This is a genomic window from Paenibacillus foliorum (genome assembly GCF_013141765.1).
Classification (GTDB): domain Bacteria; phylum Bacillota; class Bacilli; order Paenibacillales; family NBRC-103111; genus Paenibacillus_S; species Paenibacillus_S foliorum.
Genome location: NZ_WHOD01000102.1, coordinates 1 through 115,343, shown reverse-complemented (window position 1 = coordinate 115,343; position 115,343 = coordinate 1). Strand labels below are relative to the sequence as shown.

Sequence of the window (115,343 nt, the reverse complement as noted above, 5' to 3'; positions counted from 1 at the left end):
GAGTTTAAAAAGATCATTCAACCGGTCATAGTAGACTCTAATGATATACAGTCGGGGATTGTGAACATTCAAAACCGTTATGATTTTAGCACATTGGAGCATTTGGAAGCCTCTTGGTCGCTGATGTGTGAAGGTGAAATTGTGGAGCAAGGATCCCTGAACAAGCTGGATATAGCAGCTGGTGAAGAGGCTGCCGTTACGATTCCTTGGACGATCGACTTAGATCGGCTTCAGGGGGAGTGCTGGCTGCATATCCGTTTCACCTTACGTGAAGCAGTAAGCTGGGCGCCGAAGGGCTTTGAGATTGCTTGGGCTGATCTGCCGATAGCCGCCGATAAAGCTGTCAAACGGAAGGCTGCCGGGACGGTTGTGCGGCTGGCTTCCATGCCGAGGCTCCAAACTATTGAAACCAATACAGAGGTTCAGCTTCTGGGGAATGATTTTTCCATCACATTCGATAAATGCAGAGGAGTTCTAACCTCCTTCGATTATAATGGTGTACCGCTTATAGCTGCTGGCCCTAAGCTTCAAATATGGAGAGCCACGATCGATAATGACAACCGCCAGTCGAAGGAATGGAAAACGATTGGTTACGATAAGCTGAATCATCGCATGCACGAGTTTTCAGTCCGTCCTTATGACAGCTCAGCTGTACAAGTGATAGTCAAGTCAACGATTGGGGCTGCAGCCTTGGGGAATTGCTTTACAACCTGGATGACCTATACGATTTATGGAACTGGAGATGTCCTTATTTCAACTCGTATGGTGCCGAGGGAAGGCTTGCCTCCGCTGCCGCGATTGGGCTTGCAGATGACGATGCCGGGCGGATTCGATCAATTCTCATGGTTCGGGCTTGGACCTCATGAATGTTACATCGACCGTAAAGAGAGCGGACGGCTCGGGGTATATAGCGGTTCTGTGCAGGAGCAATTCGTTCCCTATATTATGCCGCAGGAAAATGGCAATAAGGCGGATACACGTTGGGCGACTGTGACTAACAAGCTCGGAACGGGGTTGTTCATTGGCGGTATGCCAAGGCTGGATGTGGGTGTGAGTCATTATTCAACCGAAAACCTGACGAAAGCGAAGCATACGTATGATTTGCAGCGGCAAGCTGAAACCTTCGTAAATATGGATTATGCCCAAGCGCCGATAGGGAATCATAGTTGCGGGGAGGCCCCGCCACTTGATAAGTATTTGCTGCGTCCGAAAGATACTACGTTTACACTGCGGCTGAAGCCTTTCTCTACAAGAGATCGTTCACCTATGAAATTGAGCAGACAGCAGCTAGAGACGCTTGGAAAGGCTTTGGATGAAAATGAGCTGGAGCAGAGGGCTTCGATAGGCAAGCAGGAGGTAGGGATATGATCAGCCGGAAATTTCCTAAGATGATGTTCGGAGGCGATTATAATCCAGAGCAATTTCCAAAGGACATTTGGGATGAGGATATGCGGCTGTTCCAGCTGGGCGGAATTGACATAGCAACGATTAATGTCTTCTCATGGGCTTTGAATCAGCCTGATGAGGAAACTTATAATTTCGAGTGGCTTGATGAAGTGATGAACAAGCTGCATGAGAATGGCGTACGCGTATGCATGGGCACCAGCACGGCAGCACATCCGGCATGGATGGCGAGGAAGTATCCGGATGTTCTGACCGTGACCTCCGATGGGAAGAAGCGAAAGTTCGGCCGGAGGCACAATTCTTGTCCGAACAGTCCTACCTTCCGCCGCTACGGCGGACTGATGGCTAGCAAGCTGGCAGAGCGCTATAAGGATCATCCTGCTTTACTGCTCTGGCACGTTAACAATGAAATAGGAAATCGCTGCTTTTGCGACAATTGTGAGAAAGCATTTCGGGAATGGCTAAAACAACGATACGGCACGTTAGAGCAGCTGAATCAAGCGTGGTACACGAAGTTTTGGGGACACACCTTTTACGATTGGGAAGAAGTTGTTCTACCAAGCGCATTAACGGAAGGGTTATCAGGCGGCAACTCTGACCAAACGGCTTTTCAAGGGATTACGCTTGATTTCTTCCGGTTTAACTCTGACAGCTGGCTGGATAGCTATCTAATCGAATACAACGCGATCAAACAGATCCTACCTGATGCAATTGTAACAACTAATTTTCAAGGGAACGGGACTTATAAGCCGCTTGATTATTTCAAATGGGCACCTTACTTAGACATCGCGGCGCTTGATATTTATATCGAGAATCATACTCCGGAAAGCTATATGGCAATGCGATACGATCTGATGCGCAGCTTGAAGAACGGTGCACCCTTTATGCTAATGGAGCAAAGTCCAAGCGTCATTAACTGGAAAACGGTTAACCCGACGAAACGGCCTGGTGTGATGAGGCTTAGAAGCTATCAAGCGATAGCTCGAGGCGCGGAATCGATTATGTTCTTTCAGCTTCGTAGATCGCTCGGCGCCTATGAGAAATTCCATGGAGCCGTCATTGATCACGTGGGTCACGAGCATACGCGAGTGTTCAGGGAATGTGCAGAGCTTGGCAAGGAGCTGCAGCAGCTAGGCGATCTAATGCTGGATTCACGTATAACAAGCAAGGTTGGCATTTTGTTTGATTGGGATAATTGGTGGGCGGTCGAGCTTGGAGGTGGGCCTTCGGTTCATTTTAAATATTTGGATCAAATTCAAAGCTATTATGACGCACTTTATGATAGTCAAATCCAAGTCGATCTGATCCATGTGGATACAGACTTAAGCTCTTATGATTTGGTTCTGGCACCCTTCTTATATATGACCAAGCCGGGACATGCCAAGAAGCTGGAGCAGTATGTGGAGAATGGCGGGACCTTCGTCACTACCTTTTACAGCGGGATAGCGGATACGAATGATCGGGTCATTCCGGGAGGTTATCCAGGAGAGCTGCGTAAGCTTCTTGGGATCTGGGTCGAGGAGATCGATGCGATGTTTCCGAATCAAACCAATCAAATGGTTATGCAGCAGCAACTGGAGCAATTGCAGGGCTCTTATGAATGCAGGCTAGCTTGTGAGGTTGTTCATCTAGAGGGTGCAGAAGCGGTTGCCGTGTTCGGCAGTGATTATTACAGCGGATCGCCCGCATTGACACGCCATCGGTATGGCAAGGGTGAAGCTTGGTATGCAGCGACCGATCCTAGCGCTGATTTTAAGCGGCAATGGATTCAGGCGTTGTGCAAACGTAAAGGTGTCTATCCATTGTTAGATGCACCGGCAGGAGTTGAGATTACTCAGCGTGAGAAGGACGGTGTTCGCTTTACCTTCTTGCTGAATCATAGCGATCAGGCTCAATCGGTGCATATGGGTATGGACGAACAACAGGAGCTGCTGAGTGGTACCAAAGTACAGGATTGTGTAGAGCTTCAACCGAAGCAGGTCATGATTCTTAAGATGTAGCTTTGTATAAGGGATTGTTGTTTGTTGAACACGCATGATAAGAGAACCGGCAGCTTGTTAGCAGCTCAGGTTTTCGCAGAAGGAGGCGATTGCACATGGCAGGAAGCGTGCAGCTGCGCAGAAAATTCGAACATCCATCGGTTGAATACAGATCAGCTCCGTTCTGGGCATGGAATGACGACCTGCAGGAGGAAGAGCTGGTCCGCCAAATCCAGCAAATGAAGGATCAGGGAATGGGCGGATTTTTCATCCATTCCCGAGATGGACTGGAAACCGATTACATGGGGCGTGAGTGGATGGATTACGTCCGTACAGCCGTGCAAACCGCCGAACAGCTGGGCATGCAGGTATGGCTGTATGACGAGGACCGCTGGCCATCCGGTTTTGCAGGAGGTCTTGTACAGGCTCGAGGCGGGGACGCCTATCGTGCCAAAGGATTAACGATGGAGGTATGCCAGCAGGGCAATTCGTGGGATTTAGCCGATGCAGCAGCCTTGTTTAAGGCAGTGATCGAAGAGAGAAGCTTAATCCGCTGTGAGCGGCTTCCAATAAATGAAAAACCGACGTTGGATAAAGATGAAGTATTGCTCGTTTTTCGTGTAGAGGTATCGGTGTATAGCGAATGGTTTAATAACGAAGCGCCGCCTGACAATCTCAATCCGGATGCGGTGCGGGCGTTTATCGAAACCACCTATGAAGCCTACAAGCAAGAGGTTGGAGAGCAGTTTGGCACAACGATCCGCGGAGTGTTCACCGATGAGCCCAGCATACATGACCGTCACTGCAGGTTTACAGAAGGACGGGGCTGGATTCCGTGGACGTGGTCGTTTCCATCGTTTTTTCAAGAACGAAGGGGCTATGACCTTCTGGATATCGTACCGTTCATGTACTTTAATGGGGAGTATTCCTCACAAGCCCGCCATGATTACTGGAGGACGGTTACGGAAAGGTTCAGTGAAGCCTACTCCAAGCAGCTGGGTGATTGGTGCGGGGATAACGGAATCGCTTTTACAGGCCATTATTTATGGGAAAACAATATGGGCACAGCTACTCGCGTTTGCGGAGCTGTTATGCCCAATTATCGTTTTCAGCAGGTTCCCGGCATTGATATGCTGAACGAGCAAACGAATGAGTACATCACAGTGAAGCAATGCACAAGCGTAGCGAATCAATATGGGAGAAAGTTCGTGCTCACAGAAACATACGGCTGTACGGGCTGGGGATTTACGTTCGAAGGACAGAGATGGATAGGTGACTTCCAGTATGTGCTCGGCGTTAATATGAGGTCGCAGCATTTGGCGCTCTATTCGATTAAAGGCTGCAGGAAACGGGATTACCCGCCAGTGTTCAACTACAATACAAGCTGGTGGAAATACAATTATGTGATTGAAGACTATTATGCCAAGCTATCGGCTGTATTGACGGAAGGGACGCCTATCCGGGATATTCTTGTCCTCCATCCCTCCTCCACAGCATGGAGCATGGTCGGCACAGGACCTTACGGCTTCCCTGCACGGGGCAAAGATAGGGATGTATCGGCAACGAACACCTTCGGACATGAATTCAACTCGTTTCTGGGCAAGCTGCTAAAGGGTCATTACGATTATGACCTTGGCGATGAAACGATTATGGCGGAAACAGGAGCCGTACGCGGAAATAAGCTGGCTGTGAACCTCGCCGAATATAGTATCGTAGTGATTCCGCCCATTCAGACGATGCTGCATAGCACGTATCGGCTGCTAGCTGATTTCTTGGATGCAGGGGGAAAGGTTATTGCTGTTGGACAACAGCCGTCAATGCTTGAGGGCAGACCAACTGAGCTGCTTTCTCAGCTGTACGGGCATCCTAACCTTTTACAAGTTCAAGACGTTGAAGAAACGATAGAGGCATTGGTTCATATTTCGCCTAGGCGGGTCAGCGTGACTCATGAAGATGCCAAGGAGGCTCCTGAGTTTCTGTATATGCTAAGAGAAGCGGATGACTGCCGTACGTTGTTTCTGGTCAACAATGATCGTGAAGGCTCACACCAGGTTCGGATTGCCATGGAAGGCAGCGGCAGCTTGGAAGAGTGGTCAGCGTTGACCGGCGATGTGAAGGCAGTTGAAGTAGAAGTGAAGGATGGTTATATCCACTTCATAGCAGAATTTGGCCCGGCAGATTCGAGATTATACATACTGGATAAGAAACAAGCTTCAATATGTAAGATGGATATAGCAGCCGCAGCAAAGGTTAAACATCCTCTTGAAGATGGTAGCATCGAAGCTGTGTTGGAGCTTGGACCAATCAGTGGATATACCCGCACCATGCCCAATGTGCTGACTCTAGACACTTGCTCTTATCGATTTAATGAGCAAGAGTGGTCCGAAGAGGTGGATGTATGGCTGGCACAAAAAGAGATTCGAGATGCTCTTGGTATGAGGCAGGTTTATTACAACGGTATTGAACAAAGATATAAATGGATTAACAAGCCACATCCGGGGAATGGCACCCCTGTGCAGCTCAAATTCACTTTTCATGCAGCTGTATTGCCCCAAGAGCAGGTTTATCTAGTGGTGGAATCTGCAGAGTACTATGAAATAACACTGAATGGTTCAGCTGTGCCTAATCACCCAGATGGATGGTTCCTCGATCGGTCATTCGATAGAGTTCCTCTCCCTGGAATAAGAGAAGGAATGAATGAGCTGGTTTTATCTTGCAGCTATCATAATCGAATGGAAGTAGAGGATATTTATCTCATGGGTGACTTCGGGGTGGATATCGACAGGGAGATTATAGCGGAGCCAGAGACATTAACGTTAGGCGATTGGTGTACTCAAGGTTATTTCCATTATTGCGGAAGCATGATCTATCATTTCAACATCTTGGGAAACAACGTAGTGAAGACTCGGACTTTGCTGGAGCTTCAGGGCTATTCTGCGGTTACGGTGGAAGTTAGAGTTAACGGCCATCTGGCAGGGCATGTGCCTTGGCGGGCTGCTAATCTTCTTGATCTAACGGAGCATCTTCTAGATGGAGAGAATCGGATAGATATCGAAGTGATGGGAAGTCCTCGTAATATGCTGGGACCGTTCCATCATCTGTCGGGGGAGCCTTCAACGACAAGCTGGGCATCGTTCCGCAAATCGGGCAGCGATTACACACCAGAATATCGGTTGCGTCCATACGGATTGTTCGACCCGATCAAATTGTATCGATTGAATGTAGAAACGGAGGTTCGAGCATGAAAATAAGATGCGGGTGGAAGCAGTTCCTCGCTTTACTCATCTTGTGTACGGCACTGCTGCTGCCTGGAACTGTTGACGCTGCAGTTAAATATTCTACTTTTACCAAAGATAGTTATGGCAACCTCATTTGGCTTCAACCAGCTTACTATCCGACAGGTGTTATTGGTCAGGATTTATATGTGCCGGATCCAGCTAAGCCACAAGTGAAAATGAAATCATCTATGAAGAATCCAAAGGATATTTTCGTGGATAAGAACAATGAGATTTATATCGCGGATTCAGGGAATAACCGGATTGTCCATATGGATGAAAAGGGTAAGCTGCTGCGGTACATTACATTACCGGAAAGCCCGTTTTCCAAGCCCGAGGGTGTCTTTGTAACCAAAGACGGCGATATTTATATCGCAGACACAGGTAACAAGCGGGTGCTTCAGCTGGACAAAACCGGTAAGCTATTGAAGGAATTTAAACGTCCGGAATCGAGATTTATCGCCGATACATTCGTTTTTGAGCCAGGTAAAGTGATGGTGGATGATCGTGACTTTCTGTACATTGCGATCCGCGGTGGCTACGAAGGCTTGATGCTGCTTGATCCGAACGGCAAGTTCCAAGGCTTCTTCGGTGCAAACAAAACGGCGCTCTCTCCATTGGACGCATTAAAGCGAAAGCTTTATACAAAGGAAATGTATGCCAACGAAGTAGCGAAGAGACCAGAAACGATAAACAGTGTCGCAACGGATAAAAATGGCTATATTTACACGGTCACTGGCGGAACGGCCAAGATTGACCAATTAAAGAAGCTAAATATTAAAGGCGACAACTTACTTCGCAGCTCCCAGAAATCTTTTGGTGAATATCGTGCACTAGATGTACAGCCGACTACTAGTAAAACCGGTGCAAGTATTCCGCAGCTGATCGATATAGCGGTTGACCAGAACGGCAATATGATCGTAGTCGATCAGCAATTCAAGTACATCAGCAATTACGATGCTTCAGGCAATCTTTTATATTTCTGGGGGGGTCCCTCGGCTGTTGGCTCCTCTCAGGTAGGCTTGCTGAAAAGTCCCGTTGCTTTGGACGTGAACTCGCGGAATGAATTGTTCGTTCTCGATGATCAGGAAAATATTGTCCAAGTATTCCGCTTATCCGAGTTCGGGCAAAAGGTGGATCAAGCGAATCAACAAACCCTCGCAGGCTACTATGAGGCAGGAGAAAAGCCTTGGCAGGATGTGCTTCGTATGAATGCACAGTTTACTCCCGCCATTCTGGGGTTAGCCAAATCCGCGTTCAAAAAAGAGCAATATGAGGATGCCAGACAGATGTTTAAAGAAGCTGGAGATCAGGAAGATTACTCCGAATCTTTTTGGCAAATTCGGATGCAATGGTTTCAGGCCAATTTCTCTTGGATTGCAAGTATCCTTTTATTCGGAAGCATTCTATGGATAGTCGTTGATAAGCTAACCGAAAAGAGTGCGTTTCGAAGCCGCTTACGTAATCGGAGTCAAAGGCCAAAAACCAAATTTATGGCCAATGTCCGACATGCATTTTATACAATGAAGCATCCTATAGATGGATTTGTGGCAGTACGCTATGAAGGTAAAGGAAGCTATCGCAGTGCCATCCTTATATTATTGGGCGTGTATGGGGCTCTGCTGGTCAAGGAGCTAGTGACGAGCTTTTCCTTTAACAACGTTACTTCCATAGATATCTATTCCATCTTCACGCAATTTTTTATTGTATGGATTGCCTGGATTATATCCAACTACTTGGTCAGCTCGATCTATTGTGGCGAGGGACGGTTTAGAGATATTTTTATCGGCAGTGCTTATGCATTGGTTCCTTATATTGTTATTGGCATACCGCTGGCTATTATTTCAAATTTCTTGACACTGCACGAGTCATCCATGTACGGCTTTGTAGCCAATGGAATGTTAGTGTGGATAGGGCTGCTGATGTTCTGGAAAATCCAGTGCATTCACAACTACAGCGTTGGAGAGACTGCATTGAACATTTTCCTCACCTTGTGCACGATGTTGGTTATTGGTGTCTTGCTCTTTGTTACGGCCGGTTTGACTAACGATTTGATCTCCTTATTTTATGAAATGGGCCAGGAGTTGATCTTAAGATGATATGGATAAACAAACTAAATAAACCTGTAACCTACGTTACCGTCTTACTCTTGGCCGTTGTGCTGCTATTTATCACCCAGATGAAGTTCGAATTCAAGGCTGATCAAAAGGAACGGGCCTTCGCACCAGCACAGAACGATTCAGGGTCTGGGGCTGCCAAAAACAGTGTTCTCGCTCAGCTTCCTAAGGACAGTGATTTTAAAAAAGTGGCAGAGAGCGATACGCTCCTTTTAAATATGGATGAGAAAACGGGACATTTTATTGTGGAGGATAAGAGGAATGGCAACGTGTATCGTTCGTATCCGAATCCGCAATATTGGGGCCAGGAAACAATCTCTGAAAATTGGAAAAAGCATTTGAGCTCGCCGCTCATGGTTCAATATGTAGATTTCTCGAAAACGATTTTACAAGCTAAGGAAACGAACTTTGCCGCTGAGGGTGGGCGAGTGAAGGACGTTCAGACGATTCCTGGCGGGTTTTCGCTAGTCTATGAGCTGCCTGCATCGGGATTCACCATTCCTGTACAGGTTAAAGTTGAAAAAGATTACGTTGAGACCAAAATTGTACGTGAGGGCATTAAAGAAACCAATATGGGGCTCGTCTGGGTGAGACTCTTTCCATTCCTAGGTGCGGATTATTCCGCTGGACAGGATGGCTATATGCTCATACCCGATGGGGCTGGAGCGTTAATTCGGTTCAAAGAAAACCAGTTGAATGTGAATAAGCTGTACGATGAAAGCGTGTATGGGCAAGACAATGCTTTCGGAGGCATGAGCAACAACCGGAACCGTATTATGATGCCGGTATTTGGTATGAAGGCTGATTCCAAAGCTTTTGTTGCCGTACTAGATAAAGGTGAGGAGTATGCTGAGATTGTTGCCTCCCCTTCAGGTGTTTTAAGCAACTATAACTGGGTCACCGCACAAATGAATTTCCGTGCTAGCTACCTCCAGTTCACAAGCCGAAATTCCCCGGATGAATGGGGGTTTCCCGCCTATAACAAGGAGGAGTTATTCGGCAGTGATCGCGTCGTACGCTACTATCTTTTGGATAAAACGAAGTCGGATTATGTGGGAATGGCTCAAGCCTATCGAGACTATTTGATGAAGGAAAAAGGCTTAAAGCCACTGGATGTTACTGATCCTAACTTGCCGATGCATGTAGATATTATTGGTGGGGACAGGGAGAAGGGAATAGTTAGTGACCGCTATTTGAACCTAACGAATACTAGTGACGCTACCCAAATGGTCACGTCCTTGCAGAACAAAGGTGTGAAAAACATGTCGTTCACATTTATGGGATGGCAGAACGGTGGCTACAGTTCCTTCGGTAAAACGCTGCCAGTTGATTCGCGAATCGGTGGAGATAGTGGAATGAAAGCGTTCATTGATTATGCTCATAGCACTAAATCGCGAGTTTATTTGGATACCGAGTATGCCGCTAATAATACGGGTGGCGGTGGATTTGATGAGAAATATCACGCTATGACCAATTTGGCAGGGAGAAGTATAACGCTTGGTTTGTTATATAACAATTCGCGGGTTCCAATGGTAAGCGAGAAGTTTAATGAAGCGACGATGAAGAAGGATTTAAAAGCATTTAAGGAAATGGGCATCGATGGTCTTGCTGTTAACCGGACTGGACAGCGATTGTTCAGCGATTATAACTCGGGCTATGGTTCTCCAAGAAATGAAGCGAGAAATACGCAGGAAAGAATATTGAAGAATATTAAGGAAGAGCTCGGCGGTGTAAGGGGCAAAAGCTCTAATTTCTATGCCCTGCCTTATATTAATCACATCCAAACGATGATTTATGATCATTCCTACGATCTTTTTACGGATGAGGCTGTACCGTTTGCGCAGATCGCTGCCCACGGTTTAATCACCTATTCATCTGAATATGTGAACAACCGGCAGGAGGATGTGAAAGACTTTTTACGTGATATCGAATACGGTGCTGTACCTTCGTTCATATTCACAAGGGCAGAAACGAAAGAATATGTGAACGCTTATGGAATCCGTTACTACAATACCTACTTCCCGAGCTGGGAGTCATTCGCTGCAGAGCAGTATAAGCAATATAACGAAGCGCTTGGCGATGTGCAGAACCAGTTCATTAGCAGTCATAAGACGCTGGCAAATAACGTAAAGGAAACGACCTATGCCAATGGAAAGCGTGTTGTAGTCAATTATAATTTGGAGCCGTATCGAGACGGTGGCCTGGATGTTCCTGCTCTAAGCTACATTCTCATCCAAGGAGGAGGGGCTAAGTGATGAAAAAAAATGTAAGACTTCGTGCGTCCTTCTCCGAGTATCTCGAGGGAATGATCTTTATAGCTCCATGGTTTATTGGATTTCTCGTATTCATGGCATTTCCTATCGGCTATTCCTTGTTTATGAGCTTTCAGAAAGTGACGATTACCGCTACAAGAACAACGACTGAGTATGTAGGATGGACCCATTATAATTATATCCTGTTTGAAAACGGGAGCATTCTATACAATGATTTGCTGCCGTTTCTAAGGCAGGCTCTGTTCATGATTCCGATTATTGTGCTCTTTGCGCTAATGATTGCAATCATATTGAACCAGAATTTTGCCGGACGCACCTTTTTTCGCGCCGTATTCTTCCTTCCGGTCATTCTCTCAACAGGAGAGGTTGTTAAGGAGTTTTTGACTCAGGGTGAGGGTGAACTCGGATTTATGTCCAAATATAATGTTTCCGGTCTTATTCAATCTAATATTTCCTCGACCTGGTCAGGTCCGTTAGTAGGTATTCTAGACTCGTTTGTGCTAATCCTATGGTATTCCGGGGTACAAATATTGATCTTCCTAGGGGGAAGACAGACGATATCCAATTCGGCTTATGAGGCGGCGCGCATCGATGGTGCAGGTCCATGGGAAACCTTTTGGAAAATTACACTTCCAGCTATGACGCCGTTTATTTTTGTGAATTTAATTTATACGGTAGTTGATCTGTTCACCTTCCCAACCAATCCAATTCTACAAAGGGTCAGAGACAGTGAGTATGGTCAATATAGTGCGCTTATCTGGATTTATTTCCTTATTATTAGTTTCTTCCTGGCAATTATTTTCATCGTTTTCCATAGAGCTACCAAATCGCAAAGACAGACCAGCTAAAGAGCAAAGCATGTGATCGACGGATGTGAAGTAAAGACACAACTTTTTGTAGGGGTGAAGCTATGATTGGTTTGAAATTGAAAGACAAGCAGGAGCTTTCGATACTTCTCTGGTTGAAAAAGGCCAAATTCGTAATCCTGGGTCGGGAAGCGGATAAAGGGCTGCTGTTTAAACTGTTTATTTACCTGATTCTGTTGGATACCGCTTATATTTATTTGAAGCCTGTGCTTCATATGGTGACCACTATGGTCAAAAATTCAACCGATTTGCTGGATCCATCCGTCAACTGGTTTCCTAGGGTCGTCTACTTCGGAAACCTTCAGGAGGCCTGGGAATGGCTGAAATATCCGAAAGCCTTAAGCTTGACCTTTATAATGGCTTTATCGGTTGCCATATTGCAGACTATATCCTGCGCTGTGACCGGTTATGCTTTTGCCAGACTGAAGGTTCCTTTTAAAGGCTTGATGTTTTTTTTCCTGATGTTGACCTTTATTGTGCCGATGCAGGTTACGATTCTGCCGAATATTATTTATGCAAGAGAACTGGGTCTGTTAAATACGATTTATCCGATCATTGTTCCGGCCTTTTTCGGTCTCGGCTTGAAGGGTGCATTGTTCGTTATCATTTACCGTCAATTCTTTTCCACACAGCCTAAGGAGCTGGAGGAGGCGGCCCGAATTGATGGAGCCAATGTGTTCAAGATTTTCTATAAAGTCATGATGCCGCTCGCAAAACCAGCTATTCTGGTTGTGTTCTTGTTCTCCTTTGTCTGGACCTGGAATGATTTCTATTTACCAAGCATGTATTTGGCTGATATCGAAACAGCTCCTTTGTCCATGGGGATATCGCGTATCGCTACGGCGCTTCGGCAGCAGGCTGAGCAGTTTGGGCCGTCTGTTACAGATGAAGCGATTCGAATGGCGACAACCTTTTTAATGATTATACCGCCAATGCTGTTGTATACGTTCACGCAGCGCTGGTTCATTGAAGGCGTTGAAAGAACGGGCTTGGTGGAGTAGGAGTGAGAGCAGGTGTTTGGCCGACGATTTGTTTTTCGTGAATGATTATTCGCGAGGTGACAACTTAAATTTCAAGAGCGGTGGAGTACCATCCCTTTCCCGCAATAACCACAATTGTGAATAATTATTCGCGAGGTTGCCTTTGTCGGTCAGACCGCTGAAATGAAACAAAAGAAATGGAGGATTATACCATGAAACGATTATTGGCACTACTTGCAGCAGCTGTGATGATAGTTTCCATTATGGGTTGCTCGTTATCTACAGGTGGAGGCCCTTCTTCGGATGGATATTCAGAGGCGAATGCCAAGAAGGTTATGTTAATCAGAAAGAAAGAAGGCAGCGGAGATCCGTTTATCATCAGTCATTTGAAAAAGCTGGGCTATCAGGTTATGGATATTGTAGATAGTGATTTTACGGTTGAAAAAGCGAATGGCTATGGCGTGATTTACGTGAGCGAGTCTGTCAATTCCTCCAAAATCGATGTTAAATTAAAAAGCTCTACGGTACCCGTTGTGTACGCTAAAGCGCAAGCAGCAAGTGATGCGGGGTTGGTGGGTGTTCAGAAATTCGGACAGGATGAGGAGCTGAAAACCGTTCAAATTATCGACAGCAAGCATCCGATTGCCGCAGGGTTAAAGGATACCGTTGCTCTCTATAAAGAAGAAGGCCGAGTAAGCTATGGGCTCTTCCCTGCTAAGGAGGCTTCTATCATCGCTCAAGTCTCAGCAAGCGGGGACAACAAGAAGGCGGCGATTTTTGCCTATGAGAAGGGCGCCAAAAATATGTCCAACGCAGCCGTGCCTGCGCGCCAAGTATTTTTCTCCATGCCTAGCGGTGAAGAAATTAAGCTTACGGATAATGGCTGGAAGCTGTTCGATGCGGCAATTGAGTGGGCTGCGCTTAGCGGGAAAAAGTAAAAAAGTAAGTTAACCAATACTAGGAGGGATTATATCTATGAAACGATTGTTGAATATGGCAGTGATCGCAATGATGATTTTCACCCTAATGGCTTGCAGTACTGTACCCCCCGATGTGGCAAAGCTCGCGAATCAACCGGCATCGAATACTACTAAAACACAGAGTAATGGGAAAAAGGTTCTCTTCGTTGGAAGAGACAGCGGTGGAGACGCCATTGTTATCAAGCGTTTGAAGGAAAAGCATGGCATGGAAGTTACAGTTATAGCCGATAAAGATCTTAAAACGGAAAGTGCTAACGGTCATATGTTGATCTATGTGAGTGAGTCGGTTAATTCCGGTAAAATTAAGGATATATTCGTAAAAACACCAGTACCTGTCATTTATGCGGAGCCTCAATCAACGAGTGATACGGGGATGACCGATGTCGATTCCTTCGGTGCTTTTGTTGGTGCTAACACAGTGAAAACCATTCAGATCAAAGATAGCAAGCACCCTCTGGCAGCAGGGCTGCAAGGTGCCATAGACGTATACAAGGATAACGGAAAGATGGGCTTTGCCATCCCGGGTAAAGAAGCTATTGTCATAGCTACGGTACCGAAGGAGGATCAGAAGGCGACTATTTTTGCCTATGAGAAAGGTGTAAAGAATGTAAAAGGGGATCCTGTCGCTGCCCGTGAGCTGTATTTCTATATGTTCAATGGTGAAGAAATCAACCAAACTGATGAAGGCTGGAAGCTGTTCGATGCAGCTGTTCAGTGGACAACCGGGAAAAATTAACTCTCAGAATAAGGAGGTGAATGTAATGGCTCGAGTGGTAAGCCTTATGCTTACAGTCCTAATATTGATTTCCATAACGGCATGTTCCTCCTCAACAAATAGTGTACCGGATAAGAGTAAAAAAGCACTTTTTGTTGGCAGGGAAAACGGCGGGGATGGCATTGTCATCAAGCATATCAAGGCCCTTGGATACCAGGTGGAAGTATCGTCAGACAAAGATTTAACCGCTGAGAAAGCTGTGGGGTACACCTTCGTATTCGTAAGCTCGACTGTGAACTCAAATAAAGTGGGCGGTAAATTGAAAGCATCTCCCGTGCCGGTCATTTATGCTGAGTCTCAGAATATGGGCGATCTGTACTTGGCGGGGAAAGAAACAGATACGGACAACGGAGATTTCGCTGGAAAATCAGTAACAATAAAAGCCGCTGACCACCCTATCGCAGCCGGATTGAAGGGAAACGTGGAGGTTTACCAACAGGAAGGCAAGATTGGCTTCACCGTTCCTAGTAAAGGAGGAGTGATTGTTGCCTCTGCCCCCGATAATGATCAAAAGGCTGCAATTTGTGTATTTGAAAAAGGCGCCAAAAATATGAATAATGAGCCGCTTCCGGCCCGTCAAGTATATTTTTATTTGGTTGGAGGCGAAGAGATCAACCAGACCGATGAGGGCTGGAAGCTGTTTAATGCAGCGGTTCAATGGGCGATTGGCAGCAAGTAAGGGATAATGATGGAATCGATTCGTTAGAGGAAAGATGCAACTAACAACCTATAAAAGTGGAATAGTCCCCCAATGCAAATCATGATGCTTCGTATTAAAGTAATAGATAAGATTGAAAACTGACCTGGACATTTAAATTTCATTTTTGCACGCTTTAAAAGCGCTTACACAAAGAGTGCTCGCCTTAAAGGGAGGTACGGAATAGCGTGTACAGGTTGGTTAACTATTAAGGGAGGTTTCAAACCGCATATGAAAAAAATGTTCAAAACATCAATGGTGGTCGCGTTGGCATGCTCAGTTATGGTAGGCTGTACAGCCAATCCTGTTGCAAATGAAAAAAATCCAGATCCCGGTAAAACGACAAAAGCACCGGATAATGAAATATTTATTTATACTTCATACCCTGCTTTCTACGCTAAAGAGGAAAATTGGGATAAACAGGTTGGTCAGTATTTAAAGAAGAAGTTTCCGGATCTCACTATTAAGCATGTCCACTGGGATAAAGGTAGAGAGTATAAGGATTTAATTGCGGCAGGAACGATTCCAGACATTATTATTGATAATGCCCGGATGAACTATGAAAGATATATTTTGAAAAATGATCTACAATACGACATGACCGAGCTAATCAAAAAGTTTAATTTCGATACGAGTAAATTGAACCCGGCTGCCATGGCACAGATGAAGAATATGACTCCAGAAGGAAAAATATATGGGCTGCCATTCCAATTGAGCGATTTCGTGCTTTTCTATAACAAAGACATCTTTGATAAGTTCGGCGTGGACTATCCTAAGGATGGAATGACCTATGATGAGATTTATGAATTAGCCAAAAAGTTAACTCGTGTCGAAGGCGAGAACACATATAAAGGCTATCAGCAGCATCCTGGCTTGTATATGACGTACAATCAGCTTTCATTGCCACCACTTAGCCTAACGGAAGATAAGGCACAATTAAGCACGGATGGTTGGAAAAAAGAAGTGGATAACCTAAGACGGTTCTATGAAATTCCGGCTAATCAGTTTACTTCCGTTGATGACTTCCCTAAAGGGAAAATGGCGATGAGTGTACACGTATCTGAGAAAATTATTCAATGGTATGAGCAAAATAAAAACTTGAATTTTGATATCGCCGCAATGCCATCCTTCGCGGATGTCCCTAAGACAAAAGCACAGCCTAACATGTACGCCGCTTATATTGCACAGCAATCAACCAAGAAGGATAAGGCATTCGAGGTCATAGCTTATCTTCTGTCTGAGGAAATGCAAATTAATTTCTCCAAGGAAGGGATCATTGGGCCATTGGAAAGCCAGAAGGTACAAGAGGCGTTCGGTAAAAACTTGCCGCAATTGCAAGGCAAGCATACCCAAGCGATCTTCGCCAGCAAAAACGCCATGCCTCCGGCAGCTCGCGCTAATGGCCTAACGCATGTGGATGTGCCGTTGCACAATGTATTTGCTCCATTGATTTTCGGAGAATCCAAGGATTCAGCAACGGCTTTAAGAATGATAGAAGAACAAACGAACAAAGGGATATTAACGGAAAAAGCTGCGAAAGCGAAATAAATAAGAATTAACTTAAGACTGAATAAACAAACCTCCAGAAGCGCTATAAAAGTGGAGCCGGGGGTTTGTTTTCTCAGATTTTGTAATGGAGTGGAGTTTTATTACAAGATGATAGGGGGAATTAGTTCGATGAAACGTTTGCTGATGTTGCTATTCGCGGCTATAATAGCCATTTCTATAATTGGCTGCTCATCAACAACAGATAATCCTGCTCAAGGCGGATCAACGAAAGTTGCTGATTCGTCAACGGCTCCGAAGCCTTCGGCGCCTCCAGAAGCACCAAAGGCTTCGGAACCGAAGGCCCCAGCGGAAGCCCCGAAAGCTCCGGTGGATACACCGAAGACTGAGGAGCCGAAAGCTCCGGCAGAAGCACCGAAGGCTGCGGAAACACAAGCGCCAGCGGAAGCGCAGAAGGCTGCGGAGACGAAAGCACCGGCGGAAGCACCGAAGGCTGCGGAGACGAAAGCGCCGACAGAGGCACCAAAGGCTGCGGAACCTGCAGCACCGGCACCGGCTCCTAGGCAGGAGGAAGTTTCTGCGAAAGGGAAAAAGCTCCTTTTGGTAGGCCGGGAGAAGGCCGGGGAGGATGTATTTGTAGCGAATCGTTTGAAAGCACTTGGATTCGCAGTTACCATTATGCCCGATAAGAACTTCACAGCAGATAAAACGAATGGCTATGATCTCATTTATATTAGTCAAACGCTGAACTCAAAAATGGTTAAGGACGGAGTCATGAAGGATGTGGCCATACCGACTGTTTATATTAAAAATCATGGTATGTTCTACCTCGGTTTGTCGTCCATAGAAGAAAACTCTAATATTTTCAATGTCAAATCGATTGATATCGTAGACAGCAATCACAAGGTGGCTGGCGGTTTATCCGGTACTGTCGAGATTTATAAAGAAACGGGCCCGAAAATGGGTCTCAGCTATGGCCTTCCTGGCAAAGAAGCCAAAATAATTGCAACAGGTCCAGGTGATAAGAGCAAAGCGACTATCTACTACTACGACAAAGGTACGAAAGCTGACAATGGGTATGAGGTAAAAGCTCGCGTATCGTTCTTCTATTTGAATAATCAAATGGAAGAAAATACAACGGAAGCTGGATGGAAGCTGTTAGATAATCTTGTTTTGTGGACCTTGCAGAACGGTTAATACCGGTTCATTTCAACATGATGACGGGTGGAGGTTAAGAATGAGCTTACGATTGAAAAGATTTTCACTACTAGCTTTATCACTTATCTTTCTGGCAGGCTGTGAACAAGGGATGGTATCAAATCCAGTCGCAACAGGTGAAAAAAAAGCTGTCGGCCAATCGTCTGAAAAAGAGTTGTTTATTTATACAGTATACCCACCCTTCTTATCAAAAGAGGAAGTTTTTGAAAAGCAAATAGGTCAATTCGTCCGTAAGAAATTTCCCGATATAACCATCAAGCACGTCCACTGGGATAATCCCGGCAGACAATATCAGGATTTGATTGCAGCCGGTACTATCCCTGATATTATCATCGATAACACTCGTATGAATGTACAGAGGTGGATCATTGATAATGATCTGCAGTACGATATGCGGGATTTGATCAAAAAGTATAATTTCGATACGAGCAGATTGAATCCGGCTCATATGGCTCAAATGAGCAATATGACCAAGGAAGGTAAAATATATGGACTGCCGTACAATAATAATGATTTTGTTCTATTCTATAACAAGGATATCTTCGATAAATTCGGCGTCGAATATCCCAAGGATGGAATGACATACGATGAAGCATACGAGAAGGCTAAGAAGCTGACTCGAGTTGAAGGCGAAATTACGTATAAGGGATTTTCACAAAACCCTGGTCATTATATGAACTATAACCAGCTGTCGCTTTCACCGCTTAGTCAGACCGAAGATAAAGCAAGCATGAACACACCAGAGTGGAGGAAGGTCGTAGATAACCTAAGACGCTTCTATGATATTCCTGCTAATCAATTCGATACCGTTGAAATATTCGCATCAAAAGGCAATATCGCTATGGCTGTGGCAACTGTAGATCATCTCGTATCATTTCATGAGCAAAATAAAAATTTGAACTTCGATATCGTAGCTGCTCCTTCCTTCAGTGATGTGCCGGATACGAGATATCAACCTAACCTTTACTCCATGTATATTACGAAGCAGTCCACTAAGAAGGATCTCGCCTTTCAGGTTATGGCTTCCTTACTTTCAGATGAGCATCAAATTGAATTGGCCAAGGAAGGAGTGCTCGTACCGGTGGAATCCAAGGAGGTTCAACAGGCCTTCGGACAGAACCTGCCCCAAATGCGAGGCAAGAACACGAAAGCGATCTTCCATGGCAAAACCGCTATGCCTCCGGCAGCACGGGCCGAGGGCGTGCTCTGGTATGATGTTCCTATGCAAAATGTATTTGCTCCTCTCATTTTCAAAGAGTCCAAGGATTCTGCAACGGCATTGCGTATGATTGAAGAGCAATCGACCAAAGGATTGGAAACGAAGAAAGCGTCAATAGCTCAGGTTGATAAGGCGGTAAAAAAGTAGTTCAGCTCCGCTGAAAATTTATAAGCTCAGATATTATAAAAAAAATTAGATTGGGAAGGTGAAAAGAATGAAAAAAATATTTTCGTCTTTATTGTGCTTTCTTCTATTAACACTGACTGTTCTACCGTTTGCCTTTGCAGCTACAACGGATACAGGAGCTCAGACTCCACCAGTAAAAAGTGTAGCTGATTTTAAAGATTTGAAGGATCTTCCGCAAGAAGAGAAAGCGAAGTTCGATGAATTGATTCGCGGAGGCGTGTTTAGCGGATTGTCGGATGATACGTTCGGTTTAGATGCCAAAATGGATCGGGCTCAATTTGCTAAGGTGGCAGCGATTATTTTCGCACTTCCTTTAGATAAGACACTCGCTAAAACATCCTTTACTGATGTTAACACCGATCATTGGTCCTTTATTTATGTTGAAGCCCTTAAGAAAGCAGGACTTACTAATGGATCCGATTCAGAAGGCAAGAATTATAATCCATCCGGTGTAGTATCACGTCAAGAGCTTGCTGCCTTCCTAATTCGTGGACTAGGTTTAGATGATGCTGCGAAAAAAGCTACTCCAGTGACAGATGCTACAGTAGACGATTGGGCTAAGGGTTATGTTTCGCTTACACTTGAGAAGAAAATCTTGGCGAAGCAGGATGATGGTACTTTTGGCGGCTCGGCATCTGCTACGCGCAAAATGCTGGCGAATGCTAGCTATGAGGCGAAGAAGATTTTTGGTCAGGCGGGGAAGACAGATCCGTCGACACCTACGACGCCAGCACCAGGAACACCAGCACCTACGACACCGGCGCCTACAACACCAACGCCAGGAACAACTGATCCTAAACCTGCTGATACAACAAAAGCAGGTACGGTTTCAGCTAATGGCAAGAAAGTTCTTATTACCAGTGATATAAGAGACACTAAAAATGGCAAATTAGCTGATGAGGAGAAACCTGTAATAAGCCGCTTAGAATCGCTTGGATTCGAAGTAACACGTATGGCCAGTACTAAACTCGATGGGGGTAGTGCAGAAGGCTACGATCTTGTTATTATCGGAACATCAACCAACGCTAAATATGTGAAGAAAAAATTAAAAACATCTACTGTACCTGTTATGTACATCAAATCCATATCGTTCGGTGATGCTGATTTTTCCACAGTTGCGGAAAAAACGAATATCGTCAAACAGACGGTTATGACTATCCAAAAGAGTGATCATCCATTGGCAGCGGGCTTAAAGGGTGACGTTGAAGTGTACTTTGAACCAACTCCCCTGTCATATGGTCTTCCAAGCAGTGACGGTATAATTATTGCTTCTTCTAAAGAAGACCCTTCCAAGGGCATTATTATCGGTTATGAGAAAGGCTCCAAAAATGTTCTGAACGAAACTATAAATGCACGTACCGTATTGTTTGGAGTTAGTAACATTGGAGATATGAAAAATTCTGCAACCGATCAATTCTGGAAGCTTTTTGATGCATCGGCATTGTGGATCATTCAACCACCTGCCAAGTAAAATAAACTAAAAAGCTTAAACGCCCTAGTTCTTGTTATAGAACTGGGGCGTTTTTGTCTCGAACGTTAATAATGAAGTAAACAACCTATAAAGATGAAATAAAAGCCCTAAACCATAAGAGCGTTTTCATAGTATGCTTAGATTCATATAATTATCCAGAGGTAACGAAGTAAGTTTTGCTATCGCAAAACTCTTAGGAGTGTGAAATCTTGAAGAATGAGAACCAGTCACTGCCCAATGAACCGCTTATCAGGGCTGTGGGAATTACTAGAGTGTTCGGACGAGGTACAGCTGCTGTTCATGCCCTGAAAGGAGCCGACCTCTCGATTTCGACGAATCGGCTTGTTGCCTTAAAAGGGAGATCGGGCTCAGGGAAAACGACGCTGCTCAACATCATGGGCGCTCTTGATAAGCCTACGGAAGGCAAAGTTTTTTTCAAGCAAGATGAAATAAGCAATTATTCAGAAAAAAAACGCAATGAGCTAAGGCGTGTACATATGGGACTGATTTTTCAATCCTTTGCCTTGGTACCATTGATGACGGCTTACGAGAATGTGGAGTTCGGTTTACGAATAGCTGGTATTAAACCAGCACTTCATAAGGAATATGCGGAGAGGGCGTTGGATTTAGTTGGTCTGAAGTCCAGAATGAAGCATCATCCATTTGAGATGTCTGGGGGCGAACAGCAGCGGGTAGCCATTGCAAGAGCAATAGCCCATAGGCCCTCTTTAATATTGGCGGACGAGCCTACTGCTGAGCTCGATAGCAAAATGGGCATGCAAGTTATGAAAGTGTTCAAGGAACTTGTTCATCGAGAAGGGATGACCATTATGCTAACAACACATGATCCTGCGATTATGAGTGTAGTCGATCAGGTATACGCATTGGAGGATGGCCAAATTGTCGAGTAAGCTTACGAGCAAGCTGCTTCTATTTGCTGCAGTGGGCATCATCACCGGTACTCTATCCGGGTGTTCCTTATTACCGGTTGAAGAAGAAGATCTGCAGCCGCCACTTGTGCAGCCAGTTAAGGAAACATTGAATGTCATAGAAGCTAAGCGATCTACAATAGCCAAGCAAATTACTGGAGTTGCCACCTTCGTATCAGATAAGACCAACTATATGTACTTTAAAACTTCCGCAGGCAAGCTGATCTCTATCGATGTCAAGCTAGGAGATAAGGTGAAGGCTGGAGATGTAGTTGCATCAACAGAAACAAGTGAGCTGGAAACGAAAATACGAATGCAGGAAATTGCGATAGAAAAGGTCAAAATTTCGTTTATGCAAGAAATTGCTGGCAAAGGTGCGGATGATCCGGCGGTTCGCTTGAAAATACTCGATATGGAGAGTGCTCAAATCCAATTGCAAGCGCTACATACCCAAGTGGCTAATTCGAGGCTAGTGGCCTTAGCCGATGGAATCGTGACATTCGTTGACCCAATTAAACCAGGAGAAGATGTTGCTGCTTATAAACAATTGGTAACGCTCTCTGATCCTAGCCAAATAAAGCTTGTATATACCGCCTCTAGCCAGAATGACTTGGTAGGTGTGGAAATTAATATGGACGTCGCTGTGAAAATTAAGGATAAAATGTATGGAGGGAAGGTCGTTCAAACGCCAATGTCCGTACCGCCTAGCGACAATAAAACGGTGCAGGATAAAAACAACAAATCCCTAGTCATTGATGTTCAGGGTTTACCTCCTGAAGCAAGCATTGGTACTCAGGCAGATATCACGGTAGTTACCGAAAAACGCGATAATGTAGTTGTCATCCCTAGGGCTGGGCTGCGCAGTTATATGGGACGTGACTATGTGCAGGTGCTTGATGGGGAAAGCCGCAAAGAGATTGATGTAGAGAAAGGAATAGTTGCAGCAACCGAAGTGGAAATACGTAAGGGTATAAGCGATGGGCAGAAAATAATTATGAACAACTAGGAGGCTTAAGACATTGGCATTATTTATCATGATCCTGCGCAAGATGATCAAAAATAAATGGCTGGAGCTTAGCCTTCTGTTCGGTCTAGTCCTCTCCGTTGCATTGACGAGCAGTATGCCTATTTATACCAATGCTATTTTGCAAAGATTGCTGGTACAAGAGCTTCAGCAGCTGCAGACAAGCAGCAGTCAATATCCGGGTATTTATTGGTTGTCAGTCAATCTAAATCCGGACGATAAAGATAAGAAAACCAAAGTTTCCGAAACGGATGAATTTCTGAGAAAGACAGGGAACCGATTCGGTATTCCAGTCCAATTCTACGTCAGAGAAAGATCAACCCAACGATACGGCTTGATTCCTGCTGAGCCTGATAAGGTGGATACCAATAGACAGAGGTCTGCGGATATTACAGCTTTAGAAGGCTTCGAGGATCATATTCGCCTCATTGATGGTCGTATGCCTGCCAAATCTCCGGTTAATGGGGTATATGAAGCACTTGTTGTCCCTGAGGCTCTGACAGAGCTAGGCATGGTCATTGATACGGTATTCGTCATTCGAGATGAGAACCAAAAAGAGGCCATTTCAATTAAACCAGTAGGTGTATTTGATCGCAACGATTACACGGATATTTACTGGTATAACATTCCAAGCAGCTATAAGAACAGCTTTTTGATTGATTTTGCATTGTTTGAAAAGGAGTTTATCAATGAAGCAAAGCTAAATGTCCAATCAAGCTATTGGTATCTTGCGCTTGATTATTCCAAAATGACTCTAATGACTATAAACTCGTTCATTTCTTCACACTTCATGATCGATACACATATGGATGAGCGCTATGAAAACCACAATTACAATGCTCCAGCCTTGCAAACGCTGGGCGCGTATTATGTAAAAGAAGCAAATCTGAAGATCATGCTTTGGTCGTTGAATGTGCCTGTAGTATTGATGCTTGGCTTTTATTTGTACATGGTAGCGAATCTAATCACGGAGCGGCAGAAGACAGAAATCGCTGTTTTACGAAGCCGGGGCGCGAGCCGATTGCAAATTATTTTGGGTTATGTGGCAGAGGGCTTGGTCCTTGGTGCGATTGCCTTCTTTATAGGCCCATACTTAGGTATGCATTTAACAAGCGTACTAGGTGCTTCCAGCGGATTTCTTGAGTTTGTACAGCGTGCGAAGCTGGATGTGTCCCTGAATCGTGACGCCTTCCTATATGCCTTGATAGCCGTTGCGAGCTCTTTGGTGATGACACTGATTCCCGTATTTCTAGCGACCAAGGTTACTATAATCGGGCATAAGCAGCAGTCAGCCAGGCAGGCCCCAAGCTCCTTCTGGCATAAATATTTTATAGACGTTATTCTAGTCGGGATATCCATGTACGGGCTGTATAACTATAAAACTCGAATTAAAGACTTGCTTTCACTTGGTTTAAAATCTGGAGATTTGCGGGTAGACCCGCTGCTGTTTCTTATCCCTGCACTATTTATTTTGGGAATGGGTTTACTTGTACTTCGCTTATACCCATTATTCATGAGATTGGTTTATCAAACGGGAAGACGCTGGTGGTCTCCTGCCTTATATTTCACCCTAATTCAGGTTAGCCGTTCTACTATCCAGTACCAATTTATAATGGTGTTTTTAATTATTACGATTGCAACAGGATTATTTAGTGCTAGTGCCACTCGTACGATCAACAAAAATACGAGTGATAAAATCCGATATTCGGCAGGTGCCGATATTACGATGCAAATTCGTTGGGAGAATGATGCTCCACCAGCTATTTTAACCGGATTAACGGGGGATGATGGGCTGGAGGTTCAGGAAGAATCGGTCGATCCAACCGCGGTTAAGCATAAAACACAGTATACAGAGCCATCCTTTCTCCCGTTCACACAGCTTCCTGGGGTGGAGCATGCAGCCAAGGTTTTTATTAAAAAAGACGCGTCCTTTAAAAAGGGGAAGACTGAAGCAGCGGTACAGCTAATGGGGATTGAAACAAAGGAGTTCGGACAGACGGGCTGGATGCGAGCCGGGTTACTGGGGCATCATTTTTATGATTATTTAAATTTGATTGCGCCTAATCCTTCAGCTGTTTTAATTTCGAGGTCGATGGCAGATGAGTACAGCTTGAAGTCAGGAGACACGATTACTCTTGGCTGGTCCGGTATTGAAGGAACCCGATTTACTGTATTTGGAATCATTGATTACTGGCCGTCATGGAACCCGAATCCAGGTGTAAACGATAATGTGACGGTTAACTCCAAGCAGGGAACAAGCACAAAGGTAAAGAAACCGATGCTTGTTGTAGGGCATCTGCCGTACATACAAAACAATATGGCACTAGAGCCTTATGAGGTGTGGCTGAAGCTGAAGCCGGATGCAAGCAGTCAATTGGTCTATAAAACAGTTACTGAGCGCGGTTATGACATTGAATCCTTACGAGATGCGAAACAAGAGCAGATTAAAGCGGTCAAAGACCCATTTCAAATGGCTATTAACGGTGTCATGACGCTTGGATTTCTAATATCTGTCTTTATATGCTTTTTTGGATTTCTCTTGTATTGGATTTTGTCGCTGTCGGCTCGGACTCTTCAGTTTGGGATCTTACGTGCAATGGGAATTTCTTTCTTCCAACTGCTTCTTATGCTGATAGGTGAGCAGGTGTTAATTTCTGGAGCGGCCATATTTATCGGAATTGGGACAGGGAGTATCACGAGTCAATTGTTTGTACCCTTATTTGAAATGTCTTTCGATCCGAAAACGCAGGTTCCTCCATTCAAGGTTACTTTTGATCCTCGGGATCAGGAGCGGCTGTACTGGATCGTCACAACGATGATTACAATTGGGGTATTCACTCTCGGGTATATCGTATCGAAAATCCGAATTCATCAGGCAGTCAAGCTCGGGGAGGATTAAGATGATCCATTGCGACAATTTAGTTAAAATTTATAAAATCGCAGATTTGGAGGTTGTTGCCCTTCAAGGCTTGGATTTGCACGTGGAAACCGGTGAGTTGATGGCCATTATCGGCAATAGCGGCAGTGGGAAATCAACCCTGCTTAATATGCTGGGAGGGCTCGATCGACCTTCGGCTGGAAAGCTAACCGTGGATGGTAAAGATTTGCTTAATCTTTCGGAAAAAGAATTAGTTAAATACAAGCGAGAAACCGTCGGCTTCGTATGGCAAAATAACGGGCGAAATTTAATTCCCTATTTGACAGCCTTGGAAAATGTGGAGTTGCCTATTTTGCTTCAAGGCCAGCGTAAACGGGAACGAGCCATGGAACTGCTGGATGCAGTAGGGCTAAGCCACCGATTGAAGAATCGTCTCAATCAACTGTCAGGGGGTGAGCAGCAGCGTGTGGCGATAGCGATAGCACTGGCCAACCATCCCAAGCTTCTGCTTGCAGACGAACCTACAGGCTCTGTGGATACGAAGATGGCGAATCAAATTCTCGATCTGTTCCGTCAGTTGACGAAAAATTTAGGCATTACAATTGTGATCGTTACGCATGACCCGCTGCTTGCCAAAAAAGTGGATCGTGTAGTGGCAATTAGAGATGGCAAAACATCCTCAGAAATTTTGCGACGCAAATCTTACGATCAGCAATTACTGGAAATGGACACGGCTGCCGAAGAGCCGGAACAGGATCAGGATTCCCATGTGGAATATGCCGTCATTGACCAAGCGGGAAGGCTTCAAATACCTGCCAATTATTTGGAAACCATTGGGTTAAGGGATTCAAACAAAATTCAAGTTACGTTGGAGGATGGCAAGATTGTACTGCTGCCTCCTGCGGAACAGGATATTAAATAAAAGGAGATCACAGACTATGAATGAAAATAACAGGAAACAAATTCCGGATACCCTCCTTCTGGAGGAGAGAGCCAGACATGTACTGGATGCCATCATTGGCATGGCTGATGAGGATCATGGGTATATTCCATTTTTTGGTGCGAATTTAATGGAGCAGCCCGCGTTCCTTACACATGGAGATTGGGATTATGGCTCCAGCCACGGTCGGTTAATTGATGCGCTTATTTTGGCAAGACATATGACTGGAGAAGAAAAGGGCCGTGATATAGAATCAAAATATCGGGAGAATTTTCTCGGTTTCTTTAAGGAAGACGGTCTCAGCTACCGTTTGAAAAATCCGAAGGCACCATGGGAGCCTACAGCTAATTTAATTGACCAACGTGCAGTAATTCTTGCATTAACCTCGTGGTATATGTCGACTGGAGACCGCAAGATTAAGCAGGTTGCGGATAAGCATGTGGCAGCTTTGAAAAGAATCGCGATTAAAGAGCGGGATGTATGGTATTATCCTGCCTCTGAATATACGGTAAATGGTTGGCCTTCCGCCAATGCCGTTCAACTGAGGCTTGCTCCAGACCCTGCAGCCTTTTCTGGTCGACTTATTATGCCGCTTTTAAAATATTATGAGCTAACAGGCAATTCGGATGCACTTGAATTATGTCAATATTTCACATCCATGATTATTAATCGCAGTGGTGTGTTCAACCCGGACGGCAGCTTTAACGATGCCCTTGCCTACCGTAGCGGACACTTTCACACACGAATAGGGACGCTTGATGCTCTAGCTCGTTATGCGATGTTTACAAAGGATGCATCCATCATTCATTTTGTTAAAAAGAGCTATGATTGGGCATTGACCTGGTGCACCTCGTTCGGTTGGACCCCTGGAGATATTCACGACCAGGCGTTTGAGCATGAGACCTGCTCACTGGTAGATCTTATATCTACGGGCATCACCTTAGCCCAAAGTGGCTACACCGAATACTGGGGCATTGTGGAACGGTTCCTGCGCAACCATTTGACCGAATCGCAGCTGCTGAATTTGGATTGGGTTGTCGATTCGGATAGCAAGGAACAGGATGATGTCGGGTTGAAATCATTTTTCAAGGTTGCTGAGCGGACACGCGGAGCATTCGCCGGTTATTCCGCACCTAATGATTTTTGCTGCGATTCGAACGGTGGACGCGGGCATACAAGTGACTTGCAAACCTGCTGCATCGGATCAGGCACACGCGGTCTCTTCATGGGCTGGAGCAATACGATTACGGAAGAGAACGGAACTGTCAGCGTGAATTTCTTACTGAATCGCGGTTCTCGCTGGCTTGATGTGAGCAGCCACCTGCCACATGAAGGGCGCATAGAGCTGGATATTCACCGTAATGTGCCAAGGCTGCTAGTTCGTATACCGGAGTGGGCGGGCTACGCCAAGGTAATGGTTCGTCGTGAGCAAGGGGATACAGTGATTACTCAAGCGGGAAGTGACCCGAGCATTTGGGTGAAGCAGCGTTTTCTTGTATTGGGAGAAGCGCGCGAGGGAGAGAAGATTACGATCACCTTCCCGCTTAGCCAGCGCCAAACAGTTGAAAAGGCAGTAGGCGAGGAATTCATAACGAAGTGGCGCGGTGACGATGTGATTCATTTGAGTCCGGCGGGGATGCATCATCCGTTTTATAATAATCGTCAAATATTTGATAAAGCTCCTCTAAGGGATGGACAATACCGTAGGTTGGATAAAGAATTTTATTGGTAATAGGTTCGGAGCGGCTGTCGATTCCGATATGTAAGATAGACAGCCGTTCACACAAACTGACAATAAGATGCATTATATTTGGAATAAAGTATATTGAAGAAAAAATATGCCTATAAAATAGGGTTAAATCCCCTATATCTTGTTCACGTTTTCGTAATATTTTAGATATACAAAGATGAAGTGAATGAAAGATGAGGAGTGGATACTAGGGAGAGTGAACCAAAGTTAAAGGGATGGTGGGTCAGTTTTGAGTAATGTAAAGATTGTATGCGTAAATAATCCATTAAAAAGAAGGTGTGCCAAATGAAGAAATATGTATCAATTCTATTATCCTTTATGTTATTGTCCATGATGCTGGTTCCATTCGCTCAAGCTGAAGAGGCTGAGGAAGGCACGGCAGTTGAAGCTGTAAGTACAGAAGTAGTCGTGGATCAGCCTGCTAAGGCTGTGGAAGCTTCAAGCACAGAAGTAGTTGTGGACCAGCCTCCTAAAGCTGAGGGAGCTGACAAACCGGTTGTTGTAGAACCGAGTGCAGCGCCGATTGAACCGGTAAAGGAGATCAAAACAGCTGAAGCGTATGATGATTTGAAAGTATTCCCTAAAGATGTACAAGAGCAATATAATGTTCTTATCCGTTCCGGGGCGCTTGTGGCTGAAGGAGATAAGTGGTTTGGAGTCAATAGCGCAATTACACGAGAAGAATTCGTCAAGGTTGCCAAGACTGTTTTAACTTTACCAGAGGGTAAAGCGCTTACACAACCTGCTTATGTGGAAGGGTTCTCATCTTTGGGCCTTACTAACTCTTCAGGCGGTGTTGTTGATTATGATAAATCGGTATCGCGTGAGGATCTAGCGAGATATTTAGTATATGCGATTGGTAAAGTAGCTGATGTGAGAAACGTAACACCTACTGTAGACGTGAGCTTTATGAATGAAGATAAAGTTAATAGAGCGTTTGCCAGATTTGTAACTTTGGCGCTGCAGCTTGGAATGGTGAAGAATCTGGAAGATGTTCACTATAATGGTGACAGTAAGGCAACAAAAAGAATGCTTGTAGAAGGTATGTACGTTGCGAAGAAGCTGTACGATGAAATTACGGATGATTCAAAATTATCGATCACAGAAGCTAAAGTTGTTGGTGCTAAGAAGATAGGTGTCACTCTTAGCAAGATGCTGGATACGTTTAAAACCCAGAGTATTAAACTAGTTGTTAAAGATAATAACAGCGAATTACCTGGAAAGCTGGAGTGGTCCGCAGATAATAAGAACGTTACGATTGTATTGGACTCAAAGCTTAGAAAAGGGAACTACTCAGTCGAATTATCAGGCTTAAATGAAGCTATGCTGGATAAAAAGACAGCCGAATTTAAGGCAGAGGATGAGCAGATCAAGAAATTGGATTTCGTCAATGCTTCTGAAACGCTGCCACGGGGCAAGGTTGTTATTGAATTTAAACAACTTAATCAGTACGGCGAACAAACGGATGCATCTACTGGCCGGTTCCAAATTTCGGCTGGTTCAAAAAGAAGTCCGCAAAATGTGCATGGTAAGCAAGCATTTAGACTGGATTTAACCGAGGAAAAAAGAGACAACCGGATTTTTATCTCCATATTTGATAAAGAAAATAATCTTAACTTAAGTAAGTCGTTTATAGTAGGTGACCGTGTTATTGTCTCCAAGATTGAGTTGGGGAAGGTAATGTATAAGGAAAAGACAGATTATATAAGGCCTGGAAACATTGTATACTTATCATTCAATGCTTACGATCAGTATGGAAACCGTATGGATAATGAAGAGGATCTAAAAGAGGGCATCGTAAAAATTTATGATGGAGATCGAATATTCGATGAAGACAAAACAAATATTTTCTTTGATTATGATGACGATGGTAACCTTGATCTTGAACTTAAGGCGTCTGTTGATTTTAAACAAGATACGTCATCAATCTTAAAGCTGATGGCCGTAGGTTCTGGTCAGATAGCGTCACAAGACTTTACTCTCACAACACCTAAAGTTCCGGCAAGTATTGCTTTTAAAGAATATTCGACGGTGTTAGCCGAAGGAGATAAGGAGAAACTAATTGAGTTAGAGATAAGAGATGCGGAAGGGTTCGAACTTACTGCTGAGGAAAGGGTTGAGCTTTTCAAAGCTGGGGGCATAAAGGTGAGGAGCAGCGGCCGTATAACCTTGGGTTCCACTATAGGAGGAGAATCAGGTCCTATTGAGATAGGAGGGTCCAATCCTGGAAATATTCGAATTATGGAGGTAACTGGTGAAGGAAAAGCGACTATTGAAGCTACCTTGACGGATATTAACAAAACAGCAAGCGTTGAATATGCGCTTATGAAAAAACGCGAGCCGATCCTTCTCGAAAAAAGAGAGTTTGAACCAGCGTTTACGGGAACAATCATTCAAACTACTAGTACATCTCCAGCATTTACTGTTAAAGATCAATACAATGAAGAATATAATATGGCAGACGATCAATATCAAATACTCTATACATTGAAAAAATTATCGGGTGATGCAGGAGCATTTACAGGTATCTTCAATAACAATGCGAAACAAGCACTGAATGATGCCACACCTACTCTTAGAGTTAAGGCTTCCGACGGTAATACTAGATCAGTTAAATTAACCGCTACTGCCCAAAAGCTAGGCAGCTACCAGTTGACGGGCTCCCTTATCAAGGTTATACCGGACTCGAGCCAAACCGATATTACCAAATGGGCAATTGAAAAGGAAGTGAATTCACTATCAACTAAGGTTCAATCCTATACTGCCACAGAACTCGATGAAGATTTGACCTACTATCTGGATACGGAAAGAAATTTATTTGCTGTTGGAACATACTTGATAAATCAAGGTATAATCAAAGGAAAGACGCCTAGTATAAAGAAAGAAAAGGCCGATGCAGCAGATACTGAATACATTTTTAAAAATAATGATCCTCTAACTAAACCATTGAACATAAAAGCAAATAATAAAGACGGAGTTGAGACAGCAACTGTTGGAGTGTCTATTGCAAGCATCCAGATTGCTGACCCTTCTATTGTTGCAGCTAATAAAAATATTCTGCCAACTAAATTAGTCGGTGTAAATACTGGAAAAACAGCAGCTACTATTGTTATAAATACCCCGAAGGGTCAAAGGGTACTGAATGAAACATTCACCACTTTCAGCTCGACATTAACGCTACTTGCTGGGAATCCATTGAAGTTTAATAAATCAAATGCCCAAACTGCTAAGGTTGCTAATATTAATGGGCAATACATTTGGCACACTGATCTTATTGGGAAAATAACTGTACTCGATGAAAACAATGTAGGTTTTTTTAACGAGGCAAAAGGGACTGGTAGTTCTTTTACTAATGTCCAAGGACTCACTCCGTTCTTAGGAGCATTTTCAACACAGATTAAGCTTGCAGATGTTACTTATACGGCAGGTACTGCAGATGCTAACAAGGATATATTTTATATGACGGATGATTATAAGCTTGTTTTCCTTCCTAAGAGCGGTGTCTATAAATTGGATAGAATCAATGTGAAAAGCTTTAAAATTGTAATGTCTGCTTTTAATAAAAAGGCGGAAGTTATCTTTACTATTACAAATTAATCTTAGTTGTACTATTCATTGTAAAAATACCCCTGTCGGATCTTGGCGACAGGGGTATTTTTGCATAAAGTATCAAAGGAATCGGTAGAATCAACCTATAATCAGATCGTATTTACTAATTCCCCAAATCCAACCTCTTTGTATACTTAATATAAGATTGGAGGGCTGCCCTTTGGCTAGAAAAAAATACGTTGTATGTGGAGTCAGCACTAGGGCCAACGGCATGTTTATCAAGCCGATGCTCGAAACATTCCAGACTCATTGTGAGGTTGTCGGGCTGTTGGATGCAGATCCAGGCAGATTTGCGAATTGCTTCAGAAAATTCCCGCCATTAAATGGGTTACCTGTATATATGCCGGATCAATTCGAACAGATGATCCGGGAGACGAAGCCGGATGTTGTTATCGTGGCTGGGGCGGATCATACCCATGCCGATTATATCGTACAAGCGCTTGAGCACAATCTGGATGTTATATCGGAAAAGCCAATGGTAACGACAGGGGCTGATTGCAAAAGAGTGCTGGATGCGCAGAACAACAGCAGCGGTACATTATATGTGGCATTTAACTACCGTTATGCACCGGTACACACGAGGATTAAGGAGTTGATTCTTGAAGGTAGAATCGGAAGGGTTACTTCGGTTGATTTAAACTGGTATCTAGATACTTACCATGGTGCGAGTTATTTCAAGAGATGGAATCGTAAAAGAAGTCATTCTGGAGGCTTATCCGTTCATAAAAGCACTCATCATATTGATCTTGTTAATTGGTGGATCGATCAAAAGCCAGTAGAAGCGTTCGCATACGGTGCGCTGAATTACTTCGGCTCGGAGGGCGAGCTGAATCCAGCCAAGGAAGATGGCAGATATTGCGGGACCTGTCGGGTGAAGCAGGATTGCAGCTATTTCATGAGATGGTCTACAAGAAGCAAAGAAACAGCGCCTGAGGACGATCATTTGACGGGAATAGAGGTCAAGCCTAGCGCATACACCGGTTATAGAGCGGATTCCTGTATTTTTGATTCGGAGATCGATATCGAAGATACTTACTCGGCTGTAGTGAAATATGATAAAGGTGCGATGATGACTTACTCCGTTAATTTTTCTTTACCTTATGAAGGCTATAGGCTGGCGATTAACGGTACTAAGGGGAGAATTGAAACTAAGGAAGTATTGTCCAAACGAATTTCTCAGCATGTCACTGATCAAACGATAGATTATTTTCCTTTATTCGGGGGTAAGGAAACGATCCATGTGGTACCGCGTGCTGGAGGGCATGGGGGTGGAGACCCACTTCTGCTGGAGGATTTGTTCCTTGGAGCGGACCCAAGACGAGCCTATAGCATCTTAGCAGGTGCTGAAGCCGGCGCACGTTCTGTATTGACTGGTGAGGCAATCTGGAAGTCAGTAGAGAGCAACCAACCTATTCGTATCCATGACTTATTGATTTCAGCGAAAGCAAACAGGGTTTAATGAATTTAAGGGGGAAACTGATAGAGTGTACGATAAATTTGAAAATGTAGGTATTGCCCACTTTGACGTAAAAAGTCAACTACCAAGGTGGGTCTATGAATTGGCAATGCAGGCAGCGAAGAAAGGCGAGCAGGCTCGATCGACTATTAAAGATATTAAAGCTCTCAAACAGAGACAGCAGGAAATTCGTGAAGGAATTGAAAGCTGTATCGGAGGGATGCCGTCTTCGAGCACGCCTATGAACCCTGTTATAACGGGAACGGTAATAGGAAACGGCTTTCGCGTAGAGAAGATTATTTTTGAGCCGAGACCGCAGGTTTACGCAACTGGCAATCTTTACTTGCCTGACGGAATGAGTGAGCCCCGTGGAGCCGTTCTGCTATTGTGCGGACACAGGGAGCAGGCAAAGCATTGTGATGAGTATCAAACTGCCTGCCACTATTTGGTGAACAGCGGGTTAATCGTCATGTCACTGGACCCGTTAGGACAAGGAGAACGGTTCGGATTTTATGATCCGGCTACCAAGGAAGCTCCTATGACAAGCGTTACTGAGCATGAGAATGTAGGCCGTCAATGTATGCCTGTTGGAGACAGTTTGGCCAGATATATGCTGCATGATGCAGTACGGGCTATTGACTATTTGTGCACGCGTCCCGAGGTAGACCCTCTTAAAATTGGGGTAACAGGCCATTCCGGTGGAGGGACTCAAACTGCGCTGGTTATGATGTATGATCAACGAATTGCTGCAGCAGCGCCAGGCGGCTTTATTATGAATCGTCCTTATTTCCTAATGACAGGAAAAGCTCAGGATGCCGAGCAGAAATGGGCAGGCTTCTCCGCGTTAGGCTTTGATCATGAAGATATCTTACTTGCTATGGCTCCTCGTGCTGTGCGAGTTCTAGCAACCACGTACGATTCTGTTCCTATCGAAGCTCCAAGGCATAATGTGTCCGTAAACCGCAGGTTTTGGGAGATGTACGGCCAAGGGGATGCATTGGACATATTCGAGGATGAAAATGTTCATCGCTTTTCTGTGCCATTAGCCCGCGCCGCTGCTGAGTTTTTTGCCAAGCATTTGCTCGGCTGCACGGAAGCTCCGAAGGTTAAGGACTCGGATATTAAGCTGATTCCAGCCGAACAGCTTAAGTGTACTATAAGCGGTCAGGTCGTTGGAGAATACCCTGATGCCAAAAACACGCATAGGGAAAATATAGATCGACTGGTCGAGTATGAACAGCTGCGCAAGGGACTGCCCGAAGCTGAGCGCAAGAGCAAAGCGATCGAATGGCTGCGCAGTCGCGTCATTGGAAATAGGCAAGAATGCGAATTGAATCCTCGCCCGTCTGGTGGAGGGGAAATCAATGACCTATGGATTATACGCAATATTTGGTGGAGTCAGCCGGGTCTATTGAATCATTGCTTGCAATTCGTTGATTCGAAGCTATGGGGACAAAAGCTTCCAGTGACGATAGCGGTGTGGGACGGAGGCTCCAGCCAGCTTGAGGTTCATTCCAAATGGATCGAGAAAACCTGCGCAGCCGGACGGATAGCTATGGTTCTTAATCCCACAGGAATAGGGCCGTTGCTTCCGCACCTAAATTCACCTACCGATAAACCGTTTAAGCGGTTTGGCATTATGGATCGGCATACAGATGAGCTAATGTGGCTTGATGATAGTATGGCTGCAGTGAGAACGTACGATGTGCTGCGTGCGATTGAATTGGCATCGACACTGAAAACTATCGATGCATCGGATATCAAGCTATACGGCAGCGGAAGGTATGGAATATATGCCGAATTGGCAGCGCTGCTAGATGATCGTGTCAAACACATTCAATTGGAAAATCGCATGAACAGTATAGGCGAGTGGATACGCGAGCCGTTTTATGATGAGACGGATTCCTTAAGCTTTATAATTCCGGGTATGCTTCGGTATATGGATATTCCGGATGCCGACAAGTGGCTGGCAGAGAAAGGCAAGATTCATGAAACCATAACTATTCATAGCGATTATGTGAGCTAAGTCAGTATGGGAAGGTCAGAGGATGCTGCTTCACACTTAGGTTACAGAAGAAAACCGCGTAACGGCGGAACTTTATACGAGGGGGAAAACATATGTCTACTGTAGTTGCCATTTATACAGGTCAAGGTCTTTCCGAACGGATTCAACCGTTGTTTCGGGAGGAGCTACCAGGAACTCGTCTTGTTAGTATTACTGATGACAGCTTGATAGCTGATGTGATCGGAGCTGGCAAGGTTACACCAGAAGTAACTCGTCGTTTGATTCAATACTATCGACATGCCGAAGAGATCGGGGCCGACGCTATTCTCAATACATGCTCTTCAGTAGGTGAAGTGGCTGATTGGGCGATGCCTATGTTCAGAACGCCGATCATCAAAATTGATGAGGCTATGGCACAGCTTGCCACCCAAAGGTTTGACCGAATAGGTGTTTTGGCAACATTGCCCACAACACTGGAGCCGACCCGCAGACTACTGCATAAAGAGGCAGCACAGCAGGGGCGAAACGTGCAAATTTTGGATGCTTTGGCGGCAGGAGCTTATCAAGCATTGGTGGCCGGTCGCCCTGAGGAGCATGACCGACTTATTACCGAAGCCGCTAAATCCATTGCTGATCAAGCAGACGTGCTTGTGCTTGCGCAAGGGTCTATGGTGCGAATGGAGGAAGTATTAAAGCAGGCGACAGGACTTCCCGTATATTCAAGCCCCCGACTGGGCGTCATTGCCGTCAAGGATAATTTGGAGAAAAGAAAAGCTAATTCTTAACATAGGTCTGAGTAATGGAGATGAATTTGGAAATGAAGGCACACATAGTTGCTACCTATTGGCTGGAAACCCCTTTCTCATTGGAGAAAGCAAGTGAAATTATTATAAGCGAGCAATCAACGGGAACCTTTATGCCACTTCCGAATGAAACGGAGAGCTTAAAGCAGCGCCATCGGGCAACCGTTCTATCCATCGAGCCTCAGGATGTATCCCCCTTTCCGGCGCTGCCTGGAGCGAGAGTTCCGGTAGGCAATAAGGGAGAATATCAGCGCGGTATTGTAAAAATAGCTTTTCCTTATGACAATATCGGTCCTTCTATACCGAATGTCATGGCAACAGTGGCGGGTAACCTGTTCGAGCTGGAGGAACTGTCGGGTATCCGGCTGCTTGATTTGGAGTTTCCTCCTCAGTTTCTGGAACGTTACGAGGGTCCACGGTTCGGTATTGTCGGCACCCGCGAGCTGACGGGAGTTTATAACCGTCCGATTATAGGGACAATCATCAAACCGAATATTGGATTAAGCACGGAGGAACTGAGACTTATTGTGCGAGAGCTGGCGTCATCGGGCATCGATTTTATTAAGGATGACGAGGTGAACGGAAATGCTCCTTATGCTCCTTTAGCCGAACGGGTTAAGGCGGCGATGGAGGAAATAGAACGAGCCGCAGATCGTACAGGTAAAAAAACGATGTACGCGTTCAACATTACCGATGATATCGACATGATGCTGCGCCATCTGGATACGGTCGTCAAGCATGGCGGCAATTGTGTAATGATTAGCATCAATAGTATTGGCTTTGCCGGGTTGGCTCATTTGAGGAAGCAGGCACCTGTCTGCATTCACGGACACCGCAATCAATGGGGCATGATGTCGCGTTACCCGTATTTGGGCATGTCTTTCAACGCTTATCAGAAGCTGTGCCGTATAAGCGGAGTCGATCATATGCATGTCAACGGGCTTAATAATAAGTTTCATGAGAGCAATGCTTCCGTTATTTCGGGTGTACAGGAATGCTTGACACCGATCTTTAGCAGCTCGGATACCGTAGTACCTGTCTTATCGTCCAAGCAGTGGGCGGGAGCTGCACCGGAAACATATAAGACGCTGCAAACGATGGATTTAATGAACATTGCAGGAGGGGGCATCCACGGTCATCCGGGTGGGGCTGGAGCGGGCTTTAGAAGCTTGGTTCAAGGCTGGGATGCGGCTATGGCAGGTATCCCACTGAAGGAGCACGCCCTTACCCATGTTGAATTAAAGCAGGCGCTGGAAACGTTCAGTTGATAATCGTTTCCAGCAGCCTGCGGGCTGGAGTTAGTAAAGTGTTAGGCTTTGAACTAAACGGTGAATATCAGTTAATTAGAAGCCAACAGTCTGCAGCTTGTGTAATGGAGGTATAAGTCCTATGAGGATTTGTTATTACGGTGATGATTTCACCGGCTCGACGGATGTATTGGAGGCGCTTACGGTTGGAGGCCTCCGTATGATCCTCTTCATGGATGTACCTGATGCAGCCATGTGGAATGAAAAATTTAGTGGTTATGACGGCTTTGGGGTTGCTGGCGTCAGCCGGACCTTCGGTTCTGTTGAGATGGAGCGGGAGCTGCGTCCGAAGCTTCAAGCGATCCATCAATTTCAAGCCTCTATCACTCACTATAAAGTGTGCTCGACCTTTGATTCATCCCCTGACACCGGGAGCATCGGCAAGGTAATTGAAATAGGCTCAGAGCTGTTCACTGAACAGCGCTATGTTCCGGTAGTGGCAGGTTGTCCGCTATTGAAGCGTTATACGGTGTTCGGTAATCATTTTACAGGGCTTGGGGACGGTACTATCAGACTAGACCGGCATCCCAACATGAGCAGTCACCCGATTACTCCGATGAATGAGGCGGATCTGCGGCTGCATCTTGCCGAGCAAACCGGCCTTTCCATCGGATTAATAGATATTCTTGATTTGGGACTGGACCCAGCAGAGCTGCAAAAGCGCTATGAGGAACAGCTGGATAATAAGTCTGACATTGTGCTGTTCGACGTAGTGACAGAGGAGCACCTGGTCAAAATCGGCAGACTGCTGACTCTTGAAAGTGAGCGGACCCCTATGTTTGCAGTAGGCTCATCTGGCTTGGAGTATGCGCTTGTCGCTTACTGGCGGCACATGGATATACTGCCGAAGGAGCCAACACGCCAGACTGCGGAGCCAGTTGATCGCATGCTTGTCATATCTGGCAGCTGCTCCCCAGTAACGGAAGCTCAAATCACTTGGGCGATGAAGCATGGCTATGAGGCGATTCGCATTCCTGTCACATTCTTGCTTGATGAAGCAGCAAATGAATTGGCGCTGCTGTGCGAGCAGGCGGAGAATCTGCTGCGTGAAGGCAGACATGTGATCTTATATACCGCCTTGGGTCCTCAGGATACATCGATACAAGAGGTAAGGCAGCATTTAAAGGCGGGGGAGCAAAGTACAGCGGCCAGCGGCCAGCTAATAGGCATGCAGCTAGGCGAGCTCGCCAAAAGACTGGTTTTGTCTACAGGTATAAAACGTGTCATTTTTGCGGGTGGAGATACATCGGGCTTTGCTCTAAGCCAACTGGACAGCTACGCTTTGGAATTGGTTGCGCCAATCGTTCCCGGTGGGCCTTTGTGTAAAATGTTTTCAAGGGATGAGCGGCTGAACGGCTTGGAAATCGTATTGAAAGGCGGGCAGGTTGGGCCGCCACAGTTTTTCGAACAGGTACGAACAGGATGCAAGGAGCTGGAAGCATAGTTCAATCAGCGAAATTGGATGAGGGAGGCAGGACTGACAGATGAACAACCTTCAATTGAAACAAAACTTTGCCCAGGCGAATCCTCGCTTTGGACCGGTCCCCTTCTGGTGGTGGAGTGCCGAAGAGGTGACAGCTGAGCGGGTACGTTGGCAAATGAAAAAGTTCCGTGATGGCGGTCTTCGCAATATTGGCATTATCAATCTAGCTCCCACCGGCCCACAGTACGGTTCTGTGAGTGATAGCCCTGTGTATGCCAGCGAGGATTGGTGGAGCATGTTCGAGGTGGCTTTACGCGAAGCCGAGCGGCTTGGCATGCATCTGTGGTTCTATGACCAAATCGGATTTTCTGGATCGAATATGCCCGCTCGTATCGTCACGGAGTCGCCGGATATGGCTGGTTATCAGCTGCGCCGATTTTTGTTAGAGGAAGAGCTGCCTGAGTCCTCTAAGGTACTTTTTGAAACAGGCGAATATAGATATGTCTCCGTACGACAGGGATTCAATTGGCTGGACCCTCGTGCTACAGCGCAACTGCTCAATCGGGTTCACGGAGAGATGGAGCGACGCTTTCCCCATGATCTGGGCAAAACAATAGCGGGCAGCTTCCAGGACGAGCTTCCGCCTCTTCCGTTGTGGACCCCCGAGCTGTCGGTGCTTTACAAAGAAAGATTTAATGAAGAACTCGCTCCGCATGTGCCAGCCTTGTTCGAGGCGCTGCCAGGCTGCGAGCAGGTACGGCGTCGCGTATATCGACTCGCGGCTGAGCTTGCCGAGCAGTCCTTCTTTATACCACTTGGAGAATGGCATCGCCAACGCGGAATGCTTATTTGCTGCGATCAGGCTGGTCCGGCAAGAAGAGCCGACCCGAATGGGGCACAGCGTATTTATTTGGATTATTTTCGCACGCACCGCTGGTATAATGCACCTGGAAGCGATATGGACGGGGAGATCAAGCCTCATTCCTCGATGGTGCATCTGCACGGAGGTTCAAGGGTATTTATGGAAGCGTTCCATTCGAGCGGCTGGGGGGGCACGCTGGAGGAGACGATGCATTGGCTGCTTCCGTGGCTTCAGGCGGGCGCTACTGTGTATAGTCCACATTCAATCTACTTCAGCACACGTGGAGGCTGGTGGGAATGGGCGCCGCCTGATACCGGCTGGAGGCAGCCGTATTTCGAGCATTACCCAGTTTTCGCTGATACCATCAGCCGTATCTGCTATTTGCTGAGCGAGGGCACTCATGTGTGCGATGTCGCAGTGCATTACCCATCTTATGCCGTGTGCGGCTATTTGTCTTTATCCGATGGAAAAGTCAATGAGCATCCGATGGGAGTGTCGAACCGTGAATCACATGAGCGGGTAACTCAGATTCAGAACGTATATCACGAGATTACGGGCAGCTGGAATCGCCGTTCCCAGAATCAGGTGGGCGTATTGCGTAAGGCTCAGCTGGATTACGATATTGCTGACGATAGTGCTTTGCACAAGTCGATTCCTCAGGGAGCTAAGCTGCGGATTGCGGAGGAGAGCTTCTCGGTCCTGGTGCTGTGCGGAACAACCGTTATGGATGAAGAAGCCAGAGTCAAGGTAGAGGCTTGGCTTAAGCAGGGCGGCTTAGTTGTGGCTGTTGATGTTCCGGAGGCGGAGCGGGATTTGGCCGGAGCCGTCTACGTGGAGGATGCTCAGGAAGCGTCGGCGCTTATCGAAGCCCGGATCTCAAAGCGTGTAGAGGGGCCGGGCGAAGCATTATGCCGCAAAACGGATGAGGCGGATATTTTCCTGCTGCTCCCGGGGAACGGAGATTTACTGTCAATGCATCAGCCGGCAACTCCGGAAACGAAGGAAGCTGCCGCAGCCATATACCGGTTGAAAACGAATCGAGTTCCTCAATACTGGGACCCTGTTCAAGGAACGGCAGCTCCTATAGCTTTTACTCGGGATGGCGATTGGATTGAGGTTACGGTTCCGTTTGCTTCCTGGCCCGCGGCTTTACTTGTATGCGTGGAAGAATCTGAGACAGCCACATTGGTAATGGAGGAGTCGGAGTCGAGAGTGAACGAGGATCTGGAGCATCAGTCTGAGCTGTTTCCTGCGCAGATTAGCACATCTGAACTCTCCTGCAAATCGACACAGCTGGATTCGAACGATTGGCAAATTCGCACCGAGTCAACGCTGGATAACCGATATGGAGACTTCGATCTGCATGATGGCTTCGGTGAATATGTACAGGTGGAACGGCGCGAGATGCGTGTTAAGCTGGAAACCGGGCAAGCTGACGGAGAGGTAGCAGGATGGCATCAAGCGGGATTAGACGAAACAGATTGGCTGACCCGGCTATGGAGCGAGTCTGCTTACTGGCTCATATGCCCGGGAGAACAATTCGAAGAGCACCAGGCGGTTCGTCAAGTATACAGCAATGTGTTTGGAGATATGGCAATGCGTTCCTGGGCCGGAAGAATGGGCCGTGTCCCACGCCGCTTTCTTAATCTTGGAAAGGTTGAAAAGCATGCAGCGGTTTGGGCAAAAACCAGTATAATCGCACCGGCTGATGGGCGCTACTGGATCAGGACGGAGAGTAACTCCAACATAACCGGACACATTAACGGCAAGGAGATTGCATTGCATGGTGGGCCGGAGGAGCAGACCGCGTGGATAGAGCTGAGAGAAGGCAGCAATGAGCTGCTGTTAAAGGCTGTAGCTATTAAAAACGGGCTCATACGGGCGGGTATCGAGGTGAACAGTGAAGCACGTCCATCGCTTCCGAAATGGCTGCTTACACAGAACCCGAATCCGCAATCCAGCTTAACCCAGTATATCGATAGCTCCCCTGAGCAGTCTTTCCGTCGAGTTCGTATAGTCTTCGCCGCCCGTGGGCGTGCGGAGCTGTATGTGAACGGGGTCAAGGTAACGGAGCACGGGGACTTTAATCCCTATATCCGTCAGGGGCAGGAGGAAGTGGATATAACAGATATGTGGCGCAGCGGTGCTAATGAAATCAAGTTCACTTTACCGGAAGGAAAAGGAGAGGTATTCGCTGACGGACTCATCGAGCTGAACAATGGAGAAAGCATTTCCTTCTGCACGGGCGAGGATTGGTCGGATGAGCAGGGGGCTGCTCCAGGCATTCATCATTTCTCGGTCCTCCAGTTTGCTGAGACGGAATCGCTATGGATCTCCCCAAGACCGCATCCGCTGTCTTCGGTCGGCTGGCTGATGCCAGAGTCCGTTCCCGAGCCTAAGCCACTCGCCTTCTCCATTCTTCCAGACTTGCTAGGCAAGCCTGTCTGGTTGCGCTTCCCACTTCCGGTGGGAGCGTGCAAAATGCACATTCTCGCAGCCGGGGAGACGCAAGTCTGGATCAACGGCGTCGAGGCTGCTGCAACGGGTGGCAGCTTCGAGTTTGAGCCTCAGCTTGCCGGCACCTTAGCAGCGGTGAGAATAACGCCGCATGGCTCACATTCGGAAGCGGCTGTACTGCTGGCACCAATCCGCTTCGAGACGGTTCCCGCGCTCGGCTCGTTGGGTGACTGGAGAAGTGCGCTTTGCTTGGCGCATCATAGCGGTGTCGTCGAATACGAAAAGTACGTCGACTTGTCTTCTTTGGCAGCAGGCTGCGAGCTCGATTTAGGTCATCTGCGAGGTACAGCAGAAGCTTGGATAGACGGTGAGCCGCTAGGTGTAAGGCTCTGGAAGCCATATCGGTTCGCGCTTCCGAGCTTGGCGGAAGGCAGTCATCGGCTGCGAATCCGGGTTACGAATACATTAGGCACTTATTATGAAACTGGCCGTCCTACAAGTCTCGTTGGCGGCAATCCGGATATTACGTATTGGAACAAGGATCGTCAGGAGCAGGAGCAGGACTGGCAGCAATGGTTCCCAAGTGGCGGCTTATACGGTCCGGTCCGTATTTCTGGCGTATAGGGCAATGGCACGAATTCACATGAATAGTATCCCTATAAGGGGAGGAGGCTTGAAATGAGCATTTTACTTCGCGGTATCACATGGAACCACACTCGGGGATATCTTCCCATGGTAGCAACCTCACAGCGTTACTCGGAGGTATTTCCTGAGGTAACGATTCAGTGGGACAAACGATCCTTACAGGAGTTTGCAGATCTGCCTATTCAAGCTCTAATCGATGAGTATGATCTACTGGTCATAGATCACCCATGGGCAGGATATGCCGCAGATTCAGGGGTGCTTCTACCGTTAAATGAATATTTAAAGGTAGATTATTTGCAGGATCAGGCCGCTCATACAGTGGGTCAGTCTCATGCGAGCTATCAGTTCGCTGGCAGTCAAACAGCACTCGCCATTGACGCTGCAACCCCAGTTGCCTCATGGAGAGAAGATCTTTTGCAGCAGAAAGGGCTGGAGGTTCCTGTGAATTGGGAGCAGCTGCTTGAACTAGCGGGCAAAGGAGTTGTTGCTTTTCCAGCTATTCCGATAGATAGTTTAATGAATTTTTATATGTTTTGCTTAGCTAACGGGGAAGAACCTTTTATAGGGAAAGAAGCGGTTGTATCGGTCGAGGTTGGGCATGCTGCACTGGAAGCGCTTCGGGAGCTGGCCTCCCTTTGCTCAGCTGATATTTTTAAATGGAACCCGATTGCCGTATATGAAGCGATGGCACAGCAGGAGAAAGTGGTCTATTGTCCTTTTGCCTACGGTTATTCCAACTACGCACGTGCAGGCTATGGGAAGCATAGACTCTCCTTTGGCGGTTTGGTTTCCTATAAGGAATATGGCATGTTACGCTCAACACTTGGGGGTACCGGTATCGCAGTGTCGGCTTCATGCAAAAATAAGTCAGAGGCACTTGGCTATGCTCAGTTTGCAGCTTCATCAGAAATTCAGAGAACTCTGTATATGGCTAGCGGAGGCCAACCAGGGCATAGAAAAGCTTGGACAGATGAAGAAAATAACAGGCAGTCAGCACAATATTTCTCGAATACACTTTCTACTCTGGACCATGCCTATGTAAGACCGCGATATAATGGGTATTTACATTTCCAAGATCATGCCGGGGACTATGTTCGCGACTACATGATGCATGGTGGAGATCATAAGCTTATTTTAGAGCAGATGAACCGATTATACCGGGAGTCTTTGCAATTGAAAGGGACCAAATAGACTACTTAAAGGAGCGACACCTATGACAGCAGCGGGCTTCAGACCGTTAGAGGGCTTGCTTGTGCTTGATTTTGCCCAGTTTTTATCCGGACCTTCTGCGGCATTAAGGCTGGCGGACCTCGGAGCAAGAGTCATCAAAGTAGAACGACCAGATGGCGGCGATTTGTGCCGGAGCTTATATATTTCAAACATGGAGTTGGATGGGGACAGCACGTTGTTCCACTCCATCAACCGGAATAAAGAGAGCATTTCAGCTAATTTAAAAAATCCTGAGGATCTCAAGCTCATCCGAGCGCTTATCGAAAAAGCCGACGTGATGATTCAGAATTTTCGTCCCGGTGTGATCGAAAGGATGGGGCTGCATTATGAAGCAGTACGAGAATGGAATCCGCGCTTGGTCTATGGGGAAATTACCGGATACGGAAAGACAGGTCCATGGAATGGCAAACCCGGACAGGATTTATTGGTCCAATCGCTTTCAGGCCTTACTTGGCTTAATGGGGATGCGGATCAGCCGCCTGTTCCATTTGGTTTATCCATTGCGGATATGTTCGCGGGTGCTCATTTAGTACAAGGAATTCTTGCATGTCTAGTACGGCGCGGGGTGAAGGGGATAGGCGGGCATGTAGAGGTAAGCCTGCTGGAATCCATTCTGGATTTTCAATTCGAGGTGCTCACCACTCACATGAACGATGGCGGCAAATTGCCTGAGCGAAGCTCCGTTAACAATGCTAACGCTTATTTAGGGGCGCCTTATGGGATTTATCAAACCGCGGATGGTTATCTTGCTTTAGCTATGGGCTCCGTCATTAAGCTGGGACAATTGCTGGAATGCACAGCGTTGGAATCGTTTCATGAGCCTGCCACATGGTTCTCTCGCAGAGATGAAATCAAGGCTATTCTAAGAGATCATTTGAAAAGCCAGTCGTCGGCCTATTGGATAGCTCGCTTAGAACCAGCAGATTATTGGTGTGCTGAAGTTTTGGACTGGAAACAGCTTTTGGAGCACGAGGCATTCCGGGCATTGAACATGACGCAGCAAACGATGAATGGGAATGGAGCTTCATTGACAACGACCCGCTGTCCGATTCGCATTGATGGAGGCCTGCTTACCTCAACTATGGGAGCGCCAAAAATCGGAGAGCACAATGATAAAATCAAAGCGGAGGTATTAAACGTATGATACGATCGCTTTTTTTTGAGCAATATGAGCTTGGGTCTGCACGGGATTCTTTCGGCCGAACCATAACAGAAACGGATATCGTTATGCACGCGGGACAGACGGGTGACTTTTATCCGCATCATATGGATGCAGAATGGTGTAAGGAGCAGGATTTTGGCCAGCGTATTGCTCATGGCACATTGATTTTTAGCGTAGCTGTTGGTATGACCGCGACAGAGGTGAATCCCGAAGCCTTTTCCTATGGTTATGATCGATTAAGATTTGTAAAGCCTGTCTTTATCGGTGATACGATTAAAGTTCGTGCGAGTATCCATGAAAAGAAGGATCATCCTAAGCGTCTGGAATTCGGTATCGTTAGTGAACGCTGTGAAGTATTTAACCAACTTGGTGAAACGGTATTGGTTTGCGATCATTTATTAATGGTAAGAAAACAACAGCAGTCCTAAATGTTAGGGAGGCCGAATGGATGGATACAGTAAAAGCGAATCACCACAAGCTGAAGCTGATTTCACGGGAATTCGCCGGGTTTGAGGCTTCATTCGGGGTTCAGGCAAACTACTTCAAGAGCCTAACCGGATGGGAGGTAGAGCGCGAGTTTGAGGAAATTCACAGACTGTATGATCGTATGGTATCGGGTAAGGAAGCACTTTCCGACTCTCATGACTTATTTCTGTGCGTAACGGATTGGCTGCCGGAGGCGATACAGCAAGGACTGCTGGTCCCGCTGAATGAGTACCTTCTTGCAGACCCACCCGAAGGCTGGCCGGAAGCGTGGTCTTCCAGTATGCGCGGGCTGCAAACGGACAAAGACGGGAGCATCTATGGTATAGCGTATCATGACGGACCGGAGATGTTCATTTATCGCAGCGACTTGTTTAACGATTCAATGGAACAAGAAGCCTTTTATAAGAAGCATGGATATCCGTTGGAAGTGCCTGAGACTTGGAATCAGTTCGTGGATGTCGCACGATTTTTTACCAGACCTGAAGAGGGGATGTATGGTGCATTAACGGCCTCCTATCCCGATGGTCATAACAATGTATATGATTTTCTGATTCAGCTTTGGAGCCGTGGTGGTGAGTTAGTTTCGGACAATTGGCAGCCGCTCTTTCATCAGAGTATCGGTCAGGAAGCTTTGCAATTTCTGGTCGATTTGATACATAAACATGGAGTGGTGCCCAAGGAAGCCTTGGAGATGGACAGTGTTAAGAGTGGGAACCATTTTGCTCAAGGAAACATCGCTATGATGTGGAACTGGGCAGGCTTCGCCGCCGTTGCGGAAATGCCGGACATGTCCAGAATTGTGGGGAAAGTCGGCACAGGTGTGATTCCTGAAGGGGAAGGACCTGCAGGACGTCACATGTCTCTAAATATTTATTGGGTACTTGGTATTCCATCAGGCAGTACCAATCAGGAAATGGCATATCAGTTCGTGAAAGAAACGGCATCTGCTGCGATGGATAAGGCAACCTCGATGTGTGGAGGCAACGGTACTCGTTTATCCACATGGAGGGATAATGAAGTGCGACAGCAATTCCCCTACTATAAGAACATTGAAGTTGTGCATCAGAATGTCAACAGTCCGTTGCCGATTCCTGAGTACCCTGCGATCAACGAAGTGCTGTCACAGATGGTGGACGATGCTTTGAATCTTCGATGTAGCGTGGTTGAGGCGCTTGACAGGGCTGCTAGTCAGGTACATGAGATTTTGAAAAGAGCGGACTATTGCTGATGGATAGTCGGAAAAATGGAGGGGAAGCGAATGAGCTTAGCTCATGATGGTGGTGAACTCCTCAGCTTGGATTATAAGCCACAGATGCCTCGGGATAAGTCGAGAGGGATTGCAATTGTTGGAGCTGGAGAGATTGTTGTTCATGCGCATTTGCCGGCTTATCGGTTGGCTGGATTTCGTGTTATTGGTATTTATGATCTGGATAAGGCGAAGGCAGAAGCCGCTACTCAGGAGCATCCGACCATGGTGGTGTTCGATTCTTTGGAAGCGCTGCTGCAGCATCCCGAGGTTGAAATTGTAGATATTGCCGTTCCGGCTAAATATCAACCGGAGGTCGCCAAGCAAGCAGCAGCACATGGCAAGCACATTCTGTGCCAGAAGCCACTTGCTGAGAGCTATGTGGAAGCGAAGGCTTTGGTGGAAAGCTGCGCGGCTTTCGGCATCAAAGCGGCGGTCAATCAACAGATGCGCTGGTCTCCTGGTATTCAAGCGAGCCGCTGCATAGTTAAGAATGGCTGGCTTGGTGAGCCGTTGCAGGCTTCGATCCAAGTCAATGTCCATACACAATGGGAGAATTGGCCTTGGCTTGTGCAGATCCCAACGCTTGAGGTTATGTATCACAGCATTCACTATATAGATTCAGTTCGTTATGTGCTGGGGTTGCATCCAGAATATGTGTATGCCGATGGGGCCAAATACCCTGGCCAGCCGTATAGAGGCGAAACCCGCACTATGATCCATATGAAATTCCCAGGTGAAGCCCGCGGTCTCATCCATGATAATCATAACAACCATATGCCGCAGGAAGATTGGTACGCGACATTCCGCTTTGAGGGGACCGAAGGGAACATCAGCGGGACGAACGGGGCGCTGTATAATTATCCGATTGGTCAGGAGGATATGATTAGCTTTTACTGTAACCGGCTGGAAGCAGGGCGTTTGTACACCCCACCATTGGAAGGAAGATGGTTTCCTCATGCGTTTATGGGTACGATGGGCGAGCTGATGCGAGCTATTGAAGAGAATCGTGAGCCGGAGAATAGCATTTCGGATAATTTGGTCACTTTGCAAGCTGTCTTTGCGGCATACCGTTCGATGGCTGAGAATCGTCCAGTCTATTTGGAGGAAGTCGATGTTTAAAGGGAATGCGGCTGGTAGGCATACTGGCCGTCTTTTTGTGTGGAGATGGATTGAATAACCTATAAATAGGAACAGATCAACCTATGATGCGTGAATTTTTTTGTAATATAGTCAACATAAGACCGAGCTGTGTGAGTGGTAAGTGATGTAATAAATCTAAATTAAACCATATAATGGAAACGTTTTCATTAAAAGGGATTGTGTTACTTTTTTATTTCAATAATTGTGCTGAAGTATTTGAGAGCGGTTCCAGGACTTGCTGTTGAAAGGGGTGATAAAAAATTAAAGTTCAATATCGGAGAGGATGGAAAGGATTTGTGAAAGTATAGTTTGATACGACAATCAATCTGGCATGGACCTTAATTGCACAATACGCTGATACATAGGTCAAAAAAGCCAACTTCCTACGTGAATCAACCAACAAATCTTTATTTCATGCAACCTATTTTTTCTTTGGAGGTGCCTTTTATTTTGCGTAATCAAATTGCACGTGTGTTATGTTTCATGCTTATGTTGAATGCACTTATTGGTGGCGGGATGTGGGTAACACCTGCATCTGCGGCAGATATTGGATCATCATCAGTTGCAGATAGTGTTTATGATCCTGTAACAGTTTTTAACAAAGATTTTACTCAGGCATTTGATGGACAATCGGCTTCACAACTTGGATTCGATTATTCAACGCTTTCGGCAGGTGAAGGATCCGCTACTGTAGAAGTTGATCCAGTTACAAATGAAAAAGCACTTCATCTTAGTGTTAAAGGAGCTGGAAGCGGTGTTGAGTTTCAAATTAGTAAGACCTTTAGTGAGACCTTGACAGGTACAATATCAACTGAAATCACTTTTATGCAAAAAGGAACTACTAAGATGAAAGACCGTATACTTCTTTTCAGCCCTCCTGGAGGGGGAGCTACTAATCTGATTAATGCAGGATTGGATGCATCGAAAGGAATTGTATACTTTCCGGATACGGCCCCGACAGATCTAGCTACCCCGTATAATCTGAATCAATGGTATACCATGAGAATAGAACTAAACACTGTCACTAAAAAATTCAGTATATGGCTAGACGGGAAATTAATTAAGGCTAGGCAAAATACTAATAATGTTTATGATCTAAAAAAAATATCAATCGCCACTCCAGCTGCAAACGGTGATTTGTATGTTCGTGGAATTAAAGTTACACGTATACCATTTAACCCCTTTCCTAAAGGCCCCCTCGTCACTAGTGTTGTAGGTAGAAACACAAAGGTCGCGTTTTTCTCGGAGTCATATACTTGGGCTTCTAAATACCGTTGGAGGATAAAGGAAAAGGGACAAACGGATTGGTTTAATTTTTCTGCAACAGCAAACTACACAGAAAATGCATTTTCTAGCAACCTTATTCCTGGTCCTAGCGCTTCCAGTTACTATGACCTCATACAGAAAAAATCAGTTCCTTTAACAAATGGAAAAACTTATGTCATAGGTTTCTCTGTAGTAACTAGGGATGAATTAAATAAAATTGACTACGAAGGTGAAATAGTCGAATTTGAAGGTACTCCTTATGCAAGCACACCGATCCCAACTCCAGATAGTAGTGTGATCGGTACTGTCACCGCATATAGTAACTACAATGCAAACCAATGGTCTATTAATTCGGGGTTAAATATCGGCGATTTGGCATTTGCGGATAAAGCTATTAAGTTTACATCTATACCAGCAAAATATACGAATATGGAATGGGTAAGAACTACACAAGCGGATACTATGACATATCCTAATGCAGCAGACGGTACTGCTTTTCAACAAATAGCAGACTTCTCTGTTAAAGACGATGCTACGGTATATGTGGCAGTAGATATACTGGAAACGACACCTCCTGCATTCTTGTCAGAATGGACTGAAACAGGAGATACTATTCAAATGAGTGATACGGCGACTTCTTACTTATTTAAAATTTACAAAAAAGATTTTGCTTCAGGTCAGAAAGTGACGATGGGGTATAACAACTATAATGACTTTAAAGCAGGTAAAAACGCGGGGTATTTCGTAATGGCTAAACGAACCGAGATTGGTTTGGCCTTGGACCCGATAAAACAATGGGTGAATTCTTCTTCTTATTCTTTAACAGGCTCAATAAGTGAAAATGTGTATTCTAAAAATGTTACATTGTCAGTTTATCAGAACCAAAATGTTGTTTCAGTGTACAAGGAATTTCTACCAAACAATAAATTTAAAGTGAATTTGAACTTGTTGCCTGGATTCAATCTTATTGAAGTATACGCTAGGCGAAATAATTCTACATTGTCGGAGAAGTCAACTGCAGTCGTGAATTATGATTTTATCTCACCGGATATTCGCATTTCTACACCTCCAGCTACAGTTAAAGAGGCTGTCTATATACTTCAAGGTTCTGTAAGTAAGCCAGCCAATTTGACTGTAAAGCATAATGGGATAAAAGTAGTAGATTCCGTTGTAAAAGCTGCATATGAGCCTTTTTCTTATCCTTTGACATTAGCGGAAGGTTCTAACCAGATTGAAATTTCGTCTATAGATCTTGCTGGAAATGTAAAAACGGTCAATTACTTGATCAACTATACGTTTTGGGCAGGGCAAGCGGTAACATATGATTTAAATGGCAACCTTCTTAATACATTATCACCATCAAAGGATATTCTGGCACAAAGAAAAGTGACTAACACATCTGCGTCAGCCAAACAAATTACTTTATGGTTTGTTTTGTATGATGGAAACAATTCAATGCTTAACTATTCCAGTGTTATTGCTGATTTTGAACCAGGAGAAACAAAGACGCTAATAACAGGGTTTACTCTACCCACTGATGTAACTGGCTATCATATGAAGTCGTTTATTTGGGACAGCCTGAATGGAATGAAGCCTTTATCGGATGAAGTTCAGTTGCAATAATACATGGTACAGGAGGTTATGAAATGAAAAAAGCCCTACTTATGGGGATGTGCTTTTTGATTGCTTTAAATGCCTTTTTATTTGATTTACAAGCTGTAGGCGCAGAGACTACGGCTCAAACATCTTCTGTATTAGCAAGTCCATCAGAATTAAAAGCTGCTTCCGGTAATGCAGTAGTTAATTTATCCTGGAATCCGGTAATAGGGGCCGCATCATACAATGTGAAAAGGAGTACTGTTAACGGTGGACCCTATAGCACCATTAATACTAGCAATGTTGTGAGCACGAGCTATACGGATAATTCTGTTGTTAATGGTACGATGTACTACTATGTGGTCACAGCTGTTGGCTCAGCCACAGAGAGTATTATTTCGAATCAAGTTAAGTCTATTCCATATTCACAGACTGCAGGTGCTCCCTTAGCTCCAGTAGATTTCTCAGCCGTTGCTTATGATGGCAGTGTCCAATTATCATGGACGGCTGTGTCGAATGCAACATCTTATACAGTACTTAGAAGTGAAACAAACAGTGGGCCATATTCCCCAGTTGGGAGCAATTTGACTGTCCCGACATATAAAGACACATCAATCATAAATGGGAAGCAATATTACTATGTAGTATCCGCTTCAAATGTAAGTGGCATTAGCCAAAATTCAGAAGAAATTATTGTTGTACCTGCGACAGTGATTACTGTTTCCAAGGACGGTAGTGGAGATTACTCTAATATTACTGAGGCGCTTGCGACAATTCCCGTAACTAATACGAGTCGCAAAGTTATTTACATCAAACCAGGCACCTATCAGGAAAAGCTTTCTATTAAGGCACCATTTGTAAGCCTAGTGGGGGCCGGTAGGGATAAAACAAAGATCATTTACAACGACTCAGAAAAAACGGTGAATCCAGCTAATAGAAATACTCTATTACAACCACTTGAAACAGCAACTCTATCCGTAGGTGATACTAAGAGTAGTACGGCAAATCAATTTAGTGCTGAAAACCTGACAATTGAAAACAACTCAAAAGTAGAAAATGGTCGAGCACTTGCTGTTTTAGTTGCTTCAGATCAAGTAATTTTTGATAATGTGAGAATTGTGGGTTACCAAGACACTCTGTACGCAGGAGTTTCTTACGATACTAAAGAAAGTAGACAATACTATCATAACAGCGAAATAAAGGGGCGTACTGATTACATTTATGGTCCTGCGACTGCTGCTATCTTCGATCATGTGGATGCTATTAGTGTCAATTCCTCTGATTCCTCGGATATGGGAGGATATGTTACTGCAGGTGCCACAAAAAATCCGAACGGAGACGTTCCAGGACTAGTTTTTATTAATTCTCGTCTTGTGAAAGATAGTTCCACGAAAGGCAAGCATTATTTGGGTCGTCCATGGCAGGATCAGCCTACAGTACGATATATCAATACTTGGATGGATGATCATATTCACGTGGATGGTTGGACTCCGATGACTGAAGGACTAAATACTTATTACTTGTCTGAATATAACAGCATGGGACCTGGTGCAAGTCCAACAACACGTAAGATGTCTTCACAGATGTCACCTCAAGAAGCGAGTAATTTGACAATTCCACGAATATTTGAAGGATGGGATCCTTCAAGAAAAATTGTTATTCCAAAGATTTTCCCAGAAATAACCTCTAAAGTAGCCCCAGCTCTTCCAGATGGACAATTAGGTTCTTATACTAAACCAGTTATGATTTACATGGAAGTTAATGGGGAGCTTCCGGAGGAAAATCGAGTTCAGTATAGTATAAATAACGGTCCCTGGACTACTTATGCCGCAGAATTCCAAGTAAGTCAACCGGGCACCAGCACCATACAATACCGTTATATCAATAGCTCAGAGATTGCAACAACTACTCAAACAGTTACTATTAAAATTGATCCAAATGAGCAACCTAGAGTACCTTCATTTCCTGGTGCAGAGGGTGCAGGCATGTACACCAAGGGTGGGCGGGGAACTGAAGTTTATGTGGTAGATAATTTGAATGATTATGATACTACCAAAGGTGAAGCAGTTATTCCGGGAACAATTCGTGATGCCATCAGCTCAGGAAATAGAACGATTATATTTAAAACCTCCGGTACTATTAATTTGAAGAGAGGTTTGGACATTACAAGTTCTAATTTAACTATTGCTGGTCAAACAGCACCTGGTGATGGTATTGCTATCAGTGGTTATATGGTTAAATTCGGAAATAATGATACAGGAAAAGATATTATTGTCAGGTATATCCGGTTTAGAAATGGAATTGAAGTATTAAGCGATACTGCAGATATTTCGGGGAATAATGTAATTATTGACCATTGCTCTTTTAGTTGGAGTACTGATGAAACTTTCTCAGTGAAGAATCGTAAAAATTTTACAGTACAATGGAGCATAATTAGTGACAGCTTGAATCAGTCCATCCATGATAAAGGGGCGCATGGCTACGGAGGAATATGGGGAGGAACGAACGCAACCTATCACCATAATCTCATAGTGAATCATAATAGCCGAAATCCCCGGTTCGACCGACAAACAGATTTTGACAACTTCCCTACTAAAATTGATTATCGCAATAACGTCATTTATAACTGGGGAGGAAACTCAGCATACGGTGGAGAACAGGCAGTTGGAATCAATATGATCAACAACTATTATAAGCCGGGACCTAGCACTTTTGACGGGGTCAAGAGCCGGATTATTAATCCCTCAGATATAGGAGGAGGCGGAGGAGCGTTTTATATCGACGGCAATTTCATGGAAGGCGCAGCCGATGTTACAACTGACAACTGGGTTAAAAATTCCAGCGGGGGCTTTAAAGCGATTTCTCCTGATGGCACATTTATACGCAAGCTTAAGCCTATGATCATACCGGATGCATTAGATCCTATAGGTGGACCAGTTAATACGGATTCGGCAACAGTAGCTTACGAAAAAGTGCTTCAAAGTGCGGGGGCATCTCTTCCGAAACGTGACTCTTTGGATCAGAAGATTATGAATGATGTTAAATTAGGTAAGGGTAGACTTATTAACACTATTGCAAGTGATGGCGGGTTACCTGAGTTAAATTCTGAAGTAGCTCCTAACGATAGCGATGGGGATGGCATTCCAGACTCTTGGGAAACAGCTCACGGTCTAAATCCGAACATAAAGACGGATGGTGCTTTAATTAGCAGTAACGGTTATACGAATCTTGAAAATTATATCAATTCATTGGTTGTTGCAGTACCACTAAATCCTAACATAGCCATTGTCAGCCCATCGATGCATCAAGCTTTTACAGTAAATGATTCGATAAAGATTACCGCAAATGCATCCTCAGATGCGACTAATGGAACCATTGCCAAGGTAGTTTTTTATGATGGTGATCAAAAAATCGGTGAAAAGACGGCTGCGCCTTATGAATTTACATGGACAAGTGCTCCAGAAGGAGAGCATTATGTATATGCCAAAGCGGTGGACAATAACGGTGTAATGACATTGTCTTCAGTGTCTATTATTTATGTGAACGGTCCGAATAATGTAGCTCCTTGGATTTCCAAGGATATCGGTCAAGTGAGTATACCTGGTACAGCTAGCCTAAATGGGACGAGATATATGGTTAAAGGATCCGGAGATATTCGAAATAAGTCCGATTCATTTCAGTATGTATATCAACCTGTTCAAGGAAACTTTGAAATGATCGCAAATGTTGGCTTTGCTTCTGAAATTGACGAGAGGACTAAAGCAGGATTAATGATTCGCGACAGCCTCGATCCCGATGCTAAGTCAACAGCACTCTTTTTAACCCCGGATGGTACTAGTGACAAGGCTGTAGATACAAGCGGCAGAAAGATTTCTTTACTACACCGGGATATTAAGGGAGGAGATTATAGTGAGGATTTAGTAAGAAGCTCCTCATTAAAAGCCCCTTTCTGGTTGAAGATAGTAAGGGATCAAAACACAGTTTACGGTTATTTATCAAATAATAGTATCACTTGGACTCTGGTTGGGTCCAAAAAAATCGATATGGGAGATACGGTTTATGTAGGTATGGCAGTGGATGCTCCAAAATTGACCAGCAACGCGGACTATTTAACTGCGGCTTCCTTTAACGATGTGAAATTCACTCGTTCCGCACTCTTCTCTATAAGTAATCCTTTAAGTGAGACAGTGGATATTCCCGAATACTCAATAAAAGGAAGTGTAGTAGACAGGACTCAATTAACTGTAACGAACAATGGGGTTACCGTTGTTGATGCTGTATATGCAGAAGCAGGGGCATCATTTTCGTATAAACTCAATTTGAATGAAGGGTTGAACACGATTAGCATCTCTGCAAAGAACAGTGAGCTTTATGGAAATGTAGTTAATTCTAAAACTCTGCAGGTTACCTATAATAAATCAGCAGTTGTCTTTACGCCTGCATCTCCAATACCGACTTCAGTTAATGTGTCTGCTTTTAATTTAACAGGTAAGATCAGTAGAGCTGCCGCAGTCACTGTCAAATTGAATGGAGTAACAGTGAGTAATAATCTCAACATATCGGCAGATACTCTATTTAATGTACCGTTAACTTTACAGGAGGGATTAAACGAAATCGTATTCACAGGAATCGATGCTTACGGAAATACAGGTTCGAAAACTTATCAAATTACCTACAATAAAAATTGGGGTGCTGCAGTTTTTACTGTTAAAAATATTTCTCTAAGAGATCTTAGTGGCAATATGCTTACTGGATTAAGCAGTTCAACAACTGTAGTAACGGATGTGACCGTCCAAAACAATTCTTTAGTCAATCAAAGTGGTGTTCTAGTTGTAGCTTTGTTTAATCAGCAGGACCAAATGGTACGATATTCTTTAATAGATCAATCCATCCCTGCCGGTACAAATAAACAAATGAAAGCCATATTAAAATCACCGGATTATATTATGGGCTCCACAATTAAAGCATTTGTATGGAACAACATAACAAATAAAATAGTGATCTCAAATGTGGTCACAATTCAGTAATGCCGCTTTTTCAATTGAAAGGGGCACGAGGGGCGGCATTGTTGCTGTTCCTCTCGTGTACATACCCTAGGGAGGAATACGCTTGAAAAGATGGACTGTAATTCTGCTGTCGTTCTTGCTTTGTTTTGGGTCGATGCTTCCTGTCGCATTTGCTGCAACAGCACCGACAACAGTAAATGCAACCTATGACAGTAATACTGGAAAAGTATTGGTATCTGGAAATTTTGGCTCCACACCAGGGAAAATCGTGACGCTTCAAATTCGTAATCCTAATAATCAAATGCAGCAGTTAGACCAAGGGATAAGCGGCACCAACGGAGCTTATCAATTCAACTTTACACTGAGTAATAAAGTAAATGGAACCTATATTGTAAATGTTGGAGGAGAGGGTGCTACGATCGCCGCTACAACATTTCAAGTGGCCTCTATTCAGAATCTAACTGTAAATGCAACAATTAATGGTGCCCAAATAAACATTTCCGGTAACATGGGTGCCGCAGAAGGTAACACGGTTAATGTCGAGGTTCGAAACCCTTTAAATGAAGTGATCTATACGGACAAAGGGAAAAGCGGTGTCAATGGAGCTTATCAATTCAGCTATACATTGAGTCAAAGATGGACCGGAGTTTATATAGTGAAGGTTTGGGGACTTGATGGCGATGCTATTAATACTACAACTTTTGTTATACAGAGAAATGATTCTAATCGACCATCATCTTCAGGTCCAGGTTCCGTAGGAACTACAGAGCCCCCTGTGAACCCGACAGCACCAGTTAGTGGTGAGAGCACAAGCATTGAGCTAACTGCGAATCTGGATCCATCGACTGGCATTGCCACTGCAACTTTGGATGCAGCTCAGTATGCAAGTGCTGTACAACAGGCTCAGGCAGCAGGCCTGAAAAACATCACAATAACTATTCCCGATGTTGAAGGGGCCAAGCAATACGATCTGAAAACAACACCTGATTTCTTCTCACCTACTTCGTCCAATATAAATTTAACGATAGTTACAGACGTTGGAACCCTTGCCATACAGCCAAATATGTTAAATAACATTGATTTATCAACAGCCAAAGAAATCACTTTGAAAATTGGTTTGAAAGACAAAAATGATTTGCCAGACGCAGTTAAAAGCAAGATCGGCAATCGACCAGTCCTTGACTTGACGATTACCGTAGATGGCAAGGTCATACCGTTCAACAATCCAAACACTTCGGTAACAGTTTCTGTTCCTTACCAGCCAACCGCTGAAGAATTGCAGAATCCTGAACACATTGTTGTTTGGTACATAGACCAGCAGGGTGCCATTCAAGCTGTGCCAACTGGAAAATATGATGCCGCTAGCGGGATGGTAACTTTTAAAACGAATCATTTCAGCAGCTATGCTATCGTCTATGATGTTAAGAGCTTCCAGGATATAAGTTCAGTGGTCTGGGCGAAGAAATCGATCGAAGTGATGGCTTCCAAAGGCATTATTTCAGGAGTTTCAGATACAGCCTTCAATCCGGGAGCCAACATTACTCGAGCCGACTTCATGATTCTCTTGACCAAATCACTGGGGCTGGACGCCACAAAAGGTGCGAGCTTCAATGATGTTACTGCATCAGATTATTATGCGCATGCTGTTGGAGTGGCTAAGCAGTTAGGCTTGGCTGAAGGGCAAGGGGATAACCAGTTTAATCCCAAAGCCCAAATTTCGAGGCAGGATATGATCGTTCTTATATCCAGAGCATTGAAACAAACAGGCAAATGGAGTTCATCAGGCACGGCCGACGATCTCGCTTTATTTACGGATAAGTCCGAAGTGGCCGCTTACGCAGTCAATGATATTGCAGCTATGGTACGTGCTGGTGTGGTGGAAGGCAGTGGCAATCTGCTTAACCCAACAGGAAACGCTACTAGAGCTGAAGCAGCCGTTTTATTGCACAGGATCTACAACAAATACTAAAAGCTTTAACTCACAAGTTTAATGACCGATTTCATGTTGTTAGAAGCAAGCTTGGATAAATAAAAAACGCTCTGTTCGTTCAAATTGAACGAACAGAGCGTTTTTTTTAAGTTTTAAAGGTGTTACTCAATCTTTATATGCGGCGCGCTCGTCCTTAAGGGACGGAACAGCTGTTTATTCTCATCGCAGAAGCAGTATTGCTGTCGAGGTGAAGCTTGCTGTACTAAACCGCCTCTTCCGCCATCCCCCGGCGCTGCTTAAGCTTGCGCCACACTACGCCATGGCTTGGCGAGAACAGCAGCGCGATGATGAACAGCATGCCTGCGACGGTAATCATGCAGCCGGCGATGGATGCATCCAGCAGCACAGACATATAATATCCGGCTGTGGAGCTGATCACACCGATGATCATACTGTAGGCGATCATGACGCCGAGTCGTTCTGTTAATAGATAGGCGGTTGCGGCAGGTACGACCAGCATGCCTACAACGAGGATCGCGCCTACGCTCTCAAACGATGCTACAGTTGTAACGGAAACGAGTCCCATAAGCACATAGTGGAATAGGACAACCGGAATGCCGACGGCAGCAGCCATGGCTGGATCGAAGGAGCAAATCTTGAATTGTTTATAAAATAGTCCGATTACTATGGCACTCAGCAGCAGCACGAATCCGAGTGCCCACACTGCTTTGGGGCCGATATCCATTCCGGCGAATGTAAGGGTGTCCCAGGGTACGCGTATGATTTCACCGTACAGCACGCAATCAAGGTCCAGATCGACCTGTCGGGTATACAAGCTAACCAACACCACCCCGATGGAGAACAAAGCTGTGAATACTACCCCAATGGAAGCATCGGCTTGAACGCCGCCTTGTTGAAACAGTTGGATCAGAAAGACTGTAATAAGACCTAGCACGGATGCTCCAAGCAGCATCCAGAAGGAATCCCGTGACCCGCTCAGCAAGAAGGCAATGACAATGCCGGGAAGCACGGAATGGCTGATCGCGTCTCCGATCATTGCCATCTTGCGCAGGATGAGAAAACAACCGAGCAGGCTGCAGGAGCAGGCAACTAGCGCCGCTGTTAGCAATATCCAAAAGTCATTCATGACTGTGCCTCCTTACTCGGTTTTACTGTAGAAGTAGTTACAACGATAACGGAATCGCGCTGTTCTTGAAGGACTGCCTTCTTGACCGTTAGTCTTACTAGCACCTTAGATAGCACGCCACGGCGCGGTGCGAAGACAACCGAGATCAGAAATAAAGAGGTTGCAGCAAGCACGCTCAGCGGTCCGGTGGGCAGATTATTGGCTGTTGTACTGATCAATGTACCAGCGAAACCACTGACGGCTCCGAAGAAACCGGCTAGAACGACCATGACTCCGAGGCGCTCCGTCCAATAGCGGGCTGAAACCGCAGGTGTGATCAGCAGAGCAGACATTAACACGACACCTACCGCTTGAATACCAACCACGACAGCAATAACGATCAGAAACATGAGCAGCTGATCGAGAAATGCAACCGGATAGCCTAATCCTTTGGCAAAGCCGGAATCGAAGCTGAGCAGCTTAAATTCTTTAAAAAGCAGCGTACATGCCAATACAAGAACAAGCGCCACAATGGCCATAACAATGACATCAGATTGCACCATAGAGGCCGCTTGCCCAAATAGAAATTTATCTAACCCGCTCTGATTACCGCTATCGCTATGTTGAATTTGGGTCAGCAGCACAATGCCTAAGCCGAAGAAGACGGACAGTACGATACCGAGGGCAGAATCTTGTTTAATCCGCGAGTTTCTCGTTACGAAGCCGACCCCGAAGGTTGCAATTAAACCGGCCACAGCGGCCCCGATCAGGAAGAAGAATATCGATTTTGATCCAGTAAGCATGAAAGCAATACATATACCCGGAAGCGCGGCATGAGCGAGCGCATCGCCCATTAAGCTTTGCTTGCGCAGATAAGCGAAGCTGCCCAATACGCCGCTGCTCAAGCCGAGCAGTACACTGCCAAGAAGAATCCATTGAGTGTTGGGATCAAGAAACAGCTCTAACCAATTGATATCCAACATAGGGCTCACCTCGTGCTGACGATGATGGCATCATCGTCCCGGGATAGAAGGGTTAAGCGTCCGCCATAGGTTTGCTGTAAGTTATCTTTAGTGAATATTTCAGAGGTCGGTCCGATCCCCATTAACTGAACATTCAGCAGCATAACCCAGTCGAAATATTCCTTTACGGTCGCAAGATCGTGATGCACGACCAGTACTGTTTTTCCTTGCTTCTTAAGCTCATTCAGCAGGGTAATGATCGCTTTCTCCGTTGCTGCGTCAACACCTACAAAGGGCTCATCCATAAAATAGAGCATCGCATCCTGGGCAAGCGCTCTGGCAAGGAAAATCCGCTGCTGCTGGCCGCCAGACAGCTGACTGATTTGCCTCTCTGCAAAGTCGGTCATGCCCACCTTCTCCAGAGATTCCATTGCGATGTGCCGTTCCTTGGCTCCTGGCCGTTTGAACCAGCCCAAATGACCGTACCGTCCCATCATGACAACATCCAATGCGCTGATGGGGAAATCCCAATCCACCGATTCACGCTGCGGCACGTAGCCGACCAGCTTGCGCTGCCCCGTATAGGGCTTGCCGTATATGGACACGCTGCCGGTAACCCGGGGAATAAGGCCAAGGGCTGCCTTAATGAGCGTTGATTTGCCTGCTCCATTCGGACCTACGATGCCGATCAGCTTGCCTTCGGGAATTTCGAAGCCGATATCCCGAAGAACAGGTTTATTTTGATAAGCTACGGTTAAATTGTCTATGGTCAATGGTGCTTGCTTCGCAGACTTCATAAGGCGCATCTCCTTTGTTATCCATATAAAATCAGTTTGAGCCAAATTTGTTGGTAATCGACAGCTCCCAAAAGGACTGTTGTGTGAATACGATTGTTCGGGGTATTTGGGGATGTGATCCTAATTTTTCTCTGGGCTCTTCGTACGTTATCTTATTTCAAAGCCTTCACAATGGTGTCAACATTATGCCGGACCATACCGATGTAAGTTCCTTCTGTTGTACCATCCTTGCCCATTGCATCGGAGAACAGCTCTCCGCCGATTTTGATATCGTGGCCCTGCTTCTTCGCGCCTTGTATGACAGCTTCGATTGATCTCTTAGGTACGCTGGATTCAACGAATACAGCCTTGATCTTATTGCTAACGAGAAATTCCCGCAGATCTGTTACGTCCTTCGAGCCGTATTCGGATGCGGTACTAATCCCTTGAAGCCCCATTACTTTGATTCCATAAGCATCTCCGAAATAACCGAAGGCATCATGGGCTGTTACGAGTACCCGCTGGTTCTCAGGAATGGATGCAATTTGCTTCTTGGCATATTGGTCCAGCTCCTCCAGTTGATTCATATACGCTGCTGCTTGGTTCTTATAATCCGCGGCATGGGCAGGATCGGCTTTGCTCAATTCATCGCGTATGACCTCTGTTGCAGAAATCCAATGCTTCACATTAAACCAGATATGAGGGTCATGCGATGCCTCGCCGCCTTCCCAACCGCGAAGTTGTTTCTCAGGAATGTTACGCGATACAGCTATGGTAGGCTTTTCGCTGCCCATTTTTTCGAAAATTTCGATCATTTTACCTTCCAGATGCAGACCATTGTAGAAAATAATCTGTGCCTGCTCCAGCTTCTTCACATCGCCTTGGGATGCTTTATATAAGTGGGGATCCACCCCCGATTTCATTAAGCCGGTTACTTGCACATGAGCGCCGCCAACCTGCTTCACAACATCTGCTATCATGCCTATCGTCGTGGTTACCTTCAATTTACCTTCCGTTTCACTGCCGGTATCCGCGGAACATGCCGTAGTCAGCAGCAGCAGCGACATAATCACGAGTGTGATGAAAATCCTTGTAAAAGCAGGCTTTACCTTGTAATTCATGTAATTATACACTCCTTAGTCCTTGTCATTTGTAAATGAAGCTTCCCATCTTAAGAACGCGAACGTCTAATCATAGTAGTTGAACTTATGTTTTTTGAAAGTTGTCTTATACCTAAAAATTTGTCTTTGGTAATAAAAATTTCCCTCGAACCTATATTTTAATTATATACAAATTTGTTTCCTTTGTGCAACATTTTTCGCAAAAAAAATTAAGGGGCAGCTGAACCTTTACTTATCCAGAAAGTAACTCGGCTTCCTTTCGCTGCCTCTTCATGGGGCATAGGCTCTTGTTTGAAAACAGTGCCCGCGGCTAAAGCGTTTGTCTCTATATAAAATGAATAGCGGAGCCCATTGGCCAACGCCTGTTTTTCTGCATCTTCTCTGGTTAAGCCAGTAAGTACGGGAACAACGACATGGTTCTCTGTTTTTGCTTCAACAGGCTCTTTTGCATTTTTAATTTCTATTTGTTGCGGCTTATTTTCGGGAGGAGATGTCTGCTGTTGATTGCCCGTGGAGCTGGCTAAGGTGGACTTAGATTCCTTATGTCCAGTAGTTTCGATAAGATAGGCGAAGACGCCAATAAAAACTACTGCACTAAGCAGAGCTAAGGATAGTGTCAAAGAAATACGTTTCCACACCAGCTTGCGAAAAAGAGCATGCTTGAGCGTCGTAAATAAGGTAGCAAGAGCCTTGTTTTTATGGGAATGTCTTGGAGCCACAGCATAATCCTCAGGTTCTTCGGTGCCTTCAATTTCATTCGGTTCATGAAACAGATCCTTCAGACTTTGGGTAAAAGAAAGAGCAGACAGACGCTCCTCGTAGGCATTGGCCGCGGTTGTGATCAGTGTTTTTTTCTGTGTGAGGGAGAGCTCATCAAGCAGATGCGAGCTTTGTAGGCCGTTTCGCAGTGCTTCCGTGTCAGCTGGTACCTGTTTTGTTTGAGTCACAAGGCTGTAAAGTATACCGCTTAGCTCTTTAGATAAGCGTTGGTTGTGCTGAGATTTATCCCAGGTGTTAATTAATGAGATTTGTAGCTCATCACTTACCCACAGGTTATTAGGGCTTATTGAGAAGTTCAATGGACGATCCTCTGCAATTTCCATCAAGGTTTGACCCATGCTAGTAACGAAGGCAGCCGCTTCCTGAATGGAAAAGGTATGGTTCAGCATGAATTGCTGCAGGGGAGTCCCTTTAATATATTTCATAATAATATAGATGTAGGTCTGATCCATTTCCACATCAAATACATGCATATAGGGTGCGCTATTCGTAACTTGAGCAGAGTTTCCTATCTGATGAATGTAGGTTTGAGCATAGGGTTGACCTTGATGGGGAACAGCATAAATGAAAACAATCCTTTGCAGCGATAAATCTTTACCTCTATATAAAAGGCCGTGGTCCAGAGGAATAATGAGTTCCTCCCGCGTATACCGGTTGGAGACAGGCTTCATGTGAAAATCACTCCTTATACATACTTCATTATATTATTCGTAAGGAGTATCGTTTTTGGGATGATGGGGGTGAAATTTTTAGTTTAATTGCTTTTCCATTGAAATGTAGGAGGATTTTCTTAATGGATATCGGACTTCTCCAGCTATTTCATATCCATTGTTTTTATAAAGGGCGATAGCTGCTTCATTAGTTTTGTAAACATCGATTCGTATACTTGTATATCCCTGGTTTCTAGCTAGATGTTCCGCATAGTGCAACAATTTCTTGCCAAGACCTTGGCCTTGTTGTTTGGGATGAACGGCAAGTCTATGCACACAACAAACCTTTCCTTCGGTGTCTTTCCAACTTAAGGATTGATATTTGTCACTTTGAGTATCATCCAGCGTAACTACTGCAACCCAATTATTGGTTCCTTTGATTCCGTACATAGATCCATTCTTGATGTCAGTTTTATGAGTAAAACGGTTTGGATATAACCACTTCCATTGATCATTGTTCTGTTTATTTAACTCAGCTTTGACCTCTTTGAACAGGGTAAGTATGGCCGAGTAGTCTTCCATGCCTACTTTTTGAATTTCCATAAAAAACACTCCTGGTTAAAATGATTAAGAGATACTTCAATGAAGGGTTAAGGCTTGCTTGCGTTACGCTTGCTGATTTCTTCGGTGACGACAAATGCCAGCTCTTCATTGCCGAATAACGACAGCACGCCAAGTAGGGTTTCATCCGGCACTTCACCCGACTCCTCCTTAGGAACGGTTAAATCTATGGCTCGCTGCAAGGCTTCTCCCACGGTTTGCTGCGGATAAGCCCGCACGTACATCTCAGAAGGATCTAAATCATGGTTAACACACCATTGGGCAAACACTAGAATCATCATTTCTTCATCGCGTTGATAATTACGGATAACTTCTTCTTCGTACTCTTTTTGATTCATTGAAAAATCCCCTTTTAGACGGTAATATCAAACATATGCTGTACTAACATTATATCGAAAGAACAGGTGTGTTCACAATGATTATGAATGAAAAGATTAAATCATCTGAAGTTCAGCTGACGGGTATAAACGGTGAGGATCTGGGTATCGTTGCGACCTCTGAGGCACTTCTAATGGCCCGGAAGCTCAAGGTGGACTTGGTATGTACGTCTTTGATGAGCAGCCCACCGCCATGTAAGCTTATAGGAGCGGGAGCAGCCAAGCAGGAGGCTTTAGCAGAGCGTAAGAAAGACCATAAGCCTAAACTGAAGGAAATTCGTCTTACGCCGCAGATTGAGGATCATGATTATGAGACGAAAAAGCAGCAAGCAGAGCGGATTCTTAAGTCCGGAGATGCCGTATTGCTGGTTGTAAGCATCCGCGGCAAAGAAGGAGATAGGGCCAAGGAGCTGCTGGAAGCTCTGCTTAAAGATTTAAATCCGATGGGGCGGAAGAAAACAGGCATTCAGCTGAGCGGTAAGCAAGCGATGGTTCAAATAGACCCGTTGTAGGGGGAAGGGAAGGCTCATAGAAGGGCTCGCATGTGGTGCGGGTCTTTTTCCTGTGCCTAACATTAGGAGAAAAAAAGAGACCCACAAGCAACGGGCTGTGGGTCTTTCAAATATATATATCAAAAAAGGGGGTCGAATATTAGTATAGCCCAGTTATATTAAAGGATGATGTAAATTGTATTTCAGTTATATTACAATTTCAGTTGGACATGCACACTAAAGACTGGATTGTTATAATAGGGTGAAACGGATAGGTTCGTTATTTTTTCCTCAGGCTGCTGATAAAAGGGTTTGGGTTCATACAGGAAGGAGTAATGAAGCATGTTTTATTTGATCGTAGTGCTGGTTACTATCATCGATCAAGGCTTTAAATTATGGGTTCGTATGAATATGGATGTAGGCGAATCCATAGTTATTTGGAATCATATTCTGAGCTTTACCCATTACCAAAATAGCGGAGCGGCAGGCAGCACCTTTCAAGGCTATGGTCGCTATTTTGTGATTCCAGCGGTTGTCTTCATAGGATACATCCTGTACTCACGCCGCAAGGGAAACCTAAAGGGCGGGCTTGTTGAGGTGGGGACTGCCTTCTTTGTAGGTGGAGCACTAGGAAATGCCATAGATAGAATTCTGTTCGGAAAGGTAACGGATTTCATTGATTTCCATATGGGTCATGGAATACTGAACATAGCCGATCAAGCGATCAACATAGGTGTGGTCTCGCTTCTGCTCGATGCTTTGATTAGTGCGGTTAGAAGCAGGCGGAGGGCTAGTGTCTGAGGCCTTTTTGGGGAGAGGGAACACTTAGAGATAGGCGGAAAAGAGCACTTTGCATCACTGAAATAAGTGGTGAGAAGTGCTCTTTCTATGGTGATGCCTTCTTGTAGTTTTTTTGACTGTATACAAAATTTTGGATATCGTTATCATTAAGTCCTTTGAAAACGTTTTCTGCATAATTATTTTAATAGTTCAAATGTGGAGGGGAAAGTAAATGCATAGAAACATCGGGTTTATCGGCTTGGGAATTATGGGCAAACCTATGACACTGAATTTGATCAAAGCAGGCTATAAGTTAACGGTGTACGATATAAATCAGGATGCTGTAAATAGTTTAGTCCTTTCTGGTGCTGCAGCAGCGTCTACGCCCAAGGAAGTAGGAGCAAACAGCGATATTATTTTTACAATGGTACCTAATTCCGAGCATGTTAAGGACGTTGTGTTAGGTGAGAATGGAATTGTTAAAGGAGCCAAGCCAGGTACAGTCATCGTTGATATGAGCTCCATTACTCCAGTAGCTTCCAAGGCAATTGCAAGCGAGGCTGCGAAAAGCGGTATTGAAATGCTGGATGCTCCTGTAAGCGGGGGAGAGCCTAAAGCGATAGACGGCACTTTAGCTATTATGGTAGGCGGTAAGGAAGAAATTTTTGAAAGCGTCAAAGACATTCTTTACTGTATGGGGAAGGATGTCACCCTGGTGGGCGGTAACGGTAGCGGAACGACAGCTAAATTAGCTAATCAGATCATTGTGAATTTAAATATCGCAGCCATGTCTGAAGCGCTTGTTTTGGCAGCCAAAGCTGGCATCGACATCGATAAGATGTACCAAGCTATCAGAGGCGGACTTGCCGGAAGCGCTGTGCTTGACGCTAAAGTTCCCATGATTCTTGAAAGAAATTTTGTGGCTGGCGGAAGAATCGATATCAACCTTAAAGATATTACCAATGTTATGGAAACGGCACATGAAATCGGTGTACCTCTGCCGCTGTCCAGTCAGCTGTTAGAAATCATGCATGCTTTGAAGGTGGATGGGAAAGCAAGCCATGATCATGGCGGTATCGTTCAATACTATGAGAAGCTTGCGAAAACAGAAGTTATAAGAGCTTAGGCGTAAGAACCGTCGATCCGTAGCGGAATGTTCGTAAAGCGAGAGTGCTGGTAAATCATCAGAACTTAATCGACCGGTTAAAAGCACACAGCTTACCCTAAAGTTACTAAATATCATTAAATTCAGTCCTTAAACTATTTTTTCTTTTTCTGTATGATAGGAATGCAGCGGTTTGTAAAAGAATTCTAGGGAGGTAATAACATGGAATATCGTTATATGGGAAAAACCGGTCTTCGGGTAAGCGAGCTTTGTTTGGGGGCAATGACATTTGGCCGTGAAGCAAGCGAGCAGGACAGCTTTAGTATTATGGATCACTTCGTGAATGCGGGCGGGAATTTTATCGATACGGCGGATGTTTATAGTCAGGGAATATCCGAAGAAATAGTCGGTCGCTGGTTAAAACAAAAAAAACGTGATGATTTGGTAATCGCTACCAAAGTACGCTTTGGCATGGGCAGCGGTCCGAATGATGTGGGATTGAGCCGCAAACATATTATGGCGGGCGTGGAAGCCAGTCTTCGCCGACTTGGTACCGATTACATCGACCTTTATCAGGTTCATGCATGGGACCCCAAAACCCCATTGGAAGAAACACTCAGCACTCTGAACGAATTAGTAAAGCGCGGCTGGGTCCGTTATATCGGAGCCAGTAATTTTCGAGGCTGGCAATTGCAAAAAGCCGTCGATCTCAGCAAACAGAACGGTTGGGAATCATTTGCCTGCCTACAGCCTCAATACAATCTGTTATGCCGTGCGACTGAATATGAGATTCTCCCTGTGTGCGTGAGTGAGGGGATCGGCGTCATTCCTTGGAGCCCACTTAGAGGTGGATGGCTAAGCGGCAAGTTTCACAGAGGCATGGAGATTCCTCCTGAGGATTCCAGAGTGGCGCAAGCAGATGCCAAGGGCTGGAGTGAATCATGGAAAAATTACAACAATGACTATACATGGAAGGTGCTCGACGCTCTCTATGCAGTAGCCGAAGAGGTTGGTAAAACGCCTGCTCAAACGGCGATCAACTGGTTATTGCAGCGCGAAGGCGTGACTGCACCAATCATTGGAGCAAGAACTATCGAGCAATTGGCAAGCAATCTAAGCGCTTCCGGCTGGTCCTTAAGCGACGACCATATGAACCAATTAGATGAAGCTACTACGCTGCAGGTGACCTATCCATATGACAGCGGTGCTAATCGACAGCAGAGAGCGGGTAGAGAATAAGGTAGCCTTAACCACGTAGTTATACACTCTGGGAGGAATTATTGGGATGGCAATTACCTTTGGAATTATCGGGAGCGGCTGGAGAACTGATTTTTACATGCGAATTATGGAGGCATTGCCAGAGAAGTTTCGTGTAAGCGGCGTGGTTGTGAGAGGCGAAGAAAAGGGCAGAGCATTTGAACAGCGCTGGGGTGTCCCCACCTTCCGAACTCTTGAGGATATGTTAAGCCAGACCGCTCCATCGTTTGTCGTTCTTTCCGTACCGTGGGCGATGACACCGGAATTAATTAATGAAATGGCGGATAGAGGCATTCCTGTACTATCGGAAACACCGCCTGCACCGGATGTGGACCATTTGAACAAGCTGTATCAAGAAGTGGGTGCGGATGCCCGAGTTCAAGTGGCGGAGCAGTTCACCTTTCAACCGCAGCATGCAGCTCGAATTGCGGTTGTAAAGTCAGGTGTTTTGGGCACGGTTAACCAAGCGCAGGTTTCTGCGGCACATGGCTACCATGGCATGAGTATTATGCGCAGCTTACTGGATCTTGGCTTTGCAGATGCGAAAATTCGCGGATATAATTTTGCTTCGCAGATTGTAAGCGGTCCGAACCGTGAAGGCGATCCAGCTGAAGAGAAGATTGCAACGTCCAATCAAGTGTATGCGATTCTTGAATTCGATAATAAATTAGGAATTTTTGATTTTACAGGAGATCAATATTTTTCATGGATTCGTTCCTCACGATTGCTTGTACGCGGTGACAGAGGGGAATTGATGAATGATCAGCTGAAATATTTAAAGGATTATAGAACTCCCATTGAGCTTGATTTGAAGCGGTTGAACGCAGGGGAAAACGGCAATCTGGAAGGCTACTACCACAAAGGAATTTTGGCTGGAGATCAATGGGTTTATCGCAACCCTTTTATGCCGGGACGTCTAACGGATGAAGAAATTGCCATTGCCACTTGCCTTCAAAAAATGGACGAATACGTAGAGGGCGGCCCTAGCTTCTACAGCTTGGCGGAAGCAGCGCAGGACCACTATCTAGGCATCAAGATTAAGGAAGCTGTGGATTCGGGTGAAACGATCCAGACAACCAAGCAATCGTGGGCGCAGTAAAATCCGATCATGGATAGTACATAGGGGGTTCCTTGTGAACCCCGCCAGCTAGGAAGGCGAAGCCTGCTTGTCGAGTTGTCAGGAAACCTATAACTCCTTATTTTTGTCCAAATGTATATTTGAATCGTTTATTTTCATCTAGCCGTTTGTTCTTAATAATAGAAAGTAGATCGAATAAGGAGGTTATAACAGTACATGACAACTCAATTGCGTTTTAGACAAGTACACTTGGATTTTCACACCAGCCCGGATATTCCGGAAATAGGCGCGGATTTTAATGCGGAGGAGTTTGCAGCATCACTGGAAAAAGCCAGAGTGGACTCGATTACGTGTTTTGCTCGATGCCATCATGGCATGCTTTATTATGACTCCAAGGTGAATCCGGAGCGTATTCATCCCGATCTCAACAATAAGAACTTACTGAAGGAACAGATTGAAGCTTGCCACAAACGGAACATTCGTGTGCCTATTTACATAACGGTACAGTGGGATCATTTTACTGCTGAGCAGTATCCTGAATGGATTGGCTTAGACGAGAAAGGCCACACCATTGGCACCCCTATTTATGAATCTGGTTTTTACCGTCATCTTTGTGTAAATACCCCTTATCGGGAGTTTTTGAAGCAGCACACGATAGAAATTCTCGAAATGTTCGGTACTGAGGTCGATGGACTTTTTTATGATATTGTAAAAACAGTTGATTGCTCTTGTAAATATTGTCGGAATGGTATGGAAAAAGCAGGATATGACCCGACGCAAGCGGCGGACCGACTTAGTTATGCAACCGAAATGATGGATGATTTCAAGCGTGAGATGAGTGCATTAATAAGAGAAAGAAATCAGGATTGCACGATTTTCTATAATAAAGGCCATATTGGTATTGCCGATAAGGCGACAGCCGACGCATTCAGCCATTTTGAACTGGAATCTTTGCCGAGCGGTGGCTGGGGATATATGCATTTTCCTTTGGCGGTGCGCTATGCGCGTACTTTGGGGCTTGATAATCTAGGAATGACTGGTAAATTCCACACTTCATGGGGTGACTTTCATTCCTTCAAAAATCAGGCGGCATTGGAGTTCGAATGCTTCAACATGCTTTCTTTAAATGCCAAGTGCAGCATAGGAGACCAGCTCGACCCTAATGGTAGAATCTCGGCTGCGGTATATGATTTGATCGGTGCTGTGTACAGTCAGGTTGAGAAGAAAGAGCCTTGGTGCGAATATGCCAAAGCAGTTACAGATATAGCTGTATTAACTCCTGAGGAGTTCAGCGAGAAGGAGCTTAGAATGCCTCCGGCGGCGATGGGTGTTACCCGTATGCTGCAGGAAAGCGGACATCAGTTTGATATCATTGATAGCGATAGCGATTTATCCCGTTATAAGGTAGTAATTATGCCTGATAATATCCCTGTTTCCGCAGAATTTGGGAATAAGCTTGATGATTATGTTACTGGTGGCGGTTCCGTGATTGCTTCTTTCGAGTCGGGGTTGAATGCACAGGGGAATAAAATTGGCTGGAATAAGCTTGGAGTGAAGCTAAAAGAGCAGCAGACCCGGGATCAGGACGGAAATTTGGTTCGTGGGAAGCGCTACTCGAGAAATGATTATGTCGATTATATTTTACCGCAGGGTGATATCGGGGCAGGTCTGCCAGAAACCGAGCATGCCATGTATCTTAAGGGGGTTGAAGTGGAAGCGCTGCCAGGATGTGAACTGTTGTCACCGGTTATCCAATCGTACTTCAACCGTTCCTACAAGCACTTCTGCTCCCATCGCCAGACGCCGTCTTCGGGTGAAGTGGAGTATGCCGGTATTGTGAAAAATGGCAATGTGATCTACTTTGCGCATCCAATATTTAACCAGTACCAGCAAAATGCGCCGCGTTGGTGCAAGCAATTGTTCTTGAATGCCTTGAACATGCTGCTGCCTGAACCGGTTCTTAAGCATAATGGGCCAAGCACGATCTTGGCAACACTGAACGAGCAATCCGCCGAAAACCGTTGGGTTGTACACTTGCTTCATTACATACCGGAGCGCCGAAGCGCCGACATAGATATCATCGAGGATGTCATCCCGGTTTATGAGATAAAGGTTAGTGTCAAAACAACCGATAAGGTGAAAGCGGTGACTTGCGTTCCTGAGCTGCAGCCTTTATCCTTTACAAGCTCGGACGGATATACGGAGTTTGTGCTTCCCAAGCTGAATGGGCATCAAATGATCTCAATCCAATATTAAACGTCATGAGGTAAATATGTAGAGCCAAGCCGGGTTGCATTAGCATTCGGCTTTTTTTGCTTATTATGGTTAAATCATTCATGAATTCGATTTCGATGGGGAGCAAGACGAATAAAGGAATGACGTTCCGCGAGCAAGTAGAGGCGATCGTTTTTCTTAAATGCAGGAAACAATTACCTATTCCGTGCGTCTATATATTCAACGAAAGAATTGAACTTAAAGCAAGGAGTGAATAGCTTGAAAAAAATATGGGTGACAGCAATCCTTTCACTTCAACTGCTGTGGTGGATGCCGACCGAACAGGCGAATGCAATCGTGCAGAAGCCGGAGCCCCTTCGAATCCCTCCGGTCATTCTGCTGCTGGAAGAGACACCTTATTACGACAATTTAGGGGAGGATTATCCCGAGCATCCGGCAGGAACTCTTGCGCCACAAGATGTTCAAGTACTTGAAGGGCAGAATGGATGGATCAATGAGCGTAATCGGTGGAAAATCAAAACATTATCTGGGGAAAAGTGGATTGTGACGGAACCAGGAACGTTTGATGTGCCTCCTCCGGATACCATCAAATTACTTGAAGAAACGCCTATTTATGGGTCGAAAAGCGAGGATGGGGGATCGAACGCTGTCCTTTCCCCGCAAAATGTTCGAGTCGTTGGAGCGGAAAAGCTATGGTTCCAAACTAAAACCAAGGATGGCAATGATCGTGTTTGGCTGAAAATTAGCACGACATGGCTCGGGGACCAGTGGATTCACATTCCTATTGGTTCTGTTGGTTACACGCGGCAGGTAGACCGAAAGGAATACCTGATGAGGGCTGATGTATTTGATAACCCGCCAATCCACTACTTACAGGCTAAGCAGGTTGGAGAAGTGCGTGATCGCTACGTTCACGTCACTGGAGAGTTCGTTACCGTGTTCGGGAAAGCCTATCGCATAGAAACGGACATTGGTGACAAGTGGGTGAACACTCCAGGAACAGAAATAGCGGCAACGACCGAGGAGATCGTATTAAGAACAGAGACACCCTTGTTCTCCACGTTCCTAGATACTGGGGGCCAGCTTGCCGTTTTACAACCTCAAACCGTAAAAGCTTTTGAGAAAATCGGGACCGATTCTGAAGGATGGAAGGTTTGGTATCATGTCCGTACAGCGCAAGGGGAAGGCTGGGTAAATCGCTCGTTAAGTGCACCTGAGAACGAAGTACCGATTGATATGGACATTCAGCTCCATACTCAAACCACCTTGTATCAGTATCCAAACGGGCAGATGGTTAAGCGGTATGAGCCTCTCTCAGCACAGACGGTACGCGCTAAGGCGTATTGGAATGACGAGTTCGGCCAGACGTGGTTCCGAATCGATTCTTATGCCGGCAAGGTGTGGCTTCGCACAGATCCGCGTCTTGATAAATTCATTGTCCCTGATGGGAATCCGCGGCTGCAGATCACATTTAACTTTCCTCGTATGCTTCCGTATGTTCAATCGGGGGATAGGTTCCACGATTTTAGTGAAGCTGATGCTGGATTTGTCCAAGATGGCGAGTCTTACTTGGCAGTTTCCCAAATAGCTCAATCATTTCACTATAAACTAAGCGGTCCCGATTCGGATGGATATGTTACTTTGACTCCCGAGACGAGGTATGCCTTCAAAATTAAAGAAGGCGAAGCTAAGGCGATTACTATGTGGAACGGCCGCCAAGAAAATGCAGTATTATTGAAGACTGCTCCTCAGTTCGCCAATGGCCAACTATACTTACAGGTTGCCGATGCGCTAACATTATTCGGAGCCTATGTGATTCAAAGCGAAGGCATACCCGTGTATTATTTGGCGGAAAAGGAATATACGGTTGATGCGCCGGAATGGCCGACTTCAACAAAAACTAACCCGTTCCAGGTCAAAGCATACTTGTATGATCAGCCAGAGAAGAGTGATACAGCAATACCGAGGCTTTACATGTATGGGCGGGAGAGCTCTGGTGAACTGGATCAATATCAACCATCATCGCTGGCTGAAACAGGGATTAAGCTCGATCAGATGAAATTGTTTGAAATGTCTGTTTCCTCTAAGCTGCAAACGGGAATGAATGATCTTACAGTAATTCTCAAAGTAGGGGAACGAATTGTATGGAAGTATGAGCCTTCGATACAATCAAGCGAGTAGCTAAATAGATAAGGAAGGGGCGTTGCCGATGAATCCCGTTTTCTTTGTATCACCGTCAGAATTCCGCACTTGGCTTGAACAGCATCACGATAAGACCCAAGAATTATGGGTTGGATACTACAAGAAAGGAACCGGTAAACCAAGCTTAACTTGGCCTGAATCGGTTGATGAAGCGCTTTGCTTTGGCTGGATTGATGGTCTGCGAAAAGGGATCGATGACATTAGCTACATGATTCGGTTCACACCGAGGAAGAAAAGCAGTATATGGAGTGCCGTAAACCTTGAGCGTGTGAAAGTTCTCTCTAGTCTAGGGCTTATGCTTCCAGAAGGTATCCGTGCATTCGAAGCTAGAAAGGAAGATAAATCAGCTATATATGCTTATGAGCAAAAGGAGGCAGCCGAGCTTGGCGATGCTTACGAGCAGCAGTTTCGCGCCAACAAGCAGGCATGGGATTTCTTTCAGGCTCAAGCGCCTTCTTACAAGAAGACTGCTATATGGAAGATCGTAAGCGCGAAGAGGGAAGAAACGAAGCTCAAACGGCTTGCTGAGCTCATTCACTATTCAGAGCAAGGGCAGACTGTTCCGTCGCTGAGCTGGCAGAGTAAGCGGTAGCAATAGCAATAGCCATGCCTAAAGCTTATGTGGTCCAAGTAACTTTTTCTTATAAATGAGTGCTTTTTAGGAAATAACCCCAATAACCGCTGTTTATATAGTGTCCAGAAAAAAAGGATGAGGATGGTGGAGGCAGTGTGGAAGAATCGATTTGCAGTTGCAGCGTTGAGTGGTCTTTTGCTTCTTTCAGCAGCAAGCAGCCTGAGGGCGGAAGAAATGAAAGTAGGCACGATTATAGGTGAGGTGCTTTCAACAGATATTATTGCTTATGTAAATGGTCTGCCCATTCCTTCGATGAATATCGGTGGGTATACGGCAGTTGCGGTTGAAGATCTGCGAAGCTACGGCTTTGAGGTATCCTGGTCTCCTGAAACACGTAAGCTAAGCTTATACGAGAACGGAACCAAGTTGAAGCAGCCATTGACGGTTCTAAGGAATGAACCAAACCCTGTCGTGGGTACCAGGCTCAAGGATGTCGTATATACTGACATTAAGGCTTTTTACGGAAATCAGGAGCACGGAAGCTACCTTAGCTCCTATAATATCGGCGGTACTACCGCTGTTATGATCAATGATTTGGAGCCTTTTGGCTCGGTGCAATGGGATGCGGAGAAGCGAACGATTAAGTATGAGACGCGAGGCTACACAGGCACTGACGGGAAGCTGGAGAACCCCAACAAGCAAGGAGAAGCGTTAAGGATTAACCAAACCTCTGCGGTTGAAATGCTGGTGAAGTTTGGCGAGGATAAGCAATATGTGAACGACAAGGAGGTTGGAATTGGACTGGAGGGCGTGGCTTATTTCTCGCTGCCGTATTTTGCCGAAGCGTTCGGATATAGCTTATCTAAAGCCGATGGCGGTTATTTCATGGATGATGGCCTTTACAGCATCAGGATTGGACCGGATGGCAAGAAAGCTAATCTCTACTGGGGTGGAGCCAAGGTCGGTGAATACAGTCTGCTCAAGCCGCTGCTAGTGCAAGGAGGCAAGCCATATATGGCCTCCTATGATCAAGAGCAGTTATTCGGGTATACGGCCAAGTGGAATCAGAATGATAGGGTTCTGGACATCGCCTATGCTAAATTCGACATTGAGGACTACGGGGTGCCTCGGGAAGTTGGTGAGGATTCCCTTACCATTAAGGGTAGCGTGAGATCGATCGGGCGGTATCTTGCACCTGATAAGATGAGTCTTACCATCGATAACAACGGTATTTACGGCAACGTTGCTAGTGCATGGGGCAGCGGAGAGGTGCCGGGCCTTTCCCTATTGGAGGCGCCAATCGCTCTGATGCTCGGCAGCAACCCGATCACCGAGACATTGCGCTCAGGAGAACGGATTCTTTACCGGACTGTCTACGAGGTGAACACCTCTCTTAGCAGACAGCCGCTCGTGCTCCATAATCCAAACCTGAAGCTGGATAGCTTAACCGGCGGTTACATCCGTAGCGATTCATCCAGCTTTGAATTTACTGGAACGGCGGCTACTCCGTTTCAAGTCGTTCTTGTTAAACAGGATAGCGATAAGGGGTTTGTTGAATCCTCTGGGAAAACACAAAAAGTGACACCAGATGAAAATGGACATTTTCATGTAACGCTCGATCTGGCAGAAGGCGGCGGATTGTACAAAGTGAAGCTATACGTATTGGAGCAGCGTCCCAGAGCAGGTCTGGTGAATATCGAGGCAGGATATTTCTATATCATGAACTCAATGCCAAAATGATATAGGCCGTATAAATGATATAAGCTTCAATCAATAGATTGAAAAGGTTTTTTGGAATAGGGAGCCATTATCCTCTGCGGAGGATTAATGGTTTTTTACTGTTCAGGGTTTGGATCATGCCTTTGCAACGTTCTGAATAGAGGTCCATGAGGGGAGGTGCCTTCAGGGCCAGCATTGACCCTGACTTTACGAACGGCAATGGCAGCGTACAAGACATTATCCGAAGTCATTGCCTCCCTATCCCCAAAACTGCATCTATACAGCCTTTTGGACGCTTTATCGGCAGTCTTGGTGAATTCATGCAAATGAGCATCTTTTTCTCATTCTTAGCTGAAACCGAAGCGTTTTGCATAAAAATTACTGTACTTTCGCAGTTCATTCCCTCAAACGCAAATTTAGGTAGAAAATAACTGCATGTTTGCAGGATATTGTGCTGGCTGATGACCATAGGAGGGCAAGCGCTGATTTTGAGGTTGAACCGAAAAAAATAGTCTTTTTTATTCCAGATGTTTCTAGTAAGATTAGCTTGAATCCTAAATCACACGGTAGCCCAAGCATAGCATCAGAATTGTGGGCAAGCAGGGGGAAATCAGCATGATGTTTATGAACAAATATATTAAGAAGTATTGGAAGCTGTTTTGTTTAGCCTTCTTATGTTTATCGGCTGAGGCATTATGCGATCTGCTGCAGCCAGCTATTATGGCTAAAATTATAGATATCGGAGTTGCCAACTCGCAGATGGACTATGTATGGCGCATGGGAGGTCTGATGCTGTTTATTACAGCAATGGGAGCCTTGGCTGCTTCGGCGCGCAATATTGTTGCCACTCAAGTATCACAAAGGTTCGGAGCTGAGCTCAGATCAGATTTGTTTCGAAAAATACAAGCGCTTTCTTTTCAAAATATCGATCAATTTGATCGCGCTTCACTTGTAACCCGACTAACGAATGATGTAACTCAGGTGCAAAATTTCGTGAACGGTCTCATGCGTATTTTCGTTAAAGCGCCACTGCTTTGTGTTGGGGCTTTGATCATGGCTGTGAGGCTCGACTCGCATTTAGCTATGATACTGCTCATTGTTGTTCCTATTGTTGGCGTGCTTATAGCCTTGAATATGAAAGTGGGCTTTCCTTTCTTTATGAAGGTGCAAAAAGCTCTCGACCGGGTCAACAGCGTAATGCGTGAATATTTATCTGGGGTTAGGGTGGTCAGGGCTTTTAATCGGTTCGATTATGAGGTGAACAAGTTTAATGATGCCAACCAGGAGTACCAAGTGAGATCGAGAACAGCGATGCGTGCGATGGCTATTTTTAGTCCTGGGATTACGTTGACGGTGAACATGGGGATTATCGCGGTCTTATGGCTGGGGGGCATGCGGGTGGATAACGGACAGATGCAGGTCGGAACCACGATTGCTTTTGTAAACTATATGACGCAAATTTTGTTCGCTCTTATGACGATTTCGATGGTCTTCAATATGTTTGTGAGGGCTAAGGCATCAACAGGCCGGATCGGTGAGGTATTTGCACAGGAAAACAGTATGGTATGGAATGAAGCTCCTGTACAACCTACTCCTGTAAAAGGGAGGGTTGATTTTGAGCAGGTAAGCTTTTTATATGAAGGAACGAAGGAGCCTGTTATCAAAAATGTAACCTTTAGCTGCTTGCCAGGGGATACTGTCGGAATTATAGGTTCAACCGGTTCGGGGAAAAGCAGTCTGGTCAGTCTGATTCCGCGCTTTTATGATACTAATTCTGGTGCTGTAAAAGTAAATGGGATAGATGTCAAAAATATGGATCCCCAAAAGCTGAGAGATAAAATCGCCGTAGTTCCTCAAAAAACAGTGCTGTTTACCGGAACGGTTCTGGAAAACATCCGGATTGGTAAAGAAGATGCCACCTTGGAAGAAGTGGAGCAAGCGGCACGGATGGCGGATGCTCATGAGTTCGTTTCCACCTTTCCTGAGGGATATAATACTGTTCTTGGGCAGCAAGGGGTCAACTTCTCTGGAGGTCAGAAGCAGAGGGTATCGATAGCAAGGGCGTTGGTGCGGAAGCCGGAAATTCTTATTTTGGATGATTGCACAAGCGCAGTCGATGTGACTACTGAAGCTAACATCAAGGCAGCGTTAAAGAAGTATGCCAAGGATCTCACCTGTCTCATCATTGCTCAACGGATTACATCAGTTATGGATGCGGATAAAATCATAGTGTTGGATCATGGGCAAATGGTCGGCATAGGCAAGCATGATGAGCTTATAAGGGACTGCGCGGTTTATCAGGAAATTTTCCAATCACAGGTGGGTAAGGAGATGCAGAAAAATGGCTGAGCCTCATGAGCAATCCAAGGAACGCAAAGATCAGCCCGATATTCCAATGATGGGTCCGGGAAGGCCAGGAGGAGGCGGGTTTGGCAACCGGACTAGAGGCCCTGTTGTGAAGCCGAAAAACTTCAAGGGAACGCTGAAGCGCTTATGGTTTTATATGGGGAAGGAAAGAAAATGGCTGTCCGTAGTTTTCCTATTTATACTAATCAACTCGGCGATTACTCTGTCGGTGCCTTATCTTATAGGTGTCTCCATAGATTCAATGGCAGAGTCAAGCGGGGTCAATTTCAAGCTGCTAGAGATCATGATTATTGCTCTTGTGGCAGCCTATATAGCAGATGGATTGCTAACCTTCTTGCAGGGATGGCTTATGGCTGGCGTATCTCAGCGGATTGTCATGCATTTGCGGCAGGCGCTGTTTGAGAAGCTGCAGAAGCTGCCCTTGTCGTATTTCGATTCACGCAGGCACGGCGAGATTATGAGCCGCTTATCCAATGATATTGATAACGTAAGCAACACGCTGTCCCAGTCGATTGCCCAGCTGATGGCTGGATCGATAGCCATTGTTGGTTCGTTGATCATGATGCTCGTGCTCAGTCCTACGCTTACGTTAGCAAGCTTGATAACGGTGCCGTTGGTTTATTTGCTCGCCCGAACGATAACTAAGAGAACGAGTGTGTTGTTTAAAGAGCAGCAGGTGCAGCTTGGCAAGCTGAATGGGCATGTTGAGGAAACGATCTCCGGTATTCATGTTGTAAAAGCTTTTAACCACGAGGATAAGGCGATTAAGGAATTTGATGAGGTCAACGACAGGCTGTGCAAGGTCGGAATGAAGGCGCAAATATGGTCCGGCTTTCTTATGCCGCTGCTCGCGGTCATTAATAATATTGGATTTACGGCAGTTGCGGTGGTAGGCGGTGTCTTGGCGGTTAAAAGCCTTATTACCGTCGGCATAATCGCCAGCTTTCTGAGCTATTCCAGGCAATTTGTGAGGCCTCTGAATGAGATCGCTAATATTTTCAACATTTTGCAGTCTGGCGTGGCGGGTGCGGAGCGGGTGTTCGAGGTGCTTGACGAGCAGGAGGAGCCTGAGGATTCGCCAGAGGCAATCGTACTAGACAATCCTAAGGGGCAGGTTGTTTTTGAAAATGTAAGCTTCGGCTACAGACCGGACGTTCCCATATTGAAAAATGTGAGCTTTGTGTCGGATGAAGGCAGCAGCACGGCGTTGGTTGGACCTACGGGTGCAGGCAAGACGACAATCGTAAATTTAGTTACGCGCTTCTATGACGTTACGGGCGGCAGAATTCTCATAGATGGTATCGATATTAAGGCTTACACGAGGGATAGCTTAAGAAAAGCTTTTGGAATCGTGCTGCAGGATACGTATTTGTTCTCGGGAACAATCAAAGAGAATATCAAGTACGGCAAATCCGATGCCACGGATGAGGAGATTGAAGCAGCGGCAGCGATGGCCAATGCGGATACTTTTATTAAAAGGCTGCCTAATCAATATGATACGATGCTGTCGGAAAACGGCGGAAATCTCAGCCAAGGACAGCGGCAGCTGCTGGCTATCGCGAGGGTCATACTGGCTAAGCCGTCCATTCTCATACTGGATGAAGCGACGAGCAGCATCGATACGAGAACAGAGCTGCATATTCAAGATGCCCTGCTGAACATTATGAATGGACGCACCAGCTTTATCATTGCTCACAGGCTCAACACGATCCGCGACGCTGATACGATCATGGTCATTGACCGCGGGGAAATTGTGGAGAAGGGAGCGCATGATCCGTTAATCAGGGAGCAAGGGACGTATTACCGCATGTTTTTTAACCAGTTTAAGAATGTTGAAGGGGCACTGGATTGAATTATGAGAAACGGCATGCCATGCCCACGCTACTTCTTTAGCAATAAAGCCGATCATGGGGAGCATCGAGCACTTAGCTTATATAATTAGATAGTTCTTAATCCGAAAATGTCGAGGCGACTATGAACAAACATACCCACTTAGGTGTCTACGGTGTACTTGTGAAGGATAACAAAATCCTATTAATCAAGAAAGCCAGAGGCCCTCATACAGACAAATGGGATTTACCCGGGGGCTCGATAGAATTCGGCGAAGAGCCTTACGTTACTTTGCAGCGGGAGTTTCTGGAGGAAACGGGCATTACGGAGCTTGAAGGTACTATCAGGACGGCGGTGTCTTATACACTTATCTATCCTTATAAGGATGGTGAGCTGGAAGAGCTGCATCACATTGGAATCATTTATGACATTGAGTTGAAAAACAACGATTTCGTTCTAAAAACGGATGGGGATGATCAGGACTCCTTGGGTGCTGAGTGGATCGATATAGAAGATATTGATGCAATCAGGGAAGCGAAGGATCAAGGCTCCAAGGTGGGCTCGACACGCTCAAACTCCAGTCCTATTGAAGTGACGCCATTTGTTAAGGAAGTTCTGAATAGCAGGTTGAGCGAGCTGGAGCGAATCCAAAGGATTAGAGCTGAGGAGCGCAAGTACCACGAAGCTTGCTATGATAATTACCAGCTGTTCGAAGCGGGTTCCTGGCTGCATAAGCCAGTTAAGACGGTCATGGAGACACTTAAGAGATTTGAGGCGTATGATCGGTTAACGGTTCTGGATCTTGGCTGCGGTGTGGGCAGGAATAGCATACCTATAGCGGAGACCTTAAAGCTGCGCAGTGGAAAAATAGTCTGTGTGGATCTCATTGAATCCGCATTAAGCAAGCTGAAGAGCTATAGCAGGGAATATGGGGTCACTGAATATGTAGAAACACAATTGTCAGATATCGGAGACTACCCTATAGCTGTAGATCACTTCGACTATATAATTGCAGTTTCAGCATTAGAGCATATCGCTTCCGAAGCCCAGTTAATTCAAACGCTGGAAAAAATGGTACAGGGTACTAGGTTAGGCGGAATCAATTGCATCATCATGAATACAAACCTTGAAGAGATCGACATAGCCTCCGGAACAAAATTAGAACCGCTTATGGAGCTAAATATGGCAACGAAGCAAGGAAATGAACTGCTGGCCAAAGCTTATGAAGGCTGGAAAGTTATCTATACAACTGTAAAGCCGTTACAATTCAACATTGAGCGAAATGGAAGAGACGTACTTCTCAAAAGTGATTGTGTGAGCTATGTAGTTCAAAAGGTTTGACTCGATAAAAATGTCCTTAAATTTGTTTAAAAGACGAATTTATTGGTATCAATTATTCATTCCGGATCAAGCCTAATTAACCCATGGTACAATTAAGAAATAAATAACAGATGGAGTTGATTTGGCTATGGAGCAGCAGGTAGAGAGGCTTTTCGGAGAGTCCGTACTGCGTGAAGCGGCGGAAAGGTTCGGTTTGAACCAGGAATATTTTAAAAAGCTGGGCGATTTTGAAAACTATGTCTATGAGATGCACAATCAGCAAGGGGAGGCTGTCATCATGAGGCTGACCCACAGTAGTCATCGGTCGGAGTCAAGGATCGCCGCAGAGCTGGACTGGATCTACTTTTTAATCAATGAAGGTCTGGACATCCCGCGCTGCTACGAGTCGTTACTTGGGAAAAGAGTAGAAAAGCTACTAGTTGAAGATTCCTATTTTACAGCTGCCTTGTTTCAGAAAGCAGAAGGTAACCGAGTTGATTTTCATAATCCGGCAGAGTGGAATCAGCAGTTGTTTAGGGAGTGGGGCCGTCTAACCGGTCAAATGCATCATGCGACAAGCAGTTATCGGGTCACCGCCGATCCTGATGATGAGGGGAAGCGGCAGGAGTGGTATGAAGATGAACTACTATTGGAAGCCCGGAAATATGTGAGCGAAGATGAAGAATTCATACTGGAAAGCTTGGAAGAGATATTGAAGCATTTGCATGGGCTGCCACAGGATAATCGGAGCTACGGCTTGATACACTCGGATATGCATCAAGGTAATTTTTTTGTAGCTAACGGGCGCATTAGTGTGTTTGATTTTGACGATTGTGCCTATAATTGGTTCATTCATGACATTGCGATTCCTTTATATTACTCGGTAAGCTGGGCTATTCCAGATGCCTATAATGGAGACCGGGATGCATTTGCAGCTGAGTTTTTCGAGGCGTTTTGGACCGGGTATCAAGTGGAGCATAAACTGGATGCCGCATGGCTTCAGGAACTGCCTTATTTTCTAAGACTTCGTGATCTCACGCTTTATCTCGTTATTAATAAGAAAGTGGAGCCGCATGCAAGGGACAGCAGGATGACAAAATGGATGGAGGAAATAAAAAGCCGCCTGAAGCAGAATATCCCTATTGTTGGACTGGATTGCCTAAAAATTAATAAACTCCCGTAAAATATCAAGCTACAGCTTGTGATCAAAAAGAGGTTCGTATCTGCTGCTCTAAACAGCTGGACGAACCTCTTCTTTTTGTTGCTTCAGTTACAAACAATCTTATACTATCTCGAAAAAGGTAAATTTAATAGATGATGTGCCTCTTTAGGGAAGTTAGTAATACTTAGACAAAAGCTGTATTCATTGATTTTAAAATAAAGCCCGCCATTCCATTCATAACTAATATTTTGTTCATCTAAGCGAGCTTTGACTTCGTTAATGAAGTGGATATCCGTTACACCAAAGCCTACTTCCATCGTCGGAGGCAAGGCTGACATCGAAATGGGAATCCATTTTCTCTTCTTCGAAGGAATAACGCAATGTGCGGTTCCTCCAATGGCGAATGCAAAAATGTCAGACACCTTATCAAGCTTGAAATTTAAAATTTTTACTAGCATTTCTCTGAACTCAATGACATTTTCCACTGGAAAGCCAATTTCTCTAAGATAAAGGATGTTCAAAGCACCACTGGGAGGCAGGATACCTTCTTGAATATAGTGATGGGAAATGATTTCCAGCAAGTTCCCATCCCCATCCCGGAAGTATACATTTCTCCCCGTTTCAAAGTTGTCAATAATTCTGCCATCCGACCATTTGAGAAGGGATATACGTTCCTTTTGAAGCCAGCTTACTACATTTTCAAATTCGGAATCAGGTATTTCGAAGGCAAGATGTGCTGGAGCCAAGGGTTCTGCAACCTCTTTGAAGGACAAGCTAAAGCTGTCTGTTGGTTGAAAATGTATTTCGTTATCCGATTCATGAATAATAGGGAAGCGCAGCTGATCATGGTAAAACTGCTTAACTCCTTGTAGGGATACTGTGTTTAACTGTAATTGTGCAAAATGAGTAATCATAGTTCCTCACACCCCTTTATCTAATCATGTAATCCATTTGAACCTAATGGTGCGATGCAGTCTAGAAGCTGACCGCGGCTTTGGATGCTTGCAGCAAGCCTTCCTCAATGATTTGCTCGGACTTATCAGGGAATTGATGGTGTCCTTCTATGACAATAGTAGTAATTTCCTCGACTCCAAATAATTGCATCGTGCGAGTCAGTAAGCTGACAGCCATTTCCGAATTCGGATCGGCGACTCCACCTCTTGCGCTCAGCAAGGCGACTTTTTTCTCGGGAATAAGGCCTACAGGACCTGATGGCGTATAACGGAACGTTTTTCCAGCTTGATTGAGGTAATCGAGATAGGTGTGCAGCACGGCAGGAAACGTTATATTCCACACTGGAAAGCCGAACACAATTTTGTCAGCGGACAAAAACTGGTCTAAATAATGGTTAGCTGTTGACGCTGCTTTTTGCTCCTCAGGAGACATCTCAAGCCCTCGGCTCGATTTAAATAAACCATTAATCATATTGGCATCCAGATAAGGAAGCTGTTCAGCATGCAAATCAAGCTGAGTAATTTGATCCTCTGGGTTGGATTTTTTGTAACTGTCGATAAAAGTATGAAGCAGCTTGACGCTTACAGCTTGCTCCTTCGGGCGGTTGTTAGCTTGAATAAATAAGACGTTAGACATGATTATTTTCTTCCCTTCATCTGTTGAATTCGTTGGAGAGGTCTGATTAGAAATGCCTTCACGATTCTTGAATAACATTCAGTTTAAGTTTTTTTGTGTTATTTTTGGACAAGTATAAGTAAAGAACTAAGGAAACAACTGCTGAGAACCCACACGTTATGAACAAAGCCGGGTACCCTAGCCATTGGGAAACCCATCCGAGCAGGATCGAGCCAAGTCCAATTCCCAGGTCAAAGGCTGTGGCAAATGACGCATTGGCAAGCCCCTTCTGATCGGGACGAACGAGGTTTAGTGTGGCCGCCTGAAGCGCGGGTTGTGCTGAGCCAAAGCCAATTCCGAACAGGAAAGCGGCAATTATAATACCAAGCATACCACTGGAAAAGGTTAGCACAATGACTGCGATAGCGGTCAAAATAATTCCAGGAACGATAACCGTTACCTCTCCGAATCGATCCGACAGCTTTCCTGAAGCAAATCTCACCAGAGTTAAGGAAATGGCGTACACCAAAAAGAAAGTGCCTGAATTAACTTGGATAGAAGCTGCGAAAAGCGGCAAAAAGGTTACAACTCCTCCATAAACAAATGCTAGAAAGAAGGTAGCCACAGTCACCGACAGAGTGGATTTATCGAAGAATACAATAGGGCCGGTTCGTGCCTTTTTTTGAAAGGGCATCTTGGTTACTAGAGCTCCCAGCAGTGCCAAGACGACAAGCCCCGCAGCTATTTGAAAAAGTCCATCGAAGCTGTGCCTCTCCAAGATCCAAATTCCCAATAGAGGACCAATCGCCATTGCTGTAGTCATGGATAATCCGAACCAAGCGATGCCTTCCCCACGTCGACTGTCCGGGATATTGTCGGTTATAGCCGTACCTATAGCCGTATGGGAAATAGCCCAGCTGGCCCCATGAAGGACACGAAGCACAAGCAGCAGAGCAATGCCGCTCACCCAGCTGTACGCATACATCGATAGAGCAAATAAAATAAGACCCCATATGACAAACTGTCTTCTCCCCAGCTGATCCACCAGCCCCCCAATAAATGGGCGTAAAACAACTGCGGATAGTGTAAACAGCCCCATCACAATTCCAACCTGCGACTCGTCACCGCCCAACTGCTTTATATAGAGAGGCATGGTCGGGACTAACAAATAAAATCCTGCGCACAGAAAAAACGTAGATAGAGATAAAACAATAAATGGCTTTGTCCATAGAGGCTTCATATCGGTCCTCCTTTAATAGAATAGGGTGGTCTTTCCAGCCTTTCACTAACTTTATAAAGGAAAATATTTATAAACTGTATAATAAGAATTGTTTTTGACTTTGTCAACATTTATATTTAGAATGTAGAGGTAGTAGAACATCATCAGCTTGCATAAACATTCGGATGAAGGCAGGGAAGTTTCTTTGAAAAATAATGAAACCAAGCAGGACGCAGGAATTCGAACGCGCAAAGCGATCACTAATATATTAAAGCAGCATGGACCTGCGGATGCAGGAACATTGGCTTCTATGCTGGAAATTACCACTATGGCTATCCGTCAGCATCTATATTCATTACAGGAAGAAGCCTTGATCAGCTATCGAGAAGAAGCTCGTCCAATGGGAAGACCAGCTAAATTGTGGGAGCTGACTCCGTTAGCGAACAAGCTGTTTCCTGACGGCTATGCGGACTTGACAGTAAGCTTGATTGAGTCCATGAAAGAGGCGTTTGGCGATGCCGGATTAGAAAGATTATTAGAGGTTCGAAACAAGAAACAGCTAGAGCACTATCAAAATCAGATTCCGGAGGGCAAGACGGTTCAATGCAAGCTTGAAATTCTGGCGGACATTCGAACCCAAGAAGGCTACATGGCTGAAGTTAAAGAACAAGAGGACGGGGGATACTTGTTAATCGAGAAGCATTGTCCCATTTGTGAGGCTGCAGCGGTCTGTACCGGTTTGTGTCAGAATGAGATGAATATTTTTCAAAGCATTCTAGGGGAGCAAGTAAATATCGAACGAGTCGAGCATATCTTAGCTGGAAAGAGCAGATGTGTGTACAATATTACCGAAGAAAGAGCTTCACTTGATGATAAAAAAAGAATATAGTCAAGCTGTAGCCTAGCTAGCCTGCACTTGTTTTATCTGTCGGTTTCGTACAAGAATCCCTAAGGAGGAAACAACATGTCCACTGTCCAAATTCAACAAACAGTCCCTGATTTCACCTTGCCAGCTTCGAACGGAAAGGAAGTATCGCTAAGTGATTTTCGAGGTAAGAAGGTAGTCATTTACTTTTATCCCAAAGACATGACCCCAGGATGTACGAAAGAATCATGCGAATTCAGAGATTACAACGGCCAATTTGCTAGCTTGAATACAGAGGTTATTGGCATTAGTCCAGACGATATTGCCTCACATGATCAATTTATAGCGGAATATCAGCTTCCTTTCCTGCTGCTTTCCGATGTTGATCAGAAGGTATGCAATGAATTCGGCGTTTGGAAGCTTAGAGAGCGAGATGGGAAGCAGTTTTACGGTGTGGAGCGTTCTACCTTTCTTATTGATGAACAAGGCATTCTGGTGAGAGAATGGCGTACGGTTCAAGTGGATGGGCATGTTGCGGAAGTGCTGGAGGCTGTTAAACAGTAGTGGACGGGGAATTAAGATAGCAGTCTGTAATAGCAACGCCTTCTTGTTTACAAGAAGGCGTTGCAGGTTTCTATAAAGATAATTATGCACATAATATGTCGTTGCTTTATCCATACGAATTACTTTATAAGAGGAACTTCATGTAAATGCATGTAGATGAATTTCCCTTTTTCCTTTGCAACTCTCACCATTTCATCCGCACCTTGTGACGGTCCACCCACTCGGAGAACCGCATCGCAATGGTCTAATAATCTTACTGAAGACGGGTGGAACATTCGATTGAATATGTCGTCTCCAATCCCTCTAGAACCGGCTGTCTCGATCAGCGGAAGTGCATACCATTCGCCTAATACAGGCAAATGCCCAGCTTCATATACTTGGAGAGCGATTTCGTTCATGAAGCTAATATTCGCCTCAATCAAACGTGGATCATCATCGGTACCGGAACGATATGGACCGGCGATTAGGATGTGCTGGGGTTTACTAGTGGGTTCAAGCAGCCCGTTGATTTGAGCGTATTGCAATAGCATAATGGTTTTTGCGTCTTTAATCTCTCCGCTTTTTACCATCTGCAATGCCTGTTCTAACGACATTTCCAGCACTTCAATATGCTCTTGTTCTTCCTCCAAACCCCCACCCTCACCAGTTAGCATGTTTGCGGTGTATTCAGCCATATAAAAGTGCAGAATCTCGGTCACTGAACCCGGGGACATATAAGCTTCACCAATTTTATGTACGTTCTTTACCCGATAGCCGGTCTCTTCTTCCGTTTCTCGAAGAATACTTTCTTCCGGACCGTCTTTGTCCAGTAAACCTGCACATGCCTCAATAAGCATCCCCGTTCCATTCCCGTTTATATAGGTCGGCATTCTAAATTGTCTTGTTAATACTACTGTTTGCTTTGCGCGATTATATAGTAAAATGGTTGCTCCATTGCCACGGTCATAAGCCTCTCTAGCTTGAGTTTCCCAAGTACCGTCACTTTTTTGATACTGAAAAGTTATTTTCTTTAGTACGTACCAGTTGTCGGATAACACCTCATTTTTCACGATGCGAACTCTGGGGTTCATTTCTTGTAACATAATTGTTTATTTCCTCCCTAAGAAAAAACCGGAATCTTTCGTTATGTAGATACTTCCCACTACTTCTAGCTTGGCACTTATGTACTTTATGAATTTATCTAAAGTTGCTCCTTTAAGAATCTCTCTGGCATTCATTGGAGTAGAAGTAATGTAATTGATAAGCGGTTGAATTTCGTCAACAAGCATGTGGTCTTCATACTGAATACAGTTGATTTCAGAAAACCACGGGGATAGAATTTCTTCACCGTTATCCAAATGAAATCGTTCCATTACATGATCCAGCACCTGGATTTGGGAATCGAATGATTGAACTAAATGCTCGATTTCTTGCAAATGCCGTTTACTCATGGTTGAAGCATAGAACATTCCGTCATGCTTCAAGACCCGGTGTATTTCTACAATGGCTTTGGAAATATCCGGAACATGATAGAGCATATGGTTGGCTATTACAATGTCAAATTCATTGTTGTGATAAGGAATAGCTTGTACATCTACGACAAGAAACTTGAAGCGGTTAGAGTGTTCACCTAAATTCTTGCGAGCTTCGTCCAACATACCGGAAGAAAGATCCGTAAGTGTGATGCTCCAAGACTCAGGAACACGTTCTATATTTCGGCTCCATAATGCCGCATCGCCACAACCGAGTTCTAAAACCCGCAAATTCGGCAGATGACTCAAATGCTCGAAAAGCCATCGGTGCCAGCCTATTTTGTTTACACTGAATTTATCGTAAAGCTGCATTCTCTTTTGTAGACGGCACGCGTTGTAGTATTGCTCAATCCAATCTTTTTCAACATTGACGGCTTGAATCAAATCACCTAGGCTTTCCCAATCCACTTGCTCCTGCTTATCACTTAAAATACTCATGGATTCATTAATGGCTTTCACTACAAACTGCATATGGGCAATTTTTTGCTGAATGATATCTTTTTGCATGACTAAAGAACTTCTTAAATCATGTAGGGGCAATGAATTGTCTTGAATAATCTGTTTAATTTCGTTGAGTGATAGTCCCACATACTTTAGAGCCTGGATCTTCTGCAGACGTATCAAATCTTCTTTGCTATACATTCTTAGAGAAGCATCATTGCAATGGGATGGGTTTAACAAACCAATCTGATCATAGTATCTCAAAGCTCTAATAGTTATCCCGGTTCTTCGTGCAATCTGCCCTGTAGTAAGGAAATCCTCACGCTTCAAGAAGCTTCCCTCCTTCTGAATTATTTTTAATTATATTAGATTACGCTACGTCACGTTCAAGCATTATTTTTGATGGACAAAGGTTTTGTGCCGCTTATTTTACATTTTCAAGAATAAAGGAGTGGAACGATGATTCGCTAAGCCTTAGCCAGTACCTGCTCCGCCATGCGGTCAGCTGCCGCTGCCGTACATATGCTTAGAGTTTCCGACAATTGGAATACGCTATTGATTGTAGGATATATGCGCTCTACACGTCTCTTCGCATAGGGGGCGTCAAAGCCTCCCAAATCGACTGCCGTTGTGATTAAGCCTCCGGCATTGATGACATAATCGGGGGCATAGAGAATGCCCGAGCTATGCAATGCTTCTCCATGTCTATCTTCAGCAAGCTGATTATTGGCGCCACCAGCTACGATTTTACACTTAAGCTGGGGAATTGTTTGATCATTAAGAATTCCTCCAAGAGCGCAAGGGGCGAATATATCGCAAGCTTCACCAAATATATCATCAACAGCAGCAGGGCGAGCTCCAAAAGCGTTCAAGACTTTCTTCACACGATCTGCATTGATATCGGAAACGACTAATTGGACGCCAGCCTCGTGCAAATACCGACATAGAAAGTAGCCGACCTTCCCAAGGCCTTGCACAGCAATAGTTTTGCCCTTCAGCAGCTCCGATCCATAGACCTTCCCTACCGATGCTTTAATTCCGAGAAAAACTCCGTATGCCGTCATTTCAGCAGTGAACTCACCGAAAGCCCCAAGAGAACCTGTTATATCGGTCACATACTCCGACTCTATATTTACCCAGTCCATGTCTTGAACGGTTGTGCCCAAATCTATTCCTGTAATGTAGCGGCCTTGCAGCTTTTGAACGAACTGACCTAGGGAACGAAATTTAGCCATGGTTTTATCTGTGTTCGGATTCCCGATTATGACCGCTTTTCCTCCACCGAATGGAAGCCCGGATACAGCAGCTTTGTAAGTCATTCCTTTAGCCAATCTAAGTGCGTCGGTTACGGCCTGTTCTTCCGTTGCATATTTCCACATCCGGCATCCGCCTAGAGCGGGTCCTAGCTTTGTATTATGGATAGCAATGATTGCCCTGAGCCCGCTGCTTGGATCTTGACAGAATACCAGCTGTTCACATTGAAATTGTTCCATTTCGTCTAAAATAAACATTTGAAATCTCCCCCTTTGCAAGAGTACATATTTGGAGAGAAGAATGAGTGCTTTTCCTTCTAATATTAATATTCAAGTTACTCCTTGTCTGTTACAGCTGTCCAATTTGAAAAAACACAAATGTATCTTCGTAGAATGGGCATCGAATAGAAGATTCTCAAATATACTATATTATTCAAAAAGTAACGGATTAAAAGGAAGGGGGTGCTGGGAGATGCTTCATATAGTTGCCTGTATTAAGCAGGTACCGGATACGAAGATCATCAAGATGAACCCGAAGACCAATACGATGGATCGTTCTAGTGCACCAGCGATTTTGAATCCATATGATGCTCATGCGGTAGAGGAAGCGGTTCGACTCAAAAACAGGTATGGAGGTACAGTATCTGTGCTCACCATGGGGCCGCCGCCAGCTGTAAAGGCAATCAAAAAATGCATTGAGATCGGAGCAGATGAGGGGTATATGATCTCTGACCGTGCTTTTGCCGGGGCAGATACGCTTGCAACTAGCTATGCCTTGACCAAAGCCATCAATAAAATTGCGACGATTCTGCCGGTTGACCTGATCATCTGTGGAAAAATGACCATTGATGGAGATACCGGTCAGGTAGGTCCCGGTATTGCCCGGCGGCTCGATATTCCTCCACTTACATCGGTTAAGAAGGTCGCCGAGATTAACAAGGAACGCGGATATGTTATTGTTCACCGCAAGCTCGAAGACGGTTATGAAGTGATCCAATCCACATTGCCTTGTCTATTCTCCGTTGAGAAGGAAATTAACGAAGTGCCCTATTCCACAATGCCGAATATGATCAAAGCGGCCTACTACCAGCCGCATATTTGGTCGGTCAATGATCTGGAGGATGTGGACAGGACCCAGCTTGGCTTAAAGGGATCACCTACAATTGTTTCATCGGTGTGGGCACCGCAGAAGCCGCAGGGCGGAAGCAAGCTCGAAGGCGCTGCGAATGAACAGGTTGCACAGCTGCTTGGTATTTTAATGGAGAAAAAAGAATTGTTTCAGGCTAGGGGTGATATTCAATGAGCTTCGAGGATTACCGGGGAGTCTGGGTGTTTATTGAAGAGAAGGAAGGGCAGATTGCCCCGGTTTCGCTAGAATTGCTGGGGGCTGGGAGGCGGCTTGCTGACAAGAGAGGGGACGAACTGGCAGGGATTTTAATCGGGGATCAAATTACGGCTTTAGCGGATACGGTGTTTGAGTACGGAGCGGATACCGTTTACACATATGACAGCCCCATCTTCAAGCATTACCGTACGGAAACTTTCATGAAAGCACTACTAGCCTGTACGGAGAAGTATAAGCCCGAGATCATCCTTTATGGTGCCACTTCAACAGGGAAGGATCTAGCCAGCGCGGTAGCCACTGACCTTCCTACTGGCTTAACGGCAGACACGACTATTCTGGATGTGGAAGAGGATACTGGATTGCTGCTGGCTAGCCGGCCTGCCTTCGGGGGCAACATTATGGCGACGATTCTTTGTAAAAAGTACCGTCCCCAAATGGCGACAGTCCGCCCCAAGGTGATGAAAGCATTGTCTCCCGAACCAGGACGAAGAGGTAAGCTGATTGAAGAATCGATTCCGCTCAAAGAGGAGGAGGTTCGCACCAAAGTATTGGAAATTGTAAGGGATACAGTCAAACAGGTTCGCATCGATGAAGCGGACATTATAGTAGCTGGAGGGAAGGGGCTCGGCAGCCCAAGCGGATTTCAGCTCATCCATCAGCTGGCTGATGTATTAGGAGCCGCCGTAGGCGGCAGCCGGGATGTTGTTGAAGCGGGATGGATCGAGCATCATCATCAGGTAGGTCAGACGGGGGTTACGGTGACCCCGAAAATATATTTTGCAATTGGGATTTCAGGGGCAATTCAACATATTGTAGGCATGCAAAATTCCGGATTAATAATTGCCATTAATAAAGACCCGAATGCGGCTATATTCCAGGCTTGCCATCACGGTATTGTCGGTGATGCGTTCGAGATTGTGCCAATGTTGATTGAACAATTTAACCATGCATGGAATGGAAAGGAAGATGGGCATGCCTGATCAATTTGAATGTATTGTCGTTGGGGCAGGGCCCGCGGGCATTGCCTGCGCGCATGAGCTGGCCAAAGCAGGAGTAAAGGTGCTGCTGCTGGAGCGAGGTGAATATCCTGGCTCCAAGAACGTGATGGGCGGCGTGCTCTATCGGCAAATGATGGAGGAGATCATTCCAGATTTTTATAAGGAGGCCCCTCTGGAGCGGCCCATTGTGGAGCAGCGATTCATGATGCTGGATAAGGAGTCAGCATTAACCTTCGGTTATAAAGGGCTGGAATGGGGACAAGAGCCTTATAATAATTTTACTGTGCTTCGCGCTAAGTTTGATCAGTGGTTTGCACAAAAGGCTGTGGAACAGGGCGCTTTATTGGTTAGTGAGACCGTTGTGCTGGAGTGCATCCAGGAAAACGGTCGAGTTGTAGGTGTTAAGACGGATCGACCTGACGGGAATCTGTATGCGAATGTTGTGGTGTTGGCGGATGGAGTCAATTCACTGCTCGCAAAATCACTCGGTTTCCACAAGGAATTTAAGCCGGATGAAGTTGCACTAGCTACGATGGAGATTGTAAAGCTGGATAGGAAAGTGATTGAAGACCGCTTTGGCTTGGAGGAAAACCAAGGCTGTACGATAGAGCTGTTCGGCGATGCGACTAAGGGGATTCTGGGAACGGGATTTCTGTACACGAACAAAGATACCTTGAGTATAGGCGTTGGTACCTTACTTTCAGGCCTTATCAAGCATAAGCTAAAACCATACGAATTATTGGAATATGTCAAAAAGCATCCGATGGTTCGTCCTTACCTGCAGGGAAGCGAGTCTCAGGAGTATTTGGCGCACTTGATCCCGGAGGGTGGCTATTATTCCATGCCAAAGGTGGCGGCTCCCGGTGTTCTTGTGGTTGGCGATGCTGCACAGCTCGTGAATGCGATTCACCGAGAAGGCTCTAATATGGCTATGACATCCGGCCGTATTGCTGCCGAAACGATTGTGATGGCCAAACAAGCAGGAGATTACTCCGAGCCTATGCTGGATCATTACCGGAAACGTTTGATGGAGAGCTTCGTCGGTCAGGATTTGAAAAAGTATAAGGACTCGACCCACCATTTTGATAAATTCCCACAGTACTTTGATCAATATATCCCAATGATGAATCGCGCGGCGAGCCAGATGTTTACCGTAGACGGCTCATCGAAGAGAGAGAAGCAGAAGAAAATTTGGCGTGATATCGGAACGGTGAAGGAGAAGCTGAGGTTAGCCCGTGACGTGTACCGGGCCTGGAAGGTGATGAAGTGATGAGTGATGCGACGAAAGGCCAATCAATTGAAGAGAAGCAATATTTACTGCGCTTTAATGCGGATACGAAGTCTCATCTGACTGTATTGGATGCCGATATATGTGCTACCAAATGCCCTGATAAAATATGTACTATTTTTTGTCCGGCGGAAGTGTATAAATGGGAGGACATCCGTATGCATGTTGGCTATGAGGGCTGTCATGAATGTGGAAGCTGCCGTATAGGCTGTCCTCATCAAAATATTAAATGGGAGTACCCAAAAGGTGGTCATGGAATCGTCTTCAGATTGGGGTGATCCACATGTTAAAAGTCGGAGATTGTGTTATTTTTTCGCCAGACGGGACGAGAGGCATTATTCTGGAAATAGGTGATAGCGTTTACCATATCGTTTGGGAAGATCATTTTGTGAGCTGGGAAAAGGGAGAGCTGCTGGAATTATCCGTTTGGGAAAAAACAGCAAGGAACAAGAGTGATAGTTAAACTTCATTTATCTAGTTAAAAATACAATGCAGAGGGTCATGCTATTGGAGCATGGCTCTTATTTATCAAGTCTTAATAAAGTTATGATGAAGTTCATTGCTACCATTTCCCCAATGTTCTATAATGTATTATTGGAGGGGAACATATGAGCGTAGATCATGTAGAAAAAGAGAAGCATTTGCAAATGGTGTATAAGAATAATGTTGTAGTTGCCAAAGATGGTAATAAAATAATCGTGGTACATAGCAAACGTTCGGTCAAGCCATTGCTGCCGTTTGAGATATCTCAAGAGGTATTGGATCAGTGGAAGCAAAGGGATAACAGGATTGGAGTCACGGATACACCTTATAAGGAGCTGTTTCCTCCTGTAATGAATCGCGTAAATGAATTGGTGTTTGTAATTGAATTTGATGAGATTGAATTTAGCGAGCATTGATTCGAATACGATTAAAGGGATAATATCCTAAGGATCATATCTTACTGATTAAGATCTCCGCAATCTTGTTTCCTTATTCCACAAATGAATAAAGCCTCCGGAACCGCTGATTGCGGTTGGAGGCTTTATTTCATATGAGGTAGTGTGGCAGCTTTAGTTCGTTACTTTGCAAAAATATGCTTGCCGATTTGTACGGTTTGCGGTCGAGACCAAATCCATTTACTGGTAGCAGTATCGGGGTTGAAATAAAACAGTGAATCGTAGGTAGGATCCCATCCGCGTACAGCATCCTCGGCAGCTAAATACGCTGAGGCATTAGGGGTTAACCAATACTGTCCGTCATCCACTGCTGTGAATGCTCTAGGTTGAAATACAACACCCTCTATTGTATCTGGAAAACTACCCGACTGAATACGGTTCATAACTACAGCTCCGACGGCAACTTGTCCCTCATAGGACTCGCCGCGGGCCTCACTATATATGGTTTTAGCCATAATGTCTAATTCAGAACGGTTTAGTGAGTATTTTTTCAAGGCAGCCCAGGTATCATCGCCGGCATAACCATCAACAGTCAAGCCGTAATTTTTCTGGAACTTGCTAACCGCTGCTAAGGTATTATAGCCGAAACGGCCGTCCAATGACTGCGGATAGTAGCCTAATAGTTTAAGTCGGAATTGCAAATCCCAAACATCGCCGTTTGAGCTACCCGGCTTCAATAATGCTGCTGCCCTTGCTGGTTCGTTAGCTACCCCTATGCTTCCAATGCCCAAAAGACAAAATACAATAACGAAGGACATTATTCTCCAATACTTCATAACTGTAATTCCCCCTTTGTCTATTAGAATTATAGGGGGAGCATCAGAAGGGTTCAACCCGCACAATTTGGAAAGAGGCTGCTAATGGATAGAATCCTTAGCAGCCTCGCGGTTATTTTTACAGTTATGCTGACGCTTCATCAATTCGAATTACGCCGGTTTCATCGATATTCGCCTTAAGTTTCAGAATATCGCTGAAGAAGGTAAAGGGTACAAAGGTAACCTCATCTTTTAGCTCAGGTGCAGCTCCTAATTGGACGGGCGCCATCTTGCCGAATGAGAAATTGTCTTTGCCAATGTATACGGCGCTCCAAACGGCGCCTTTGGTTACATCGACACTAAGCGTTTCAGCATTCCATGTTATGGTATAACCAAGCGCTTCACTAACTGCCCGCAGAGGAACCATGAGCTGATCCCCTTTTATATAGGCTGCGTTACTGCCAACCCCAATCGATTTGTTACCCGCCACAAGAACATAATGCATACCCCCGAAGGAATCTTGCGGTTTGGTTTGACGAGTTTGTCCGACTACATTGCCGTTAGCGTCATGAACGTCATAAACCGGCAAATTTTCAGTGCCTAGTGGTAGGCTGGTCGTTTGTGCAATGACGTTGCCGTCCGCGTCCTTTATTTGAATAGGCGTGTAATTCACATCATTGGGTCTAGCCTCAGCGAATGCAGCCGTAGCAAAAAGAGTCAAGCTAAGAATAACAGTTGCGGCGATCAAAGACTTTTTCATATTAGTTATATCTCCTCTATGTCTAGTTTCTAGTTGTTATTTCCTAGGAAATTTTGTCGACATTAACATAGACGGAGTGTTTTTGAAAAATGTTGCAAATAAAAGGGTTCAACATCAAAATCAGTACTTGACCCTTCTCCGATCATCAATCTGCACAATCCAAGAATTCACTAAGACTGCCGATAAAACGGCCAAAAGGCTGGTTGAGTGATGCTGGATTTTACATAAATGCCCTTCTATGCTACTATCGTCCCGTGAGTAATCCGCTTTTTAAAAGGAGATATTAATGATGATGGATATGAGGCAATACATACAGCACACTCGTAAAATCATTGGAGTTGGGCCTAATTTCAAAGCATTTCGAGCCGAAAAAGGAATTACCCACACGGATGACCCCTTCTTATTCTTTAAGTCTCCCGAGAGCTTGACGATGGAAGAGAATATCTATCTTTCTCCACTGCTGACCGAGTTTATATGTGAGGTTGAGATGGCTGTCGTAATAGGTAAGGAAGCCAAAAGCATAGCCGAGCAAGATGTTCCGTCCATTGTTGCAGGCTATGCGATTGTGAATGATATGACAGCAAGCGCTCATTTTGATACGGGGAGATTTAAAATGTTCGATCAGCTCACGCCAATAGGGGAGCTGACCGATGTGGAGGACCCAACGAATGTTGATCTGGAAATGTGGGTGAATGGAGAGATGATCCAGAAGGATAATACTCAGAATATGCTGTTCTCAGCGCATTGGATAGTTTCTCACATCTCCCGCATGGCCACTTTATGCAAAGGTGATATTATTTTGACCGGTACACCAGCCAAGCCTTTAAATTGCCGGATCGGTGATGTAATTGAATTACGAAGCCCGCAGCTGGGAAATAGGAAGCATGTGATTCATCGGGGACTATGACTTGTTCATAGCCCCTTTTTTTATGGAAAAAGCGAATACTTTGACGGCCATTTGAAGCTGAAACCGAATATCCGGGTCTTTCAAATCGACATTCAATAAGGCTTGAATACGTTCCAGGCGGTAGACGATAGAGTTGTAGTGGCAGAACAGAGCTTTTGCCGTCTCTTTAATATTGCCCCCACAATGTAAGTAGGTGATCAAGGTTTCAATCAGCTTGGATTGATTTTTGGAATCATAGATATGAAGGGGCTCGATATATTGAAACAGCTGCTTCTTTATCGATTCCTGATCGGAGAGCAGGTGGTAGACCGGATACAGACCGAGCCTGTCATAATAACATAACGTTTCTGCAGGCTGGATCACCTCCCACAGTTCAAGTGCACTCATAGCCTGATTATAGCCTTCATGGACGATAGGAAGGGGTTTGACGCCGCTAACACCTAGCCGGATAACGGGCATTTTCAGCGATTTTTCAAGCTCGGCTTGAAGCTTGCTGTAGAAGTCGGTTTGGCTTGTAAGCTGCTTAGGAATAAGCAGAACCCATTCGTTCCCTGTATTGAGCAGTATAATTCCTTGCAGGATACAATACGTCTTCACCTTCATAAGCTCTCTTGGCGAGTAAGGACTTAAGGCTGAAGTCAGACATACGCTGTATTCCGCTTGCAGCTGAAGTCCGGCGGAGGCTGCTTGCAGCGCTATCGTTTGAGTATCCGATATCTCACCGAGAATCCACGTTTTGAGAAACAAGTCCTTGCGGTTATCCTCCAAGCTGCTAAGCGAATGCTGTTTACTCATTTGTAAGGTTAACAAGTTGACCGTATGCTGGAGCAGAAGCTGCATGGGCTCCCAATCTGCATCCTCCCTCCCCCAACAAATAAAATAAGCCATCGTTTCATTGTTCTTCTCAATAGACATATACAGCCTGCTTGAATCATCGCCTAGCCAGTAACAAGGGAATTCACTTGCTTGATGGTTCAGACGGGCCTCCCTAAGATCATTCGCTTCCGGCCATTCCAATGTTATAGCAGTGTCGGTAGCAAATAATTCTGATTGGTAGGTAAGTAGAGCCGCTTGCAGCCCTGTACATTTAGCAAACGTTTCGATAAAGGTTCGGCTGTTTTCACCCATTATTAACGTGTTAGTCAGCAGTTGTATTTTATGGTGCTGCTCTACGAGCCATCGTGACTTCTGATTCAGCACTTCCTCCAGAACATCTGTCAGTGTCTGAGAATACCCGATTTGATAAGCCAGCTCGAGAATAGGCAGCCGGTATTGATTGGATAAAGCGATCATGTCTTTGGGGACCTTGTCGAGATATCTTTTGGTTTTAATGCCTATGGCAGCTATGCCGGTTTCAGCAAGCTTGGGAATTAATTCGTTCTGAGCTTCCGGGTTATCTTTGATCGAATAAGCAGTTGTGAGCAGTAAATCTCCTTGTCGAACCCAATTGAATACATCAGGTACCTCCATGACATTTACATTAGTAATCCGGCGGTGAAGCCCTTCAGCACCGCTTATAACGGGATCGGGACCAAATAAATAAGGCTTGTGCTCAAGTAGCTGTTGTACACTAATGCCATTCATATAGATTCCTCCCGAATGTTTATGTTATTAAAACTAACATAAGTATTGGACTTATAAAAGAACTTTTTAGAAATAATTACGAGACAAATTTCGCCTAATATAGCGGAAAACATAGGTTTTAGCATATAATAAGCTCACACAGGTATATAAGACTTGTGAATAATCACCAAATGGGTGGGTGAGTTTTGTAGACAAAAGCCAATGAAAGTGATCAAGTTATGATATATAATATGACACATAAGGACACTAAACATAACGAGGAGCTGGGGAGTATGAAGAAGCTAAGAATAACAAGTATCCTGATGGTGATTGCGGCACTATGGTTTGTAACGGCATGCGGATCGAAGCCAGCAACGACGGAAACATCAGGGAAAACGTCTGAGAAGCCAGCAGCCTCGGCAGCGGCGCCATCAGCCACAAGCAAAGCAAAGTCTACTGCAGTAGAAGACATCAAGAAGAAAGGTAAATTGATCATCGCGACAAGCGGAAACTTTCGTCCTATTACATTCATGAATGAACAAAGTCAAATTGCAGGCTTGGATATCGATATTGGCAACATGATCGCAGAGAAGCTTGGTGTTAAAGCAGAATTTGTTCCAGGGAACATATCCGGATTGATTCCAGGTCTGATTGCAGGGAAATTTGATTTGGTTATGTCGGGTCTCACAGCTACAGACGAAAGAAAGAAAATCATTGATTTCTCAGTTCCTTACGGTAAAGACGGTACCATTGCTGCTACATTGCAGGACAATAATAAGGTTCAAGATACTACGAAGCTTGAAGGTCTTGTTGTTGGAGTCATTGGAGGATCAGGAACCCATTCGGTTATTAAGGAAATCGGCGGCTACAAAGAGTTGAAAGAGTATCCAGGAAATGCGGAGGCTTTTACGGATTTGAAAGCAGGCAGAATCGACACCTATGCTGTGGGTAACATTGCGGCAAAAGATTATATCAAGAACGATAAAAGCGATAAGCCTCTGAAGCTGGTAGGTGAAGTTGCAGCAATTAAACCAATGGGTGTAGGTATTAAAAAAGGTGAAGATGAATTAAGGGCTATTATCGATGCGCTGATAGAAGAAAAGCTGAAGGATGGAACGATTGATAAATTGGCAACGAAATGGGTCGGCGCGCCGCTTCCGAAGTAAGGAAAAAATTTGTAGAAAATGAGTGATCCATATGGACTGGGATATTGTATCCAATTATTTCACCCTCTATCTGGAGGGGGCGCTGACGACTTTTCGAATTTCCATACTTGCTATCCTGTGTTCGACCGTGCTTGGGTACTTTATCGCCTTGATGAGACTATCTAGTGTTAGTGCAGTTCGCGGTGTTGCATTCGTGTATGTATGGGTGCTGCGGGGAACGCCGCTCATGCTAACCTTGTTTTGGCTGTATTATGCTACACCATTCGGACTCACACTGACAGCATTTACGGCAGGCTTGGCGGCAATGACCATTAATTCAGCTTCCTTCAAGTCGGAAATTATACGGGCTGGCCTGATGTCTGTAGATAAAGGGCAGTTGGAGGCTGCAGATTCGGTTGGGATGAATCCGTTACAAAAAATGTTTAGAGTAACGATTCCTCAATCCGTACGTTTGGTTACTCCGCCGTATATTAACAACTGCGTCATTATGCTGAAGGAATCGGCTCAAGTATCCATTATTACGGTGCCTGATCTCATGCTGGCTGCACAAAGAGCCTACAACAGTACGTATAGTGTGGCGGAAACGCTCGGTGTGGCCGGCGCGATTTATTTAACCATGACAAGCGGCATCATGCTGTTTCAGTACTTCATTGAAAAAAAGCTAAGAATGGTGAAGAAGTAGGAGGGCTAGTATGATTAAAATCCGTCAACTGAGCAAAGTGTTCCATAACAAAACGGTTTTGGACCAAATCAATCTGGATATCCGTGAAGGGGAGGTAGTGTCCATCATTGGACCTAGCGGAGCGGGGAAAAGCACGCTGCTTCGCTGCCTTAACCTGCTGGAAGTACCCTCCTCAGGTGAAATTTCCGTAAATGCGAAGCAAGTCGAGTATAAGACAAACTCCCGTGGGCGGCTAACCTTTTTATCGCAAATGAAGCTCACCTGGCTGCGCTCGGAAGTTAGCATGGTCTTCCAGCAATTCAATTTATGGCCTAACAAAACGGTGCTGCAAAATGTGATAGAAGGCCCGTGTACGGTAAAGAAAGTGCCTCGTCAGGAAGCGGAGGCTAAAGCTAAGAAGCTGCTTGCGAAAGTCGGCCTGCTGGAGAAAATTCACGAATATCCGGCTAATCTGTCCGGAGGCCAGCAGCAGCGTGTTGCCATAGCCCGAGCTTTGGCGATGGAGCCCAAGGTGATTTTATTCGATGAGCCTACATCGGCGCTTGATCCTGAGCTTGTCCATGAGGTGTTGGATATTATGGTTAAGCTTGCTGGTGAGGGGATGACGATGGTAGTAGTTACTCATGAGATGAATTTTGCCCGCAATGTTTCGGATCGTGTGCTTTTTATGGAGGATGGAAAAATTACGAAAAGCGGGAAGCCTGAAGAAGTATTTTGTACAACCAATCCAAGAATGAATCAATTTCTTCGTAATATTAATCATACGGTCGAACTGAGAGGGGTCAACTGAGATGAAAGTCGCGAGCAGCCAGTACCGTGCTAGAAAGCTGAAGTCTATCCAGGATTTCGAGGATCATGTAAGATGGCATGTGCAATCTGCCAAAGAGCAAGGGGCGGAGTTGCTGCTTCTGCCGGAGTTTTTTGCCATAGAGCTTATAACCTTGCATAGCTTTGAAATTAGAAATACCGCTGATATCACGAAAATTTTTGAGTGGTTTGGCAAAGAATATACAAGCTACTTAAAACAATTATGCGGAAGCTTGGCTAAAGAATATCAAATTACACTCGCCGCAGGGACACACTTTACGTATCATGTGGAGGATGGCTGTTATTATAATACCGCATTCCTGTTTGCGCCGGACGGAGTTGTCTTTGAGCAAAATAAGATTCATCCGTCCTATGAAATGGTGTATAACAAAGAATTAACGACACCTGGGAAAAAACTCGATATTTTTGAGATCAATGGAGTTAAATACGGAATAGCGATCTGTTATGACAATTCATTTCCCGAAGTTGCTCGAATTTTAAGTCAGATGGGCGCTGATGTAATTCTTGCTCCAACAGCCTGCTTGGATGAATGGGGGCAAAGCCGTAATATTTTATTTGCTCAAGCGCGTGCATCCGAGAACCAAGTTTATGTTATCAACAGCCATCTGATAGGCGCAATCCCCTTCCCGAACCATATTCCTTATGGCTTTACTTTTACAGGAAAGAGCGGAATATATTCACCCATACAACCTATGATTGGGACTGCGAATGCCATTGTGAGTCAAGGGGAAGCGAATGTGGAAATGGTTGTTGTCGGAGACATTGACCTCGATTATTTGAAATTCATTCGTGAAAATGGGCATAACCGCAACCGTACCGATATGAGAACGTCCTTTTATCAGCAATACGCATATCAAACGACCTAACAAGAAAGTAGCTGGAGAAAGTGGCCATTCTATCAACGATGCTTCTCATGGGAATAATCCTGGGCTTTGCTGGAACTGGAGGTTCAGGATTTATAATCGGAATTTTGGTGGCTGTCTTCCACATACCTGTGCATACCGCGCTCGGAACCTCTATTGCGGCTATGGTATTCACGACTTTATCGGGATCAGTCAGCCACTTCAAAGAAGGGAATGCGCGGCTGCGCTCCGGACTTATTATCGGAGCTTTCGGAGCAGGCGGCGCTTATGCGGGAACCTTCGTCGCACGAATGATTGCAGCTGAACAGCTTGTATGGCTAACTAGCGGCATGCTGTTTTTATCGGGGCTGCTCATATGGTTTCGGACAAGCAAGCTGTTTCCTGCGAACCGTGAAGCTGCAACTGAGGGGAAGGATGTTACGGGTGATTCCTCCTTCTGGATAAAGGCATGCTTAACCGGCTTGATTACTGGATCGCTCTCCGGAATTTTCGGCATCGGATCTACACCATTTATTCAACTGGCTTTGCTCATTTGGTTCGGGTTTCCTCTTCGTCAGGCGGTGGGAACGACGATGGTGGTCATTTTGCCTATAGCACTGTTTGGCTCTATCGGTTTCTTTCAGGCAGGTTACTTGGACTTTGTATTGTTAGCTCAAGTAGTGGCAGGCACCATGATCGGCTCCTATATTGGCGCGAAGTTTACCAAGCGTGCGCCGCAGCTGCTGTTGCGCAGTGCGATGATTGTAACTCCAATGGTTGGAGCTTTGCTGATGCTTGTTTAAATATAAGGTGCTTGGGGGAGAAAAGCTTATGCTTATTGGTGATTTCAAGAGATGGGGATCGGATCAATGCTTGTTATCTCCGAAGCTTGTGGGAGTGTTGGACTATCTCCGCTCCCTTTCCTTCGAGCAAATGGATGATGGGGTATATCCGGTAGGCGAGGCTGGCATCTATCTAATTGTAAAAACAGCAGAAACCTTCCCTTTCGAAGAAATGCGGCCTGAGCATCATGAACGATTTATTGATATTCACTATATGATCTCAGGTGCGGAGAAGATAGGCTTCGCCAGGACTAACGAGAGTAATAAGTCAGTTGAGGTTACGCCCCCTGTAGAGGATCACATGTTTTTTGACTCTGTGGAACAAGAGATAGAGCTGATCCTGTATCCCGGACAGTACGCTGTGTTTATGCCGTCCGATCTCCATCGTCCGTGGTGCAGCGCACATGGAACGCGTTCAGTAAGAAAAGCTCTGTTGAAGATCCCTGTGAGTGAAATGGAACGGTAAAAAGTCGTCTCGATGAGGAGACGGCTTTTTGTCGCATGCAATTACTAATAATAGGTCGATAAATAATAAAGGCCAGTATCTCGCTGCAGCTGCAGTGAGTACCGGTCTATGTTAGTTTAATCCTCTCCATTGTATCCATTCAGCAGATCGGTGCCATGGAAAATTTCGGTTGGCGGTGCGGCTGGATCAACTGGAGTGCCCTCCTCAGCAACCAAATTGTCTTCCTGAAAGGACTCTTCGTCTTCGATAGTATCATTATGGAAAGGGTAATCATCTTCAAAATCATCCATTAGACTGTCTGGATCGCTTGCTGATGCTTGTCCGTACACCATGTCCATTAATGGTGTTGCCGCATCCTTGGGTGATAATTCTTGAATTTCCTCGGAGCGGCTTTCGTTGGATTTATTCAGCTCATTATTTTCCGCGGACATATGAAACACCTCCTTTAGTCTTCGTCATCCTGAAAAGCTTCTTGAACATTATCGACAATCTCGCTCACAGCCTCGCTAATCATATCTGTAGGCGCATGCTCTTCTTGTGCAGTGGAATCAGGAATACCTGCAGCGGTATTCGCTGATTCGGCGAAGTAAGCATCATTATTCTTTCTCAATGAGATCATCTCCTTATTGTTTATTAACCAGTTTTATCCTGTGCCAACACGGTTTTAATTATTCTAGAAAAAAATTGTTTGTGGATTTAGTAATTTATTCATGTTAAAATGGAAAACTCTTGTCTGTGACAGGTGGATATAAAAGTCTTATTTTAAGGAAAGGAAGACATTATATCCACAAGGTTATGCACAGTATTAACAGTTGCTCACATCAATCTGTGTATATGTTTGTTGAAACTAATAACATATCCACAGATAAGGTTATCCACAGGGCGGAAAACATCTTTTATTAACTTGTGCACAACTGAAATCATTAGGTTCATCCATACGTGTACAGGTATTATTTAATTGCAGTTATGAGCATAAAAATTAAAAAAAGACGGCTCAATTAAATGAGCAGCGCCTTTTTCTACTTAGATTCGGTTATTTTAAAGATCCCCGTTCCCTTACTTATGTGGTTACCCTCAAGCCAGTCCACTTCCATAGAAATAGGTGTGTTGATGGGCAAGGTTAAATCAGCTAATGATATTTTTTCATGGGGATCTAATTTTGAAACCACAGTTTTTGAATCTGCTTTTACCGTAGGACTTGATAACTTTTCCTTACTATCTATTCTATAATATACCGTTACATTAGTAACCGAAGCGTTTCCGGAATTAATAAATTCAATATCGTATCCTTGTTGTCCCAGTGTATTGGTCCTCGGCACCATCGCTAATTTCCAATTGTCTAATCCATCTTGCTTTGTAAGCTCGGTAACAACGGAACGAACCTCGTAATCCGTGCTAGCGGTGTTTTTTGAACAACCCGTGAGAATTACAAGTAGACAAACCAGTAATATAGACCATTTTCTCAATCCGTTTATCCCCCCTTTTTTCTTAGTACTATCTTAATAAAAGGATGGGTATTTCCCTCTATTTTCCAAGTTCATTGCTTCTGTCAAATATACAGCATACAGCAGCTGCCATCAAGTTGGTTGGGGTTGTGATTGTTGGAGGAAAAAATAAATCAGACTTTACAATATTTTGAAAATATATTATATTTGTATGCGCAAGCAATATTTCTTGGAATGAGGCTGTAACAATGCTTGGGACCTATTTAAAAGAATGCCTGTACTTCACTGCGAATCGATTGGGTAGAGTAATTACCAAAATGGCAGAAGATGAGTTTGCCACAAGCGGTTTGTCACCAACTTCTGCTTTTTTATTAATGGCCGTTTTTGAAAAGGAAGGGATTTCACAGAAAGAGCTAGGTGAAATTCTCCATCTTCAACCTTCAACAGTGACCCGTCTTATTGAGAAGCTTGTCATCAAAGGATTGATAACTAATCGTGTTGAAGGGCGGTTATCACTTATTTTTGCCACGGATAAAGGTAAAGCGCTAGATGAGACGATTAACGAGTGCTGGAATAATCTCCGTAAACGATACGCTGTATTATTGGGAGATAAGGAAGGTGATGACCTATCGCTTCTCCTCTATCAAGTTAGTGATCAATTAGAAAATATGGAATGACCTATCATTCTTTATTTAGATAAACATTTGCTTGCGCAAACAATTAATAATGAGTCAGTGTGAAAAATGATTTTACCTAAAGGAGAGATCTTATGAACAATGATGCAGGCAAGAAGGCAGTTGTCGAGGAGAAGAAGCCAACTTTGATTCTTGGCGGGACGGGTAAGACGGGTCGTCGTGTGGCGGAGCGGCTGATGGGGCTCAACTTGCCAATACGAATCGGTTCCCGCTCGGGCGAACCGTCCTTTGATTGGGAGAACCAATCAACCTGGGAATCGTCACTGCGGAATGTAGGAGCTGTGTATATAACGTATTACCCTGATCTTGCACTGCCAGGTGCCGCAGCAGCGATCGGTGCTTTCGCCGAACTGGCTGTAAAAAATGGGATCAAACGGCTGGTGTTATTGTCCGGCCGAGGCGAAGAAGAGGCTCAGCTTAGCGAGCAAGCATTGCAGGACTCGGGTGCTGACTGGACGATCCTGCGGGCGAGCTGGTTCTGCCAAAATTTCAGCGAAAATTTTCTGCTCGGATCGGTTCTCAGCGGTACAGTCGCTCTTCCGGCCGCGGATGTGGCGGAGCCGTTCATCGACGCTGAGGACATCGCCGATGTCGCAGTTGCGGCTTTGACTGAGGACGGACATATCGGTCAGCTCTACGAGTTGACCGGTCCGCGTGCGCTCACCTTCGCGGAAGCGACCGAAGAAATTGCCAAGGCAAGCGGCAGGAATGTCCGCTACGTGCAAGTCTCCACAGAGAAGTTCACGTCTGTGTTGGAACAGCAGGATTTACCGTCGGATATTATAGCGCTGCTGACCGATCTGTTCACTAAGGTTCTGGACGGTCGCAACTCCCACCTGACAGACGGCGTTCAACGTGCCCTGGGACGTGAGCCACGAGATTTTGCCGACTACGCTCGAGATGCGGCGGCTACTGGTGTCTGGTGGGAGGTTTGAGATGAGCGACCGCATGTTAAATAGCCTGACCTTTTTCTCGGCTCTGGGCTCAGGGTTGATTGCCGGAATATTCTTTGCCTTTTCAGTATTCGTGATGGCCGCCCTCTCCCGACTCCCAGCGGCACAAGGTATCGCAGCCATGCAGTCTATCAATGTCGTAATACTCAATACGGTGTTTGTTGTGGTATTTATAGGAACGGCCTTAGCGTCGGTAATCCTGGCGATCACCTCATTCTTCAGGTGGGGCGAAGCAGGTGCGACTTATCTGTTAGCAGGTAGCCTTATCTATCTCATCGGCTCCTTTATGGTGACTCTCGTGTTCAACGTGCCGCTGAACGACGCGCTCGCTGCTGTGGATCCAAACAGTGCCGATGGCGCCGATCTATGGATTCGTTACAACGTCAGTTGGACGGCCTGGAATCATGTGCGTACCCTAGCGACAATTGTAGCACTTACATCATTTATTATAGCGTTTCGACAGTGGGACTAGTAAACTTCTTGGATCGAATTTTCATCCTCTCTGATGGTGCAGAGCTACACTTGAAATGAAAGCTGCATAGTTTTAGGATATAACAAAGAACAGGCTGCTGCAGCGATCTGTTCTTTGTTTTTCTATATTTACATACATACTGTATGTATGTTAAATTGAATACTAATTACTTCCAAAGGAGTTGTTTACTTATGATAACGAGCAGTTTTTACCCTGTTATTCTGACGGAGAAGGTTGCGATGAGTGCACAGTTTTACACTACCTATTTTGGGTTTGATACGGTATATGAAGCAGACTGGTACGTGAGCCTGAAACTGTCTAAAGGTAAAGTTCCTTATGAATTGGCGCTCTTGGATGCTTCACACCCCACCATACCATCTATATATCGAAAAACGGTGCAGGGCTTAATACTCAATTTTGAAGTGGAAAATGTGGATGAGGAGTATAAAAGGCTGATTCAGGAGGAAAAGCTTCCGATGGAACTTGATATTAGGGACGAAGCGTTCGGGCAACGACATTTTATTACTTCGGATCCTAACGGCGTGTTGATTGATGTCATTCAAATCATTCCTCCTTCGGAAGCGGAAAGCGCTCAATATATTGAGAAGGTATGGTCAAATGATAAAGACAGCGGGGAAGCATGAGTGCAGCAATAGCTTTGAAGCATTATTTTGGGGTAGAATTGGCTTGTCATCTTTCCGATCACAAGAACAGGAGAAAGAAACAGATTATGAAAAGAAATAAAGAAGAAACTAGTGAAACCATTCACAAGATTATAGAAGTCGCCAGAAGTTATTTCACCGAACATGGCTATGCAGATTCGACTTTGGAGGATATCGCCAAAGAGGCTGAATTAACACGTGGGAGCATATATCATCATTTCAGAAATAAAAAAGGTCTCTTTCATATCGTGCTGGAATCGGTACAGAAAGAAATTGCTGAACGAATTGAAACAGAAGCAGCTAAAAGTGATGATGTTTGGGAGCAATTGTTTTTTGGTTGCCGCGCATTTGTCGCAGCTGCAGTTGAACCTCGAAACAAGCGAGTCCTGCTTATAGACGGTCCTGCAGTTTTGGGATGGGAGGCTTGGCGTATCATGGACGAGCACAACTCGATGCGGCTGCTTCGCGGACAGCTTCAAATCATGGAGCAGCAAGGATGCCTGAAGCCTGTGTCTATCGATGCAATGACCCATTGTCTTTCAGGTGCTCTGAACGAATCAGCGCTATGGATTGCACAAATGCCCGATTACCAACAATCATTAGAGGCAACTATGAGTGTTATTTCCCATATTTTGAACGGATTTAGAAAGTGAAACGATTAGAGAGAAATAAAGCGGCTGGTTCGGCGTAATGGCATTCTGACATCGGTACTTGATCGTCTCGCCATAAGCTTCATGTGCTCGCTTTATGCTCCGAAGATGACCAGTGTGTTGGACGTGTGAGTGACGTCGGCAGCTTGGTATAGACATCTCCCTTTGCCGCGTTGAGCTGGGCTTGGGTGAGAAAGATACTGTCGGTGAGGTCGGCAGCCCTGAGGTCAGCGTCCCGGAAATCAGCCCCGATGAGGTCAGCCCCTCTAAGGTCGGCGCCTCTGAGGTCAGCTGCAATAAGGTAGGCTCCTCTCAAATTGGCACCTCTAAGGTCCGCACCTCTCAGTTTGGCACCGATAAGGTCTGCCCCACGGTTGTAGATCTTCGGATGACCTGAGGCACCCTTCTGCCGATGGACTTCGGCTCGCACGAGTTCACTGGTACGCAGGAGCAAAGCATTGACCTCTGCTCGGTGTGCTGTCACATCCAGCTTCATGATTGAATCAGGATCGAGATGAGTGATGCGTTCCGTCTTGTCGAGCGCCAAGCTGAGCGCTTCATGGATCGGACTGGCCGATTGCAGCGTTAGCGCCTCGGTCAGATACCAGAGGAGCTCATGGAGCTGCCGCATGATGGGGAATACATGAAACATTTGTTTCGCGGCTTCTGGGGCATGCTGCCAGTTGAGTCCACCGAAGGTAACTCGAGAGACCTTTTGCCCTGCGCCGAAGCAGTCATAAACGGTGCAGCCTCGAAAGCCAAGCTGCCTGAGACTGCTGTGAACGCTGCAACGGAAGTCCGATTGCAGGTTTGGGCAAGGCTGCCCGGCATCCTTGTCGGTTGCGAAGTCTACCGAAGCTGCGAAGGGTAACGCAACACAGCATAAGCCGAAGCAGTTCTCGCAGTCAGCTTGGAGACTACTGTGGCTACGACTGCTGTCGAGGGAAGATCCTGAATATTCGTGATTCTCAGACATTTAGTAGTCTCCTTCTGCTCCATCGTCTTTCCATACTTGTATAGTCTAATCTAAAGCAAATCTGCGGTAGGATGATAGGTATTTTTCTTATATAAATAATTTTATGCAATACTTACCTGGACATCCTGCCGCTACGCTTGGAACGCAGACGAATCATAGCTTCGATAAAGAGAAGGTTCGGAATCCAGCATAACCAAGCCACCACTTGATAAGCTTGAACAAAGCTGCCATGATAAATGACAATCAGCAAGGGTAGCCATATTCTTAGTGTGACGGCTGCGAATGTGAGCGCATAGCTGCGCAGCATCCATTCCTTGTGGGCTTGGGTATTTTTCTCTAAAATTTTGAATACGCTGATCCACGTGGCGCCAACCCATAGTATATCCAGCAGCAGGAAGCCGAGCCCAGAAATCCACCCGCCCGTAGCGTACATGGACAAATAAAGATTAACGAGTCCGCTGATAGTAACGGCTCCAACATAAACGATCCCAAGCAATCGATGTCGACTAAGCGGCTTGGTGCCCCTTGGTTTCAAAAATAATTGGAACGGACCGATAACCAGAGCCAGTACAGCCGTCACGATATGGGTATAAAGGGCATAAATCCACGGATCCAAGTGAAAATCCGGGTTCCTCAGCTTGATCGAAATGAGTCCGGCTTTTTGGGGGGCGAAGAACCCGTACTGAATGATTGCGTAAGCGCTTATTGCTAAAGCCAATACAATAACTAGCGTTCTTATCGCGGTCTTACTCATCTGTGTTCCTCCTCAGTATTTTTCTTACTTAGACGATTATTTGCTCAGCTTCCCTTCAAAAGCTGAATAATGGCTTAACACCCTAGCCTTGAGTACGTAAGTACGAAGGCTATTTAGTAATTCCGGCTTCGTACATAAATTTTTATTTTATATGTCAGGTTAACATTCCAAAAACAATTGTCTGTTAAGTTATTAAAGCGAAGACATTGTAATTATTATTTTAAGGAGTGAAACAGGACTATGAAGCAGGATTTGCACAATTATTGGGGTACTAGAAAAATCATTCCTGCCGTGCGGAAGCCAGAGGATTTAGAGGCGGCATGCCGTGGTAAGTGGCCGGTAGTATTTTTACTGATCGGTGATTTGTTTACAGTGGAGGATTATGTAAGTCGAGCGCTTCGGGCAGGCAAGAATGTGTTCTTGCACGTAGATTTTATAACGGGACTGGGCGGGGATCCGATTGTTATGAAGTATATTGCAGAGCGTATACGCCCCACAGGTATTATTTCAACCAAGAGTCATTTTATAAAGCATGCTAAAAAGAATGGTCTATTGGCGATTCAGAGGTTATTTCTGATTGACACTTCGGCATTGGAGCATGGAATCCATAATATCGAGCAGAGTGAGCCGGATGCGGTTGAGATTATGCCGGGACTCATTCCAAGTGTTATTACTAGACTGAAAGATACCATTTCACTGCCGATTATAGCGGGCGGATTGATTCAGGAGCCTAGTGAAATTGAAACCGCTTTGCAGGCAGGTGCCAGTGCAGTATCTATGGGAAGTAAACGGCTCTGGACGTAGCGATGCAGGAAAGGATAGATTTACAATTTTTTCATATGTGGTTGATGTTCCGATAACAATACGCTGATAAAGTATGTTTAGTAGGTGACAAATGAATAGACGAGGGTACGAGTCGAGGAGAAAACCCTTTTATACAGCAGATGGAATAGCCCTGTTGGGCGCGAGATTTCCGTTTGATGGATAGAAGGGTTATTTGTGTTTCTTTGCGACCGAACAAAGGGAGGGATGGGGGGATTTATATACCCTAGATTAATGAATAAGCATGTTTCATGAATCATACATAACCCAATGGAAGGAATGAATGGAGAACCATGAACAAAAGGATCGCAAAGCTTTTACAAATGACAACCATAGCCGCTTTGATCAGCAGTTTGTTTCAACCAGCAGCCTACCTGCCACAAGCTCACGCGGCGGATGCGGGGAGGAAATCGCTGGAAGTCACCAGAACGTTAACAGCACCCGTAATCGACGGTAAGCTGGACGAATCCCTATGGAAGCTAGACCAGCCGTTAAGTGCCAAGGTTGGCCAAGGCACCTTCAAGGATTCCAAATTCGGCCTGCTGTGGGATAACCAATATTTATATATCGGGGTTCAAGCAGATGATGATAATCTGATTTCCAGCGCCACCGGCAGCTGGTTCGAACAGGATAACATCAATATATTCCTTGATCCAACACAGCATCAATCAGGTCCTTTTGCTAAGGATGACATGCAGATAGGTTTTGTGTACCAATCAGATACGACAACACCGGAATTCCATTTCGGTGCAGCACTAAACAATCATAGCGGCAAGGATGAGAAGAAAATTCTCAGAGCGATCACGCAGACAGCTACGGGTTGGGCATCCGAAATAGCGGTACCATGGGATATGTTGAATTTTAATCCACTCCTTAAGAAGCAGCTGGGGCTTGAAATTAGCGCGACAGACCGGTACGGCTCCACATCGTCTGAACAAAGAACCAGCTACTGGAGCGCCTACAACTCTACATCATTTTGGAACGATACATCAGGCTATGGAAGTCTTACTCTTGTAGACAGTAATCCGGTTACCGGCAGTGTGAATCCGGTCCTGCTGCAGGATAATTTTGATAGCTATGCATCAGGGGCAATTCCGACTAACTGGACTTCCGATGTGAATGCTGGGAGTGATCCTTTTACAGTTGTTAAGGATACTTATGGTAATGGAAGATTGTCTTTTAACGGCAACGCCACAGGTAAACAGAGTCGAATCATAGCGCCTGTACAGTGGGACAACTACGTGATTGAAGCGGATGTGAGGTTCGATGCTTTCCTTAATACAGGAAGATGGGCGTCCATCATGTTCCGGGCGCCGTCCAACGGCAAGCCGACCTATTCCCAAATGGCCATTAAGCCAAATGGTATAATTGAGACAGCTTACCGAAAGGCCGACGGCAGTTGGGTATCGCCTATAAGCGCTACTGGAGCGACATTAGCAGTGAATAAGGATTACACGATGAAACTAAGGGTTTTTGACAATAACGTTAAGCAATACTTCAAAGTGAAAAGTGATGCAGCATTTACCCTTTACGGAGATAAAAATCTAACAGCTGATGTACTTCCGGAAAAAGGAAGAGTTGGCTTTCAAGGCGACCAGAGCAAGTTGTCCTTTGACAACTTTAAAGTAACGAGAATCACCGCTGATCGATTGGATGTGACGATGCCAGCTACGCTCGAAGCTTTGAGCGGAGAGACAAACGTAACAAGCAGCGTGTACTTCTCTGATGGGATTACTGAGTCACCTTCAGTGGATCGAGTGAAGCTTTATTCGATGGATGAGAGCATAATCAAGATTAGCAATAATAAAATTTATCCGCTTAAGCCAGGTAAAGTAACAATCAAGGCTGTGTACGCAAATGCAGAAGCTTCGAAAGAAATTACCGTGACACCATCCTTGTCAGGGGTTAAGGCAGTAACGCTAAAGCACGACGAGGGATATATATTGGCTGTAGCAGACCAAGCAATCAATCCTAATACGATCACACTGAAAGCTGAATTTAACGACTTGTCCACGGGGAACGTTGCTGGCGACCTAGTAGCCTGGAGTTCCACCAGCCCAGACATTGTGACTACAGGCGGGCAAATAGTAGTGAAGAAGAAGGGCGTCTATACCATCACCGGACAGAAGGATAACGCAACAGTGTCGATAATGGTTGTTGCTAAAGACGCTGGAGACGCAGAGTATGTGCTGTATGAGGAGAACTTTGATAACCTGGCGGCAGGTTCATTGCCTACAGGCTGGACAAGAAAGGAAGGAACAACCGCCTCAGCGGCTGTCGTGGCATCGGGAGCATTCGAGATGAATGCCAGCGCATCTCCCGACAATCCTTCCCGAGTGCTGCTTCCCTCTTACTTAGGCAGCTTTGGCAATTATAAGATTGAAGCGGATGTTACTCACTTAGCAGCCAACGACGCTGCAAGATGGCACTCTATCATGTACCGGATTCAGAATCATGATTACCCTTACTACCAAATGGCCGTAAGGAAGGATGCAACGGCGGTAAACGGAATTGAGTTTGCAGAGAGAACTCCTGCCAATGGGTGGAACGTCATAGATCGAGGCTCGAATACAGAAGCCATTGATCCGGCCAAAATGTATCATTATACCGTGAAGGTTCACGGAAATCGGGTTCAGGAATCGATCGACAACCGCATCATGGTTGATACGGATGCTGCTACTGCCTATACGAAAGGCGAAATCGGACTGCAATCTAACGGCAGTAAAATGAAAGTGGACAACATTCGCGTCACGCTGCAGCAGGATGCGCTGCCTCCAATACCGAACGGCCGTTTCGTTACGGTAGCCGAACCGGATACGCGCATTGCTATGGCAGCTTCGATTGTGACTGAGCTGCAAAGCGCTGAAGATGTGGCAAAGCTGAGCAGCCCTTCACTTCCTTCAACTGTCATCTTACATGTAGCTCCAGGATTAAAGGTGACTGATTCTACAGGGAAGACGGAAATCGGAAGTCTGGAATCGCTGCTTGGTACGATTGAGGGACGAATTATCCCGACTTTTTACGTGAAGGACGAGTCTACGGTAGATCAGCTAGTGGAGTATTTGAAAACGAACAATTGGGAGGATGCCGCTGTTGTTTCGGATAATGGAGAGCTGATCAAGCGGGCGAGAACGGCGTATCCGGTAATTCGCGGTATTGTGGACTTCAGTGCGGCAGAAGACTTGTCCAAGGATAAACTGCTGGATGTCCGTAGAAAAACGGCGGCTAGCCTTGCCAGAATTGCAATTTTACCGCAGAGTGTTTCTACCAGAGATAATGTATCCTATTTACAGGAACGTATGATCATGGTATGGACGAAGGATGTGGCCAGTCAGGCGGATAAAAATATCAATATGCATCAACTGATTACAACAGGCGTGAACGGAATAGTTACGGACGCACCAGCTACGGCGTTGAATGCCTTGAAGGTGTATTCCAAAAATACTACGCTCATCCGCAAGCCTTATATTATTGCTCATCGGGGGATGCCTTCTACTTCTCCTGAGAACACAATAGAAAGCAATAGATTGGGGCTGGAAGCGGGTGCGGAGTTTATCGAGAATGATATGTACCTGACCAAAGATGGACGTATCGCCATACTTCACGATGGCTCATTGGAGAGAACAACGAATGGAACCGGCAATATAGAGAATTACACGATGGAAGAATTGAAGAAGCTCAACGCTAACAAGCCTTTTCCAATTGGATTCCCTGATGTGAAGATTCCGACTCTGGATGAACAGATTGACCTGGCCAGAGAAAAGGGCGCAATGGTTATGGCAGAAATCAAGACATCAACGCCTGCTGCAGTAGACGCCTATGTTAAGCTCATCAAGGATATGAATGCTGAAGGTCTTGTGGATACAATGTCCTTTGACATGAATCAGCTAAAGCGAATGGCGGAGCTGATGCCTGAAATGCCACTCGGCTTACTGACTGGAGGCTATGCGAGTGAGACAAATGTTAACAAGTCACTGCGGGAAACGATAAAGCTTCTCCAGAGCTTGAATGCCTCATATAACACAAGCTATAGCGGTCTAGGCAAAAATTTCATGGAGGCGGCGAAACACCGAGGAATTATTATATCTCCATGGACCTTTAATAATAAAAATGATTTTATGAACTATATGAAGCTTGGCGTCTTCGGTATTACAACCGATTATGCTTCTTGGGCTTCATATTGGGCGGCCTCTATTAAGCCAGAGAAGGATCAGTACGACCTGGCTAAAGAAGAGAGCCTTTCCTTAAAAGCGATTGTTAAGTCATACAATGGGACAGAAATGACTATCGAACCGGAAGTTATTGTATTGGACGGACAGGATTCAATTGAACTGAATGGCAGCAGCGTCACCGCCAAGAAAGCGGGTGTTGCGCATGTGTTGTTGCGATACACGTCCACAATGGAAGTAAACAACACTTACGATATTTATACGCAGCCTGTCACCTTGAAAGTTGCAGGAGCAATTCCAGCAGCTCCAAC

91 protein-coding genes (1 of these 91 running past the window's edge) are annotated in these 115,343 nt (G+C 45.2%); 69 read left to right on the top strand and 22 right to left on the bottom strand.

All coding sequences use genetic code 11. The annotated features are described in order from the left end of the window. The 34 genes from lacZ to GC093_RS27045 form a co-directional block, all read left to right on the top strand. Positions 1 to 1,368, top strand: partial view of a beta-galactosidase, LacZ type gene (lacZ, locus tag GC093_RS27210; RefSeq protein ID WP_312886621.1) — the final stretch only. It extends 1,818 nt beyond the left edge of the window; 1,368 of the gene's 3,186 nt are visible here — the last part of the coding sequence; its start codon lies beyond the left edge, outside the window; it ends in the stop codon at positions 1,366 to 1,368. Next, the gene (locus GC093_RS27205) at positions 1,365 to 3,404 is read left to right on the top strand and encodes a beta-galactosidase (RefSeq protein ID WP_171655069.1); all 2,040 of its coding nucleotides are present in this window, start codon (positions 1,365 to 1,367) and stop codon (positions 3,402 to 3,404) included. Before lacZ ends, GC093_RS27205 begins: the two co-directional genes overlap by 4 nt. 95 nt (positions 3,405 to 3,499) lie before the next feature. Beyond that, positions 3,500 to 6,628 (top strand): glycosyl hydrolase, encoded by a 3,129-nt coding sequence (locus GC093_RS27200; RefSeq protein WP_171655068.1) that lies wholly within the window; start codon positions 3,500 to 3,502, stop codon positions 6,626 to 6,628. Next, positions 6,625 to 8,757 (top strand): YIP1 family protein, encoded by a 2,133-nt coding sequence (locus GC093_RS27195; protein WP_171655067.1) that lies wholly within the window; start codon positions 6,625 to 6,627, stop codon positions 8,755 to 8,757. The genes GC093_RS27200 and GC093_RS27195 overlap by 4 nt, the downstream gene beginning before the upstream one ends. Further along, on the top strand, positions 8,754 to 11,030 hold the full coding sequence (locus GC093_RS27190) for a DUF5696 domain-containing protein (protein WP_171655066.1): 2,277 nt from the start codon (positions 8,754 to 8,756) through the stop codon (positions 11,028 to 11,030). Before GC093_RS27195 ends, GC093_RS27190 begins: the two co-directional genes overlap by 4 nt. Next, positions 11,030 to 11,896 (top strand): carbohydrate ABC transporter permease, encoded by an 867-nt coding sequence (locus GC093_RS27185; RefSeq protein ID WP_171655065.1) that lies wholly within the window; start codon positions 11,030 to 11,032, stop codon positions 11,894 to 11,896. The genes GC093_RS27190 and GC093_RS27185 overlap by 1 nt, the downstream gene beginning before the upstream one ends. 62 nt (positions 11,897 to 11,958) lie before the next feature. Then, complete coding sequence (locus tag GC093_RS27180) at positions 11,959 to 12,915, top strand: carbohydrate ABC transporter permease (RefSeq protein WP_171655064.1); 957 nt, start codon at positions 11,959 to 11,961, stop codon at positions 12,913 to 12,915. 191 nt (positions 12,916 to 13,106) lie between these two features. After that, positions 13,107 to 13,832, top strand: coding sequence for a hypothetical protein (locus GC093_RS27175; protein ID WP_171655063.1), 726 nt, complete (start codon positions 13,107 to 13,109; stop codon positions 13,830 to 13,832). Between the two features lie 37 nt (positions 13,833 to 13,869). Further along, positions 13,870 to 14,610: a hypothetical protein gene (locus GC093_RS27170; protein ID WP_171655062.1), complete on the top strand. Its 741-nt coding sequence runs from the start codon at positions 13,870 to 13,872 to the stop codon at positions 14,608 to 14,610. Between the two features lie 25 nt (positions 14,611 to 14,635). Then, complete coding sequence (locus tag GC093_RS27165; protein ID WP_171655061.1) at positions 14,636 to 15,328, top strand: hypothetical protein; 693 nt, start codon at positions 14,636 to 14,638, stop codon at positions 15,326 to 15,328. A gap of 249 nt (positions 15,329 to 15,577) precedes the next feature. Beyond that, positions 15,578 to 16,894: an ABC transporter substrate-binding protein gene (locus GC093_RS27160; RefSeq protein ID WP_171655060.1), complete on the top strand. Its 1,317-nt coding sequence runs from the start codon at positions 15,578 to 15,580 to the stop codon at positions 16,892 to 16,894. A gap of 129 nt (positions 16,895 to 17,023) precedes the next feature. Continuing rightward, positions 17,024 to 18,049, top strand: a complete 1,026-nt coding sequence (locus tag GC093_RS27155; protein WP_171655059.1) for a hypothetical protein — start codon at positions 17,024 to 17,026, stop codon at positions 18,047 to 18,049. Between the two features lie 40 nt (positions 18,050 to 18,089). Further along, entirely contained in the window at positions 18,090 to 19,436 is a 1,347-nt protein-coding gene (locus GC093_RS27150) for an ABC transporter substrate-binding protein (RefSeq protein WP_171655058.1), read from the top strand. A 67-nt stretch (positions 19,437 to 19,503) separates the two neighbouring features. Further along, the gene (locus GC093_RS27145) at positions 19,504 to 20,946 is read left to right on the top strand and encodes an S-layer homology domain-containing protein (RefSeq protein WP_171655057.1); all 1,443 of its coding nucleotides are present in this window, start codon (positions 19,504 to 19,506) and stop codon (positions 20,944 to 20,946) included. Positions 20,947 to 21,155: 209 nt separating this feature from the next. Then, positions 21,156 to 21,857 carry an ABC transporter ATP-binding protein gene (locus tag GC093_RS27140; RefSeq protein WP_171655056.1) on the top strand — a complete coding sequence of 234 codons (702 nt, stop codon included), beginning with the start codon at positions 21,156 to 21,158 and terminating at the stop codon, positions 21,855 to 21,857. Further along, positions 21,847 to 22,881: an efflux RND transporter periplasmic adaptor subunit gene (locus tag GC093_RS27135; protein WP_246315423.1), complete on the top strand. Its 1,035-nt coding sequence runs from the start codon at positions 21,847 to 21,849 to the stop codon at positions 22,879 to 22,881. Before GC093_RS27140 ends, GC093_RS27135 begins: the two co-directional genes overlap by 11 nt. A gap of 13 nt (positions 22,882 to 22,894) precedes the next feature. After that, entirely contained in the window at positions 22,895 to 25,798 is a 2,904-nt protein-coding gene (locus GC093_RS27130) for an ABC transporter permease (RefSeq protein ID WP_171655055.1), read from the top strand. A gap of 1 nt (position 25,799) precedes the next feature. Further along, positions 25,800 to 26,699 carry an ABC transporter ATP-binding protein gene (locus GC093_RS27125; protein WP_171655054.1) on the top strand — a complete coding sequence of 300 codons (900 nt, stop codon included), beginning with the start codon at positions 25,800 to 25,802 and terminating at the stop codon, positions 26,697 to 26,699. Positions 26,700 to 26,715: 16 nt separating this feature from the next. Then, positions 26,716 to 28,449: a glycoside hydrolase family protein gene (locus GC093_RS27120; protein WP_171655053.1), complete on the top strand. Its 1,734-nt coding sequence runs from the start codon at positions 26,716 to 26,718 to the stop codon at positions 28,447 to 28,449. Between the two features lie 303 nt (positions 28,450 to 28,752). Then, a complete protein-coding gene (locus GC093_RS27115; protein WP_171655052.1) occupies positions 28,753 to 32,064 on the top strand; it encodes a hypothetical protein in 3,312 nt (1,103 codons plus the stop codon). Between the two features lie 172 nt (positions 32,065 to 32,236). Further along, a complete protein-coding gene (locus GC093_RS27110) occupies positions 32,237 to 33,535 on the top strand; it encodes a Gfo/Idh/MocA family protein (protein ID WP_171655051.1) in 1,299 nt (432 codons plus the stop codon). Positions 33,536 to 33,560: 25 nt separating this feature from the next. Then, the gene (locus GC093_RS27105) at positions 33,561 to 35,558 is read left to right on the top strand and encodes an alpha/beta hydrolase family protein (protein WP_171655050.1); all 1,998 of its coding nucleotides are present in this window, start codon (positions 33,561 to 33,563) and stop codon (positions 35,556 to 35,558) included. 92 nt (positions 35,559 to 35,650) lie between these two features. Further along, the gene (locus GC093_RS27100) at positions 35,651 to 36,322 is read left to right on the top strand and encodes an aspartate/glutamate racemase family protein (protein ID WP_171655049.1); all 672 of its coding nucleotides are present in this window, start codon (positions 35,651 to 35,653) and stop codon (positions 36,320 to 36,322) included. 14 nt (positions 36,323 to 36,336) lie between these two features. Next, a complete protein-coding gene (locus tag GC093_RS27095) occupies positions 36,337 to 37,608 on the top strand; it encodes a ribulose-bisphosphate carboxylase large subunit family protein (protein WP_246315421.1) in 1,272 nt (423 codons plus the stop codon). A gap of 121 nt (positions 37,609 to 37,729) precedes the next feature. Continuing rightward, positions 37,730 to 39,091, top strand: a complete 1,362-nt coding sequence (locus GC093_RS27090; RefSeq protein WP_171655047.1) for a four-carbon acid sugar kinase family protein — start codon at positions 37,730 to 37,732, stop codon at positions 39,089 to 39,091. 40 nt (positions 39,092 to 39,131) lie between these two features. Then, positions 39,132 to 43,013 (top strand): hypothetical protein, encoded by a 3,882-nt coding sequence (locus GC093_RS27085; protein ID WP_171655046.1) that lies wholly within the window; start codon positions 39,132 to 39,134, stop codon positions 43,011 to 43,013. 54 nt (positions 43,014 to 43,067) lie between these two features. Then, the gene (locus GC093_RS27080; protein WP_171655045.1) at positions 43,068 to 44,225 is read left to right on the top strand and encodes an ABC transporter substrate-binding protein; all 1,158 of its coding nucleotides are present in this window, start codon (positions 43,068 to 43,070) and stop codon (positions 44,223 to 44,225) included. 22 nt (positions 44,226 to 44,247) lie between these two features. After that, entirely contained in the window at positions 44,248 to 45,408 is a 1,161-nt protein-coding gene (locus GC093_RS27075) for a CaiB/BaiF CoA transferase family protein (protein WP_171655044.1), read from the top strand. Continuing rightward, positions 45,405 to 45,854, top strand: coding sequence for a MaoC family dehydratase (locus tag GC093_RS27070; RefSeq protein ID WP_171655043.1), 450 nt, complete (start codon positions 45,405 to 45,407; stop codon positions 45,852 to 45,854). The genes GC093_RS27075 and GC093_RS27070 overlap by 4 nt, the downstream gene beginning before the upstream one ends. Positions 45,855 to 45,874: 20 nt before the next feature. Then, complete coding sequence (locus GC093_RS27065; RefSeq protein ID WP_171655042.1) at positions 45,875 to 47,140, top strand: extracellular solute-binding protein; 1,266 nt, start codon at positions 45,875 to 45,877, stop codon at positions 47,138 to 47,140. A 30-nt stretch (positions 47,141 to 47,170) separates the two neighbouring features. After that, positions 47,171 to 48,280: a Gfo/Idh/MocA family protein gene (locus GC093_RS27060; RefSeq protein WP_171655041.1), complete on the top strand. Its 1,110-nt coding sequence runs from the start codon at positions 47,171 to 47,173 to the stop codon at positions 48,278 to 48,280. A gap of 408 nt (positions 48,281 to 48,688) precedes the next feature. Continuing rightward, positions 48,689 to 51,190, top strand: a complete 2,502-nt coding sequence (locus GC093_RS27055; protein ID WP_171655040.1) for a hypothetical protein — start codon at positions 48,689 to 48,691, stop codon at positions 51,188 to 51,190. 23 nt (positions 51,191 to 51,213) lie between these two features. Continuing rightward, positions 51,214 to 56,190 carry a pectinesterase family protein gene (locus tag GC093_RS27050; protein ID WP_171655039.1) on the top strand — a complete coding sequence of 1,659 codons (4,977 nt, stop codon included), beginning with the start codon at positions 51,214 to 51,216 and terminating at the stop codon, positions 56,188 to 56,190. Between the two features lie 82 nt (positions 56,191 to 56,272). Then, positions 56,273 to 58,138, top strand: coding sequence for an S-layer homology domain-containing protein (locus GC093_RS27045; RefSeq protein WP_171655038.1), 1,866 nt, complete (start codon positions 56,273 to 56,275; stop codon positions 58,136 to 58,138). Between the two features lie 223 nt (positions 58,139 to 58,361). On the opposite strand, the gene GC093_RS27040 is transcribed toward GC093_RS27045, so the two are convergent. The 7 genes from GC093_RS27040 to yxiS all read right to left on the bottom strand — a co-directional run bounded on the left by GC093_RS27040 (position 58,362) and on the right by yxiS (position 64,473). After that, positions 58,362 to 59,246, bottom strand: coding sequence for a metal ABC transporter permease (locus GC093_RS27040; protein WP_171655037.1), 885 nt, complete (start codon positions 59,244 to 59,246; stop codon positions 58,362 to 58,364). After that, positions 59,243 to 60,208: a metal ABC transporter permease gene (locus GC093_RS27035; protein ID WP_171655036.1), complete on the bottom strand. Its 966-nt coding sequence runs from the start codon at positions 60,206 to 60,208 to the stop codon at positions 59,243 to 59,245. Before GC093_RS27035 ends, GC093_RS27040 begins: the two co-directional genes overlap by 4 nt. A 5-nt stretch (positions 60,209 to 60,213) precedes the next feature. Next, entirely contained in the window at positions 60,214 to 60,984 is a 771-nt protein-coding gene (locus GC093_RS27030) for a metal ABC transporter ATP-binding protein (protein ID WP_171655035.1), read from the bottom strand. A 152-nt stretch (positions 60,985 to 61,136) separates the two neighbouring features. Next, complete coding sequence (locus tag GC093_RS27025; protein ID WP_171655034.1) at positions 61,137 to 62,084, bottom strand: metal ABC transporter solute-binding protein, Zn/Mn family; 948 nt, start codon at positions 62,082 to 62,084, stop codon at positions 61,137 to 61,139. A gap of 209 nt (positions 62,085 to 62,293) precedes the next feature. After that, positions 62,294 to 63,535, bottom strand: a complete 1,242-nt coding sequence (locus GC093_RS27020; protein WP_171655033.1) for a PASTA domain-containing protein — start codon at positions 63,533 to 63,535, stop codon at positions 62,294 to 62,296. Positions 63,536 to 63,613: 78 nt separating this feature from the next. Beyond that, the gene (locus GC093_RS27015) at positions 63,614 to 64,117 is read right to left on the bottom strand and encodes a GNAT family N-acetyltransferase (RefSeq protein ID WP_171655032.1); all 504 of its coding nucleotides are present in this window, start codon (positions 64,115 to 64,117) and stop codon (positions 63,614 to 63,616) included. Positions 64,118 to 64,164: 47 nt separating this feature from the next. Next, entirely contained in the window at positions 64,165 to 64,473 is a 309-nt protein-coding gene (gene yxiS / locus GC093_RS27010; RefSeq protein WP_171655031.1) for a protein YxiS, read from the bottom strand. A gap of 77 nt (positions 64,474 to 64,550) precedes the next feature. Between yxiS and infC the strand changes: the two genes are divergently transcribed. The 9 genes from infC (at position 64,551) to GC093_RS26965 (ending at position 75,974) form a co-directional block, all read left to right on the top strand. After that, complete coding sequence (gene infC, locus GC093_RS27005) at positions 64,551 to 65,024, top strand: translation initiation factor IF-3 (RefSeq protein WP_171655030.1); 474 nt, start codon at positions 64,551 to 64,553, stop codon at positions 65,022 to 65,024. Positions 65,025 to 65,345: 321 nt separating this feature from the next. Beyond that, positions 65,346 to 65,804 (top strand): signal peptidase II, encoded by a 459-nt coding sequence (gene lspA, locus GC093_RS27000; protein WP_171655029.1) that lies wholly within the window; start codon positions 65,346 to 65,348, stop codon positions 65,802 to 65,804. 211 nt (positions 65,805 to 66,015) lie between these two features. Then, positions 66,016 to 66,909 carry a 2-hydroxy-3-oxopropionate reductase gene (gene garR, locus GC093_RS26995; protein ID WP_171655028.1) on the top strand — a complete coding sequence of 298 codons (894 nt, stop codon included), beginning with the start codon at positions 66,016 to 66,018 and terminating at the stop codon, positions 66,907 to 66,909. 201 nt (positions 66,910 to 67,110) lie between these two features. Further along, positions 67,111 to 68,127: an aldo/keto reductase gene (locus GC093_RS26990; protein WP_171655027.1), complete on the top strand. Its 1,017-nt coding sequence runs from the start codon at positions 67,111 to 67,113 to the stop codon at positions 68,125 to 68,127. Between the two features lie 46 nt (positions 68,128 to 68,173). Beyond that, on the top strand, positions 68,174 to 69,244 hold the full coding sequence (locus GC093_RS26985) for a Gfo/Idh/MocA family protein (RefSeq protein ID WP_171655026.1): 1,071 nt from the start codon (positions 68,174 to 68,176) through the stop codon (positions 69,242 to 69,244). 195 nt (positions 69,245 to 69,439) lie between these two features. Next, positions 69,440 to 71,479, top strand: a complete 2,040-nt coding sequence (locus GC093_RS26980; RefSeq protein ID WP_171655025.1) for an alpha-amylase family protein — start codon at positions 69,440 to 69,442, stop codon at positions 71,477 to 71,479. Positions 71,480 to 71,716: 237 nt separating this feature from the next. Beyond that, positions 71,717 to 73,639: a hypothetical protein gene (locus tag GC093_RS26975; RefSeq protein ID WP_171655024.1), complete on the top strand. Its 1,923-nt coding sequence runs from the start codon at positions 71,717 to 71,719 to the stop codon at positions 73,637 to 73,639. A gap of 28 nt (positions 73,640 to 73,667) precedes the next feature. Beyond that, on the top strand, positions 73,668 to 74,252 hold the full coding sequence (locus GC093_RS26970) for a YdeI/OmpD-associated family protein (RefSeq protein ID WP_171655023.1): 585 nt from the start codon (positions 73,668 to 73,670) through the stop codon (positions 74,250 to 74,252). A gap of 135 nt (positions 74,253 to 74,387) precedes the next feature. Continuing rightward, positions 74,388 to 75,974 (top strand): hypothetical protein, encoded by a 1,587-nt coding sequence (locus tag GC093_RS26965; protein WP_171655022.1) that lies wholly within the window; start codon positions 74,388 to 74,390, stop codon positions 75,972 to 75,974. A gap of 95 nt (positions 75,975 to 76,069) precedes the next feature. On the opposite strand, the gene GC093_RS36500 is transcribed toward GC093_RS26965, so the two are convergent. Continuing rightward, entirely contained in the window at positions 76,070 to 76,204 is a 135-nt protein-coding gene (locus tag GC093_RS36500; RefSeq protein ID WP_281365321.1) for a hypothetical protein, read from the bottom strand. Positions 76,205 to 76,568: 364 nt separating this feature from the next. Between GC093_RS36500 and GC093_RS26960 the strand changes: the two genes are divergently transcribed. From GC093_RS26960 to GC093_RS26940, 4 genes are all read left to right on the top strand, one after another. Next, entirely contained in the window at positions 76,569 to 78,302 is a 1,734-nt protein-coding gene (locus GC093_RS26960; protein ID WP_171655021.1) for an ABC transporter ATP-binding protein, read from the top strand. A gap of 46 nt (positions 78,303 to 78,348) precedes the next feature. After that, positions 78,349 to 80,172, top strand: a complete 1,824-nt coding sequence (locus GC093_RS26955; protein WP_246315461.1) for an ABC transporter ATP-binding protein — start codon at positions 78,349 to 78,351, stop codon at positions 80,170 to 80,172. Between the two features lie 122 nt (positions 80,173 to 80,294). Then, the gene (locus GC093_RS36700; RefSeq protein ID WP_312886620.1) at positions 80,295 to 81,491 is read left to right on the top strand and encodes an NUDIX domain-containing protein; all 1,197 of its coding nucleotides are present in this window, start codon (positions 80,295 to 80,297) and stop codon (positions 81,489 to 81,491) included. A 127-nt stretch (positions 81,492 to 81,618) separates the two neighbouring features. Then, positions 81,619 to 82,653, top strand: coding sequence for a phosphotransferase enzyme family protein (locus GC093_RS26940; protein WP_171655019.1), 1,035 nt, complete (start codon positions 81,619 to 81,621; stop codon positions 82,651 to 82,653). Positions 82,654 to 82,757: 104 nt separating this feature from the next. Here GC093_RS26940 and GC093_RS26935 read toward each other — a convergent pair whose 3' ends face one another. From GC093_RS26935 to GC093_RS26925, 3 genes are all read right to left on the bottom strand, one after another. Further along, positions 82,758 to 83,546, bottom strand: a complete 789-nt coding sequence (locus GC093_RS26935) for a VOC family protein (RefSeq protein WP_171655018.1) — start codon at positions 83,544 to 83,546, stop codon at positions 82,758 to 82,760. Positions 83,547 to 83,607: 61 nt separating this feature from the next. Beyond that, the gene (locus tag GC093_RS26930; RefSeq protein ID WP_171655017.1) at positions 83,608 to 84,222 is read right to left on the bottom strand and encodes an FMN-dependent NADH-azoreductase; all 615 of its coding nucleotides are present in this window, start codon (positions 84,220 to 84,222) and stop codon (positions 83,608 to 83,610) included. 58 nt (positions 84,223 to 84,280) lie between these two features. Beyond that, on the bottom strand, positions 84,281 to 85,441 hold the full coding sequence (locus GC093_RS26925; protein ID WP_171655016.1) for an MFS transporter: 1,161 nt from the start codon (positions 85,439 to 85,441) through the stop codon (positions 84,281 to 84,283). 148 nt (positions 85,442 to 85,589) lie between these two features. Between GC093_RS26925 and GC093_RS26920 the strand changes: the two genes are divergently transcribed. Continuing rightward, positions 85,590 to 86,309 carry a helix-turn-helix transcriptional regulator gene (locus GC093_RS26920; protein ID WP_246315419.1) on the top strand — a complete coding sequence of 240 codons (720 nt, stop codon included), beginning with the start codon at positions 85,590 to 85,592 and terminating at the stop codon, positions 86,307 to 86,309. 75 nt (positions 86,310 to 86,384) lie between these two features. Continuing rightward, positions 86,385 to 86,849, top strand: a complete 465-nt coding sequence (gene bcp, locus GC093_RS26915; RefSeq protein WP_171655015.1) for a thioredoxin-dependent thiol peroxidase — start codon at positions 86,385 to 86,387, stop codon at positions 86,847 to 86,849. Between the two features lie 119 nt (positions 86,850 to 86,968). Here bcp and nudK read toward each other — a convergent pair whose 3' ends face one another. From nudK to GC093_RS26900, 3 genes are all read right to left on the bottom strand, one after another. Further along, complete coding sequence (gene nudK / locus GC093_RS26910) at positions 86,969 to 87,931, bottom strand: GDP-mannose pyrophosphatase NudK (protein WP_246315417.1); 963 nt, start codon at positions 87,929 to 87,931, stop codon at positions 86,969 to 86,971. A gap of 6 nt (positions 87,932 to 87,937) precedes the next feature. Beyond that, the gene (locus GC093_RS26905; RefSeq protein WP_171655014.1) at positions 87,938 to 89,131 is read right to left on the bottom strand and encodes a methyltransferase domain-containing protein; all 1,194 of its coding nucleotides are present in this window, start codon (positions 89,129 to 89,131) and stop codon (positions 87,938 to 87,940) included. Between the two features lie 137 nt (positions 89,132 to 89,268). Next, a complete protein-coding gene (locus GC093_RS26900; RefSeq protein WP_171655013.1) occupies positions 89,269 to 90,312 on the bottom strand; it encodes a Leu/Phe/Val dehydrogenase in 1,044 nt (347 codons plus the stop codon). A gap of 214 nt (positions 90,313 to 90,526) precedes the next feature. Here GC093_RS26900 and GC093_RS26895 point away from each other — a divergent pair, with 214 nt between their 5' ends. The 6 genes from GC093_RS26895 (at position 90,527) to GC093_RS26870 (ending at position 94,584) form a co-directional block, all read left to right on the top strand. Beyond that, positions 90,527 to 91,357 carry an electron transfer flavoprotein subunit beta/FixA family protein gene (locus GC093_RS26895; RefSeq protein ID WP_171655012.1) on the top strand — a complete coding sequence of 277 codons (831 nt, stop codon included), beginning with the start codon at positions 90,527 to 90,529 and terminating at the stop codon, positions 91,355 to 91,357. Then, a complete protein-coding gene (locus GC093_RS26890) occupies positions 91,354 to 92,379 on the top strand; it encodes an electron transfer flavoprotein subunit alpha/FixB family protein (RefSeq protein WP_171655011.1) in 1,026 nt (341 codons plus the stop codon). Before GC093_RS26895 ends, GC093_RS26890 begins: the two co-directional genes overlap by 4 nt. Then, positions 92,372 to 93,667 (top strand): FAD-dependent oxidoreductase, encoded by a 1,296-nt coding sequence (locus GC093_RS26885; protein ID WP_171655010.1) that lies wholly within the window; start codon positions 92,372 to 92,374, stop codon positions 93,665 to 93,667. The genes GC093_RS26890 and GC093_RS26885 overlap by 8 nt, the downstream gene beginning before the upstream one ends. Then, on the top strand, positions 93,667 to 93,963 hold the full coding sequence (locus tag GC093_RS26880) for a ferredoxin family protein (protein WP_171655009.1): 297 nt from the start codon (positions 93,667 to 93,669) through the stop codon (positions 93,961 to 93,963). Before GC093_RS26885 ends, GC093_RS26880 begins: the two co-directional genes overlap by 1 nt. Positions 93,964 to 93,968: 5 nt before the next feature. After that, positions 93,969 to 94,148, top strand: a complete 180-nt coding sequence (locus tag GC093_RS26875; protein ID WP_171655008.1) for a hypothetical protein — start codon at positions 93,969 to 93,971, stop codon at positions 94,146 to 94,148. Positions 94,149 to 94,293: 145 nt separating this feature from the next. Next, the gene (locus GC093_RS26870; protein WP_171655007.1) at positions 94,294 to 94,584 is read left to right on the top strand and encodes a hypothetical protein; all 291 of its coding nucleotides are present in this window, start codon (positions 94,294 to 94,296) and stop codon (positions 94,582 to 94,584) included. Positions 94,585 to 94,745: 161 nt separating this feature from the next. On the opposite strand, the gene sleB is transcribed toward GC093_RS26870, so the two are convergent. Continuing rightward, complete coding sequence (gene sleB, locus GC093_RS26865; protein ID WP_171655006.1) at positions 94,746 to 95,399, bottom strand: spore cortex-lytic enzyme; 654 nt, start codon at positions 95,397 to 95,399, stop codon at positions 94,746 to 94,748. 124 nt (positions 95,400 to 95,523) lie between these two features. Continuing rightward, a complete protein-coding gene (locus tag GC093_RS26860; RefSeq protein WP_171655005.1) occupies positions 95,524 to 96,138 on the bottom strand; it encodes a copper amine oxidase N-terminal domain-containing protein in 615 nt (204 codons plus the stop codon). Between the two features lie 289 nt (positions 96,139 to 96,427). On the opposite strand from GC093_RS26860, the gene GC093_RS26855 reads away from it, so the two are divergent. After that, positions 96,428 to 97,045: a fumarylacetoacetate hydrolase family protein gene (locus tag GC093_RS26855; protein ID WP_246315415.1), complete on the top strand. Its 618-nt coding sequence runs from the start codon at positions 96,428 to 96,430 to the stop codon at positions 97,043 to 97,045. Here GC093_RS26855 and GC093_RS26850 read toward each other — a convergent pair. Next, positions 97,040 to 98,629 (bottom strand): PucR family transcriptional regulator, encoded by a 1,590-nt coding sequence (locus GC093_RS26850; RefSeq protein WP_171655004.1) that lies wholly within the window; start codon positions 98,627 to 98,629, stop codon positions 97,040 to 97,042. The genes GC093_RS26855 and GC093_RS26850 overlap by 6 nt on opposite strands. 272 nt (positions 98,630 to 98,901) lie before the next feature. On the opposite strand from GC093_RS26850, the gene GC093_RS26845 reads away from it, so the two are divergent. The 6 genes from GC093_RS26845 to GC093_RS26820 are packed head-to-tail and all read left to right on the top strand — an operon-like array spanning position 98,902 to position 103,434. Then, the gene (locus tag GC093_RS26845) at positions 98,902 to 99,774 is read left to right on the top strand and encodes a substrate-binding periplasmic protein (RefSeq protein WP_171655003.1); all 873 of its coding nucleotides are present in this window, start codon (positions 98,902 to 98,904) and stop codon (positions 99,772 to 99,774) included. A gap of 31 nt (positions 99,775 to 99,805) precedes the next feature. Continuing rightward, positions 99,806 to 100,456 carry an amino acid ABC transporter permease gene (locus GC093_RS26840; protein WP_171655002.1) on the top strand — a complete coding sequence of 217 codons (651 nt, stop codon included), beginning with the start codon at positions 99,806 to 99,808 and terminating at the stop codon, positions 100,454 to 100,456. 10 nt (positions 100,457 to 100,466) lie between these two features. Continuing rightward, the gene (locus GC093_RS26835) at positions 100,467 to 101,246 is read left to right on the top strand and encodes an amino acid ABC transporter ATP-binding protein (protein ID WP_171655001.1); all 780 of its coding nucleotides are present in this window, start codon (positions 100,467 to 100,469) and stop codon (positions 101,244 to 101,246) included. Position 101,247: 1 nt separating this feature from the next. Further along, positions 101,248 to 102,150 (top strand): nitrilase-related carbon-nitrogen hydrolase, encoded by a 903-nt coding sequence (locus GC093_RS26830; protein WP_171655000.1) that lies wholly within the window; start codon positions 101,248 to 101,250, stop codon positions 102,148 to 102,150. Between the two features lie 20 nt (positions 102,151 to 102,170). Further along, the gene (locus GC093_RS26825) at positions 102,171 to 102,929 is read left to right on the top strand and encodes a sulfite exporter TauE/SafE family protein (protein WP_171654999.1); all 759 of its coding nucleotides are present in this window, start codon (positions 102,171 to 102,173) and stop codon (positions 102,927 to 102,929) included. 28 nt (positions 102,930 to 102,957) lie between these two features. After that, complete coding sequence (locus GC093_RS26820) at positions 102,958 to 103,434, top strand: NanQ anomerase/TabA/YiaL family protein (RefSeq protein WP_171654998.1); 477 nt, start codon at positions 102,958 to 102,960, stop codon at positions 103,432 to 103,434. Positions 103,435 to 103,550: 116 nt separating this feature from the next. On the opposite strand, the gene GC093_RS26815 is transcribed toward GC093_RS26820, so the two are convergent. The 3 genes from GC093_RS26815 to GC093_RS26805 form a co-directional block, all read right to left on the bottom strand. Then, positions 103,551 to 103,865, bottom strand: coding sequence for a hypothetical protein (locus GC093_RS26815; RefSeq protein WP_171654987.1), 315 nt, complete (start codon positions 103,863 to 103,865; stop codon positions 103,551 to 103,553). 14 nt (positions 103,866 to 103,879) lie between these two features. Continuing rightward, a complete protein-coding gene (locus tag GC093_RS26810; RefSeq protein WP_171654986.1) occupies positions 103,880 to 104,044 on the bottom strand; it encodes a hypothetical protein in 165 nt (54 codons plus the stop codon). Positions 104,045 to 104,453: 409 nt separating this feature from the next. Further along, entirely contained in the window at positions 104,454 to 104,900 is a 447-nt protein-coding gene (locus GC093_RS26805) for a hypothetical protein (RefSeq protein ID WP_171654997.1), read from the bottom strand. A gap of 227 nt (positions 104,901 to 105,127) precedes the next feature. On the opposite strand from GC093_RS26805, the gene GC093_RS26800 reads away from it, so the two are divergent. The 5 genes from GC093_RS26800 (at position 105,128) to GC093_RS26780 (ending at position 108,314) form a co-directional block, all read left to right on the top strand. Then, a complete protein-coding gene (locus tag GC093_RS26800; protein WP_171654996.1) occupies positions 105,128 to 105,556 on the top strand; it encodes a MarR family winged helix-turn-helix transcriptional regulator in 429 nt (142 codons plus the stop codon). 92 nt (positions 105,557 to 105,648) lie between these two features. Continuing rightward, positions 105,649 to 106,509 carry an NmrA family NAD(P)-binding protein gene (locus tag GC093_RS26795; RefSeq protein ID WP_171654995.1) on the top strand — a complete coding sequence of 287 codons (861 nt, stop codon included), beginning with the start codon at positions 105,649 to 105,651 and terminating at the stop codon, positions 106,507 to 106,509. Between the two features lies 1 nt (position 106,510). Next, the gene (locus tag GC093_RS26790; RefSeq protein ID WP_171654994.1) at positions 106,511 to 106,999 is read left to right on the top strand and encodes an anthrone oxygenase family protein; all 489 of its coding nucleotides are present in this window, start codon (positions 106,511 to 106,513) and stop codon (positions 106,997 to 106,999) included. A gap of 191 nt (positions 107,000 to 107,190) precedes the next feature. Then, a complete protein-coding gene (locus tag GC093_RS26785) occupies positions 107,191 to 107,643 on the top strand; it encodes a VOC family protein (RefSeq protein WP_171654993.1) in 453 nt (150 codons plus the stop codon). Between the two features lie 86 nt (positions 107,644 to 107,729). Further along, positions 107,730 to 108,314 carry a TetR/AcrR family transcriptional regulator gene (locus GC093_RS26780; RefSeq protein WP_171655151.1) on the top strand — a complete coding sequence of 195 codons (585 nt, stop codon included), beginning with the start codon at positions 107,730 to 107,732 and terminating at the stop codon, positions 108,312 to 108,314. A gap of 79 nt (positions 108,315 to 108,393) precedes the next feature. Here the strand turns inward: GC093_RS26780 and GC093_RS26775 are convergent, their stop codons facing one another. Next, a complete protein-coding gene (locus GC093_RS26775; RefSeq protein WP_171654992.1) occupies positions 108,394 to 109,287 on the bottom strand; it encodes a pentapeptide repeat-containing protein in 894 nt (297 codons plus the stop codon). A 112-nt stretch (positions 109,288 to 109,399) separates the two neighbouring features. After that, a complete protein-coding gene (locus GC093_RS26770) occupies positions 109,400 to 110,041 on the bottom strand; it encodes a DUF2306 domain-containing protein (RefSeq protein ID WP_171654991.1) in 642 nt (213 codons plus the stop codon). Between the two features lie 240 nt (positions 110,042 to 110,281). Here GC093_RS26770 and GC093_RS26765 point away from each other — a divergent pair, with 240 nt between their 5' ends. Together GC093_RS26765 and GC093_RS26760 are read left to right on the top strand one after the other, a co-directional pair. After that, a complete protein-coding gene (locus tag GC093_RS26765) occupies positions 110,282 to 110,845 on the top strand; it encodes a glycerol-3-phosphate responsive antiterminator (protein WP_171654990.1) in 564 nt (187 codons plus the stop codon). Positions 110,846 to 111,156: 311 nt separating this feature from the next. Beyond that, the coding region (locus tag GC093_RS26760) for a glycerophosphodiester phosphodiesterase family protein (RefSeq protein WP_171654989.1) at positions 111,157 to 115,343 on the top strand (4,187 nt) is incomplete at its 3' end.

Coding starts and splice junctions, on each gene's coding strand:
- GC093_RS27205 (WP_171655069.1), top strand. CDS start 1,365: ATGATCAGCCGGAAATTTCCTAAGATGATGTTCGGAGGCGATTATAAT.
- GC093_RS27200 (WP_171655068.1), top strand. CDS start 3,500: ATGGCAGGAAGCGTGCAGCTGCGCAGAAAATTCGAACATCCATCGGTT.
- GC093_RS27195 (WP_171655067.1), top strand. CDS start 6,625: ATGAAAATAAGATGCGGGTGGAAGCAGTTCCTCGCTTTACTCATCTTG.
- GC093_RS27190 (WP_171655066.1), top strand. CDS start 8,754: ATGATATGGATAAACAAACTAAATAAACCTGTAACCTACGTTACCGTC.
- GC093_RS27185 (WP_171655065.1), top strand. CDS start 11,030: ATGAAAAAAAATGTAAGACTTCGTGCGTCCTTCTCCGAGTATCTCGAG.
- GC093_RS27180 (WP_171655064.1), top strand. CDS start 11,959: ATGATTGGTTTGAAATTGAAAGACAAGCAGGAGCTTTCGATACTTCTC.
- GC093_RS27175 (WP_171655063.1), top strand. CDS start 13,107: ATGAAACGATTATTGGCACTACTTGCAGCAGCTGTGATGATAGTTTCC.
- GC093_RS27170 (WP_171655062.1), top strand. CDS start 13,870: ATGAAACGATTGTTGAATATGGCAGTGATCGCAATGATGATTTTCACC.
- GC093_RS27165 (WP_171655061.1), top strand. CDS start 14,636: ATGGCTCGAGTGGTAAGCCTTATGCTTACAGTCCTAATATTGATTTCC.
- GC093_RS27160 (WP_171655060.1), top strand. CDS start 15,578: ATGAAAAAAATGTTCAAAACATCAATGGTGGTCGCGTTGGCATGCTCA.
- GC093_RS27155 (WP_171655059.1), top strand. CDS start 17,024: ATGAAACGTTTGCTGATGTTGCTATTCGCGGCTATAATAGCCATTTCT.
- GC093_RS27150 (WP_171655058.1), top strand. CDS start 18,090: ATGAGCTTACGATTGAAAAGATTTTCACTACTAGCTTTATCACTTATC.
- GC093_RS27145 (WP_171655057.1), top strand. CDS start 19,504: ATGAAAAAAATATTTTCGTCTTTATTGTGCTTTCTTCTATTAACACTG.
- GC093_RS27125 (WP_171655054.1), top strand. CDS start 25,800: ATGATCCATTGCGACAATTTAGTTAAAATTTATAAAATCGCAGATTTG.
- GC093_RS27120 (WP_171655053.1), top strand. CDS start 26,716: ATGAATGAAAATAACAGGAAACAAATTCCGGATACCCTCCTTCTGGAG.
- GC093_RS27115 (WP_171655052.1), top strand. CDS start 28,753: ATGAAGAAATATGTATCAATTCTATTATCCTTTATGTTATTGTCCATG.
- GC093_RS27100 (WP_171655049.1), top strand. CDS start 35,651: ATGTCTACTGTAGTTGCCATTTATACAGGTCAAGGTCTTTCCGAACGG.
- GC093_RS27095 (WP_246315421.1), top strand. CDS start 36,337: ATGGAGATGAATTTGGAAATGAAGGCACACATAGTTGCTACCTATTGG.
- GC093_RS27090 (WP_171655047.1), top strand. CDS start 37,730: ATGAGGATTTGTTATTACGGTGATGATTTCACCGGCTCGACGGATGTA.
- GC093_RS27085 (WP_171655046.1), top strand. CDS start 39,132: ATGAACAACCTTCAATTGAAACAAAACTTTGCCCAGGCGAATCCTCGC.
- GC093_RS27080 (WP_171655045.1), top strand. CDS start 43,068: ATGAGCATTTTACTTCGCGGTATCACATGGAACCACACTCGGGGATAT.
- GC093_RS27075 (WP_171655044.1), top strand. CDS start 44,248: ATGACAGCAGCGGGCTTCAGACCGTTAGAGGGCTTGCTTGTGCTTGAT.
- GC093_RS27070 (WP_171655043.1), top strand. CDS start 45,405: ATGATACGATCGCTTTTTTTTGAGCAATATGAGCTTGGGTCTGCACGG.
- GC093_RS27065 (WP_171655042.1), top strand. CDS start 45,875: ATGGATACAGTAAAAGCGAATCACCACAAGCTGAAGCTGATTTCACGG.
- GC093_RS27060 (WP_171655041.1), top strand. CDS start 47,171: ATGAGCTTAGCTCATGATGGTGGTGAACTCCTCAGCTTGGATTATAAG.
- GC093_RS27050 (WP_171655039.1), top strand. CDS start 51,214: ATGAAAAAAGCCCTACTTATGGGGATGTGCTTTTTGATTGCTTTAAAT.
- GC093_RS27040 (WP_171655037.1), bottom strand. CDS start 59,246: ATGAATGACTTTTGGATATTGCTAACAGCGGCGCTAGTTGCCTGCTCC.
- GC093_RS27035 (WP_171655036.1), bottom strand. CDS start 60,208: ATGTTGGATATCAATTGGTTAGAGCTGTTTCTTGATCCCAACACTCAA.
- GC093_RS27030 (WP_171655035.1), bottom strand. CDS start 60,984: ATGAAGTCTGCGAAGCAAGCACCATTGACCATAGACAATTTAACCGTA.
- GC093_RS27025 (WP_171655034.1), bottom strand. CDS start 62,084: ATGAATTACAAGGTAAAGCCTGCTTTTACAAGGATTTTCATCACACTC.
- GC093_RS27020 (WP_171655033.1), bottom strand. CDS start 63,535: ATGAAGCCTGTCTCCAACCGGTATACGCGGGAGGAACTCATTATTCCT.
- GC093_RS27015 (WP_171655032.1), bottom strand. CDS start 64,117: ATGGAAATTCAAAAAGTAGGCATGGAAGACTACTCGGCCATACTTACC.
- yxiS (WP_171655031.1), bottom strand. CDS start 64,473: ATGAATCAAAAAGAGTACGAAGAAGAAGTTATCCGTAATTATCAACGC.
- infC (WP_171655030.1), top strand. CDS start 64,551: ATGATTATGAATGAAAAGATTAAATCATCTGAAGTTCAGCTGACGGGT.
- lspA (WP_171655029.1), top strand. CDS start 65,346: ATGTTTTATTTGATCGTAGTGCTGGTTACTATCATCGATCAAGGCTTT.
- garR (WP_171655028.1), top strand. CDS start 66,016: ATGCATAGAAACATCGGGTTTATCGGCTTGGGAATTATGGGCAAACCT.
- GC093_RS26990 (WP_171655027.1), top strand. CDS start 67,111: ATGGAATATCGTTATATGGGAAAAACCGGTCTTCGGGTAAGCGAGCTT.
- GC093_RS26985 (WP_171655026.1), top strand. CDS start 68,174: ATGGCAATTACCTTTGGAATTATCGGGAGCGGCTGGAGAACTGATTTT.
- GC093_RS26980 (WP_171655025.1), top strand. CDS start 69,440: ATGACAACTCAATTGCGTTTTAGACAAGTACACTTGGATTTTCACACC.
- GC093_RS26970 (WP_171655023.1), top strand. CDS start 73,668: ATGAATCCCGTTTTCTTTGTATCACCGTCAGAATTCCGCACTTGGCTT.
- GC093_RS36500 (WP_281365321.1), bottom strand. CDS start 76,204: ATGACTTCGGATAATGTCTTGTACGCTGCCATTGCCGTTCGTAAAGTC.
- GC093_RS26960 (WP_171655021.1), top strand. CDS start 76,569: ATGATGTTTATGAACAAATATATTAAGAAGTATTGGAAGCTGTTTTGT.
- GC093_RS26955 (WP_246315461.1), top strand. CDS start 78,349: ATGATGGGTCCGGGAAGGCCAGGAGGAGGCGGGTTTGGCAACCGGACT.
- GC093_RS36700 (WP_312886620.1), top strand. CDS start 80,295: ATGAACAAACATACCCACTTAGGTGTCTACGGTGTACTTGTGAAGGAT.
- GC093_RS26940 (WP_171655019.1), top strand. CDS start 81,619: ATGGAGCAGCAGGTAGAGAGGCTTTTCGGAGAGTCCGTACTGCGTGAA.
- GC093_RS26935 (WP_171655018.1), bottom strand. CDS start 83,546: ATGATTACTCATTTTGCACAATTACAGTTAAACACAGTATCCCTACAA.
- GC093_RS26930 (WP_171655017.1), bottom strand. CDS start 84,222: ATGTCTAACGTCTTATTTATTCAAGCTAACAACCGCCCGAAGGAGCAA.
- GC093_RS26925 (WP_171655016.1), bottom strand. CDS start 85,441: ATGAAGCCTCTATGGACAAAGCCATTTATTGTTTTATCTCTATCTACG.
- bcp (WP_171655015.1), top strand. CDS start 86,385: ATGTCCACTGTCCAAATTCAACAAACAGTCCCTGATTTCACCTTGCCA.
- nudK (WP_246315417.1), bottom strand. CDS start 87,931: ATGTTACAAGAAATGAACCCCAGAGTTCGCATCGTGAAAAATGAGGTG.
- GC093_RS26900 (WP_171655013.1), bottom strand. CDS start 90,312: ATGTTTATTTTAGACGAAATGGAACAATTTCAATGTGAACAGCTGGTA.
- GC093_RS26895 (WP_171655012.1), top strand. CDS start 90,527: ATGCTTCATATAGTTGCCTGTATTAAGCAGGTACCGGATACGAAGATC.
- GC093_RS26890 (WP_171655011.1), top strand. CDS start 91,354: ATGAGCTTCGAGGATTACCGGGGAGTCTGGGTGTTTATTGAAGAGAAG.
- GC093_RS26885 (WP_171655010.1), top strand. CDS start 92,372: ATGCCTGATCAATTTGAATGTATTGTCGTTGGGGCAGGGCCCGCGGGC.
- GC093_RS26880 (WP_171655009.1), top strand. CDS start 93,667: ATGAGTGATGCGACGAAAGGCCAATCAATTGAAGAGAAGCAATATTTA.
- GC093_RS26875 (WP_171655008.1), top strand. CDS start 93,969: ATGTTAAAAGTCGGAGATTGTGTTATTTTTTCGCCAGACGGGACGAGA.
- GC093_RS26870 (WP_171655007.1), top strand. CDS start 94,294: ATGAGCGTAGATCATGTAGAAAAAGAGAAGCATTTGCAAATGGTGTAT.
- sleB (WP_171655006.1), bottom strand. CDS start 95,399: ATGAAGTATTGGAGAATAATGTCCTTCGTTATTGTATTTTGTCTTTTG.
- GC093_RS26860 (WP_171655005.1), bottom strand. CDS start 96,138: ATGAAAAAGTCTTTGATCGCCGCAACTGTTATTCTTAGCTTGACTCTT.
- GC093_RS26855 (WP_246315415.1), top strand. CDS start 96,428: ATGATGGATATGAGGCAATACATACAGCACACTCGTAAAATCATTGGA.
- GC093_RS26850 (WP_171655004.1), bottom strand. CDS start 98,629: ATGAATGGCATTAGTGTACAACAGCTACTTGAGCACAAGCCTTATTTA.
- GC093_RS26845 (WP_171655003.1), top strand. CDS start 98,902: ATGAAGAAGCTAAGAATAACAAGTATCCTGATGGTGATTGCGGCACTA.
- GC093_RS26840 (WP_171655002.1), top strand. CDS start 99,806: ATGGACTGGGATATTGTATCCAATTATTTCACCCTCTATCTGGAGGGG.
- GC093_RS26835 (WP_171655001.1), top strand. CDS start 100,467: ATGATTAAAATCCGTCAACTGAGCAAAGTGTTCCATAACAAAACGGTT.
- GC093_RS26830 (WP_171655000.1), top strand. CDS start 101,248: ATGAAAGTCGCGAGCAGCCAGTACCGTGCTAGAAAGCTGAAGTCTATC.
- GC093_RS26820 (WP_171654998.1), top strand. CDS start 102,958: ATGCTTATTGGTGATTTCAAGAGATGGGGATCGGATCAATGCTTGTTA.
- GC093_RS26815 (WP_171654987.1), bottom strand. CDS start 103,865: ATGTCCGCGGAAAATAATGAGCTGAATAAATCCAACGAAAGCCGCTCC.
- GC093_RS26800 (WP_171654996.1), top strand. CDS start 105,128: ATGCTTGGGACCTATTTAAAAGAATGCCTGTACTTCACTGCGAATCGA.
- GC093_RS26795 (WP_171654995.1), top strand. CDS start 105,649: ATGAACAATGATGCAGGCAAGAAGGCAGTTGTCGAGGAGAAGAAGCCA.
- GC093_RS26790 (WP_171654994.1), top strand. CDS start 106,511: ATGAGCGACCGCATGTTAAATAGCCTGACCTTTTTCTCGGCTCTGGGC.
- GC093_RS26785 (WP_171654993.1), top strand. CDS start 107,191: ATGATAACGAGCAGTTTTTACCCTGTTATTCTGACGGAGAAGGTTGCG.
- GC093_RS26780 (WP_171655151.1), top strand. CDS start 107,730: ATGAAAAGAAATAAAGAAGAAACTAGTGAAACCATTCACAAGATTATA.
- GC093_RS26775 (WP_171654992.1), bottom strand. CDS start 109,287: ATGTCTGAGAATCACGAATATTCAGGATCTTCCCTCGACAGCAGTCGT.
- GC093_RS26770 (WP_171654991.1), bottom strand. CDS start 110,041: ATGAGTAAGACCGCGATAAGAACGCTAGTTATTGTATTGGCTTTAGCA.
- GC093_RS26765 (WP_171654990.1), top strand. CDS start 110,282: ATGAAGCAGGATTTGCACAATTATTGGGGTACTAGAAAAATCATTCCT.